The sequence below is a fragment of the Imperialibacter sp. genome, from assembly GCF_048007035.1.
Lineage (GTDB): Bacteria > Bacteroidota > Bacteroidia > Cytophagales > Cyclobacteriaceae > Imperialibacter.
In genome coordinates this window covers 1,816,030-1,931,372 of sequence record NZ_CP180355.1, presented here as the reverse complement: position 1 = coordinate 1,931,372, position 115,343 = coordinate 1,816,030, and the positions used below count along the sequence as shown (strand labels likewise).

Genomic DNA, 115,343 nt, shown 5'->3' with positions numbered 1-115,343 from the left:
CGTGTTCCTCGAAAGACGGGTGCGATATGTCCACTACGTGCAGGAGGATATCTGCCTCCCGTACTTCGTCAAGTGTAGACTTAAACGACTCGATGAGGGCATGAGGAAGTTTTCTGATAAACCCAACTGTATCTGAGAGCAAGAAAGGAATATCGTTGATAACTACCTTCCTGACAGTGGAATCCACGGTAGCAAACAGCTTATTTTCGGCCAGCACATCAGATTTGCTTAGCCTGTTCATAATCGTGGACTTGCCAACGTTGGTATAACCCACTAGAGACACCCTTACCAGTTGTCCTCTGGCTTTGCGCTGTGTAATCCCTTGTTTTTCTATTTTTTCTAACCGCTTTTTGAGCACAGTGATTTGGTCCCGAATAGCCCGGCGGTCAGTTTCTATTTCTTTTTCACCGGCACCACCCCTTGTGCCAGTTCCCCCCCTTTGCCTTTCAAGGTGAGTCCACATTCTGGTAAGCCTTGGTAGCAAATACTCGTATCGTGCCAGCTCCACCTGGGTTCTCGCCTGGGAGGTTTGTGCTCTCTCGAGGAAGATATCGAGGATAAGAAGGCTTCGGTCGTATATTTTTACTTTTAGCTCGTTTTCCAGGTTTCTCAACTGAGAGGGCGTAAGGTCATCGTCAAAAATGACTACGTCGATTTCTTCCGCTTTCACAAAGGAGTTTATTTCCTCTAATTTTCCCTTGCCCACGAAGGAGCGGGTGTCGGGCCGTGGTAGCCGTTGGGAAAATTTTCCCTTAATTTCCAGACCAAGCGTTTGCGCCAGGAACTCCAGCTCATCAAGGAATTCCTCCGCCTTGGATGGCGGCTGGTCTTTATTAATCAAAGCCACCAACACAGCTTTGAGTGGAACAGGGGCCGTAGAGATAAGTTTATCCATTTGTTGAAGTAACTTGCAAGTAAACCAATAAATAGCAATCGTTCATCGAAAAGTTCACACCATTCATCTGATTATTGATTTTCCTTCTTTAATAATTAATACTTTCGATAAGACAAGAAGGAGTTAGACCTCCATCTAATTTTAAACTTCATAAATAAAGTTTAACTTATTAGAGGAATAATAATAATTTGCACGACCATTGGAAATATATTCAGTCTGTCGCATTTGGTTTTTGTTTCTCGGTTTTCTTACAAATATGTTTTAACGAAGTAGAAACAATTACTTGCGTCGACTGTTTATAAACCACCTCGCCTTATTATGAGAATTGCTATCGTCATCAATTCGTCCTGGAACGTATTCAACTTTCGAAAGAACCTTATTCACGCTCTTTTGAAGAGGGGAGATGAAGTGATAGCTATTGCGCCCGAGGATGAGTACTCTAAAAAATTGGTGGCAATGGGCTGCGAATTTTATCCGGTTCCCATGAACACCACGGGAGTAAATCCGATACGTGACTTGCTGCTTCTCTTTCGACTTATCAGAATATACAAAAAAGTGAAGGCAGATGTTTTTCTTCACTATACTATTAAGCCAGGTATTTACGGTACTCTAGCCTCCAAATTTGCGGGCAGCGCCGCTGTTATTAATAACGTGAGCGGCTTAGGAACTGTCTTTATTCAGGATAATTGGGTGCTGTCAGTGGCGGTGCAACTTTACAAGCACTCGTTTAAGTTTGCTGACCACATTTTTTTTCAGAACCCTGACGACAAAAAACTCTTCATTTCCTTGGTGAATCCTGAAGGTCCTTCCACGAGCGTTATTCCTGGTTCGGGTATCGACCACCACAGGTTTTTTCCAAAATTCAATACAAATGGGCATTTCACTTTTCTCATGGTGGCGAGAATTCTGGTGGAGAAGGGAGTGAAAGAATATGTGGAAGCAGCCAGAATTTTGAAAGGAAAGGGCCTTAATGTAAAGTTCTTGCTGCTTGGGCAAATTGAGAAAAAGCATTTGAGAGCAATATCTGCCGCTACGGTTCAGCAGTGGCATGACGAAAAGGTCATTGAATATGTTGGAGTTACCGATAAGGTTGAGGACTGGATTGCCAGGGCCCATGTGGTCGTACTTCCATCTTACAGAGAAGGGCTTCCCAAAACCTTGCTGGAGGGTGCCGCTATGAGCAGGCCCCTGATAGCGTCAGACGTCCCCGGATGCAACGCAGTAGTACATGATGGTGTTACCGGACTGCTGTGCAAAGAGCGAGACGTTAACAGCCTTGTTGATGCCATGCAGCGAATGATGTTCTTTACCGACGAGGAAAGAAGCGCAATGGGCGAAAACGCCAGACAGCATGTTATCACACACTTTGACGACAGCTTCGTTGTTGACGAGTACTTAGAAAAAATTGACTACTATACTTCTGCTGAGACACCAAAAACTCATCAATTAAAAGAAGTATTTGGTTGAGAATCTTTACTTTTCCGCATTAATTGACCTCCAGGGTTAACTTTTCTACTTTATCGAAGCATGGTATGAAGAACTGTGGAAGAACAGTTGTTTTTTTTGCATTACTTATATTGAGTTCCTGCAAGCTCTACAAGCAGGATGTCATGTTCAAGATGGACGACAAGTTCACAGAATCAGACCTCACGCAGGCAGTTTCTTTGGCAGAGAAGAACTATCAGATAAAGAAAGACGACTATCTTAGGTTGGATGTGTTCACCAATGGAGGTGAAAGAATTGTCGATCCAAATTTTGAGCTTCGCCAGGGCATGACGAATCAGAACATGCAAAATACCCGTCAGTTTGTTTATTTGGTCAGGCAGGATGGCCTGGTGAAGCTACCCATGGTGGGAGATGTCGATATCCTGGGCATGACTATATACGAAGCAGAACAAAAACTTCAGGCACTTTACAGTGAGCACTATATTGACCCTTATGTTGTATTGGGTTATGAAAACAGAAGGGTGATTGTGCTTGGCGCCAACGGCGGACAAGTGATTCCGCTGGTCAATGAAAATACTTCACTAATTGAGGTAATTGCTTTGTCGGGAGGAATTAATCAAGGAGCCAAAAGTCAGACTGTGCGATTAATAAGGGGAAATCTGAACAATCCAGAGGTATACGTGATTGATTTGTCAACCGTCAGTGGAATGCGATCATCGATTGTGAGGCTGGAGCCAGGTGACATCGTCTATATTGACCCATGGCGGCGGGTGTGGATAGAGTCTCTAAGAGACGTATCTCCAATTTTAAGTCTGATCACTGGGGTAATAACCTTGGCTTTGGTAATAAAAAGCATCAATCTTAACTAAAGTGAGCAATTGACAGAAAGCAGCAACACAAGCGGATCAGGTTTAGGTTCTGGCGTGAATGAATCAGATGCGTTCAACGACCTTGACGTCGAAAAGCTACTTCAGGTAGTAAGGAGTAGTATTTTGTATGTGGTAGCCATTTTTGCTGTCGCTGGAACTGCTTCATACGCTTTTCTCAGGTACACCAAGCCTGTATACGAATCTGAGTCGCAACTAAAACTCAATATTCAGAATGAAGCAGTGATTTTGGGGGTGCAAAACCCCCTGGAGAACTCTGGCGTGAACTCTCTATCAGGCGAGATCGAACTCCTTAAATCAAACCTGTTTTTCAGTCGGGTTGTTGAGGCGATTAATTACAATGTGTCTTACCACTACTATGGAAATATCCTTACTGAGGAGCGATACCGGAACAGCCCATTTGTGGTTAGTTATAAGTTGCATAACGCTGGCTTTTTCGATAAGCCTATCGACATCGAAATTATTTCTGAAAACGAATTTGAATTGTCCTTTCCACCAGCTGAGAAGTCAGGTACCTCCCGGCATAAATTTGGCGAAACTATCAGCACCGCTGACTACAACCTTCTGATTGAGAAGACTGAGAATTTCGCTGATGACAACGGCATTGGCAAATACTACTTTACGATTAATAGCGAGTCGGCGCTGATAAATTTTTTTCAGTCGAACGTCACGGTTCAGCCACTCAACTTTAGTGCAAAAACGATAAAGATCTCTTTGAGAGACTTCAACAAGTATAAAGCGAGGGATTTTGTGACTGCTATTGACACCCTTTATCTCAAATACACAACGGAAGAAAAAAACCAGGCTATTGAGCAAAAGCTTTCATTCCTGAATGAACAACTGGGAATTACCGAAGGGAAAATAGAGGAATACGAGGACTATTTTGAAAACTTTACCATAGAGAACCGAACCACGAATATTCAGACAGACCTGGGCCGAACAATTGTGCTGTTACAGTCGCTCGATTCGCAGCGATACGACCTTCAAAACAAGCTGACAAATATTCAAATGGCACAGGAGCAAATGGACAAGAATGAGCCGTTGCTGCTAGCCAACTACAGCTCCCAGTCTCTGCCAGAGTTCATATCCAGTTCTTTGACAGAATATAACAAATTGTTCGGGGAGCGGGAAGTTTTGCTGGGTTCTTACAACGAGAATACCTATGCGGTGTCTCGTATGACTCAGCGGCTGGCAACTTTGAAGAAAAATGTAAGGAGCATCACAGAGGAGTACAGAGAAAACCTTGTGAAGGCGCTCAGGGAGCTGGACGTTAGAAAGGCCAACCTCGAACGTAACTTCGTCGAATTACCTTCGATGGGCACCGAGTTTAACAAAACAAGAAGGTTTTACAATCTTCAGGAGGAGTTCTATTTCTCCTTAATAAAAAGCAAGGCCGAGCTGGAAATCGCCAAAGCGGGAACGGTTCAGGATTTCGACATTCTGTCGCCCGCATCTTTGCCAGTGGATCCGGTGCATCCGAAGCAGCTGCTCATTTATGGTGTTGGTGCCGTTAGCGGCCTTTTGTTGAGCCTTCTCTTTATTGGCTTGAGATACCTGTTGGACAATAAGATATCTCATCAAAGAGAGCTTGAGCGCCTTGTTAGCGTGCCAGTTCTTGGTTCCATTCCGGTGTATAAAAGAGAAAAGTTGTTGACTACAAGGCTGTTGGTACATAAGATTCCTCAGTCGGTACTAAGCGAGTCGCTACGTAGTATCAGAACAAACATGGACTTTTTACTCAACGGCGGAGACCAGCGGGTAATTGCTGTGACTTCTACCATTAGCGGCGAAGGCAAAACGTTTGTAGCAGTAAACCTTGGTGGTATTTTGGCTAAAACAGGCCAGAAGGTGCTTGTGGTGGATCTTGATATGCGAAAGCCCAAGATACATTTGGCGTTTGGTAGAGAGAAAGATGACAAGGGGATGTCTACTGTCCTTATCGGGCGGGACAAATTTGAGGATTGTGTGCAGACGACAGAGATTGAGGGACTTCAGTACTTGGGCGCTGGCCCCGTTCCACCAAATCCCTCTGAGCTGATGCTTGGGGAGAGGTTTGATAATTTTATCAAGCAAGCATCCAAGAAGTATGACGTAGTAATTCTTGATACACCTCCTGTTGGCCTGGTGACCGATGGTGTGATCGTGATGAAGAAAGCGGATTTAACCCTGTATGTTGTAAGGGCTGACTACTCCAGGAAGATTTTCTTAAAAACGCTCCAGAAGCTGATCAAAATGAACAAGTTCAACAATATTTCTGCCATTCTGAACTCAGTAAAAATTCTGAATAAGAAAGGTTATGGCTACGGTTACGGCTATGGCTACGGTTACGGCTATTACGACGAGGATCATAAGGAAAAAGTTAAATGATTCCTCAATAGACTGACTATCAATAAATAAAAGGTCAGCACTTCAATTTGCCATTCAAGCAAAATCATTGCAAATTTTTTCGAAAACAGTTCTTTTTGTTGGAGTTCATCCAATTATTTTGATTTTTCTTTGACAGAAATTTAAATAATTGCCTATCTTACATAAACCCTCTGCGACATAATGAGCAAAGAAGTTTTTCACTTAGAAAGATTGTTTTCGGGGATTCAATACCCTAGTTTTTTTGTTCCTACCTTTGTCACACTATTAATCATCACATTTAATGGCGGAAGATTTTCGTAAGAAAGAGCTTAAAGAGCTGGTAGAGAAATTTGAGGACTTTGTGAAAGGAAGAGTCAGCCATTATTTTGAGGAAGACGACTTCGAGAATATCATCGACTATTACCTTGATAAACTGAAGTTCAGCAAAGCATTAAAAGCAGTCAATGTAGCGTTTGGTCAATTTCCATTTTCAGTCGAATTAATGTTGCGCAAGGCAACGATACTCACCTCACTTGAAGAGTATGACGAAGCGCTCAAATTGCTTGAAACTGCTGAAAATCTGCAGCCGGGAGATTCCGAGATCATTCTTCTTAAGGGAAACATCCTGTCGCTCAATGGAAACTATGATGAAGCCATTGATGCGTTGAACAATGCACTGGAGTGGATAGAAGATAAGGACGAAGTTTTTTATAATATTGGCCTGGCTTTTCAGGGTAAAGGAGACTACAAGCAGGCGGCTGACAATTACAAGCTAGCCATAGAGTTCAACATCAATCATGAAAATGCGCTGTACGAACTGGCTTACTGCCTGGATGTAGCAGGTGAGCTTGAAAGCAGCCTTGATTATTATAAGCAATTCATTGACAGAGATCCGTTTTCGGAGTATGCCTGGTATAACCTCGGCATAGTTTACAACAAGCTTGGAAGGCACGTGGAGGCTATCGATGCCTATGAGTACGCAGCTGCCATCGACGATAGTTTTAGCTCTGCCTACTTCAATATGGGCAATGCTTATCTTAACATAGAGGAGTACGACAAAGCGCTAAAGGCGTTTCAAACAACCGAGGAGCTAGAGGGGCCGAGCTCCGAAACCTATTGCTATATTGGAGCCGCCTATGAGAAATTGGGTGAATTGGATGAAGCGCTGTCTTTCTACAGACGAGCGGCCAAGCTTGATGACATGTATGACGAAGCCTACTTCGGCATTGCTTCATGTTTGAAGGCCCAGGAAAGATGGTTTGAATCCATTCATTTCTACAACAAAGCACTTAAACTCAATGCTGAAAATCCCGATTACTGGCTAGCAGTTGCCGAAGCTGAATACAAAGTTGGCAACATTGTTTCAAGTATGGACGCTTTTGAGGAGGCAACCATATTAGACCCCAAAAATCCGATGGCCTGGCTTGGCTGGTCGCACATTTATTTTGAGCAGGGCCAATATGAAAAAGCTGTCGATACTGTTTCTTCCGGCATGGATGAATGCCCTGAGGAGTCCGATTTATATTACAGGGCTACCGTGTACTTAATAACCGCTGGTCGATTCAAAGAGGCCTTTGCAATTTTGGAAAATGCCTTAACTTTGAACTTTGAAAATCACGTCGTCCTCTTTGAGTTTTTTCCAAAACTTGAGACTCAGAAGGCACTATACAAAATCATTGAACGCTATAAGTCTAATAATAAAGATAAATAGGAATTGCCTTTTATTTAAGGGTGTTTGAAAGCCATGCCTGGTGCGTACTGGCTTTTTTTGTTGGGAAATTTAGGAAATTGAGATGTTAGAAAACTATGCATTAAGTAAGGTTCCGGAGAGAACCAAGAAGCCACGGCAGACAGGTTTTACCATGGTGATGGATAAGGGGAGCAGCCTTAGAGAAGCTACGGATTTGATTGAAACATGTGGTGAGTATGTAGATATTATTAAGCTTGGCTGGGCAACTTCATATGTTTTCCCAAAGCTGAAGGAGAAAATTGACCTCTATCAGTCGGCGGGCATCCCAGTCTATCTTGGAGGTACCTTGTTTGAAGCCTTTGTAATCAGAGATCAGTTTGATGACTACAGGAAGGTTTTAGACAAATATGGATTGAAGTATGCGGAGGTGTCGGACGGCTCCATTACCCTCGATCATGACAGAAAATGTGAATACATTCGGCAGTTGTCTGGCCAGGTAACGGTATTGTCAGAAGTCGGATCAAAAGATGCTGCCAAGATTATACCACCCTACAAATGGATTGAGCAGATGCAAACGGAGCTGGACGCCGGCGCCTGGAAAGTGATTGGAGAGGCCAGAGAGGGAGGAAACGTAGGTTTGTTCAGAGATTCTGGAGAAGTTCGCCAGGGACTGGTAGAGGAAATTTTGACGAAAATTCCGTTTGAGCGGATTATCTGGGAAGCACCGCAAAAGACGCAGCAAGTTTGGTTCATCAAATTGCTGGGAGCCAACGTGAACCTGGGAAATATTGCCCCTCAAGAGGTAATTCCTTTAGAAACGATAAGACTAGGCTTAAGAGGTGATACATTTGACCACTTTCTGTCTCAGTTCTAACTAATTATATTTATCGGGAGGTCATTTCTGTTTGAAGAAATGGCCTCTTTTTTCAATACCCTGGACATCATTTTAATGCCGAGAAAGTTAACTGACTATTTTTTGCTCTTTTTGAAGGGCCTGGCTATGGGAAGTGCCGATGTGATTCCGGGAGTCTCCGGTGGAACAATTGCCTTCATCACTGGTATTTATGAAGAGCTACTGGACACTATCAAAGCATTTGACCTGACGGCGCTGAAGTTACTTACAGGCTTCAAAATCAAGGAGCTTTGGAAGCACATTAATGGCAATTTTCTTGTCACCTTGCTTGCTGGCATAGGACTGAGCATTATCATCTTTGCGCAGGTGATTACCCACTTGTTGGAACTGTATCCGATCTATGTTTGGTCTTTTTTCTTTGGCCTTATCATCATCTCGTCCATCACCATTGCCAGGCAAATCAAAAGGTGGTCCCCGGGTGTTATATTTGCCTTTATAGCAGGGTTGGTTTCTGCGTACATCATTGTTTCATCCACGCCGGCTACAACGCCAACATCCTGGTGGTTCATTATCCTGAGTGGAATGGTCGCCATAACAGCCATGATACTTCCGGGTATTTCGGGCAGTTTCATTTTGCTGATCATGGGCAAATATGAATATGTTTTAAGAGCGCTCAAGGAGTTAAATTATCTTGTTATAGCACTTTTTGCAGCAGGCTGTGTCATAGGGCTTCTATCTTTTTCACGAGCCATTTCATGGTTTCTGAAAAAATACCACAACATGGCCATCGGATTACTGTCTGGCTTTATGGTGGGTTCCCTCTACAAGATTTGGCCCTGGAAACGAGTGGCGCAATTTAGGCTGAATAGTGCCGGCGAACAGGTACCATTTATAGAAAACAACGTTTGGCCGCACTATTATCAAAAGCTTACCGGGCAAGATCCTCAAATTCTTTTTGCTCTGCTTTTTATTGCCCTTGGCTTTGGCGTTGTGGTGATTATAGAAAAAATTGCACACACGACCGTCAAGTACAAAAACAAGTAATGCCGAGGCTGTTTGGACTAATAGGGTTTCCGCTGACCCATTCTTTTTCAAAAAGATATTTCACTGAGAAGTTTCTGAAAGAGGGTGTCAGCGACGCTTCCTACGAGCTGTTCGAGATGGAAGCCGCCGCCGGCTTTCCAGCTTTGTTTGCCGAGAACCCCAATCTGGTAGGGATAAATGTCACCATCCCGCATAAAAAGGCAGTCATTTCTTTGCTGAACAAGCTTGATCAGAGTGCTTCAAGAGTTGGGGCGGTTAATGTGATTAGAAAAGAGCGGGACGGACAGCTGACTGGGTTTAACTCAGACTATATAGGTTTTTTGCGGTCGTTGCAGAGTTGGGCCGGTGATGCAATAGTTGGATCAAAAGCCCTGGTGCTGGGCACAGGTGGAGCGGCTTCTGCTGTAAAGGTGGCTCTGGAGGACTTGAAGATTGAATTCCTTCAGGTGTCAAGGTCTGCCGGGAATGGAGTTATTACCTATGGAGATTTGAAAAATGATCCCACGATTCTTGAATCGAGGAAATTGATTATCAACACAACACCACTGGGCACGTACCCGGATATCGGAAAATGTCCGGACGTTGATTTCGGGAGAATTGGTTCCGGCCACTTATTGTATGACCTCGTCTACAATCCAGCCGAGACACTTTTTATGAAGAAAGGGCAGGAGCATGGAGCCAAAGTAAAAAACGGATACGACATGCTCGTGTTGCAAGCTGAGAGAGCCTGGGAAATCTGGAATCAAAAGTGATGATTATTTCGTTTATTCGTTGACCAACAAATTTCTACTCTTTGGACTTCGAACTAACATCTGAATACCAACCCACCGGCGACCAGCCAAAGGCAATTGCAGAGCTTGTAAAAGGCCTAAATGCAAACGAACCCGCCCAAACGCTGCTGGGAGTGACAGGCTCCGGCAAAACCTTCACAGTGGCCAACGTCATCAAGGAAGTGAACAGACCGGCCCTGGTGCTTAGCCACAACAAAACATTGGCTGCACAACTATTCGGCGAACTTAAGCAGTTCTTTCCTAACAATGCTGTTGAGTACTTCATTTCCTACTACGACTACTACCAGCCCGAGGCGTTCATTCCAACCACAGGACTTTACATAGAGAAAGATCTTTCTATCAACGAAGAAATTGAAAAGCTGAGGCTAAGTGCCACTTCGGCGCTGCTAAGCGGAAGGCGGGATGTGATAGTGGTTGCCTCAGTCTCCTGCATATACGGAATAGGCAATCCGGATGAGTTTGGGAAAAATGTTATTCGGTTAGAGGAAGGGCAGCAGATCACCCGAAATCAACTGCTTTTCAGCTTTGTGGATATTTTGTACAGCAGAACGGAGGTAGAGTTTAAGCGGGGTAACTTTAGGGTGAAGGGGGACACGGTTGATATTTTTGTTGCGTATGCCGACTTTGCCTACCGCATTATTTTCTGGGGAGACGAAATTGAATCCATTCAGCGAATCGATCCACAGTCTGGTAAAAAACTCAGCGACGAGAAAATCATAACAATATTTCCTGCCAACCTTTTTGTCACCGGAAAAGATGTGATCCAGCAGGCCATCATCGAAATTCAGGACGACATGATGGCCCAGGTCAACTATTTTGAAAGCGAGCGGCGGTTTCTCGAAGCAAAACGGTTGAAAGAACGAACGGAGTTTGACCTCGAAATGATAAGAGAACTGGGCTACTGTTCGGGCGTGGAGAACTATAGCCGCTATTTCGACAGGCGGCAATCAGGCCAAAGACCTTTCTGTCTGCTCGACTATTTCCCTGAAGATTTTGTGATGGTAATTGACGAAAGCCACGTGACTGTGCCGCAGATCAGGGCCATGTGGGGAGGCGACAGGTCGAGAAAGGTGAACCTGGTGGACTACGGTTTCAGGCTTCCATCGGCGCTGGACAACAGGCCGTTGACATTCAATGAATTTGAGGGAATGCTAAGTCAGGTAATATTTGTAAGTGCGACGCCGGCAGAGTATGAGCTCAGAAAGTCAGAGGGTGTGGTCGTGGAACAGATCATCAGGCCAACCGGTCTTTTGGATCCGGAGATTGACGTCAGGCCGAGCATCAATCAGATAGACGATCTGTTGGAAGAGATTGATGAGCGGGTGAAAAAGGAAGAACGTGTACTGGTAACAACGCTTACTAAAAGAATGGCTGAGGAGCTACAGAAGTATCTTGAGAGAGCTGGCGTGAAGTCACGCTATATCCACTCAGAGGTGAATGCACTTGACAGGGTAGAAATTCTCAGAGAGCTTAGGCTAGGTGTTTTCGATGTCCTCGTAGGCGTCAACCTTTTGCGTGAAGGCCTCGACTTACCGGAAGTTTCGCTGGTCGCTATTTTGGATGCCGACAAAGAGGGTTTTCTTAGAAACCAGCGATCCTTGGTTCAGACAATTGGCCGGGCGGCTAGAAATGAAAGCGGAAAGGTGATTATGTACGCCGATAAAATCACGGACTCCATGCGGGAGGCTATTGATGAAACTTATCGGAGGAGGGACATACAAATTGCTTACAACAAAGAACACGGTATTACCCCCCGATCTGTTAAAAAGAATATCGGCTCAATTATGGGTCAAACTAAGGTGGCTGACTCCAAAAAGGACGGAAGGAAGTACTACGTTGAAAATGAGGAGCCAAGTATTGCCGCCGACCCGATTGTTCAATACATGCCAAAGCCTGAGCTCGAAAAGCTGATCAAGCAAACACAAAAAGCCATGGAAAAAGCTGCCAAGGAGCTGGATTTTATTGACGCAGCCAGATTGAGAGATGAATTGAGCGACTTGAAAAAACTTTATGAAAAATAGTGGACAGGGGCGGCGCAGAGGCAAGGGCTCCTGTTGATAAGAACTAAGCTGCCTAAAATATCGTTAACCAAAAGCATCCCTAAGCGTGAGTCGTTTCAAGAAGCTTGCCGCCGATAAAATTGCGAAAAATATTTCCGGTTTTAATCGTACCTTTGTCAACTCAAATTATCAAGGTGCAAAAGGTTTCTTTTGTACTGTAAAATAACAAGAACCCTAATGAGTGCACCTAAATTTTCATCTCAGGGAAATTCCTTTTATGGCGAACTGAGGTCAAGAATAAACGAATACTTTCAAGAGGCAGGAAAGCCGTCGACAGGTAACTATAAGCTATACTTCAAGGCCGTTGTTCTGGTATTGAGCTGGGTGGGTTTCTATATCCATTTAGTCTTTTTTACTCCAGGCACATGGTTGGCACTCACAGAATCAGTAATAATGGGAGGTTTAACGGCCGCCATCGGATTTAATGTGATGCATGATGGTTCGCATGGAAGTTTTAGCCGCAAGGAGTGGGTGAATAAACTAGCAGGTTTATCGCTCAATTTTCTTGGAGCCAATGTGTTTATGTGGAATACCAAGCACAACGTTATTCATCACACCTACACCAATATTGATGAAATTGACGATGATATTGATGCCAGGCCTTTCCTGAGACTTTGCTCTACGCAGCGTCACCGAAAAATTCATCGCTATCAGCATATCTATGGTTGGTTCGCTTACTCGTTGCTTTACCTGTATTGGGTATTCTTTACAGACTACAAGAAGTACTTTACCCAGAAAGTAGGCTCTATGCCGTTAATGAAGATGAAGCCTAAGGATCATATCAGCTTTTGGGGTTTCAAAGCCATTCATGCGGTTGTGTACATGGCGTTGCCAATTTATATGGTAGGTTTCCTGCCATGGCTAACAGGCTTCCTGGTAATGGGCTTGTTCGCTGGATTGGTGCTTACGCTTGTATTCCAATTAGCACACACGGTAGAACACACTCATTTCCCCGTTCCTAACGAATTGAATAAGCTTGAAGACGAGTGGGCGATTCATCAGATAAAGACAACAGCAAACTTTGCCACTAAAAATAAGCTGATCACATGGTGGGTTGGTGGCTTAAACTACCAGATTGAGCACCATCTGTTCCCCAAAATATCTCATATTCATTATCCTGCCATAAGCAAAATCATCAAGAAGGTGTGTGAGGAGAATGGCATCGTGTATATAGAATATCCACGCATGCGGATCGCCCTGGGCTCCCATGCAGCCTATTTAAAGGCAATGGGTCAGGCATAAAAAGAAAGCCCTTCTCCGTGGTTCTTGGAGAAGGGCTTTTTTGTTTAAACCTTCGGTAAAGTCCATCCATTATTGTATTTGGCCTTCATCAGGGCGTTGGCTTCGGCATCGTTCTTGAATTGCCCGTTCGCCGCATCCCAGAAAACTTTCCTGCCCGTTTTGTAAGCGATATTGCCCATTTGCGCATTAATGGCCGCAATGCTGCCTGTTTCGATCCCGCACTTGAGCTTCGACGAGTCGTTTGCCTTGATAGCGTCAACAAAATTCCGGGTGTGAAGATCAAGGGCATTGCCTTGCGGGCGTTGGTCAGGTACATCATCCATTTTCCAGGCAGTCATTCCGTCTTTCTGTTGGGTTTCGGGGATAATCTCCCAACCGCCTCTGTTGACCACCAGCGTTCCGTTGTTTCCTATAAATGCAATACCCTCAGTTTTGCCGTAGTTGCCACCGTCTATCCCGGTTGCGTGTTCCCAAAGCATATTGAAGCCTTCGTATTCGAACACCGTCTGCAATGTGTCGGGTGTTTCAGAGGCATCATCAGGGTAGGCAAACTTGCCACCTGAGGCCATCACAGACTTTGGTGCCTTTACACCCATGGCATAAAGTGCAATATCAATTTCGTGTACTCCCCAGTCGGTCATCAGACCACCGGCGTAGTCCCAAAACCAGCGGAAGTTGAAGTGAAAACGGTTTTCATTAAAAGGCCGTTTTGGTGCGGGTCCAAGCCACATGTCGTAGTTAACACCTGCTGGCACTGCCATGTCTGGCAAAACAGGCACTGGCTTCATCCACCCCTGATAAGCCCATACCTTCACCAGTCTGATTTGCCCCAGCTTCCCAGAGCGAACCACGTCGAGCGCCTGCTCGTAATGCGGACCACTTCGCTGCCATTGCCCAACCTGCACGATTTTGCCATATTTTTTCGCAGCAGCTACCATGAGATTACACTCTTCCATGGTATTGGCAATGGGCTTCTCCACATACACATGCTTTCCAGCCTGCACAGCATCCACCATCGTTTTGCAATGCCAGTGGTCTGGCGTGCCGATGATAACAACATCGATGTCTTTGTTTTCCAGCATTTTGCGGTAGTCGCCATACTGGGTGGGTTTTTTACCCCTCATTTTCTCCACGTCAGCGGAACGCCTGTCAAGCACGCTTTGGTCAACGTCACATAGAGCGACGCAGTCGACCTCGTCCATGTTGAGGTGTGAGCGCATGTCGCTCCAGCCCATGCCGTTGCAGCCGATCACACCATAGCGCAGCTTGTCGCCCGCTGCGACCGGCTTCCGTAGGCCGGCGAATGATGAAAAAGGTATTTGGCTGAGGGCTAGTCCGCCGGCAGCAGCCATGCCAGTCTTTTGTATAAATGTTCTTCTGGATGTTGAACTCATAATAGTAGGTATGTTTTGAATCGTTTATTTCTCAATATCCTAATTCAATACCTAAAAAGGAAGGGCTAATTGCGTGGTCAGGCATATGGGTTGATCGATGGGCAATAAAAAAGCCCCTCCATTGCTGGAAGGGCTCTGATATTTGATAGCAACGGGCTAATTATTTTGCCGCTGCAAAGCGTTTGGCTACTGCATCCCAGTCTACCACATTGTAGAAAGCTGCCACGTAGTCAGGTCTTCGGTTCTGGTAGTTCAGGTAGTACGCATGCTCCCAAACATCAAGACCAAGAATAGGTGTGCCGCTGCATCCTGCGTCAGGCATCAACGGATTGTCCTGGTTGGCAGTCGAGCATATTTCAAGCTTGCCGCCTTTCACGCAAAGCCATGCCCAGCCTGAGCCGAATCTGGTAGCTGCAGCTGCAGAGAATTTTTCTTTGAAGCCGTCGAATGAACCGAAGGCAGCGTTGATAGCATCAGCCAAAGCACCTGAAGGCTGGCCGCCTTTGCCAGGGCCCATAACTGTCCAGAATAAAGAGTGGTTCCAGTGACCACCGCCGTTGTTGCGCACGGCTGGCACGTTAGAGTGGCTTTTCAGCAATTCTTCGAGCGACTTGCCTGCCATTTCAGTGCCTTCGATGGCTTTATTTAAGTTCGTCACGTAGGCATTGTGGTGCTTGCCGTGGTGTATTTCCATGGTGCGGGCGTCGATATGCGGCTCCAGCGCATTGGTTGCATATGGTAATGCTGGTAATTCGAATGCCATAATTATTGATTTGTTTTATGGTTGAACATTTATGTTACTGAACAGTAAATCTACTAAGAACTGCTCAATTAAATAACCCCATTGAGTGGGTATAGTTCATTGATGGGATAGATATTGTTGATGAGGTTATAGGTGGGGTCACTCCTTCCCCCTTAGCTTTTTGAAAAAGGTATTGATTAGCAGTCGGCATTCCAGTTCCATCACCCCCGATGACACCTTTGTTTTAGGGTGTAGCACATTTTCAGTCAGCAGCGAATAGCCTCTTTGTAAATCAGAGGCTCCGTAAACGATTCTACCTATCTGCGTCCAATGGAGGGCACCCGCACACATCACACAAGGTTCCAGCGTAACGTACAGTGTGCAATCGTTCAGGTATTTGGAGCTGAGGTAGTTTTCTGCAGCCGTAATCGCCAGCATTTCTGCATGGGCGGTTACGTCAGTAAGCTTTTCTGTGTGGTTGTAGCCTTTGGCAATGACTTTGTTCTGGCAAACAATGATAGCTCCCACAGGAATTTCATCTTCTTCCAGCGCTCTTTCAGCTTCACGCAAAGCGACTTTCATGAAATGATCGTCACTGAAAACTGTGAGCCCGCTCACTTAAAGTTCTTTTTAATGGACACGCTTTGCATGATCTGAGGAGCAAGGTCTTTCCACTTTCTCATGTGTTGGTAAGGCGATGAAAGCGTGAACACAAGCGTTTGGTTGTTGACAATGGTGTACTGTATATAGCTGTATGTACGGAGGGCTGATTCGTTGGTAATGGCGTCTTCCTCAGGTTTAACTATTGCAACAAACTCAAATACAGCAAACTCCCGGCCGTTGATAGTTTCGATGGCGTCTTTGGTGAAACTCACTTCATCGTAAAGAGAAGAAATGTTGGCTTTATAAAAATCCTTCAGAATGTTTAAGTCCCCCTGCGCCCACTGGTTGTTTCCTCTGTTGATCCCAAAATCGACAGTGACACCGTAGTCAGTGTAAAGCGCCATGGGGCGCCTAGTGTAAATATACTTACTATTAATCTCCTGCTCGTTCATCGGACGAAAGTCGGAAGGAAGGCTCACGGTGATGTAGTCAGTTACTTTGGTGGGGCTTAGCTGGGCTTTAACGGTAAAGGTGACCAAAAAAAGGAATAGGCAATATGATGATCTCATGGGCTTAAATAGCGTTCTGGTTCATACAAAACTAGGGAAAATATCAGGCTCTTGTCATTCTATTCGAAAAGACGATTTTATTTCTGTCTTTTCAGCCATATACGAGGACTTTTCTTTGTGTGTAACACAGCGTGGACGATAATTTTTTCCTTTTCAATTGTGAAGTGAACGCAGAATGGAAATCGTTTTAATTTTGCCATTCGAACCAACTTATATCGGGGTTGGTAAATGAGAGGACTAGTCTCCAATCTCAAAAACATAGTTTCCAGGGCATCCAAAAAATCTCTCCCCAGTCCAGTTACTTTCTTTTCATACCAGATAGCACTTTCAGTAATATCCCTTTCGGCGTCCGGCTTGATAACCACCTCAAAGGTCATATCCTCTTTTCTATTCTTTTTCTGACTTCTTGCCAGGAAGAGCCGGACGTTGGGTTTTTCTCATGTTCATCGAGCCTTTTGTCAAGGAGTTCTTTGTGCTCGCTAGATAGCGCATAGTCAGCTTCTGTTTCTTCAGATTTTAGCACACTTAGTGCAATTCTTAGAGACTGCTCATCGGCATTCTCTATCAACTGATGAAGCTCATCCTTTATGTTTTCGGCACTCATAATAAATGTTTGATTAAAGATAACAGCTTTGAAGGATATATGGATTTGAAATAGGTACAGAATTGAAATTCATTTGACCAAAGTATTGCTAACTTTGCCTCCCAAAATTCAAAACGACTAGCAATGCTTCGAACTCACACTTGTGGCGAATTAAGACTTGAACATGTAGGAACTACCGTAACACTTTGTGGCTGGGTGCAACGCCTCCGGGACAAAGGCGGCATGGCCTGGATCGACCTGAGGGATCGCTATGGCCTGACACAGCTCATGTTTGATGAAGGATCAACTGCTGCCGAAATTCAGAAAATGGCACAGGGTGTGGGTCGTGAGTTTGTACTGAAAGCTACTGGCGAAGTGATCGAAAGGGTGTCGAAAAACCCCAAAATGCCGACTGGCGACATAGAAATCAGAGTGACGGCGATGGAGGTGTTGAATCCCGCCAAAGTACCTCCGTTTATTATAGAGGACGAAACTGATGGAGGCGATGAACTTCGCATGAAGTACCGTTACCTGGACCTGCGCAGAAACTCAGTAAGAAGCAACCTTGAACTCCGCCACCGGATGATGCAGTACACCCGCCGATACCTTGATGGCAACAAGTTTATCGAAGTGGAAACGCCAGTACTCATCAAGTCGACCCCGGAAGGTGCCCGTGACTTTGTGGTGCCCTCCCGTATGAACCCGGGGGAGTTTTACGCCTTGCCACAGAGCCCTCAGACTTTCAAGCAGCTGCTGATGGTTTCTGGTTTCGACCGCTACTTCCAGATTGTGAAGTGTTTCCGTGACGAAGACTTAAGAGCCGACCGCCAGCCCGAGTTTACCCAGATCGACTGCGAGATGTCGTTTGTTGGCCAGGAAGACATCCTCAACATATTCGAGGGGTTGGTAAAGTCGCTTTTCAAAGACGAAAAAGGACTGGAATTTGGCGCTTTCCCTCGAATGACTTACGATGAGGCGATGGCTAAGTATGGCAGCGATAAGCCAGATATTCGCTTCGGCATGGAGTTCGTGGAGCTGAATGCGCTTACCCAGGGCAAAGGCTTCCAGGTGTTCGATGCCGCTGAGTTGGTGGTGGGGATTTGTGCCAAAGGTTGTGCCGAGTACACCCGCAAGGAGCTCGACGGATTGACAGATTTTGTCAGACGACCACAAATTGGGGCTAAAGGCATGGTTTACCTCAAATGCAATACCGATGGCACTTTCAAGTCTTCGGTAGATAAGTTTTACTCCGAGGATCAGCTGAAGGAATGGGCCGCAGCGTGCGGTGCCGAAGCTGGTGACCTGATATTAGTATTGGCCGGTGACAAGAACCAGACCCGCAAAGCCATGAATGAGCTAAGGCTGGAGATGGGCAACAAGCTCGGCCTGAGAAAAAGAGACGATTTCAAACCTCTTTGGGTGCTTGACTTTCCATTGCTTGAGTGGGATGAGGAAACAAAGCGCTTCCATGCGATGCACCACCCTTTCACCGCACCGAAGAAAGAAGACATGAAGCTGCTGGCGACAGACCCCGGTGCCATCAGGGCCAATGCCTACGACATGGTGATCAATGGTGTGGAAGTCGGCGGTGGCTCTATCCGTATCCACGACAGGCCCACGCAGCAGCTAATGTTTAAGACACTTGGCTTTACAGACGAAGAAGCTAAGAAGCAGTTCGGGTTCCTGATGGAAGCTTTTGAATATGGTGCGCCTCCGCATGGTGGTATTGCCTTCGGCTTCGACAGGCTTTGCTCCTTGTTTGGTGGGGTGGATTCCATCCGGGATTTTATTGCATTCCCAAAAAACAACTCTGGCAGGGACGTAATGATTGATTCGCCTTCTACCATCTCTGCTGAGCAGCTGAAGGAGCTGAATATTTCTGTTGGTAAGGCGTAAGATGAAGGGTTCTTACCTTCTTTTTCTACTGGTTCTGTTGGCACCATGGGCTGGGCTAAGTCAGACCGTGGAAAAGGTAGATTCGATTGCCGGAAAAAAAGGGAAGGTCATTGCGGCCCCCATTTTGGGCTACTCGCCCGAGTCAAGGTTCTTCGGCGGATTTATGGGCATGTGGATTTTGCCCAAAAAGGGGGTAGACACAAGCAGCTTCAATAGACCCAGCACACTGGCTCCGATATTCATTTACACGGCCAACAAGCAAGTGATCAGCTCGCTGCGGTCGGAGCAATACTTTAAGAATGCTACCTACCTGAGTAATACCCTGAGGGTGCGTAACTACCCGGACTTTTTTTTCGGCATCGGAAATGATACGCACCCGGATGACCTGGAAATGTTTCTGGATCAATTTGGCCAGCTGAACGGTCGGTGGATGAAGATCAGGGACGAAAAATACTTTTTTGGATTGTCGTACGACTTCAGGTATGACAAACTTAGTGACTTCAAAGATGGGGCAGTGCTGGACGCCGGAGAGGTGTCGGGCACCAAGGGTGGTTGGACTAACGGGCTAGGGCCAATATTTATATACGACACAAGAGACAACGTCCTCTACCCTTCAAAAGGTTGGTACGTGACCAGCAACCTACATTACTTTAGTAAAGTAGTGGGTAGCAACTATTCCTTTGCACAGTTGAACCTTGATTCAAGGTACTTTCGGGAAGTGATCTCGCCAAAACACGTTTTGGGGCTTCAGCTTGTGATTAACTCCGTGGCCGGTAATAATATCCCGTTTTACAGGCTTCCGCAGCTAGGCGGAAACGACAGGCTGAGGGGAATCAAGAATGAAAACCTGTACCGTGACAAAGTCTCGTGGTATTTTCAGGTGGAGGGGCGAAGAACGCTTTTTTGGAGGCTGGGAGGTGTGCTTTTTGCAGGTGTTGGAAATGTTTCCTCGGACATAGCTTCGGCTTTTCAAACCCCGGTGAAGGCTGTGGTTGGCGCTGGCGGGCGATTCAGACCGATAAAGGATCAAAAGCTCAACCTCCGACTCGATTTCGGCGTGGCAACTGATGGTTTCTATGCTGTTTATCTCAACGTTGCCGAGGCATTTTGACCGTCTAATTGCTTAAATTATCCTCAAAATCTCTGTTATGCTAAAGTATATCCTAGGTGGGCTCGGCCTGATCGCTGTCGGGTTAGCTTGGTTCTTCTGGCCAGTGATGGCAAACAACATGGAATCTTACACAATTAACGACATCAAGGAGAAAGGCTTCATTATCGTGGGGCATCGTGGCGCAGCTGGCCATGCTCCTGAAAACACGATGGCATCGTTTCGCAAAGCCATTGAGCTGGGTGCTGATGTGATTGAGCTGGACGTTCACAGGAGCAAAGACGGGCATCTCATAGTCATGCACGACGCCACAGTGGACAGAACCACCAATGGCTCAGGCGCTATTTCAGCCATGACTTTTGATGAGATTAGGTCGTTGGACGCAGGAAGCTGGTTTGGCGAAGCATTCAAGGGTGAGTTGGTACCCTCACTGGCGGAAGTCATTGTAGGAATCAACGGTGAAGTGAAGGTTTTGATCGAAATCAAATGGCCAAAAGAGGGGCTTTACGATGGGCTTGGAAAGCAGGTGGCCGAGGAGGTGCACAAGTATGGAGCCGAAGAGTGGTGCATCATTCAGTCGTTTGACTCAAAATATTTGGAGGAGGCACATGCCAGTGGCTACAACATACCCTTGCAAAAGCTGCTGGTCAGCCAGACCTCACTCTTCTTTGTTCCGTTTTATCAGGATAACAGGTTCCGGCTAGGACGGGCGTCTACGACCCACGTGGAGTCAATAAACTACTACCACAAAATGATTAATGTGTCCCTTGTTCAACGACATCACGACGATGGCTTGACCGTTATTCCTTACACAGTTAATACGACCGATGAAATGATGAAGGTACTTGGCATGGGCGTAGACGGGGTGATTACGAACTACCCTGATGTTGCGTTGGCCTTGAGAAACAAATTAAAGTAGCGCCTGCAGGTTGGTTAGCTCCACCTCTGAGGCGATATATCCGAAGGCCGACCAGCTTTCTCCGGCAACCACCTTTTCCAGAATGTCCCTGCCTTTTTCAATGTCACCGTTCAACAGGTACCAGTTGGCTACCCCATAGCCCTGTGTGGCAAGTTGAACGCCATCCTCCTGAGTTTGACACGATTTTGAGTTAAGTAACTGATATATAAGCGATTAAAAAATTGCTTTCGATATACAGGATTTTATAAGTATTTGATTATCTGCTCCTTAGAAAAAAGGTCTGGGAGGTTCTTTTCAGCCACTGCTTGTAGTAATTGCTGTGAGATTTCAGAGGTCTTGGAGCGCAGGTAGAAGTATTGATCGGCTTGTTTGACAAGGCTGACTTGCATTTTGGACAAGTGGGTTCGGATGGTTTGCTCTGTAAGTGGGGTGCCTTGTTTGGTTAGCCGAAGTTGTAAATGGTTTAGCATGCTATAGGCGATATAGCACAGACAAATGTGACCCTGGATACGCTTATTGGTCCAGTGGAACATCGGGCGGGTTTCCAGATAGCCTTTGAAGGTACGGAAGCTATGCTCTATCTGGTATAGATGGTGGTAGTGATCCAGCACCTGTTCATGGGAGAGTCCTTTGGCGTGGTAGGCGATGGCAAGGAAGCCGTCATACTTTTCGCTTCGTTTGATTTTTTCAGTATCAACCACATACTTTTCCCCTTCGGTATTTTTGAGGTAGTAGTGATGGGCCTTCTTTTTGAGTTGCGTTGGGTTTTTGAGCAACAATTCAGCCTTACGAAGCTTTTCTTCTCTTTCTTGTCGATCTTTTTCAGCTCGCTTTTCGCTGTAGGTAGCTATGATCTTTCGCTCATTGTATTCCAGGACAGTGTAGCGCACTTTGATCGGCTCACGCTCCGAACCTACTGAAGAACTCATCCATTGATGGTGATAGTTATCCAGATCGATCAACCGGGCCTGGATGGGTTTGGGGAGTACCTTGAGCCGCTCTCCCATGATGAACTCATAGCCTTTGTCAACAGTGACTTGCAGGTTGTCAGTATTGAGCATGCCTCGGTCGGCTACCAAGACGATGTTTTCGATCTGGTATTCTTTCTTGAGGCTTTCCACCATTTCTGTGTAGGTGTATCCTTCCCACAGGTCTCCGCTATAGAGTTTGTAACCGATGGGTTGCTTGTATCTGTCAATGAGCATGGCAAAAACCACTTGTGTGCTTCCTATTTTGCCATCTTTGCTAAAGCCTTTCTGACGCAATGCTCCTTCCTGTTCTATTTCTGATTCAAAATAGAAGGTGGTCACGTCATAGAACACCACATCTAATTTCTGGTTGAACAGGTCTCTACCAGTTTGGAAAATGGTTTGCTGGATCAGTTGGCTATGGTCAGCCAGGTAGTCCAGACTCCTGTAGAGGTGTTGCAAGGACACCTGAGCCAGCCCCAGGTATTCTTCCTGGTGGAAAAAGCTACCCAGCTTGCTACAAGGATCATTGAGGCGCTCAATGAGCAGTAGTAAAACCACTTCAGTAAGAGAGAAGGTCAGCTTTTTCTTTTTGGTGATCCGCTGAAATATGCGATCAAGGCCGTAATAGTGGAGTATTTTACGGTAAACCAACAGAAAGCCGTAGTTATATCTACCTTCTTCGCTGACCTGCTCACCGAGTAAATCCTTCAGATTTCCACCACCTAATTCATAGAGCCGCTGGCCCATTCGTTTCAGAGACTCGGGCGAAAAACTGTCTACCCGCCCCAGGCTGTAAAGCGTTTTGGTGCGTGGCTTGCCATCCTGGTCACGATAAGACTCAACGATGCGGATATAATCACCAGATGGCTTCTTGTCGATAATGATACTAGGCACTCAAAATCTGTTTGAGGCAAATCAAGCCACTATCTGAAAGAAAATCAAGCGAGTTTTCGATATACAAATTCCTGAAAAGTAGTCTAAAAAGTGCCCATACACAGCGCAATGGCACTTTTTCAATTTCAGCGTGTCAAACTCAGGAATAAACTACTACCACAAAATGATTAATGTGTCCCTTGTTCAACGACATCACGACGATGGCTTGACCGTTATTCCTTACACAGTTAATACGACCGATGAAATGATGAAGGTACTTGGCATGGGCGTAGACGGGGTGATTACGAACTACCCTGATGTTGCGTTGGCCTTGAGAAACAAATTAAAGTAGCGCCTGCAGGTTGGTTAGCTCCACCTCTGAGGCGATATATCCGAAGGCCGACCAGCTTTCTCCGGCAACCACCTTTTCCAGAATGTCCCTGCCTTTTTCAATGTCACCGTTCAACAGGTACCAGTTGGCTACCCCATAGCCCTGTGTGGCAAGTTGAACGCCATCCTCCTCGTCAGCGCTAAGAACATCTTCTGGCTGTAGGAGGCCTTTGTACATGAGAAGGCGCTTGTGGTAGGAGTCGTTCTCTACGATCTTCATTTTTGGTTTGATCGCCTCAAGCACTTTGTCAGCGGCTTGCAGATTCCCCAGCTTCCTGTAGGTAATGTACATCCAGTCGGAGGTTGCGACCAGCAGGTCATCGTTGGTGGAGAACTCCATACATTTTTTGTAAGCGGAAATAGCCTTATCGTAGTTGCCTTTCAAATAGTAGGCAAGTCCAAGATGATACCAAACATTGAACTGAGTACTTGACAGCGGTATGTTAAGCTTATTCGGTATCCCATCTTTTTCGATCATGGTTTCTTCCCCACGCATATAAAAAGCTGCCTTCTCCAAATCCCTGATGGCGTCGTCAAACTGCCTGATGGAAATATACCGGTGGCCCCTGTGGCGGTAGATCCTGTACGAATCAGGAAATTCTCTCAGTCCGTCAGTGTACACCTGTATGGCCTCTTTGTACATCGACATGTAGGCAAGCCTTCTTCCATACCAAATGATGAAGTCCAGACTGTCAGGATACGCATCGAAATTTGCCTTAGCCTTAGCCAGGTTTTCTTCGAGTGCTGCTCGTTGTTTGTCAGAAAGCTCAGGTCTTTTTAGTTTTTTGCCCAGAAGAGAAAGCGCCTCATAGGGTTCTGCATCAGGTTCTACTGAAGCTTGAGCTGTCTCTGCCGTCCCTTCTTTTTTCCCGTCACTGCTCGGTTCAGTGGGGATACAACCGAATAAAAGAATCTGCAGGACTGCTAAAGCGACTATCGCTGAAAGAGGAAATTTTTCAAAAACAGGTTTTAGTAAAAAGGGTTGATCAGGGATACTCATTTAATAATACTATAATATAGGCGATGCTTCAAATAATCTTCATAATACTAAAAAATCTTGAAAAAAGATAATTTCAAAGGGCTTACTTCGTTTCTATGCGGTTATTAAACTCCCTTGCGCTAAAATTTTAGTTAACACCGGGCTGTTTGATAGTCTTTCCAGTTGCCTCTTTGGAGTCCGTCACCATCGTTTTCACGTCCTCCAGTAGTTTTCTGGCATCGTAAACAATCCCGTCTTTGATCGTATACTTCACGCCGCCAACTCTTACAACTTCATTGTCTTCCGTCAATTTGATGGCACCTGTTCCGTAAAGTACCTGAAGGTTTTGCAGCGGATTCTCTTCCACTATCACAAGGTCGGCCAGCTTCCCCACTTCGATGCTGCCAATCTCCTTTTCCATGCCAAGGGCCTGCGCTCCATACAAAGTGGCCGAGCGGATTACCTCCAGAGGATGGAAGCCCGCTTCTCTCAGCAGTTCCATTTCTCTGATATAGGCAAAGCCGTACAATTGGAATATGAATCCTGAGTCCGAGCCGGTAGTTACTCTGCCACCTCTGTTCTTGTATTCATTTACAAAAGTCATCCATAGACGGTAATTCTCTTTCCACTGGATTTCTTCTTCGGTTCCCCAGTAGTGCCAATATGAGCCATGTGATTGTTTGCTGGGCTGGTAGAAATCCCACAGGGAGGGAAGTGTGTAGTCCTGATGCCATTCTGCAGTGCGGGCCCTCATCAAATCACGGTTGGCTTCGTAGATATTGAAAGTTGGGTCTAAAGTGAAGTCGAGCGCCAGCAGCGAGTCCATCACAGTATTCCATTTTTCAGAATACGGGGCTGCTGCCTGCTTCCATAGTTTGCCTGCCTCGCCGAAGCGGTGCTGTTCATTCTGGTAGTTGTAGTCGTGCCGGAAGTCCTGGATTGTACGGTTGTCGAACATAGCCTCGGGCAGGCCATACCAGTGCTCCATGCTGGTGAGTCCCCAGCTGGCGGTGTTGAGCACATTGGCCCGGGCCACGTCCATTTGTGCATGGTGGCAGGCAGCTCTCAGACCCAGCCGCTTATTCTCTCGCAGCGCAGCTTCCATAATGTCGGGGCTGGCACCAAAGAATTTGATGCCGTCTGCTCCTTTTTTAGCATTTTCCTGCACCCAAAGGCGAGCTTCTTCGGGGCTGTTAATGCCCCCTTCTTTGCCCATGCCAAAGGCGGTGTAAGCCAGGATGCGGGGAGCGGTAATTTCGTTTTTCAGGCTCTTTTTCTTGTGTTCAAGTGTCCAGTCGAGGCCATTGCCAGCGGAAGGTTCACGAATCGTAGTGATGCCATGCGCCATCCAGAGTTTGAAGACATACTCAGCAGGAGTTCCCTGCGTCACGCCGCCGATGTGTCCATGCATATCGATAAAGCCGGGAAGCACATACATGCCCGCTGCATCGATTTCCTTCCCGCCCTCTTTGAGTTTTGGGCGTCTTTCGGCATTGATCTCGACACCAGGATAGCCGACGGTTTGAATACTTTTGATTTTGTTTTGTTCTATAACGATATCAACTGGCCCGATTGGCGGCGCCCCGGTGCCGTTGATCATGATGGCACCTCGAATGATAAGCTGCGTGTAGGGGCCGTCACCTTCAGCCCTGGCGGGTGATGGGGTAATACTTCTCCTTTGGGCAGAAACACCAATGGAAAATATTTGAAAAAGCGCTAAAGCCGCAAATAATATAGTCTGTTTGTTAAGTCGCCTCATGGTTGGGGTATGCTAGGTTTTCGAAGATGTTCATCAAGATAGAGATAAGTGTTGACCCGCCCAACGGGCGTTTTTACAGAAGGTAATTTTATAGTATTTCTTAGTTTTCAGAACTTTTTACTTGTTTAGGCCTTTAAGTAAATAAAGGTAAAAAGATGGCCAGTACTTATTCTACCATGCTCCCCTTGGGCACCAATGCTCCGGGATTTAAACTTTTAGATACCGTTTCTGATGAGCACCTTTCCATAAGTGATGTCAAAGCTGAGAAAGGCACCGTGGTGATGTTTATTTGTAATCATTGTCCCTATGTCATTCACGTATTGGACGAGGTGTTGGCGATTGCCAGCGAATACCAGCTAAAGGGTGTCGGTTTTGTGGCTATCAGCTCAAACGATGTGGTGAACTATCCCGAGGATGGCCCGGAGCAAATGAAGATCATGGCCAGAGAGAAGGCTTTCCCTTTTCCTTATTTGTACGATGAAACTCAGGAGGTTGCCAAAGCCTATCAGGCAGCATGCACGCCTGATTTTTATGTGTTCGATGACGACTTGAAGTGTGTTTACAGGGGACGGCTTGACGCAAGTACACCAAGAAACGGGCAGCCGCTGACTGGGAAAGATTTGCGAAATGCACTGGATGCAGTTTTGCTTGGCACCACCGTGAAGGAGGAGGAGCAGATGCCGTCGCTGGGTTGCAATATCAAGTGGAAGAGTTAGACCGACAGCAGTTTGACGGCTGCTGCCAAAACCAGTGACACCATTCCCACTATTTTCTTGTCAATGGCCAGCTTCACGGCCGAGGCCCGACTGTGCACATGAAGTTTCTTGTAGATGTTCTTCCTGAGTTTGACACGATTTTGAGTTAAGTATCTGATATATAAGTAATTAAAAAATTGCTTTCGATATACAAGATTTTATAAGTATTTGATTATCTGATCCTTATGAAAAAGGTCTGGGAGGTTCTTTTCAGCCACTGCTTGTAGTAATTGCTGTGAGATTTCAGAGGTCTTGGAGCGCAGGTAGAAGTATTGATCGGCTTGTTTGACAAGACTGACTTGCATTTTGGACAAGTGGGTTCGGATGGTTTGCTCTGTAAGTGGGGTGCCTTGTTTGGTTAGCCGAAGTTGTAAATGGTTTAGCATGCTATAGGCGATATAGCACAGACAAATGTGACCCTGGATACGCTTATTGGTCCAGTGGAACATCGGGCGGGTTTCCAGATAGCCTTTGAAGGTACGGAAGCTATGCTCTATCTGGTATAGATGGTGGTAGTGATCCAGCACCTGTTCATGGGAGAGTCCTTTGGCGTGGTAGGCGATGGCAAGGAAGCCGTCATACTTTTCGCTTCGTTTGATTTTTTCAGTATCAACCACATACTTTTCCCCTTCGGTATTTTTGAGGTAGTAGTGATGGGCCTTCTTTTTGAGTTGCGTTGGGTTTTTGAGTAACAATTCAGCCTTACGAAGCTTTTCTTCTCTTTCTTGTCGATCTTTTTCAGCTCGCTTTTCGCTGTAGGTAGCTATGATCTTTCGCTCATTGTATTCCAGGACAGTGTAGCGCACTTTGATCGGCTCACGCTCCGAACCTACTGAAGAACTCATCCATTGATGGTGATAGTTATCCAGATCGATCAACCGGGCCTGGATGGGTTTGGGGAGTACCTTGAGCCGCTCTCCCATGATGAACTCATAGCCTTTGTCAACAGTGACTTGCAGGTTGTCAGTATTGAGCATGCCTCGGTCGGCGACCAAGACGATGTTTTCGATCTGGTATTCTTTCTTGAGGCTTTCCACCATTTCTGTGTAGGTGTATCCTTCCCACAGGTCTCCGCTATAGAGTTTGTAACCGATGGGTTGCTTGTATCTGTCAATGAGCATGGCAAAAACCACTTGTGTGCTTCCTATTTTGCCATCTTTGCTAAAGCCTTTCTGACGCAATGCTCCTTCCTGTTCTATTTCTGATTCAAAATAGAAGGTGGTCACGTCATAGAACACCACATCTAATTTCTGGTTGAACAGGTCTCTACCAGTTTGGAAAATGGTTTGCTGGATCAGTTGGCTATGGTCAGCCAGGTAGTCCAGACTCCTGTAGAGGTGTTGCAAGGACACCTGAGCCAGTCCCAGGTATTCTTCCTGGTGGAAAAAGCTACCCCGCTTGCTACAAGGATCATTGAGGCGCTCAATGAGCAGTAGTAAAACCACTTCAGTAAGAGAGAAGGTCAGCTTTTTCTTTTTGGTGATCCGCTGAAATATGCGATCAAGGCCGTAATAGTGGAGTATTTTACGGTAAACCAACAGAAAGCCGTAGTTATATCTACCTTCTTCGCTGACTTGCTCACCGAGTAAATCCTTCAGATTTCCACCACCTAATTCATAGAGCCGCTGGCCCATTCGTTTCAGAGACTCGGGCGAAAAACTGTCTACCCGCCCCAGGCTGTAAAGCGTTTTGGTGCGTGGCTTGCCATCCTGGTCACGATAAGACTCAACGATGCGGATATAATCACCTGATGGCTTCTTGTCGATAATGATACTAGGCACTCAAAATCTGTTTGAGGCAAATCAAGCCACTATCTGAAAGAAAATCAAGCGAGTTTTCGATATACAAATTTCTGAAAAGTAGTCTAAAAAGTGCCCATACACAGCGCAATGGCACTTTTTCAATTTCAGCGTGTCAAACTCAGGAGACCGACAGCAGTTTGACGGCTGCTGCCAAAACCAGTGACACCATTCCCACTATTTTCTTGTCAATGGCCAGCTTCACGGCCGAGGCCCGACTGTGCACATGAAGTTTCTTGTAGATGTTCTTGATGTGCGTTTTTACCGTGTGTGGGCTGATGAATAGCCCTTCAGCTATTTCGAGGTAGTTGTTCCCATCGACAAGCCGTTGGATTATTTTTACTTCCTGCTCGGAGAGCCCATATTCCTGAATAGCCTGGTCTTTCAATTTCGAGTCCTCGCCCAGATTTGGATCTGAACTAATCAAACCAATCATTTTGCGGGCGATGGTTCTCGACATTGGTGCACCACCTTCCACCAGTTCTTCAACGGCTTTTACAATATTGGACGGGCTTTCGTCTTTCAGCATGTAACCCACAGCCCCGGCTTTTAGCGAGCTGAATATTTTGTCGGGCTGCTCAAACACGGTGAGCATCATCACCTCAATGTCAGGCAGCGACTGTTTAAGGCGGCTGGTCGTTTCTATTCCGTCGATGCCAGGCAATTCAATGTCCATGAGAACTACCTGAGGTAGCTCTTGTGCAGTGGCCTGTTCCATTTTGTTGAGAAAATCCTCCCCGGTTGGACTGACTAGTACCAGGTCAATACTTTGGAAGTATTTAAAGTTGTCGATGAATCGCTTTCTCAGCGACGGATTATCCTCAACCAATGCAATACGAATAGCCATAGCTTTTTTGTTCAGTGTCAAAGGTGGGGTAAAGAACTAATTGGCCCAATACCCAATTTGGGGTAAATCAAATAGTGAGGCTAATGGTAGACCCCTGATCTTTTACGGATGAGATACTAAAGCCACCTCCAATTTCCTCCATACGTCGTTTCATATTTTCAATGCCATAATGCTCACCTTCAGCCATGGCTTCGGTATCGAATCCCACACCATCGTCGGAAATCTTTATCACCAGGGAATCCTTCAACGACAAGTCTACGATGATGCGACGAGCCCCAGCATGTTTGGCAATGTTTTGAATACTCTCCTGCATTACCCGGGTAATGTTGAGCGCCTCCCGTGGGGCGAGCTTGTAGGGGTAGGCGATGTGGTTGATAATTTGAAAGGAAAGATTCGGCCTGTACTTAAGGGTGCTGGAAAGATACCTCTCTATGTGGTCGACGAAATCTGCCAGGGTTATTTCGCTCTGATGCAGGCTCCAGATGCTGTCACGAAGGCTTGTGAGCGTGTCCTGCGCATCTGCTTTCAGACTGCTCACGATTTTTTGCACTTCTTCATCTTTCCTGAATCCCTCAATTTGATCCGTAATCTGCAGGCCAGAGAGAATACTTGTCAGCTGAGCGCCTACATGGTCGTGGAGGTCGCTTGAAATGCGTTCTCGTTCCGACTGAATTTTTTGAACCAGTTCTAGTTGCTGTACTCTTCGCTGGAGCTTCAGCCTATTGTAGCCCAGGTATAGCAGGATAAGCAAAACGACCACTCCACCAATGAATGCGTAAAGCTGGAGATTCTTTTGTTGGATAAGCAAAGCCTGCTCGGCCAATTGCAGGTCCCTGATTTGTATCTGCTGCTCCTTCTTTTCAGTTTCATATTTTGTTTGCATTTCGGCTAGCGCCTCCGACTGCGCTTTCGCATAGGAAGAGTCTTTTTCAACGCCCCACTTCCTGTATAATTCTGTAGCTCGCTGAAAGTTTCCGGCCGCCACATAGTTCAAGGCGAGTGCCTCATATATGTTTTCAATCTTGTAGTCTACCTGATCGTCCTCAGCCAGTTTTAACGCTCTATTGCCATACTCAATACCTTTCGACGGGTTTTTGAGCTTGGCGTAAATGTTGGAAATGTTGGTCAGGTCGGCTATTTGCATGGCAGTGCCGGGCACTTTCTCACGTATTTTTTCTGCTGTCAAGAACGTCTCCAGCGCCCTGTAATAGTCATCCGCTGACTCATAAACCGTTCCCAGAATGTGCAGGCCGTTTGCTTCCGCATGCAAGTTGTTGGTTGCTCTGGCCCGTTCTATACCCCACGTGACAAAGTATTCGGCTGAGTCGTAACGAGACAGGCTACCATAACAAGAGCCGATGTTGTTTAGCACCACTGGATGCGGCTCAGGAATTTTTGGCAAAGCCTTCTTGAAGTTGGAGATTGCCTTTGCATACTGACGCAGCTCCATAAATACAAGACCAATATTATTGAGAGCAGCCATTTCTCCATAAGGGTTTCCAGCTTCTTCGTGGCTTCGCAGCACGTCATAAAATATGTTGACTGCCTCCTCAAACCTTCTTTTCGACACCAGATAAAGCCCCCTGCTGTTCATGGTGAGGGTGTGGTATTTTTTGTCGCCGAGCGAATCAGAGAGGTGCAGCGATTTAGCGAAATAGTATTGAAGTGAGTCTTCGCTTCGGTAGGTCTCGTAATAAATAGCCAGATTATACATGGATCTGGTGAGACCTGGAGCGAACGCTATGGTCAGTGCTTTTGCCCTGGCGGAATGACTGTACTGGTAGATCTTTTCCGGGTTGGAGTAGCGGTATTTTTCGGCCAACTCGTTGAGGATGTTGATCCGGCTGGTGTCCGGAATATTGGTTTTCAGTACATTTTCAAGACTGTCAATGTAGGCGGGTTGGCTGCTTGAGCTTAGGGAGAAAAAAAGCATCAATGCGGCAAGACACAATTTCGGTCGCATGAAGATTTACGGTATAAGTTGTTGGCTCCGGTAAGATAAGCTTTTATTGGTTTTTTTCCTTTTAGAATAGTACTAATCAAATATTTTGTGATGTAGCGAGCCGTTTGAACGGGCTTCTTTTTCGGAAAAGGGTTAGATGAATATACCCCGAAGGCGGTATTTCTATGGGTAATGGCCAAGTCTAATTTTAGGATGTTAAAATCCAATTAGACCGAAAGACCTGTTGAAATGAAAGCTGTTATCAAGATTTTTATCGTTACTGCCCTGTTTTTTTCGTCAATGATGGCCAGGGCCCAAAGCACAGAAAACTTTTCCTCACTTGATTTAACCACCTACAATACCACGGTTGCTCTCCCTACCGGCGACTGGGTAATACAGGGAGGCTACGGTGAAGACAATACAACCAATTCCTCACCGACCTCTCTCGGGCTCGACTACAATTCCAGCGGAAGTTTTACATCGCCATCCATAGAGGGAGACAGCGATATCAGCTTCTACTATGCAGCTACAGGAGGAGAGTCTCATTTTACAGTCTTGAAATCTGTTGATGGGGGCTCATATACTTCGATAGGCACAGGAACCGCTACCGGAACCACATTCCAGGAGTTTACCTACACGCTGACCCATGCAGGGTCAACTGTAAAGGTTTTGGTGGTAGTGGATGATTACAGCAGTGACCACGACCTTTTTGTCGACGATTTCACCGCAACTTTTGCTTCGGTTTCTACTGTCGAAATACAAACCACTGAGACCAGCTTTACTTTCAACAATGTAGATGCAGGCTCCAAGACAGCGGCCACAAGTACATATAATGTAACAGGTGTAGACCTTGAGGACGATATTGACCTCGAAGTTGTGTCCATTGCCGGAGGTGGAGTGCACCCAGGCTTTGACATCTCCCTGAACGGCTCTGTTTATGTTACGTCTGCCACTATTTTGCAGTCGGAAGCCACCAGCAAGCAAGTAACTGTAAGAGCCATTGTGCCTGCTAACAATGGCAGAACGTACAATGGCAAGATCATTCATACCACAACCAACGCTGAAACGGTAGAGATACCGGTTACCGTCACAGAGTTGCTTCAAACCGCTACCGTGGACATCACCGCTCCCTCCGATGCAACGACATTCACTTTGGGTGATGACATCACGGTTAATTGGTCGGTAGGTAATATGGTGAATGAGCCGCTGACGCTTGAGTACAGTCTTAATCAGAGTGACTGGTTTGAAGGAAGTACTACTAATAGTGGCGTTGGAAGCCAGAGTCTTTCTACCGCTTCGCTTGACGCTGGCACTTACTACCTTAGAATTTCTGCGAACGAGTTGCCAAATCCTGTTTCCTCTAGCCTGGTCAGTGTCATCATCGAAGCACCTGCAGGTGGCGGTATAGTTACAGGCTCAGCTACCAGTTCTTTTAACAGCGGATTTGATTTCTCGAGGGAAGAAAATGCAGGCAAAGAGGATGATGCTGATTACCTCGTTGACTTTGTTTTTGTGAGCAATGAAGGAGTGAATCTGGGCAATGAAGGAAGCACCTCTCTTAGCTCCACTGGCAGGCGGTTTTTGCTTATAGGCACCGGAGATATCGAATCCGTCACAGAAGTGGCGGAAAGAACCGATGCTTCACCCTGGGTGACTGTGTCATGGGATTGGTCTGACGGAACACAGGGCGCTCCCATTTCAGTAGGGCAGCTGTGGGGAGTATACACACGTGAAGGCCATTATGCCGTAATGGAGATCACGGGTCTTCCTGATGGCGGATTTGGCACTTCTTTTACATTCGACTACAAATATCAGCCCGATGGGAGCAGGTTTTTTGATGGCGGTGGTTCTTCCGATCCGGAGGTTGTCGTCACCTCACCCACATCAGCCTCCAATTGGGAAATAGGCACCAGCCAATTCATTACCTGGGAAAGTACCAACGTCGACGCCGCTTCGGGTAGCACGGGCGGGGTTAATCTTTACTACAATACCGGTTCGGGTGATGTGGTGATTGCCGAAAACGTGGATTCTCCTGACGGAGAAAACAGTTATGAGTGGACGGTGACCGGCTCCGCAGTGTCAACTGCCCAGGTTAGAGTGGAGGCAGACCAGGATGCGGGCGTGTTCGACCTATCCGACGAATTTACTATTTCACCGCAGGGGGATATCACCATTTTAAGCCCGCTTGGCACAGAAGAAAAGAAGTTTGGCGAAACACTAACGGTCTCATGGAAGAATAACGCTACCTATCTCAATTCCAACTACTTCTATCTTCACTATCGTGTGGATGGCGGCAGCTGGTATGTTATTACGCAAGGAAGTGGCACCTCATTCAATCCTTCGGGTAATCAGATGAGCTACAATTGGACGCTGCCTGATTTGGGAACCAATTTGGACAGCGACATAGAAGTGAGGGTGTGGAACAACAATCAGGGATACTATGGTTACGGCCCGGCTTTTCGGCTTTACTTCGAATCTTCGTTGGCGATCGATGCTCCAACCGGTGCTGAAGAAAAGAAATTTGGGCAAACCCAACTAGTGGAGTGGACGAATGGTGATCATAAAACAAGTAATTACTTCTACTTACAGTACAGAGTAAACGGAGGCAGCTGGTATGCCATTACACAAGGCAGCGGCACGTCCTTCAGCCCTGTGGGTAACCAAATGAGCTACAATTGGACATTGCCCGATTTGGGAACCAATCTGGACAGCGACATAGAAGTGAGGGTGTGGAACAACTCCCGCAATGTTGAGGACATCAGTAACCCGTTCAGGCTCTATTTCGAATCTTCGTTAGCTATTGATACGCCAACCGGCGCTGAAGAAAAGAAATTTGGGCAAACCCAGCTGGTAGAGTGGACGAACGGCGACCATAAAACAAGTGATTACTTCTACTTACAGTACCGGGTAGACGGAGGCAGCTGGTATGCCATCACACAAGGCAGTGGCACGTCCTTCAGCCCTGTGGGTAACCAAATGAGCTACAATTGGACATTGCCCGATTTGGGGAGCAATCTGGACAGCGACATAGAGGTGAGGGTATGGAACAACTCCCGCAATGTCGAGGATATCAGCAATTCATTCAGGCTCTACTTCGAATCTTCGTTGGCTATCGATACACCAACCGGCACTGAAGAAAAGAAATTTGGGCAATCCCAACTGGTGGAGTGGACGAACGGCGACCATAAAACCAGTGACTACTTCTACCTGCAGTACCGGGTAAATGGAGGCAGCTGGTATGCCATCACACAAGGCAGTGGCACGTCCTTCAGCCCTGTGGGCAATCAAATGAGCTACAATTGGACTTTGCCCGATTTGGGGAGCAATCTGGACAGCGACATAGAAGTGAGGGTGTGGAACAACTCCCGCAATGTTGAGGATATCAGCAGCCCCTTCAGGTTGTATTACGAATCTTCTGTAAGTATTACTTCCCCTCAAGGCGGGGAGTACAAAGCTGTCGGGAGCCCCTTCAGTATTGTCTGGGAAAATGGGGATCACAAAACTTCTGACTATTTCTATATCTACTACAGAATCAATGGAGGGAGTTGGTTATCTGTTGCTCAAGGATCAGGGACTTCATTCAACCCCGTTGGCAACGTCATGACACGGGCATGGACCATTCCAAATCCTGGCACTGGAGTAGACGCTAATGTTCAAGTGAGAGTTTGGAACAACTCCCGCAATAAAGAAGACATCAGCAGCTCGTTCGTTGTTTGTACTAACTGCGAGCCGGTGGCACTTTCGTATCCGAACGGAGGGGAAAGCTTTTTCGTCGGCGATGAGATAAGCATTACCTGGGCGCTTTCTGACGCCTGGACTGGCTCCGACAATATTGTGCTGAGCTACAATGCAGGCGATGGCGATCAAACCATTTTTTTTTCGGGGTTGTACTCGGCGGTTCCCGGTGATTCATATGTGTGGACAGTACCCGACGATGTGAGTTCAGAAGTAAAGGTGAAGATTACCAACACTACTACAACAGATTCCGACGAAAGTGACAGCTTTTTCAGTATCGTGCCCATACCGGTTCGTTCAGTCGAGTTTTCCAGTCCGTCAGGTGATGTGGTATACCTTGGTGGGTCGGTGGCCGTCGAGTTTCTGCCTTCGGAAATAGCTGGAAGTGATGTGCTTACTTTTGAGCTCTCGACCAATGGCGGTGCAAGTTTCCCTTATACAATCCAAACGGCCGCACTAAATACCCTGGACAATATTGCCGGGTCATATTTCTTCGATTTTGTGCCGTCCAACCCATCATTTGTTTCTGAGTCCTGCATGATCAGGGCAAAATATGAGTCCACTGTGTTGGGAACTTCAGATGTATTTTTCATAGCCAGTCCTGCTATCTACAACCTGGTGGTCAGCTACCCCCAGGAAGGGGAGAATGTGCTTGTGTACGACCTGCCGGTTGATATCACTTTTACCAATGATGGCCTCAGCACTTTCGATCTCTACTATGTGGTGCCCGGCCAGTCGCAGGTACTCATCGAAGACGCTATCGACATTTCTGCTGACTTTGACGTCACCTATAGCTACACCCCCGATTTTGTAGGTGAGAATGCCAAATTCAGGATCGTTGGCGGAGGCCAAACCATCGAAACAGAAACATTTGATGTGGTTTACCCCGTAGTGGCAACAGATGAGGGATACGACCCTGTCAGCCTTGTTGACTTCGGGATCAGGCAGGCTGGTAGCACAACGGTACTGTCTTATCTGTTAAATGTGACCAACGTTGGTGTAACCGTAACCTCGACCAATCCTGATGATTTTGAGATTTCGCTGAGTGACGAATCCGGCTTTACGAGCAGTTTGGTGATAGCACCACAAGCCGGTATCCGGAGCATTCCTGTGTATGTGAAGTTTGCGCCTGCTGCCAATAATGGAGCGCTTTCGCAGGGTGTCTTAACAAACCGATTTATTGATTCCAATCTATCGAACATCGATGTTGAAGTAAACGTGCAGGGCAGAGCAGCAACCTCTGGCCCTTCCTTGGTACTTTTTGCTCCGGCAAATGCTGCAGAGCTGATCTCAAACAGCGTCACTACCATTAGGTGGGGCAGTACGCTGGTTGATCTGCTCAGTGTTGAGTATTCGCTTGACGCTGGAGCCAACTGGTTCCTGATAGAAGACGACCTGTCTGCATCCTTCACAGAGTTTGATTGGTTGGTTCCCGAAGTTGCCTCCCAAACCGATGCTATCATCCGCCTTGTGGATCAGTCAGGCGTTGCGACCATCGCTAGTGCTGAGGTATCAATACTTCCTGCTCCTTCCATCAGTTCGCTCACGCTGATCAACAGTGGTGCCGATCTTCAAATAGACGGAAGCGGCTTTTCATCTATTGCCAATCACAATCAGATTATCTTCCCCGGTTTCCCGGATATAACAACCTACCCAACATCGGCTTCGGCCACCCAATTGGTGGTGGAAGTGCCACAGGGAGCGGTTTCTGGCTTCATCAAAGTAAACGTTTCTGGTAAGGGAACGGCCATTTCTCCCAATCAGCTGATGCTTTCGGGAATTACGCTAACTCCTGTCCAGGGCCAGGTGGGCAACACTATCTTTATCAACGGCAGTGGCATTGATTTCGATGCGGCTACATCTGTTTCTGTAACTTTTACTAATGGCATTTTAGGATCTGTGGCAGCAACCTCGGTGGTAGTGGAAAGTGCCGATTTGCTTTCAGTAGTGGTTCCAACAGGCGTGGAAGCAACCGGTGCAGTGGAGGTGGATGTTGACGGAACTGTTTATACTTCCGCACAGGCATTTAAAATTCAGTCGGTTGATTTCACACCAAAAACGGCGGGAATCTTTGAAACTGTCACCATTTCAGGTGTGAATACGTCATTTCTTAACAACAATACGCAGGTGTTTATCAACGGCCTGGCTGCTACCGCTTCCGTAGTGTCAAACTCTCAAATCAATGTAACAGTACCTCAGGGAGCCAGCACTGGCAAGGTTACTGTGAGTACTAACAATGGATTCTTCGAGGCGTTAGATGACCTGACGGTTGAGCAACACAAGATCACGTCCTTGTCTGCCACTAAAATTACCAAAGGCCAGTCGCTGGTCATCACCGGCGATAATTTCACAGGGGCCAGTTCGGTAAAAGTTAACGGACAAACTATCACCTGTCAATATTATTACTTCGGAAATCCATATTTCACTATTGACTCTGATCAGCAGATCACTGTGCACATTTCGCCATCTTCCATTGCGGGTACAGGAAAAGTGAGCGTAACCAAAGGTGGTGTGGAGGTAGAAAGTGCTGAAGACCTGACAGTCATTCCAGCCATTACCTCGCTCAGCACACTTCAGGCTGCGCCGGGTGCACAGGTCACAATCTATGGTTCTTACTTCAGCAGCGTTGATAACACGGTGTACTTTAACCAGAACAAGCCCGCCGCTATTGTTTCTCAGAACGCATCGGCTATTACCATCATCGTGCCGCAGGGTGCCATCGACGGTTCGGTAACTGTGGTCAACAATGACGTTTCCCAGCAAGGTGTGTCTTCTGCTAGCTTCGATGTAGTGGCAGCGCCGGTGTTTACGGGTTTCTCGCCTTTGAAAGCCACTTCCGGACAGGTGGTCACCATCACAGGGCAGAACTTCCAGAGCCCGGCGCCGAGCAATTTGGTGGTTAATGGGAACAGCGTCACGTTCAGTGTAGTTGACAACAACACCATGCAGTTTACAGTCCCAACCTGGATGTATGGAGCCGGGAAAATTGAAATAACAAAAGGCGGAGTAACGGTGGAAGGGCCGCAGCAGTTTACTGTTTTGCCAAAGATCACCTCATTTACCCTGGCCACCGGAGCGGTGGAAGGAGCAAGTGTATCCATTTCCGGCACAGGCTTTAATCCGACCGCTTCCAACAACCTTGTTACTTTCTACAACAACAATCCAGCTACCATTTCAAGTGGCAATAGCACTTTCCTGAATGTGACTGTTCCTTCGGGTACGGTAACTGGAAAACTTAGGGTGACTAACCAGTCCATCCTGGAGACGGCGGAGAGTGCCAGCGACTTTATTGTTGTACCTCATGCCATTATTTCATCATTTGCTCCGGCAAGTGGCCAGGTAACGAAAACCGAAGTAACCATTACCGGCGAGCACTTCAGTAGTCCGGCTGTTTCCGCTGTCAGATTCAGCGGTACCAACGCTAGTTTCAATGTGGTCTCAGACACGGAGATCAAGGCCACGGTACCTTCCATCTTCAACAATGGGGTCATTAGCATTACGAGGGCAGGTGAAACAGTTCAGTCGGCTAATAATTTTGAAATTGCCCCGGACATCACCAGCCTTTCCGCTTCGACGCTTGCATCGGGCTCCACGCTCAACATCGGGGGTACTTTCCTCAATGCTGTTTCGCAGGTAAAGGTCGGCAGCAATGTTGCCACCATCACAAGCAACAGCAATTACTACGGTGTTTCTATCACAGTGCCAACGATGGCACCCGGAACCTACAAGGTAACAGTGACGAAAAATGGTCTGAGCGATGAGAGCGATGCAGAGCTAACAGTCGTTGCGCCGCACACGATCACCAACTTCACCCAAGTGGCTGGTTTAGGACAGGATGTGACGATCACTGGCACTAACTTTACCTCGCCCGCAGTTACATCTGTCACGCTCAACGGCGTGTCTGCTGCTATCCAGTCGGCGACAGCCACGCAGCTTGTCGTGAAAGTGCCCAACAGCATGAACTTCGCAGGTCAAGGCAAGGTAGCCATCACCCGTGCCGGACTGACCATCCAGAGCACTTCCGATTTCTACGTCCGGCATGGTATTTCTACTACATTCAATACCCAGAATTATGTGGTGGATCAGCAGATTACCGTTTCAGGGAACAACTTCTACTACCCTTCAGTCAGTCAGGTCAAGGTGAATGGCGTGAATGCGACCTTCTCAATTGCAGGCGATGGTTCACTGAGCGTGACCATTCCCAACGCCGTGGGCACGGGAAAGGTAGAAGTGATCAAGCCGAGTCCTGTGGGCACGGTGGAAAGCACAACCGATATTACAATAGTGCCGAGAGCGGTACTGAGTTCCTTCAGCCCGACAATTCAGGCAATCGGCGGAACAGTGACACTGTCCGGCCAGAACTTCACTAGCCCGGCGGTCTCTTCCGTCATCATCAACAACACGTCAGTCAGCTCTTTCACAGTCAATAGCGCCACAGAAATAACGGCCACCGTGCCCAATATTTCCAATTTCAATACGCAGGGTAATGTACAGATTACCAGAGCAGGCCTCCCTCAGTCGCTGGGCACATTTACTGTGAAGCATACTTTTGGCAGCTTGTCGGCGTCAACAGTCACTGCAGGGGCTTCAGTGACAGTTAACGGCACGTTTTTTACCACACCATCCGCTACCGTGACTCTTGGGGGCACAAGTGTGTCTGTGTCGTCCATCAACGCCAATAGTCTTACTTTTACCGTGCCGACAAATACCACGCCAGGCAGCCACGAAATAGTCCTTACCAGGTTGGGTGAACAAGTGTCTGCTGGCAATATCACTGTGCTGGCGCCACACACCATCGCCTCACTTGACAGTGACAGAAAGGGAAAAACTGAGACCCTGACTATCACAGGTAGCAATTTCGATAACACGCCTCAGGTTTATCTCAACGATGTGTTGGTAAGCTCAACGGTTAACAGCAGCAGTGAAATTAGTCTTACCGTTCCGTCCAACATCACCGGGGGTACTGTTGCACTTAAAATTCTGAGAGGAGGGCTGACCGTATCATCGTTTGATGGATCGGATGTAGATTTCTCGGGCACAGCTCAGTTCTATATGAAGCCGTCGGTAACTACAGATGTTGCAGCTTCCACCTACGTTATCGGTCAAACTTTGACGCTCAGCGGTAGCAACTTCTCTTCTCCTGGTGTCAATTCGGTAGTGCTCATCGATGGGGGAAATGAAACCACCGTCCAAAGCACCGTGCTGAGTGAAAACGCCCTGCAGCTGGTGTTGACGGCCCAAAGCGGCCCGGCCCTGACAGCTACCAGCTACGATGTGAAGCTGGTGAAGACGGTAACAAGCGCCGAAGGTAATATTGAGGTGACACTCGCCAGTCAGCTGACACTCGATGACCAGGGGACTATTACTGAGATTGCCGAGGCAAGTGCTCTGGCTGGCACTTTTGTCACTATCACAGGGTCTGGCTTTACCACTCCCAATGTTACTTCTGTTAAAATAAACGGAGCCCTAGTAGGCGTTGGGAACTTCACTGTCGACGATGACAATACCATCACGGCCAAAGTGCCTATGGCGGCGGCGGCTTACGCTGATGGCACGGCTAACAATATCGAACTCGTCAGAGGCGGTCTCACCATTTTCGCCACAGATGAATTCATTGTAGAGCAGCAGATCACGGGATTCCTGAAATCGGACTTTAGCAACATTAATCCAGCCACCGAACGAGTGGTGGAAGGGCAGACTATCTACATAGAGGGCAATCATTTTGAAAGCCTGGCCAGTATCAGCAGCGTGACGGTGAACGACGTGGCGGTTACACCGGTGTTTGTGAATGGCAACAGGCTTCAGATCACCGTGCCGTCCGGTTCGCAGGGCGTCGGAAAAGTGGCCGTTACCCGCAGAGGCATTTTGGCCGAAAGTGCGCAGGCCTTGATCGTTTCTCCCGCTGCGAGTATCAATGCAGTCGATCCGGCTGCCAGAATCGCCGGTGGCACGATCACTATCAGCGGAGACCACTTTAGCCTGCCAGACGTAACCACGGTGACAGTCAACGGAGCTGTTGCCACTTTTGACATTCTCAACGATGACAATATCAAAGCAACAGTGCCTTCTAATGCTGCTGCGACTGGAAATGTGACGGTGACAAGGGGCGGCGTGACGTCCAATGCAGTTGCTTTCAACGTAGTGCCGAAGATCTTCAGCTTCACCAATACTGGCCTTGAAGGGAGCACAGTGACAATCAATGGCTCCCATTTCGGCTCAACCATCGGCGCCAACGAAGTTTACTTCACAGGAGCGTCTGACTTTGTTCAGGCAACTGTTTCCGGTGCCAACAGCAATAGTCTTACAGCGATGGTGCCCGTTGGCACAATCACCGGCCCGATAAAAGTTATCAACACAACCTCTTCTCAACAGGTGGTGAGCAGCGCTAACTTCAACTTGTTGCCTTCTCCCGGCAGCTTCAGCATCAATCCGGCCAGTGGGCCGGTTGCCTCTCAGTTTACTATCAGCGGCGTCAATATGAATGGTGCCAATGAGGTGAAAGTAAATGGTGTATTTGCCAATTCTTTCACTGTCGATCCTGACGGCACAAGCATTGTGGTAACGGTACCTTCATCAGCAACATCCGGAGATGTGGTCATCAAAAAGGCTGGGCAGTCGTTTACGGCAGGCACATTTAACGTGACACCAAAAGTGATCAGCTTCCCTGCATTGGCTGTGGTAGGCAGCCAGATCACCATCAATGGAAAAACATTTACCGGAGCGACAAGTGTAACAATCAATAGCACAGCTGCAACGATTGATCAGGTTTCTTCTGACTTTGTCAAAATAACGACGGTTGCGGGAAATGTAGGCATTGGCAACATAGTTGTAACGACACCTTCGGGCTCAGGAACGAGCAGCAGCACCATTGAAATAAAAGGCCAGCCTTCGATTGCGAGCTTTAGCCCTGCTTCGGGTGGCTCAGGCGATGTGGTGACCATTTCGGGTGCTAATCTGTCAACAGTGACTTTCGTGAAATTCAACAATACTAATGCCTCCTTCACAGTCTCCAGCGATAACGAGCTCAGTGCCATAGTGCCTTCGGGAGCTTCGACCGGAAAAATATCGCTGGGATTGGGAGGCATTACCATACAGTCGGCGACTAATTTTGGGATTGTGCCCAAGATTACCACCTTCACAGCTGCGGCAATCACAGGTGCCACCATTCAGATCAACGGCACTAATTTCAGCGGAGCTACTCAGGTTGCTTTCGCCGGAGCTACGGCCGTGCCATTCTCAGTTTCTGCTAATTCTCTATCGGTAACTGTGCCTGCTGGTGCCGCTACTGGTTCACTTACGGTTACTACCCCTTCGGGCACTTCGGCAGCGACGGCCAATAGTTTTGTAGTGCTCCCCTCCATTTCCTCGGGAGGGTTCTCGCCAGCCAAAGGAGCGATAGGTTCTACCTTGACGATTGCCGGCACGGGCTTTATAGCCGCAAATGCTTCCCAAAATGTGGTGAATTTCAATGGGGGCGTAACTGCTACGGCGAGTGCTTCCACAGCCTCCAGTCTGACTGTGCAGGTGCCTGAGGGTGCCATTACAGGGGCCCTTAACATAACAGTCAATGGTACCACCACCGGGCCATTTTCAGCGGCGAGCTTTGTTATAGTACCGCAAATTGATGCAGCCGGCCTTTTGATTACGTCCGGTTATGGTGGAGAAAGTTTGACGATCACCGGCAAGGGCTTTAGCTCAATCGCAGCCAACAACACAGTCAACTTTGGAGGAGGAGTTTCTTCGGTGCCCTTCTCCGCCACAACCACATCTTTGGGAGTGACAGTGCCAGCTGGCTTTACCACTGGCGCTTTAACAGTAACTACATCAGGAGAAGCAAGTGCCGCAAGTGCGCAGACATTTACCCGCAAATCGGTGGTGGTAACGGCGCCAAATGGAGGAGAAACCTTTAATCTGGGAGATCCTTATGCTATTACGTGGACTGAGGAGGGACTGGATACTGACTCGCCTTTGACCATCAGTTACTCGGCTGACGGCGGGGTCAGCTACACAGAAATTGTTGCAGGTGTTGTGGGTGACTTCTATGGGACATTCGATTGGACCCCCGAAGGTGACCCAACTACTGCCGCCAGAATAAAAGTCTCAGTTGATGGCGATAAGGCGTTGGATGAAAGTGATGATGACTTCACGGTAAGAATCAAGCCATTGCTTACTGTGGTTTACCCTAACGGAGGAGAAACGGTTCGCTTTGGGAAGCCAGCTCAAATCGAATTTACGACAGAAGGGCTTGATCCTGCTACGTCTTTGCTGTTTGAATATTCTCTTGATAATGGAGCGACCTACCAGCAGCTGGGTTCCGGTACGATCGAAGAGCTGGCGGGCGTTTACGATCTGGTGATGGAAGAGGCATACAGCGATGAGGCACTTGTCAGGATCAGCACGGAGACTGGGGAGTCTGTAAGCGATGTATCTGACGAAGTTTTCACAAGTTTGCCGAGACCTGTACTGGCTATCACAAGTCCGACTGAAGGCGAGACCTTGTTTATTGGCGCATCACATGATGTGACCTGGACCGCACAGTACTTGCTCGATTCGGATGAGCTGGAGCTACTTTACTCGGCTGATAACGGCACAACGTTTAGCTCAAAAGGAAGCGGGCTTGCTTCGGAGCTCGCCGGTAAAATGACCGTAACAATAGAAGCTCCCGTCTCTCAGGAAGCGCAATTCAAGCTGGTGAATGCTGGTAATGACGTTTCGGTAATTTCAGCGACGTTCAGCATCGTGCCAGCTCCATCCATCGTCGTCACTGCTCCCGAAAGCGGTGAGATACTTGCGGGTGGAGTGGAGAAGCAAATTACTTGGACGACTACCTCTGTTGACCCGGATGCCGAGCTTGTGGTGGAGTACTCAGCTGATGGCGGAGCCACATATGAATCCCTGACCTCGGGAGCAGCCTCCGCCCTGAATGGCTCGTTCGATTGGAGTGTGCCTAACGCAGCCACAGCCAATGGATTTGTGAGAGTGAGAACAGCAGACGGTACAGTGAGCGATACCAACAACGAAGCCTTCATTATTCAGGCCCAGGTGACCAGCCTGAGTATTTCAGGGCTGCTGGTGACACCAGGTGGATCCGCAGTGAATGTGGTTGAGGTGCTTCTTTACAAAGCCAATGCGGCTGGCGGCTGGGATATTGTGAGCACTGATGCGTTGCTACTGGCAGAAAACAGGAACACATTCAGTTTTGTCAATCTTGAGGCGGCCGATTACCTGATATTTGCTAAGCCTGACCGGGCAAGATTCCCTAACCTGAGAAATACCTGGTTTGGTAATACACTCCTTGTGAGGGAGGCCGTCACCCTTTCGCTTTCGGCCAGCCGGAGTGATGTTGACATAGAAGTAGTGGAGGTGGCGCCTGCACCCACAGGACGTGGCGTTGTGAAAGGCAGGCTGGTCAACACCAGCGGCAACAGTCGGGTAAGTGGCCTGGAGATTGGCAGGATTCTGGATGACGGAGACCCACTTGCGGGCGTGACGGTCAATCTGCTCAATGCCGCAACGGGCGCCTACGTGGCAGATGCAGAAACCGACGAAAATGGCCTCTTCACGATGACAGGCTTGGTGGTTGGTCAGTACAGGCTAAGCGTGGAATTGGCAGGCGTGCCGATGGATTTTGGCTCGGCAGTCATTGACCTTGTTAATGAAACTGACCAGGTGGCGTTGACTGCCATTGTCACAGAAGACGGGACGGTGCTGGTGCGGATTGATGAAGTAGTTGCCGGGATAAACGATCCGCTGGTTGTCGAAAAGCTGGTAGCCTACCCAATGCCTGTGCAAAATGAGCTGACCCTTGAAGTTTCAAACAAAAAGGCAGGAGATTTGAAATTCGTCATCTTTAACCTGGCGGGCTTGCAAGTTTTTGAGTCTCAACTTTTGAAAGCTGACAAAGGAGACCACCAGTGGATTTTCGATGTCTCCCATCTGAAAAATGGCATGTACATGGGTAAGCTCGTAAGAGCCGAAACGAATGAGATCTTACCTTACCAGATAAAAGTTATGATTGCCAAATAGTTCACAACAACAGTTTTCGGCAACAGCCCCTTCCTTCTGAGCACTATCAGGTTGGTTGGGGTTTTTGTTTTTTTAAACTATTTCTGTGCTATCTTTTGTTAAGAGGAAATCAAATTTCTTATCGATAAGGCTTTTCTTTAATTTTCACCCAAAATCAGCAAGATGCCATCAGCCCGTTCCACGAATCTCAAGAAGATAACTACCCACCAGCTTCAGGAAATGAAGAACAGAGGGGAGAAAATAGCCATGCTTACCGCCTATGACTATTCCATGGCCAAAATATTAGATGGCTCAGGCATAGACGTCATTCTTGTTGGAGATTCTGCTTCCAATGTTATGGCGGGCAACGACACCACCTTGCCGATTACACTGGATCAAATGATTTACCACGCCACAAGTGTGGTTCGGGCGGTGGTTCGGGCTCTGGTCATTGTCGACATTCCGTTTGGTTCCTATCAGGGTAACTCTACTGAAGCGCTGCGATCGGCGATCAGGATCATGAAGGAGTCGGGGGGCCACGGCGTGAAGATGGAAGGCGGCAGTGAGATCAAGGAAAGTATTGTGAGGGTGCTGAGTGCAGGGGTGCCTGTGATGGGCCACCTGGGGTTAACGCCTCAGTCTATTTTCAAATTTGGCACCTACACCGTCCGGGCGAGGGAAGAAGCCGAAGCACAAAAGCTCATTGAAGACGCCAAGCTGCTGGAAGAAACAGGCTGCTTTGCCATCGTTCTGGAAAAAATACCGGCCAAACTGGCCAAAAAAGTAGCTGAGGCCGTCAGCATCCCGATTATTGGCATTGGTGCCGGGCCCGATGTGGACGGTCAGGTGCTTGTCGTGCACGATATGCTGGGCATCACCAAGGAATTTCAGCCGAGGTTCTTGCGCCGCTATGCCGACCTCGACAGCGTGATGACTTCTGCTGTAGAAAACTACATCGACGATGTGAAAAAGAACGACTTCCCAACGCAGGAGGAGAGTTATTAATCGATTAGGCCAAGCATTTGAAACTAGGTGACTTGAAAGTTCTTGCCTTGTTGAAAGTAGCAAATATCATTAATCTGAGGCCTTCACCCATGACATTGATCATAGATGATACTCCTGCCTTTTTTCTCTTTCCCCTTTGATGTATATTGAATCAAAAACCAATCCTGATCTATGATTTTTTACATCATCATGGGGGCGGCTGTCGTCCTCTTTCTCTACACTATCAGTGTTTACAACCGGCTTGTTAAGAACAAAAACATGGCTGAGGAGGCCTGGAGTGGCATCGACGTGCAGCTCAAAAAGCGGTACGACCTGATTCCTGCACTCGTAAATACCGTGAAGGGCTATGCCAGCCATGAAAAGGAGACGCTCGAAAACGTTATTAAATGGCGCAACATGGGAGTGTCGGCTAATACGGTAAAGGATCAGGAAAATGCAGAAATAGGCTTGAGTGCCGTGCTGGGGCGTTTGATTGCATTGTCCGAAAACTACCCTGACCTGAAAGCCAACGCCAATTTTCAAGACCTTCAAAAGCAGCTTTCCGAGATCGAAAACGCTATTCAGCTTTCCCGCCGCTACTACAACGGCGTAGTGCGTGACTTCAATATCACCATCGAATCTTTTCCAAGCAACCTGGTGGCATCCTCTTTTGCTTTTAGCAAGCGGGATTACTTTGAACTGGACAAAGCCCAGCGGGAAGCCCCTGAAGTAAAATTCTGAACCATGAAAAACCTAGTTGTATTTTTTTGTGCGAGCGTGATTTCGCTTGCTCTTGCCGCACAGGAAAGCCCTATTTTTGCTAATCAAGAGCGTGTCATATCCTATGAAAGCGATATTACTATTAACGTGGATGCTTCCATCGATGTGGTGGAAACGATCAGGGTTTATGCCAAAGGCAATGATATAAGGAGAGGGATTTATCGGGCATACCCGACAGAATACACGGACAAGGATGGATTTTCTGTTTCTATTGACTTTGAAGTAATGGAAGTGCTGAAGGACGGGGTGAGAGAGCCTTACCATACTGAAAGGGACAGAAATGGGGAAGTTGTTTATATAGGTCAGGAAAACGTATTTCTTGAACCTGGAGAATACACCTACACGATTAAATACGGGTCCGCAAAGCAGCTGGGCTTTTTCGACGACTACGACGAACTTTATTATAATATAAACGGTACGGGCTGGATTTTTCCAATAGAAAAAGTTACAGCTACTATCCACTTGCCTGAAGGTGCTGATATAGTCCAGTATAATGGTTACACCGGCACGGAGGGTGCTGACGGGAAGGACTTCGAGGTGACAGAGGAGGGCAATCAAATCACCTTTACCACGACCCGCCCGTTTCAGGCCTACGAGAACTTAACCATAGCCGTCGCCTGGCCGAAAGGAATAGTGACGGAGCCCGCCCGCCCACTCAAAGCATTTTACCTGTGGATGGAGGAGTGGTCAACTACTATTAGTGGCTGTGTGCTACTTTTGCTGCTACTCTACTGGTTCAGGGCCTGGCGCAAGGTAGGTATCGATCCACCAAAAGGCGCTATCATTCCGCTTTTTGACCCACCAAAGCACTTCTCTCCAGCCGATTGCTATTTTGTTTATCATGAGCAGTACGGGCAGAAGGCGCTCGCAGCGGACATAGTCGACATGGGAGTGAAAGGGCTCCTTACCATCGACTATAGCGGCAAAAAATTCACGCTGAAGAAAACAATGAATCCCGACTTGAAGTCGGTTTCGGAGGCACAAAGAAAGCTCTTTGATAAGCTTTTTTCCAGCTATCGGACTGAAGTTGTGCTCGAGCAGGCAAACCATAGTGCCATAGGGAGTGCAGTGAGTGCCCACGAAAAGGCTCTACGCAAAGAGCTCGATGGAATCTACTTCAAAATGAACAGGAGCTACATGTTTATGGCATTCCTGATTACCATTGTTGGCATGCTGGCACTTGTTCCGTGGGGGAAGTACGAAACCGGATTTCTCATTTTTATATTGCCGATTCTCAACCTCCCAATTATTGGCCTCGTTGCAGGCACCATCAGTTCGTTAATGACTTATTTTGAAAGGAAATACGGCCTTGGTGTCTTTATTGCGCTGCTCATTTTCACACTGCCCCTGCTTGGAGGTTACATGTACCTGGTGTACGCTTCTCTCATGGACTTATCCGTCGTAGCCATTGTGTTTGGATTTATCCTTGCCAACGGCATGTTTATTTACCTCATTAAAGCTCCCACTGTGGAAGGCCGAAAGGTGATGGATCAGCTGGAGGGGTTACGATTGTTTATGAAAACAGCGGAAGAGGACAGGTTCAATCGGCTCCAAAGCAAAGGGTCAGCGTTGGAGTTTTTCGAAAAACTACTTCCTTTTTCCATTGCTCTTGGTGTGGAAAACGAGTGGGGCGAGCATTTTGAGTCTTACCTGAAAGCCACGTCGAACGATGGCATGGATTATCATCCGATTTGGTATCACAATGCCTCAATGAGACACTTCAGCAGCAGCACATTTAGTAGCAGCATTAGCTCGAGTTTGACCTCCAACATTAGTAGCTCATCCACTGCACCCGGTAGTAGTTCAGGCAGTGGGGGAGGCGGCTCGTCGGGCGGCGGCGGCGGTGGCGGTGGCGGCGGTGGCTGGTAAAGTCGGTGTCAATCAGCACAGCGTGGTTAAATCAAATACCTTTCGTAATTGAGCTGGGTACACTATCGCCCTTTGGCTGTGAGAAATAGCAAAATTACTGTAATTTGGCGGCGCCGGAGGGAGGGTGATTTCTTCTTGCTTTCAATGGAATAATTTTCAAATGGTGAGTGAACAGAAAGTTATGGGAAAAACGGGATACTTCGGGTTCCGGCGATGTTCACTTGGCCGATTTTTCAATAAACAAGAAAACTAGCAATCATTTACATAAATCGCAGACCTAACTGGTCTTTTGAAACTCAGGAAACAAATGGCAAAACAAGGCAAGATCATTTACACCATTACAGACGAGGCGCCTGCATTGGCTACACATTCATTGTTACCAATCATTGAGGGATTCACGTCGCCAGCGGGTGTTGCAGTGGAGACGAGAGATATATCTCTTTCAGGAAGAATTATTGCAAGCTTTCCGGAAAGGTTGAAAGAAGGACAGCGCATCAATGACGACCTGGCGGAGCTGGGTGAACTTGCCAAAACACCAGAAGCCAACATCATTAAATTACCAAATGTCAGCGCCTCTATGCCACAGCTGGTGGCGGCGATAAAGGAGCTTCAGTCGAAAGGGTACAATTTGCCGGACTACCCTACAGAGCCAAAAAGTGATGAAGAAAAGGACATAAAAGTTCGGTACGGTAAAGTAATGGGGAGTGCGGTAAATCCTGTGCTTCGTGAAGGAAACTCCGACCGAAGGGCGCCACGGGCAGTGAAAGAATACGCCAGAAACAATCCTCATTCAATGGGCAAGTGGGAGTCAACTTCGAAGTCCCATGTAGCTTCCATGACAGACGGCGATTTCTATGGAAATGAGAAATCAGTCACCATGAACAAAGCCGGCGTCGTGAAAATAGAACATGTGGCAGCTAATGGCGCCCTAACTGTATTGAAGGAGAAATTGGCTCTGCAGGAAGGCGAAGTGATCGACGCTTCGGTGATGAGTGCAAGCAAATTAAGTGCGTTCCTGGAAAAAGAGATTGCCAAAGCTAAAAGTGACGATGTGTTGTTCTCAGTTCACCTGAAAGCAACCATGATGAAAGTGTCTGACCCGATTATTTTCGGTCATGCAGTGTTTGCCTACTTCAAGCCGGTGTTTGAAAAGCATGCCGCTATTTTTAAAGAACTAGGGGTAGATCCTAACAATGGAATGGGCGACTTGCTGGCGAAACTGGCGACACTTTCAGCCGATAAAAAGGCTGAAATTGATGCGGATATTAAAGCTTGCTACGACAAGCAGCCTCCCTTGGCAATGGTGAATTCTGACAAAGGGATTACCAACCTGCACGTACCAAGCGACGTGATTATTGATGCTTCGATGCCAGCCGCCATCCGTACTTCTGGCCGTATGTGGGGGCCTGATGGAAAGTCAAAAGACACAAAATTTGTGATTCCCGACAGGGCTTATGCCGGTGTTTATGAAGCAGTAATAGAAGATTGCAAGGCCAATGGAGCTTACAACCCAACTACTATGGGTAGTGTGCCAAACGTAGGCTTGATGGCTCAAAAGGCCGAAGAGTATGGCTCCCACGACAAAACTTTTCTGATTCCTGCTGCTGGAAAAGTGAGGGTAGCTGCTGCTGATGGCAGCACCCTGATTGAGCACGCAGTGGAGGTTGGCGATATCTGGAGAATGTGCCAGGCAAAAGATGCTCCGATTCAGGATTGGGTGAAACTGGCCGTAACCCGGTCTAGGCTGTCCAATACTCCGGCAGTATTCTGGCTGGATAAAAACCGTGCGCACGACGCTGAGTTGATCAAGAAAGTAAACACCTACCTCAAAGATCACGACACCAAAGGCTTGGAGATTAAAATTATGTCACCTGTAGAGGCTACGAAGTTCTCGGTGGAACGCATCAGAAAAGGTCTGGACACTATCTCTGTGACCGGCAACGTACTGCGTGATTACCTCACCGACTTGTTCCCGATTTTAGAGGTTGGTACCAGTGCGAAGATGCTTTCTATCGTGCCATTGATGGCTGGAGGAGGGCTGTTCGAAACAGGAGCTGGCGGTTCAGCGCCCAAGCACGTGCAGCAGTTCAACGAAGAAGGTCACCTGCGCTGGGACTCTCTGGGTGAATTCCTTGCTTTGGCGGCTTCATTGGAGCACTTGAGTATTGCCACAAGTAACCCTCGTGCACAGGTTTTGGCAGATACTTTAGACGCCGCTACCTCCAAGTTTTTGCAGGAAAACAAATCACCCTCTCGTGATGTGAATGAGATTGACAACCGTGGCAGCCATTTCTACCTGGCCATGTACTGGGCAGAAGCTGTGGCCGCTCAGGACAAGGACGCAGAACTGAAATCCATTTTTACCGGGGTTTATAAGAGCCTCAGCGAAAATGAAGCTAAGATCAACAAAGAGTTGTTGGCAGCACAAGGTTCGCCTGTTGACATTGGCGGCTATTACAAGCCTGATGAGGCTTTGACATTTGCAGCCATGCGCCCAAGTGCTACGCTGAATGCCGTTGTGGATGGTTTGAAGAAGTGATTGAATATTGGGTTGCTGGTTAGCTGGTAACAAAATTCATAAAGATGTCAGGATTGTCTAAGGTTGATGATCCTGACTTTTTTGTTTTAACTGGCAACGAAGATCTGTGTTGAGATAACAGAATGCTTTTCTAACGGTTATATAAAAACCGGTGAATGTTACTGAGTTTTTTATTTTGTGAACCCTTTTGTATGTTGACGCATTCTACCAACTGAGATGATCGAAAAGGAACTTCCATTATTTCCACTCAACCTGGTTGCCTATCCCGGCGAGGAGCTGAACCTGCATATTTTTGAACCGAGGTACAGGCAGCTGATCACGGAGTGTGTCAATACCAACACTACTTTTGGTGTTCCCTCTTATGTGCTCAGCAAAATCGAATATGGTACTGAGGTAAAAATTGTGAAGCTTGAGAAAACGTACGATGATGGGAGGATGGATGTGCGAACCGTTGGCATGGGTATTTTCAAAGTACTCGACTTTGTAAGCCCGTGGCCAGGTAAATTGTATGCCGGGGGCACAGTGGAAATGATAAAAGCTGACCACGACGGCGACGTCGTTTTACAGGAAGAACTGTTTAAGCTGGCCAACGACCTGTTCGAATGGCTGGGCATGGAAGGGCTTGTGAAATTTGACCAAAAAATGCTGACCTACGCCATTGCTCACAAGATAGGCCTGAGCAAAGAACAGGAATACGAGCTGCTAAAGACGACGTCTGAAAGGAAGAGGCAGGAGTTCCTCATTAACTACCTGAAGTTAACAATCCCCATTGTTAAGCAAATGGAGCAGGCCAAAGACCGCATTCGCCAGAACGGTCATTTCAAACACCTGGATGCGCTTGATTTTTAAGTGGTTCTTCATTCAAAGAATATCAGTATAAGAAACGTCATGCCTGCGAAAGCAGCCATCTCTGTTAATTGCCTACAACACATCAGCGTGAATGATTCATCTTTCCAACGACGATGTTCCAACCAGTTCAATCCATTATTTTAGTGCATCATTGGTCTGCATCAGTTACTTTAGCATAAAAAGACCTCTATGCCCGAGCTTTCAGGATTTGGCACCATACTTTTATTTATTATCGGAGGCTTTGTCTTCGTGCTGCTTTCCGTAGGCTTTGCTATGCTGGTCAGGCCCAACAGGCCCAATGTGGAAAAGCTGACCACCTACGAATGTGGTGAGGATCCATCCACCAGTGCCTGGGGCAAATTCAACGTCCGATTCTATATCGTTGCACTTATTTTTCTTTTGTTTGAAGTGGAGCTTGTCTTTCTTTTCCCATGGGCAACCGTCTTTGGGCAAAAAGAACTAGTAGACGCTACCGGTGGACTATGGGGCTGGTTCGCACTTGGAGAAATGACGGTCTTTGTATTGATACTGGCGCTTGGGCTTGTTTTCGCCTGGGCTAAGGGATATCTGGAGTGGGAGAGGCCAGTTGTTGCAGCCACCCGGATGGATTCAAAAGTGCCGGACGAACTATATGATGCAGTGAGCAAAAAAGTCAAAGAAGCCCGGTCGGTGATTCGGGTGATAAAGGAGGAGACAGTGTAATGGGACTACTAGACCAACAGTTAGGGCAAGGCGGAGTGATTATCACCAGAGTGGATGACCTGATCAACTGGGCCAGGCTTTCATCCATTTGGCCTATGGGGTTTGGCCTGGCATGCTGTGCCATCGAAATGATGGGCTCCATGGCCTCCAACTATGACCTCGACAGACTCGGAGTTTTTCCAAGACCTTCCCCACGGCAATCCGATGTGATGATAGTGGCGGGCACTGTTACCTTTAAAATGGCCGACAGAGTGCGACGCTTGTACGAGCAAATGGCTGAGCCACGCTATGTAATCTCCATGGGCTCATGCTCCAACTGCGGCGGGCCCTACTGGGAGCATGGCTACCATGTAGTAAAAGGGGTCGATCGCATCATTCCAGTGGACGTTTACGTGCCCGGGTGCCCCCCAAGACCAGAAGCATTGATTGGTGGCATATTGAAACTTCAGGAGAAGATAAGAGGCGAAAGCCTGATGGCTCCTGCGGCACTTGAAAGACTGATGGCGAAAAAAGCTGAGAAAGCAACGCAGGCTTAAACGAGGCAATGAGTCCTATATCAAGAACAGAAATGACCCACACCGACATCCAATCCCTTCTGCAATCTGAATTTGGTGCCTCATGCGTGCCGGAAACCATCGAAAATGCCACCCCAAAAGGCCTTGTTGTATCCGTCGAAAAACTTCAGGATGTATGTCTATTTCTACGGGACAACGAGCGAACCTTTTTTGATTCACTCTCCTGCCTCACTGCCATTGATAATGGCGTGGAGGCCAATACAATCGAGGTGAATTATAACCTGTATTCTATCCCTTACAACTCTCAATTACTCCTGAGGGTAATTGTTGCCAGAAACGAGGAAGGAGCAGAGCTGCCAATGATCCCTACTGTCAGCGATGTTTGGAAAACAGCAGAGTGGCATGAGCGGGAAGCTTTTGATTTAGTGGGAATCAAGTTCGACGGCCATCCCGATTTACGTCGCATTCTTTTGCCAACCGACTGGCAGGGCCATCCGCTGCGAAAGGATTATTCGACCCAGGAATATTACCACGGAATGAAAGTTGACTACTAACGATAATCAGAACACGACTAACCAATAGCAAGTAACCACTTGAGCACCGTTCAATACACATACGACCCCAGGCACCTCGAAGCCTCAGAGCCCACGAAGTATAAGCCTGAGGACCTAACGGAGGAGCAAATGTTGATCAATATCGGCCCGCAGCATCCATCTACGCATGGGGTTTTGCGGTTTGAAGTGATTACTGATGGCGAGGTAGTGGTCGATGTGGTGCCCCACCTGGGTTATTTGCACCGCTGCTTCGAAAAGCACGCTGAGAGCATGCCTTTCAATCAGGTCATTCCCTATGTCGACAGGCTTGACTATGTAGGCGCCATGAACAATGAGCACGCCTATGTAATGGGCGTGGAGCGCATGCTGGGTATTGAAAATGACATTCCGAAAAGAACTGAGTATATAAGAGTGCTTGTTGCCGAGCTCAACCGCTTGGCCTCTCACTTTGTGGCCATTGGCACCTACGGGCTTGATATTGGCGCCGTAACTCCCTTCCTCTGGATGATGCGTGACCGGGAACATATCCTGCGCATGCTGGAATGGGTCAGTGGCGCCCGCATGCTCTATAACTACATGTGGGTTGGCGGCCTCTTCTACGACCTGCCAGTAGGCTTCGAAGAGCGTTGCAAGGAATTTGTCACCTACCTCAAACCGAAGTTGGTGGAAACGAGAGACCTGTTGCTGAACAATAAAATCTACGTAGAGCGTACCGCCAATGTAGGGGTGCTGTCCCGTGACCTGGCTATCAACTACGGAGTGACTGGTCCCATGCTCCGTGCGTCGGGTTTGCGCTTCGACCTGCGCCGGATTGACGGCTACAGTGTATATCCGGAGCTTGATTTTGAAATTCCCGTTGGGGAAGGCACCGTCGGAACGGTAGGCGACTGCTGGGACAGGACGTGGGTGCGCTACAGGGAGTGTGAGGAATCTGTTAAGATCATTGAGCAGTGCCTGGAAATGCTGACCAAAGAGCACAAGCGAACCCGTGATTATGATCCACGAGCCATGGTTCCGAAAAAGATCAGACCTCAGGCGCAGGATTTTTATGTGCGTGCAGAAAACCCAAAGGGAGAGCTTGGCTTTTATTTCCGCACCGATGGCCGGAATGATGTGCCGGTTCGCTGCAAGGCCCGCTCGTGCTGCTTCTCCAACTTGTCGGTCGTTCCTGAAATATCGAGGGGCGTGCTTATCGCTGACTTCATCGCTATTGTGGGCTCAGTAGATTTTGTGCTGGGCGAGGTGGACAGGTGACTTTCTGTGCCATTTACTATCCGGAATTGCCGCAAACTCGGTTTTGCTAAATATTTTACTAATTTACGCTAAATATATTGACATTATAATTCTCTGATGCTATATTTGATAGCATAAAAGGAGGTAATTATGGTGACATACAAAATTCAGATATATCCTTCCCAGTCCATAACGGACTATGTGAGGGATCGTAAAGCACAAATACTTGACGAGTTTGGGCAGTACAAGTTCTACAATTCCCATCCTCACGTTAGTTTGTTTTCTTTTCAGGCAGACATCTCTCACGAACATCTTATCACGAAGGCATTAAAGGAAGCGTCTGTTTTTGTCGACTCGTTCGACATCTCGCTTAATGGATTTGCCTACCTGAAGAGCAACAGAGCTATTTACCTCAAGATCGGAAATGGGTCTCAGGTGGCCCGGATCAACCAGCTATTTTATCAGAAATTTAGAGAGTCTGCCAAAAGCTTTGGCATAAGGATGGTAGATCCTGTGTTTGCTAAATATCCGCACATGATTATTGGAAGTGAGTTTGAGCAGAAGGCCTTCTTGAAAGTACACCAGACATTCATCGACCAAAAATATAGAGAGACCTTTGCAGTTGATCAGGTGCGTTTGCTGAGAGACATAGGCAATGGCAAGAATGACTTCGTAGAAACCATCTCTTTGACGGAGAAAGTTGCTGTCAGTTTAAAATGGCCTGAGGAAAAAGTTTGGATGGTAAATGAGCCCCAGATGTCTTTGTTTTCTCATGTAGCCTAACAAGCACACCTATTTTTTAATCGGCTCTTTTCAAGAGGCTTTTAATCATTAACTGTATGGCAACTATGTGGTCACCTGCAACTGATCATCGCTCTATTATCCATATGGATTTGGACAGCTTCTTCGTATCCGTGGAGCGGCTGCAAAACGACTATTTCGTTGGGAAGCCACTTCTCATTGGTGGCGGTAGCGACCGGGGGGTGGTGGCTTCTTGTAGCTACGAAGCCAGAGCATTTGGCGTACACTCGGCCATGCCCATGCGCATGGCGAAACAGTTGTGCCCGGAAGCAATCGTGGTTCGTGGCGACATGGAAAGGTATTCCCAGTACTCCCGGATGGTCACCGAGATAGTGCATGAAGCAGTTCCTTCCTATGAGAAGTCATCTATCGACGAGTTTTATGTCGATTTAACTGGCATGGAAAAATTCTTTGGCTGCATGAAGCTCGCCACGGAACTAAAGGCACGGATCAGAAAAGAGACTGGCCTACCTATTTCCTTTGGACTTTCGGAGAACAAAACCGTCTCCAAAGTGGCCACCAATGAGTCAAAACCCGACGGACAGCGTCAGGTGGCTTATGGGACAGAGAAGGGCTTTCTTTCACCTCTGACGATTGACAAAATTCCGATGGTAGGGGAGAAGACGGCCTACACATTGCGAAAAATGGGTGTACAAAAAATCCACACACTGCAGCAGGTGCCCGTAGAGATGCTGGCAGCTGTTTTTGGGAAGATGGGCATTGTGATTTCGGAAAAGGCAAATGGCATAGATCGTACCCCGATTGTTCCCTACTCGGAGAGAAAATCTATTTCTACGGAAAGCACCTTTGAGCACGACACCATCGATGTGAAGAAGCTGGAGTCTATACTTGTGGCAATGACCGAGCAGTTGGCGTTCAAGCTTCGCAAGGAGCAGCAGCTGACCTCTTGCGTTACCGTAAAAATTCGCTACTCCGATTTCGATACCCATACCCTACAGCGGAAAATGCCGTACACCTCGGCAGATCACGTACTGATACCGATGGTGAAAGAGCTTTTCAAAAAAGCTTATAGCCGAAGGATGCTCATTCGCTTAATTGGCGTTCGGTTCAGCAGCCTGGTGCATGGCAACTACCAGATCAACCTTTTTGAAGACACCGAAGAGGGTATCAAGCTCTACCAGGCCATGGACAAGCTTCGTCAAAAACATGGGGATAAGGCCGTTGTTCGTGCCGTAGGCATGGGTGTATCGAGGCGGAGTTTCAATCCATTCAATGGGGTCGCTGCCTGATCAGCACCACCATACTGTCACTTTCATCGTGATATATGCCTTTCCTGTAATTGCGTTAACTGGCTAGTAGTCAATGCCGTATAGGTACCAGGACTAATCTCAATTACTTATGCTAACAAGAAAGAACTTTATTAAAAGGGCTGTTGCAAGTTCAGCACTACTAATTCCGGGAATATCGGCCATTGGCGGCACGACGCAGAACAGGCCAACACCCATCGATAGTGCGCTGGTAAAAGATTTCGTTTCCAAAGGCCATACCGACCTGGAAGGAACCAAACAGATGTTGGCAGAAATGCCGACGATACTTAACGCAACCTGGGATTGGGGAAATGGTGACTATGAGACCGCCCTGGGCGGGGCTTCGCACATGGGAAGGCCCGATATTGCTCAGTATTTGATAGACAAAGGAGCAAGGCTGGACATCTTCACGGCGGCCATGATGGGAAAGCTCGATTTGGTGAAAGTGATTGTGGCAACCTATCCAGCCTCACTCACCAGCGCCGGGCCTCATGGCATCACTCTGATGAAACATGCTGAGATGGGAGGAGAGGCGGCATTAAAAGTGGTCGAATACCTTAAGTCTCAGGGAATAGCGAAATAGACGGGTGAGGTAAAGGCGTTCGTGGTTGCAAGGGCGAATGACTTTTACTCAGGCCTTTTCCCACTAATTCTTCTAAACATTCTTTTTTCGAACTCCCAAAAGAAATTGAACTGCCCAAAAATGAAGCCGTAAAAAAGTAGAATGAGGTTGTAGATGGGCAGTATCAGGATGTAGTAAAGAATTGTCAGCAGGGTGTAGTATTCCTCTGAGGCGTGGATAAGGCGGAAGAGAGGCTTTTTCAAAAAAAGCACTGTAAAGCCAGTGCAGGCAAATACGATCAGCACGATTGCTACCTGCCAGCCGCTTTTCAGGTTCCATCTGTCCTTTAGTCGGGTTAACCAGCTTTCTTTTTCTTTACTCATGAAACTGCCTGCCAATAACTTTTGATAGGTAACGGAGCGTCCACTGTCATTGTTTCTTTTGTGACCGGGTGAGCAAATATCAACGTTTTTGCGTGTAAGTTGATACAGGAATCCTCGTTCGGAAACTGCTGACCATATTTTCGATCACCTTTAATGGGGCAACCCATCTTGCCCAGCTGAGCCCTTATCTGGTGCGGCCTGCCGGTCACCGGCCTTACTTCAAGAAGACAATAGTCGTGGAATACCTTCAGAACTTTGAACGACAACTCGGAGCGCTGCGCACTGCCTTTTTCCTTGTTGTAAGCTGTTACGGTATTTTTTTTTGAGTCTTTCTCGAGCCAGTGAACCAGCGTGGCTTCCTCTTTGGGAGGTCTTCTGGTAACCACGGCCCAGTATATTTTCTCGATGGTTCTTTCTCTGAAAGCCTTGGTCATCCGCTCCAAAGCCTTTGAGGTTTTGGCCAGCATCACCACGCCGCTTACCGGCCGGTCTATCCTATGCACCAGCCCCATAAAAACAAGGCCCGGTTTGTTATACTTTTCCTTAACATAGGCTTTTGCATAATCCACAAGTGAATCGTCGCCGGTATCATCTCCCTGCACCAACATGCCCCCGGGTTTGTTCACGATGAGCAAGTGGTTATCTTCGAACAGAATTAGTTTTCTAAAATCCACAAGTTTTTTATAATGCTCAAAGGTAGAAATTTATTACTCAGTGCCGGGCTGGTTTTTTCAGTTCTTTGTGGATGCTACTATTTGTGGATTCAGTCCGATAGGTCGTACGCCGACTTTGAAATGACATCTGAGCGCTCTGTTTTTGTCAAAGCGGGCACCTACACCAAAGGCAATATCGTTGGCATTCAGCCCTATATGGTGCCGGCAGACTACCGATCGGCCGATGCACTCTATGCCAAGTTAAACCGCTATCTTTCGATTGCAAAGAAAAATGGCTGCTTCACGTCGGCCACGGTGGTAGTCTTTCCGGAATACATAGGCACCTGGCTGGTGGCCATCGATGAAAAGGCCTCAGTGTATACAGCAGAGAAGACTAAAGACGCACTAAGTACAGCGGTGTGCTCTCATCCGATTTCTTTCCTTACCAACTATTTTGCGTCGGATGCCAGCGATCGGGCTACCGCTGCACTTTTTTCTTTGAAGGCGGTTGAAATGGCAGAGGCGTATCAGCAGGTGTTCGGCAGGCTGGCGGCTGAATACCAGGCAACGGTGGTGGCAGGATCCGTTGTTTTACCTTCGCCGTCGATAGAAGCTGGCGTGTTGCGGGTGGGTAAAGGACCCTTGCTTAACGTGTCGGCCACCTTTGATGCAACGGGTAAGTTGATGGCTCCACTGACAGTGAAGAATTTTTTGACATCCGAGGAAACGGCTTTTATCGTGGCCGGAAATAGTAGCCAACTGCCTGTAGTTGGTACGTCGGCCGGGAAGGTAGCGACGTTGATCTGTGCGGATTCATGGTATGCTGATGCATATAGGGTCATCGCCGACAAGGAAGTCGATTTTGTGGTGGTGCCCTCTTTTTTGGCTGGGGAAAATGTGTGGAACCAACCATGGAAGGGATACAATGGAGGCCAGCCTCCTGCCAATGTCAGTCCCGATGACATCGGCACACTGACAGAAGGTCAAGCCTGGCAGAAATATGGCATGCTCGGTCGGGCACCGGAATTTGGTATCCAAACGGGGCTCAACATTTTTCTGAGAGGCCAGCTATGGAACCTTGGCACCAACGGAAACCCCCTTGTGCTGTCTGAAGGCCAGCCCGAAATGATCGAAATTCCTGCAGATGGGGCTGCCATTGTTAATCTGCAGTTTTAGGTAATTCTGACATCTTGTCACAACTATTCCCTTAAAAACCACTTGGCACAACCCTTGTTTAGCTAAGTGAGTACGGATTGAAAATTTAAAGGAATAAAATACATAATCATGGGAAAAATTATTGGAATTGACTTAGGAACGACTAACTCCTGCGTCGCTGTAATGGAAGGGAATGAGCCGGTGGTGATTCCTAACAGCGAAGGAAGAAGGACAACCCCTTCAATTGTAGCCTTCCTGGACAACGGCAAGGGCGAGCGCAAAGTTGGCGATCCTGCTAAACGTCAGGCCATCACCAACCCACAAAATACAGTTAGCTCTGTTAAGCGCTTCATGGGTAAGAAATACTCTGAAGTAACTGCCGAGCGTAAAAATGTATCATACGGTCTTGAATCAGGCAGCAATGACACTGTAAGGGTGAAAATTGGTGATCGTAACTATACTCCGCAAGAGCTTTCAGCAATGATTCTTCAGAAAATGAAGTCTACAGCTGAGGATTACCTGGGTACTGAAGTGAAAGAAGCGGTAATTACCGTGCCGGCCTACTTCAACGATGCGGAGCGTCAGGCTACCAAAGAAGCCGGACAGATCGCAGGCCTTGATGTGAAAAGAATTATCAACGAGCCTACTGCCGCTGCGCTGGCTTATGGTCTTGATAAGAAAAACAAGGACATGACCATTGCGGTGTATGACCTTGGTGGTGGTACATTCGATATTTCTGTGCTTGAACTTGGCGATGGTGTGTTCGAAGTGAAATCTACCAATGGTGATGTTCACCTGGGTGGCGACGACTTTGACTCATTGATCATCGACTGGCTGGCTGAAGAGTTTAAGAAGGACGAGAACATCGACCTCCGCAAGGATCCAATGGCGCTACAGCGTTTGAAAGAAGCAGCTGAAAAAGCTAAAATTGAGCTTTCAAGCTCTGCCAGCACCGAAATCAACTTGCCCTATATCATGCCAGTTGACGGTATACCCAAGCACCTTGTGAGAACTCTTTCTCGCTCTAAGTTTGAACAATTGACCGACAGCCTGGTACAGCGTACGCTGGAGCCTTGCCGCAAAGCATTGAAAGATGCCGGCCTGAATCCTACAGATATTGATGAGGTAATTCTGGTAGGTGGTTCTACCCGTATTCCAAGAATTCAGGAAGAGGTAGAGAAGTTCTTTGGCAAAAAGCCTTCTAAGGGTGTTAACCCTGACGAAGTAGTGGCCGTAGGAGCAGCTATTCAGGGTGGTGTGTTGACTGGAGAAGTAAAAGACGTACTTCTGCTTGATGTAACCCCACTTTCATTGGGTATTGAAACAATGGGTGGCGTGATGACCAAGCTGATTGAGTCGAACACAACTATCCCTTCAAGGAAGTCTGAGGTGTTCTCAACGGCGTCTGATAACCAGCCATCTGTGGAGATACACATTTTGCAGGGTGAGCGCTCAATGGCGAGAGACAACCGCACCATCGGTCGTTTCCACCTTGATAGTATACCACCAGCACCACGTGGTGTGCCACAGATCGAAGTAACATTCGACATAGATGCCAACGGTATTCTTAACGTGTCTGCAAAAGACAAAGGAACCGGTAAGGAGCAGAAGATCAGGATTGAAGCTTCTTCTGGATTGACCGATGCTGAAATCGAAAAGATGAAAGCCGAAGCAAAAGCCAACGCAGATTCTGATCAGGCTGAAAGAGAGAAAATAGATAAGCTGAATGGCGCTGACTCTATGATCTTCCAGACCGAGAAGCAGCTGAAGGAGTATGGTGAGAAGCTTTCTGAAGGTAACAAGACTGCTATTGAAGCGGCCCTTGAAAATCTGAAGACTGCTCACAAGGCTCAGGATATCGCAGGTATAGACACTGCCACTGAGGCTTTGAACCAGGCATGGGCAGCAGCCTCTCAGGAAATGTATGCTTCTACTGAAGGTGGGCAGCCAGGTGCAGATCCGGGACAGCAAGCTAACGGTGCCGCCGGAGGCGAAGCGAAAGCAGACAGTGATGTGTCTGACGTAGAATACGAAGAGGTAGACGATACGAAAAAGTAGTCGTTTGCCCTACATCATAGATCACGAAGCCTCTCAGGAAACTGAGGGGCTTTTTTGTGTTTTATTTTTACACGATTCTCGAAAAGAAGGCATTTTTCACTTACTTTAGTCATTGATTCATATTTTTTCAGATGAGAGCAAGTAAGATTTTTTCGCTGGTGACTTCTTTTTTTGTTTGCATGGGTTTTTTCGCAAACGGGCAGGAAGCATACCAAAGAATAGAGGTGGCAGCTCCTTTGCACCCATTCATCAGAACGTTCGAAAATTACTACCTGCAGTCGGAGCTGTACGTAACGCCAAAAAGAAGCTGGATAGCAACCGCTGGTTACAAAGGCGGGGAGTTATGGCAGCTCTTTTTTAGAAATGGAAATTATAAAGGCTACCGGCTTGACCTTGGCCACAGATTCTACATGCCTACGGAGGTTCGTTGGATGCAGGCTTTTGCAACAGCCAACTTAAACCTTGAAGCTGGAAAGCTAGCTATTCGGCAAGGTGCGTTCGTGCCCACCGACTCTCTGCAAATGAAAGGCGTGATGATAGGGCCCGAAGTAAACTTCGGAGCCAAAATCACAGTCTTTAAACGGGTAACATTGACCACCCTTGTGGGCTATCGGCACTATTTCAACACATTCAATACAAATAAAATCACCAGCAACCCTGCCTACTGGCGATACAATGATTGGGATAATAACCATCAGAACTGGGAAGAGAACAGAGAGTATGTTGAAAATTTCAGAAAGGGCAGGTATCCCGTTGTTCAAATCAACGTGGGCTATGTGTTCGGACTTCGGAAAAAGGAAAAGCTGCCTGAGAGCTAACCATTTCTCTCCTCAAACTTCCTCCTGATCACCAGCTGAACCGGCACGCCGTCGATCTTACTCTCCAGCCACGAAATAATGTCGAGATAAAGGAAGGCTCGGAGTTCAAAGGGCTGTTTCAGTGTTTCCTCCAGCCTTTCCTTCAGTGCCTGGAACTCCTTTTTTATGTTTTCAGGCAGCATGCCCGGTACTTTTCGCAGCCATTTGATGATCTCCTTTTGCACCCCCTGGAGGTTATCCATTTTCACTAAAAACCGATACACCGACTTGATTTGGTACTCCAGCAAGTCGCTATTGCCCATTTCGTAATGGGCAATCAGGTTCAGTATACGTGCGAAGCAATGAATGTCTTCTCTAAGACTAACATCTTTGAGATTGATGATTTTGTTGAGGTATTTGACTGCGTTTTTATTGTCGTCGCTGCCAAAATAGAGGCAGGCGATTTTGTAGTAAAAAAGCAGTACCCGGTGAGAGTCGATTTTGTTGTCAAACTTATCAATGATTTCCAACACATCAGGAACAATGACTAGGCCTTCGGTAAACCGCCCCTCCATAAAAAACAGGTTGATCTTGTCGTTGTAGTAGTAGAAGGAAAGCAAACTTTGAATGTTCTCATTCTGAGAGAAAAGAGTCGAATTCTTTAGTTCTTCCAGCACCAGAAGGTTTTCTGCAAACTTGGGATAATGCTGAATATTGAAGAGTGCCGCCAGGAGATTGTGTAGTCCTTTGATGTACAGGTCGGGCTTCCTTTTGATCATCGCCGGATGGCTTTTGAAAAGCTCCACCCAGCGGTCGGCATAGCGGTAGCACTTCACAAAATCCTGCACGATGTAGTAGTACCAAACCATCGATTGGCAGAGGTACACCTTCTCGTTGAAGCTGAGGCTGTCATACTCGTAGTCGGGAAGGTTCCTTTTAAAATAATGCTGCACAACCCTGTAGTCTTCTTCATTTCGCACATAGCCCAGCTTGATGTAAAGGCTGTAAAGGGAAATGGACAGGTTCGACAGCTCTTGTGTTTTGGCAATTATTTTGGTTACATGCCTCGACTCATTCACCAGCTCCTCTGCTCTGTTGCCAATGCTTCGGGTGATGTACTGCCCTTCAATCAGCTTTTCGAAGTCGATAATCTCCAGCTGCAGAATCTCTTCATTGTTTTCAGCGGCCTTCTGTTTCAGCTTGTCGAGAATCCGGAGGCTTTGCTTATAGAGCCCTTTGTTATAAAGCACCCTTGCATAGTCAATTTGCTCCCGTACTTCAATAGGGTAGTCGTAGTTGATATGGATAAGCCGGAGGCTTTTCAGCACTTGCCCGTACAAATGACTTTTCAGGTTGGAAAGTTGCTGAGGAATCAATGACGGAGCCTTTTTAAGGATCACCTTTTCGTCATAAACATCAACATCGTCCATCACGTCGAAAAGAGTGATGAACTTACTGTCCTCCTTGCCGTTGATGCGCCTGGCATACAGCTTGAAATTGCGCTTCTCAGCCTTGGTGAGCGACTTAATCAGCTGGAATAAGGGGTCTGTTTCTTGTTTGGCCATTGTATTGTCTGCATGGCAATATAGCCGTTAATTTGCAATTTGAGGCTTTTTATTGTCAAATAGATGCTTTTGGCTGTCGTAGTGATTTTGAATTTTAGGCTTTGGCAGACCTTCAGTTAAAGTAGATTTGTTGCATAGAATCAATTATCGAATACCAGAAATGGGATTCTTGTTAAGAAAACACACACCTTAGTATGAGCAAAGATCGAGTCTACATTTTCGACACTACCCTTAGAGACGGCGAACAGGTTCCGGGCTGTCAATTGAATACTGAAGAAAAAGTAATTGTTGCCAAGCAACTCGAAGCCCTCGGCGTTGACGTAATTGAGGCTGGTTTTCCGGTGTCAAGCCCTGGCGATTTTAACTCTGTAGTAGAAATCTCCAGGAATGTGACTGAGCCGGTGGTTTGTGCCCTTACCAGGGCCAAAGTGGTTGACATTGATTGTGCGGCTCAGGCCCTCCATTTAGCCAAAAGAAAGAGAATCCATACTGGCATCGGATCTTCCGATATCCACATTCAACATAAGCTTAAGTCGACCCGTGAGAAGGTACTTGAGCAGGGCATTTCTGCTGTAAAATACGCCCGCCGCTTTGTCGACGACGTGGAATTTTTCTGCGAAGATGCAGGCCGTGCCGACCTTGAGTTTCTTGCATTGATGGTAGAAGGCGTGATTGCAGCCGGTGCCACCGTGGTCAATATTCCCGACACAACCGGATACACATTGCCATGGCAGTTTGGCGAGCGCATCAAGTATTTGTACGACAATGTGCCTAATATCGATAAGGCCATTATCTCGGTGCACTGCCACAACGACCTTGGTATGGCGACTGCCAACTCAATTTCTGGTTTGGCCAATGGTGCCCGTCAGGTGGAAGTCACTATCAACGGTATTGGAGAAAGAGCTGGAAACACTTCTTTGGAAGAGGTGGTGATGACATTGAAGTCGCACCCATACCTGAACCTGGAAACCAATATCAACACCAAGGGCATTTATGCGATGAGCAAAATGGTGTCGCACATGATGAACATGCCTGTGCAGCCTAACAAGGCGATTGTGGGCAAAAATGCTTTTTCTCACTCTTCGGGTATTCATCAGGACGGCTTCCTCAAGCACAGAGAGAACTACGAAATCATCGATCCGGAGGATGTAGGCGTTCCTTCGTCATTGATCCTTCTTACTGCCCGCAGCGGCAGGGCTGCGCTTACGCACCGCCTTCAGGTGCTTGGCTACAAGTTCGACAAAGACGAAATGGAAGTAATTTACATGCACTTCCTTGAAATGGCCGACCGCAAAAAGCAAATCGAAGACGAAGATTTGTTTGAATTGGTGAAGATTGACGAGGTGGAAGCTTTGTTGAGCACCAAAACTGGAAAAAGCAAGGACGTGCTATAAACCAGGCGGGAGCCTTTGAAGCATCGGAGGCTGATTTTCCGAAACCTTCAGAATTCTTAAGTCAATACGGACAAATTTTTAATACAGGAGATTTCTGTAAACGTTACCCCTATGACCGATGAGATCAAACAAGCGGTACCGGCTGCGTATCGTGGAATTGCTGTGGCCACTGAGAAAGCTGGCTTCACAATGGCTTCCGACCCTTTGACAGGTTCCCTGCTACGAACACTTGCTGCCTCAAAACCGCAGGGCAGCTTTTTGGAGCTGGGTACTGGCACAGGGCTTTCCACCTCGTGGATATTGAGCGGCATGGATCAAAAGTCGTCCCTGATTTCGGTCGACAATAACGAGACATTTCTGGGTATCGCCGCCGATTTTTTGGATCACGATCCCCGGCTACAGCTTGTGTGCGCCGATGGCGAGGAGTGGTTGTTAGCCAACAGTAGCCTGCGATTCGACTATATCTTTGCTGATACGTGGCATGGGAAATATTTAATGCTCGAAGATGTGTTGGCGATGCTCAAACCAGGAGGGCTCTACATCATCGACGACATGCTGCCTCAGCCTAACTGGCCTGAAGGTCACTATGAGAAAGCGCTTCGACTGGTGGAAGAGCTGGAAAAAAATGAAAGTTTGCTGCTGACAAAACAGACCTGGTCAACAGGGATAGTAGTAGCAACAAGGAAGGCAGGATAGGGGAAACAAAAAAGAGAGGCCTTCAAATTTGAAGGCCTCTTAATAATTACTTAAGTCTTTTGCTTATTTCTTCAATTTTTGGCTTGGCGTCTTCACGGCCAAGGTCGAACGCTTTCTGGTACAAGTCGAGCGCCTCTTTGTAAGACTCCTTCTTTTTCTTAGGAGCAAGCTGCGTACGACGGGCAGCCTCTTCCGCTGCCTGAGCTCTCATAAAGTAAGAGTCGGCCTGCGAAACTTTAGACTGAGTGAGCAGTTCAGTGATTCTGGTTTCCAGCATGGTCAACTCCTGACGCTTAGCTTCAATTTGCAGCGCTTTGTCTTCCAACTCAGTGTTTTGAAGCTCAACCAAAGTGCCCAACTGCTCATTCTTCTCTTTGTATTCCGCTACTGTTGCTTCCAACTGAGCTATTTGAGCCGTTTTGTCTTCCAACTGCTTCTTCAACCTTGCGATAGAGTTTGCGTATGTTTTGTTTGAAGAATTTGACTTCGCAAGACTCTTCTCCATTTCGTCGATTTTCTTTTCAGAGTCCTTTACGTACTGATTCAATTCACTCAAACGAGTGTTGAAGTCATCGTAAGTAGTGCCCATTTCCATGTTCACCTTAAGCGCATTCCTGTTTTGATCGATCGAATCGAGTAACACGCCGACGTTTTCAAGAACCGCCGACATTTGACGCTGGAAAGCAAGCTCCGTGTTAAGGGAGTCAATCTTTGCCACAAGTGTTTCATTTTCCTGTTTAAGGCCACAAGAAGCCATGAGTGAGGTAACAATAACCAACACTGCCAATTGATTTTTCATAATAGTTTGGTGCATTTTTAAAATTGCGAGGCAAAAGTATGTAAAAGATAAATTCGCTAATGAAGTTGGCCCTTAAATATTTTTAAATCAGGGAGTTATTTAACTGTGCCAACGAAGTTCCAGGGGCGGATAGCAGTCTGATATGGTCAAATGTAGCAAAAAATAAGGTAACACTGATATTCCTCTACTTTCCCTCATAGAAATGTTCCATTGGAAATCTATTTGGCCAAAGATTTTACCCGATCAAATTCTTCATCATAGTCTTTGCGAAGGGTGCCGAAAAGCCTGTCCCACCACAGGAAGTACAGGCCATAGTTACCTTTAAAGTATTTGTGGTGTTGATTGTGGTTCACTGACGTGTTGAACCACTTGCCCAAACACGTTCGTTGGAAGTTTTTTGGGTAGAGTTCATAGCCAAGATGCCCATAAACGTTATAGAGCATCATCAGTGCCAGCCAAATCAGGACTGCTGACCTGTGTGTAGGTATGGAGAAAACGATGACATATATAACACATGCTTCTATAACTGCTTCTGCTGGCTGGAAGGCTAGCGCAGCCCATGGCGAGGGATTGGTTGAAAGGTGATGAACCTTGTGCAATGCATTGAATAGCTTAGGGTGGTGCATTACCCGATGAATCAGGTAAAAATAGGCATCATGAATGAGGAGCATCAGCACGATGCTGAAGGCAAAATACCCCCAGCCATAATCTGCAACCTCGGTGTATTGTTTAGTGTAAGGTTTTATGAAGGGCGTAAATGTGCTCAAGGCTACGATCCAGAAAATAAAGACTGTTAGCAGACTATAGCCTATCTCACGCAGGTAGTCATTTCTTTTCGGAAAGACCTGCTGAATTTTTCTTTTTGCCCATTTAGTCTTCAGAAGCCTGTAAAAAACAAAAAAGGCAAAACCGGCGATCAGAGCATATCGCAGAAAAATGATGAAAAGAAGGATATATAACCTTTGATCCATTGGCACCAATATTTCCTCTAAAATACGATTTAGTGGCCAAAGAACCTTGCTGGCCCTTTGTATAGTGCTTCACCAAAAAAGCGGTTTGGACTATCCGCTTATTTCGTACCTTTCCGCCTTGTAATTTTTTCCTCATGTCCGAAAAACGCCCGGCCGCCCTCGGCTTCATTTTCATCACACTTCTTATAGACGTTACCGGGCTGGGCATCATTATACCAGTGCTGCCGAGCCTTATCAAAGAGCTTATCAATGGCGACCTCAGTCAGGCAGCTCAGTATGGTGGCTGGTTGTTGTTTGCTTATGCCGGCATGCAGTTTTTGTTTGCGCCTGTGCTGGGCGGGCTGAGCGACCGGTTTGGCCGCCGCCCGGTGTTGCTGGCTTCCCTGTTTGGGTTTGGACTCGATTACTTGTTGCTGGCTTTTGCACCGAATATTTGGTGGCTATTTGTTGGCCGTCTGCTGGCGGGAGTAACCGGCGCCAGCTTCACTACTGCATCGGCTTATATCGCCGACATAAGCACGCCTGAAAAAAGAGCGCAAAACTTCGGAATCATTGGGGCCGCCTTTGGCCTTGGTTTTATTATTGGACCCGTGATTGGCGGCTTACTAGGTCAGTATGGCTCAAGGGTGCCCTTCTTTGCCGCTGCCGCATTGGCGTTGCTCAACTGGTTGTATGGCTACTTTGTGCTTCCTGAGTCATTGCCAGCCGATAAAAGGCGGGCTTTCAGTATCCGTCGGGCCAATCCGCTGGGGTCGCTCAAAGCCTTGCAAAAATACCCTAAGGTACTTGGCCTGGTGGGCGCTTTCTTTTTCATTTACCTGGGGGGCCATGTGAACCAAAGCACCTGGGCCTACTTCACTATGCTGAAGTTTGGCTGGAATGAGGCCTGGGTAGGTTACTCGCTCGGCTTTGTGGGGTTAACTGTCGCTATAGTCCAGGGAGGACTTATCCGCATTGTGGTGCCGAAAATCGGGCAGTGGAATGCCGTATTCGTCGGCATGTTGTTTTATATTTTCGGCTTTGTTCTTTTTGCATTTGCATCGCAAGGCTGGATGATGTTCGCCATTATGGTGCCCTTTGCCTTAGGTGGTTTCGCCGGACCGTCGTTGCAAAGCCTTATATCTGCGCAGGTGCCATCCAACGAACAAGGGGAGCTTCAGGGAGCGCTGACCAGCATGACCAGCGTGACGTCTATCATTGGGCCGCCCCTGATGACAAATCTCTTTGCCTACTTCACCGGCGAGAATCCGATCGTTTATTTTCCGGGTGCAGCCTTTCTGGCTGCGGCGGTTATCACGGTCGTGGCTGTTTTTCTCGCAATCCCGTCGTTCAACAAAAGAAATTCCTGATCTCAACTGTCAGCATCGTCATCCAGGATTTCAATATCATGGATGAGAACCTTTTTGGCTATTGATCGTCCGGTAGGTGTGGTAGCAAGCCCACCTTCTGCTGTTTCCTTGTAGCGGCTTTCCATCGCCTGGCCTATTTCACCCATGGCCTCTACGCATTCATCGACAGGGATGACACTGCTTACGTCGGAAATAGCGATTTGCGCCGAGGAGTTGGCGATGGCTGCTGCACTGGCGTTGCGCACTACGCAGGGCACTTCTACCAGCCCGGCCACGGGGTCGCACACGAGGCCGAGCATACACTGAACAGTGATGGCCACAGCGTTAAAGACCTGGTCAATGCTACCTCCAAGGCAATAAACGATGGCTCCGGCAGCCATGGCTCCGGCGCTGCCCGTTTCTGCCTGGCAGCCACCTACGGCGCCAGAAATGGAGGCTTTTTGCTCCATGATCAGTGCAATGCCGGCGCCAACGAGTAAGCCTTCTAAGATTTTCCGATCGTCCAGCTGATGAAGCTCCTGTAGAGTGACAAGCGTTCCGGGCAGGATGCCCGAAGCACCGGCTGTAGGTGCCGCCACCACCCGGCCCATGCAAGAATTGACCTCTTTGGCGGCCAGGGCTCGTGAAATCAGCACTTGAAATTCCTTCGACAGGACGGTGATGGGGTTGTTGTAAACTTTTTTTGCTCCGTTGTTGATCATTCCCGAGCGGGAGGTCATATTCTCAGTGAGCCCCGTTTGAACGGCCTCCTTCATCACCTCATAGGCTTTTTGCAGGCCAACCCATATTTCCTCTTCCGTTTTATTCTTTTGCTGGATTTCGTATTCGATGACAGGCTCATAGAGCTTTATGCTTCTGTCCTGGCAATCCTTCTTCCAGCTGACGAAGCTTTCAAATAAGATACTCATAATGGGTCATTTGTTGTTCAACAAAGATAACGAAAAAGGAACCCGGAAACGTTTTGCCCCCAGGTGTCTATTTGTCTTGGTGAAATCTGAATGGAAATATGCAAAGGCTGACTAACTTTGCCCCATGCAATTGAAGAACGACCTGATCCTCCGGGCTGCCAGAGGAGAGAAAACGGAGAGAACCCCGGTATGGATGATGCGACAGGCAGGAAGAATTTTGCCTGAATACAGGGCCGTGCGAAACAGCCTGAGCGGATTCATCGAATTAGTAAAAACACCGCAGTTTGCTGCAGAAGTGACTGTGCAACCGGTAGACATTCTGGGAGTGGACGCTGCCATTATCTTTTCCGACATTTTGGTGATACCCGAGGCCATGGGTTGCCCTTACGAAATGGTGGAGAAGAGGGGGCCAACATTTCCCAAAACAATAAAGACTGAGAAGGATATAGACGAGTTGCGCATTGCCGACGGAGAATTCGATTTGGGCTATGTGATAGAGGCCATCAAGCTTACCAATAAAGAGCTGGCAGGCAGAGTGCCCCTGATAGGGTTCGCCGGAGCCCCATGGACACTTTTTTCTTATATGGTGGAAGGGTCTGGCAGCAAAACGTTCTCAAAAGCCAGGGGCTTTTTGTACACCGAACCTGTCCTGGCGCACAAGGCGTTGGAAAAAATCACGCAAAGCACCATCAGCTACCTGAAGGCGCAGGTAAAAGCAGGTGCCCACATGTTGCAGATTTTCGACTCGTGGGCGGGTGTATTGCCGCCTCACCACTATCGGGAATTCTCTCTTGCTTACATCAGAAAAATTTGCGAGGCAATTCCGGAGGTGCCTGTCACAGTTTTTGCCAAGGGAGCCTTTTTTGCGCTTGAAGAGATTGGCCAGCTGCCTTGCGCTACCGTCGGCCTCGACTGGAACATGGACGTGGCCGAGTCGAGGGCAAAAGTGGGAGCCAGCAAAACACTGCAAGGCAACCTCGACCCCTGTGCCCTCTATGGAAGCTTTGCAGAGATAGAGAAGGCGACAAAAGACATGTTAAAGGCCTTTGGGCCTCAGCGTCATATCGCCAACCTGGGTCACGGCGTTTATCCCGATACCGACCCTGAGAAGGTGAAGTGCTTTATCGAAACAGTGAAGGACTACAGCCACGGCTAACTTGCCAGCGAAAGGTATTTGATCAGTTTTTCGTGGAGGTCCTCGGGCACAAAGGGCTTGGTAACAATGTCGTTCATGCCAACAGTGAAAATCTGATCCCGGATGTCTGAGGGGATGGCGGCCGTAATGGCGATGATGGGCGTTTTCGCATCTGTTTCCCTGATTTTTTCGGTGGCCTTGTAACCATCCATAACTGGCATCTGAAGATCCATCAGGATAATATCAAAAGGCGTGGCTGCGTGTTTTTCAACGGCTATCTGGCCATTGCCAGCAATTTCTATATTGGCTCCCCACTTTTGCAGAAATTTTTTGATGACCAGCACATTCACCTTGTTGTCTTCCACCACTAATATTTTTTTGCTCTCCACAATGTTTCTGTCGATCACCTTTGGAGCCACGGGGGCGGGGGATTTCTCTGCCGTTTTCACCAGGCCAAACCATTGGCTGAAGTAGAAGCGGGAGCCTTCGCCAGGTGTGCTGACAAACTGAATATCGGAGCCTTGCAGCCTCAGCAGCCGCCTGATGATGCTGAGGCCAAGCCCTGTTCCTCCGTACTCCCGGGTGGTGGAAGCGTTGCCCTGCGAAAAGCTTTCAAAAATCATTTCACTCTGACTCTCTTTTATGCCAATGCCACTATCAATCACCTCAAATAGCAACTTGACGCTGTCGCTTTCTTTTTCCTCCAGCGAAACCTTAAGATGGACAAAGCCCGACGGGGTAAACTTAAACGCATTGTCTAAAAGGTTGACCAACACCTGCGACAGCCGGGCTTTGTCGCATAGAATGTGGTCGGGGATATCCTCCGCTATTTGAAGTTGAAAGTCGAGCCGCTTCTGTTTAGCAGTTTTTTCAAAGGAGGTGTAAACCGATTGAAGGAATTCTTTAAGAGATATTTTTTCCGTAGAAAAGTCGATTTGGCCAGAATCGATTTTGCTAAAATCAAGCAGCTCGGTGATCAGGTTCATGAGTCGCTCCGCTGAAAACTTAAGTGTATTCAGGCTTTCCTTTTGTGTCTGCTTCGGCTTGTCCCCGATCAAAAAGTTGGTCATGCCCAACACAGCGTTCAATGGCGTTCTCATTTCGTGAGACATGGTCGAAAGGAACTCTGTGCGGGCTCTGGAGGCCTTTTCCGCTTGCTCTTTGGCTTCCTTAAGATTTTGGGCAAACCGAAATGACAGTATAAGGCCCTGACAAAAGAAGAAGAGGATGTGGGCTATGAAATTAAACAGGACAATTCTCGGTGTCAGGTCAAAATACACCAGTACATTATAGCCCACAATTGCAAAAACGATCAGTTTTGCCACAAGTGCATACACAGCCGCCGGCCTCTTGTGTATGACAGCCATCACCACTATGTATACTCCGTAGCAAATAGCCAGCAGAAGAACATAGAGATAGTAGGGAAGGATAGAAGTAAACAGTAATATCGGCCCCACGGCAGTCAGGAAGCTGATCCCCAAAGTGACCCAAAAAAAGACTGAAAAAATGGGCTTGTATATTTCTTCGGGATACAGGCTGACGATGTAACGGGTAAAGAAATAAAGACCCATAAATACACTGAGGTGTTCGAGCCTTAGCAATAGCGAAAACGGCATCTCCCATACTGAGTTGATAGCATAAATATCCGAGCCGATATTTCTGTAGGCGTATACCAGGCAAAACAGGGCAAAGTAAAGCATGGGCTTGTCGTGCCGCCCAAACAGGTATAGACCAAAGAAGAAAAAGCCCCCCATAAACATGGCACCTGCCAGAATCCAGTCGTAAGCCAGCTCGACTTCTTTGGCTCGGGCCAATTGCATTTCCTCCCCAAGGGTAATGCTTTGAGAGCTTCCGCCTTTTCGATGAACAAAATTGGAGACTTGAAGCACCAGGTGAAGTGTATCTGCCTTTTCTCTCAGCGGCTTTGTTTTTGGGTAAGCCTGAGGTTGCGATTCTTCTTTGGTTTTTCCAACAATGCCGTTTTTTGAAAACACCTCGCCGTTGATGAATAGCTGGTAGCTGGTGAAAAAGTCTTCTACCCACATGAGCAAGGGTGGATGGTCTTTGGGCAAAAGAACAGTAAGAGAGTAGGTGGCGTAACCTGCTCTGCTTAATTCGATACCGTCTACCTCCGCATTGTTCCAAATCCTGGGAAACTGAAAGTAGTGAGGAGGTTTTTTGGCTAATTCAGCACCTTCTGGTACGAGCAATTCTTCCCAGTAAAAGCCCCATTCTCCATCCAGCTTTATTGGGCCATCCCGCAAAAAATCCCAGCCCCTCAAGTCCAATGTCCCCTTCGTTGCTGTTGGTTTTTCAGCATCTGCGTGCAGGGAAAATGAAATAAAAGTGGTGAGGACTCCAACAAAAAATAAAAATCTCGACATCTTAGCCCCTTAAAGGGATTCAATATAGGCTTAATAGTTCAACAAATGGCCGTGCGAGCTGGTTGAATAAGTTTCGAATATAATTGTTTTCGACGAATACTTAACGGCAGACTAACCCATGGTTACTTCAGATATCGACATACTAAGAAAGGTAATAGTTCATCTCCCTGATCAGGGAATAGAATGGGTAACTCCCTTCAACAAGGCCGAGCTCTTGTACGATGACATTGTTTTTTTACCCAAAATGCAGGAGGAGCACAGCCTGCTTACCGGAGTGCTTTCTTTTTTTACCGGGGAGGAAAATGTGCTGGAGTTTACCGATCTTCTTACAGATATTTTGACCGATGCAAAGCTAAGGTCACAGCTGCTCGATGAAGTATTTAAGCTGGAAAGCCTGCCGCCCGACACACAGCTGGCAATGCAGCAGCTCTCACCAGAAAACCTCGCCAAAGCCCTGATTAGTGGCTATAAGGCAGGCGGAAATGTTCTGCTCAACCCCGTGCCCAACCTTATTTTCACCCGGGACATTGGCGCTGTGGTGAACAATTATGTAATCACCTGCCAGGCTGAAAAAATGCCCCGCAAAAGAGAGAACATTCTTACCTGGTTCATCACCCATCATCATCCGGTGTTTGTAAAAGTGGGTTACAAATACCTCGACTTGTGCACTTCGTCGGACCACCTGGCTACAACACTTTCCAACAGGGCGGAGACGATTGAAGGGGGTGATATTATTCATTTAAGCCCATCACACTTGCTTATAGGGTGCAGCGAAAGAACAAACATGGTGGCGCTCTGGAGAATCAGGGAGCAGCTGCGTGAGCACAAGGTGGTGGAGAAGTTCACCATTGTAGATATTCCCAAGGAAGAATATTGCATGCATATCGACACTATTTTCTCCAAGGTGAATACTCATGACTATGTGTTGTATGAGCATGTGCTACAGGATCCCACCCAGATCAGCATAGAAAGCTTCGATTTGCAGGGGAACACTTCGCAACGGTTTGACACTATAAAGGATTTGATACTGGCCGAAGATGCCGAGGCCAGGTTTGTGTCGTGCGGCAATGGGGAGCATCCCTTCGATCAGCGGGAGCAATGGAGCAGCGCCTGCAATTTTGTGGCTGTAAGGCCTGGTGTGGCAGTTACTTACCGCCGGAATACCAAAACCATCGAGGGCTTTCAGCACCTTGGATATACTGTTATCCCTGCGGAGCAATTTCTACAGCAGGCCACCGAAGGCAAAATTAACAAAGAGAAGATTCAAAACACCATCATCACTATTCCTGCCGGAGAGCTAAGCCGTGGCAGCGGGGGCCCGCATTGCCTCACTTTTCCGATAGAACGGGGTTAGCGGGATGGCTGTTCTGGCAGGTGTCTTCACCTGCCAGCCCGTTCAGCAGGGAGTCCTCACCCGCTACCGTTCTGGCGTGTGTCTCACACGCCAGCCCGAACCGTTCCGGCAGGGTATCCTCACCCGTCGGCTTTTACCAACACCGCCCAATCCTTTTCTGGCTCTGAAGGCGGGTTTCCAAGCGAACGCACCTCGCCTCCTTCTACTGTCTTGATATCGGTTTGCTGTAGCTCGCCCCCAGTTCTTGGGTTGTACCAGCTTACGGAATAGCTTCCTTCAGCGCCGGTCAGGTCGATAGAGGCTTCTCCCCCCAATGGAAGGAACACCGCATATACTTCTCCCGGCTTGGCCAGACAATACGTGTTCTCTCCCGATAGTTCATCGTGGCTTTCCATTTCGACAAAAGGCAGGTGTGTCTGGAAAAAGTCGAGGCCGACTTTGGTATAGTCCCACATGCGGTCTCTGGAGCGCCAGTCTTCGCAACCCAGGTCGTTGTCGTGGTTGAGATAGCCGAAGTACCACTCCACGCCGCCGCCGCCAGCCATCAGGTTGCCCCAAAGCACCGACACCCTCACAGTGTCCTGGTTATTGTCTTCCCGGTCGTCGGGATCCAGCCCACGATTAGCGGGCCCAATTTCGTCGATATTCACTATCCAGGGGTGATCAGCCTCAGCTGACTTTTCTACCCATCGTTTTGTGTCCTCATGAGCATCGCCGATGTATCCGATCTGGATCGATGGACCGTCGAGGCTTGGGTGACCCAGCAGCCTGTCGAACATTTCGTGACGCAGCTCCTTGTGAGAGTGGGTGTGAATTACCACGTAGTTTTGATAGGGGTCGTGGGTTTTGAAATAGTCGGTCATGGCCTTCTGCTGCTCGGTGGTTTGCCCGTTGGGGCTGAAGCTGGCTGGGCCGTTTTCTTCGCCCATGTTCCAGGTCACGGCCAGGTGGTGGCCAAAGCGGGCGATCAGCTCCCGGTAGTAAAGCTTCCGCTGCGGGCCGGTGTCGCCATCGTCGAGCAGCTTTTCGTTTTCTGTTTCCTGGGTCACTATGTGAAGCATGATGCCCTTGCGCTCCATGTGGTCGAACACCACCTCCCACTGGTCGAGCTTGCTACAATCGAAGCGGCTGCGCTCGTCGTAGCCGGTGTAAGGCCACACATCTTTGCCATCGCCGCCAATGTTCATGGTAAGGAAGTAGATGGAATTCATGCCCTTGCTGGCCAGGTAGTTGATGCCGCCGATCAGGTTTTTACCTTTGCCGCCCTGCCAGGTTGGGTCGCCTTGCTGCCAGTCGGCAGCATGAGGGGTATAATTGTGCAAAGTGGCTTTGTTCTCTGCTTCGCCCGATCTGTTTTCGCCTTCGGTTTCTTTGTGCGTGCCGTCAAAGTCGCTGTAGCCAAGCAAATCTTCCGGACTGTCGGCTCCGCCTTTCAGAAAGTACTCTCCGGTTTCCTGAAACTGGAGGTAGCGCTCCCGCACGTAGGCAAGTCGGCCTTTTGCCCGAAGGTCAGGCAGTTGGTAGTTGCCCGCTGCCACTATGAGTTTGCCTTCCTCACCATCAAAGGCGACGGGTTCTCCTGTCTGTGGATCATCATCTACGGCTATATTGGCACCCTTACGAAACGAAACCTGGTAGGTCCATTCGCCTTCTTCATCGGGACGGAAATGCACCTTCCACACATTGCCAGCAGTGGCACTGCTTTCACCAGCATTGCCATCGGCCGCATAGTAGCCCGGCACCAGCATTTTCTTCAGCCCTTTGGAAAAGACCACGTTCAGCCGGTAGTCGGTGAAAGGATTGTCAGCAGCGTCTTCGGCCGTTTCGGGCCCTGCGAAACTGAGGGTGACTTTGTCCCATTTAGTGGCTTGCAGGGGTTCTTTTTGAGTGCAATTGGTAAGCAGCGCTAAAAACAGGGCTGCTGATAGCATAGAAGCGGAAAGTTTGTGCATAGTAGGCATTAGGTATGTTTAATGGGTTGAACTTACGATAAATTGGGTAGAAGGCATAGCTGCTTGTTTTGGGAGCGGCCAAATTGTATATGATGACATCGAAAAAGGAATTATCTTGATTGAAAATACTAGGGAGGTATGAGCCAGGGCCATACCGATGTGTTATATGCAATGATAGAGACGAACAAATAGATACTGCAAGATGCCATTCTCCTGCCACTTTCAACTGAATAACGGCGCCATATCAGATGAAGATGAGATCATCTTCCAAACTTTTATAGACTCGTCATTTGGCACTTTCCATGCAGAATGTGTACGAATTGCGACAGTTTCCAGAAACGGACAACGTGCATTTATTTCCACAACTTGTCCCTGTTTCCCATCGTCGAAAAACAAAGAACTAACAGAAGGCACTAGAATAGTTTCGTCGACGGTGATTGGTGCCTTTTCAGCAAACGGAGAGGACATTCCATACAACAAACCTTACGCTAAAATTGTATTTTAATGAGCTGGGACTTATTTGTACAGGATTGGGGGACTGCTAAGACATTAGAAGAGATCCCAGACGATTTTCAACCACAGCCGATTGGATTGCGTTCGTCTATCATCAGGCAAATTCAAACCTTTGAGCCAGCGGCAAATTTTGATGACCCCTCTTGGGGAACTATTGAAAACGATCAGTTCTCGATTGAGTTTAACATGGGGAAAGAGGAAGAGCTAGGCTCTTTCGTACTTCATGTTAGGGGCGACGAACTTGCCATTCCCTGCATTGGAAATATCTTGAAACACCTAGGGCTAAGAGCGGCAGATGGCTCCAACGGCGAATTTTTCGACAATGAGACAGCGACTGAGAAAATGCAGGCCTGGATGGAATTTCGAGACCGGGTCACTGGGAAGAAAAGCATATAACACAGCGGTAAATATGAATGTGGGCTTCACCGGGCTATCAATGGTCAGTTGGCTTGAATTCTCCACCACAAAGTATAATTTTAACATCCAGGTGGCTAGCCGCTGTGGCCAGGGAAGTGCGTAGCATTCCACCACTCATTCCAACGAGGCATTGTGGCTCATATATCTTCTAATTGCATAATTTCGTAACTTTACCTTATGGACGCAGCTGAGAAGAAAATATTGAACAACTACTTTGGCCTTCTGGAGCGGATGAACCCCTCTATGAAGGTTAACCTTATTGAGCGACTCACAGCCTCTATAAATTCCCGGACTTCTTCTAAATCTAAGATTCGTTCTTCATTTGGAGCTTGGGACTCTGAACAATCTGCAGACGAACTTATCGATGAACTCAGAATCAGCAGGCACACTAACCGCCAGATTGAAGAGCTTTGAAATACTTGCTGGACACTAATATTTGCATCTACTACATGAAGGGTAGATTTGGGCTAGACGCAAAATTCGACTCACTGGACGTAGACTCGCTGTTTATATCTGAAATTACATTGGCCGAACTCAAATTTGGAGTGGCCAAAAGCGCAAAGCCGTCTCGCAATTCAAAAGCACTTGACAACTTCCTTTCTGGCATTCAAATCCTCCCAATTTTTGATGCCTTGGACACTTTTGCATCTGAAAAAGCACGCCTTAGGAAAGAGGGGCGTATAGTTGACGACTTCGATTTACTAATAGGAGCATCTGCAATAGCAAATGACTTAACGTTGGTGACGAACAACGAAAAGCACTTCGAGCGTTTGAAAGGGATAAAGCTGGAAAACTGGGCCAGTTAATAGCTCCACAACACATGGCTACTATCACGCTTGAGAGGCTCGGCTGTAAGCTGGCAGCAGCTCGCTTGGATTCTCCGCAACAAAGCATAATTTTAACATGGCATGGCTAAGCGCAAGGGGTATTTGAATTGTATTGAAAATCCCACGAGCTTGTTGTAGCGACCCATTAGTGATAATTGAAAACAGATGCGAATAAACCATTTCTCGACGGTCATGGCCAACAAATCTGATGCAGAGCTTGTTAAGGTAATTAACACTCCAGCGACTTATGCAGAAGAAGCTCAATTGGCGGCTGCTTTTGAGCTCAAAAGCCGAGGAACTACGTCAGACGCAGTTGATCGACTCATAGCCAAACTGACCGACAAACTTGAAGCGGAGCAACAAGTCAAAGAATTTGAGAAAAAACTAACTTCGAAGAACACCATTTACTTTTTGGCTTTCCTGGTGACTCCCCTGGTTATCGGACCTTTCATGGCGTTCAATATATGGGAGCTTGGTAACAGAAAAGGAATTTGGACAGTGCTAGGCCTTACTGTACTCTACTTGCCCTTGTTAGTGATAGCTCTAGAGCTGCTACCAAGCGACTTGAGTTGGATGGTTGGGGTGATACACTTGATTTATGGAGTTTTTTTTGTTGAATGGACCTGGAAGAAATACCTGCCGACTTTTGACGAGTACCAGAAGGAAAAAGGAATCTCAACTCAAACCTAAGACATGTTCCTCCTCCCGAAGATTTAGATTTAGCGATCAACGAATCGGGCCGGGTAAACTTGTGGATATTTCTATTCAAGCTTCCGGCTTGCTCAAATCAACATCCTCTATTCCTTCAACTTCCCCAAATAAGAATAAAGTAACACCAGCACATCCTGCGGGTCCTGGCCTGCCTGCCCAAACTGCACAAAATAATAGTCTCTGATGGCACGAAACAGCACCCATTCGGCTTCCGAGTTGCTGTCCACGTTTTTGGCTTTGGTCCAAAGTTCGTAGGTCTTCCGTTCGGTAAACTCCCGGGCCTTGTACGAGCACTCCTGGTATCGCTTTACTGACTTATTGATGAGTAGCTGGCGCTGAAAGGCAAGGGCGACTTTGTTTTCCATGATTTCGTCAGAGAACAATTGTTCGAACTCAACATAATCACGCATGAGCTCGCCAAACTTTTCATAGTGTTTGATGTGGGTTTTCAGCAGCTCTGCCTCAAAACTGACAAGGTCACCAAAGTAATAGTAGAAACTCGACCGGGCCAGCGACACCAGGCCTGACAGCCGCTCGACATTGAGCGCTTCCGGGCCTATCGATGCAAACAGCGAATACCCACATTCTATCCATTTCAGCCTGTTTTCAGTTGTTTTCTCCATGTCAGACAGCCAGCATAAAAAAATCTCTGTACACTATTGTACAAACAAAGTAGGCAAATTACCTCGTTGAAAGCATCAGGTTGAATTTTATTCAAAGCAAAAACCACAAAACTATGAATCAAAAACCATCAAATGCATTTGTCGCTGCGTCATGGATTGCGCTGTTGACAGGTATGATTGGGTACCTCGTAGGTCTCTTCAGAGCAGAGATGATGCTCAACGAGAAGGGTTATTATTTTACTGTTTTGATGTTTGGCTTGTTTGCCGTGATTTCTCTGCAAAAGGCCGTACGTGACAAGCTGGAAAACATACCGGTAACTCATTTGTATTATTCCATTTGCTGGTTCTGCACCGTTTTGTGCTTAGTACTTCTTACCATCGGCTTGTGGAATGCTGATTTGCTTCCCAGCGAAAAAGGCTTTTATGCGTTCTCTTTTATCCTTTCACTTTTTGGGGTGATTGCGGTACAAAAAAACACCCGAGATTCAATCGCAACAGAGTGATGTTGCCAGGTGCTGTGTAAACATCACAGCTTCACAAGGCTTTAAATCAGAAAGTCTGCACTGTCTTTTTTACTCAGTGCAGACTTTTTAATGTGGGCTTCCAGTGCCCCACTAGTGGAAGCATCCGTTTCTTTGTCAGTTAATTAAAAGTCGGCAAGCTTTTGTAAATTGTAGAGTGGCAAACGGAACGAATAAAGGGCTTGACTTTGTAATTGACAGGCTGAGTAATTCCATAGAGAATGTAATGACTGGAGATAGTTTCACAAACAATATCATTCATTTCGAAGACGCAACTAATAAGGCATTACACTGAATCATTGGGAGCGTTTCATGCAGGCGGTCGTGTAATGATTATTGAAACAGGTGCCGCACTACGACTTATAGACAGGTACTTTAAAGACATTGAGTCATGACAAAAAAAAGGAAAGAATTGGATGTGGATTTTATCGGAGGGTTGGAGCCTTTGACAAAAGAAGAGGAAAAACTAATAAGCGACGTCATAGAAAATCGTAAGAAAGCGAGATCAGCAAAAGCAAAACGGACTGATGGGAAAAAAGTAAATGCCTAGTAGGTCGGCAGAGTTCTACAAGGCAAGTGTTTTCGACATCGAAAAGCTGCCACTAACTTAAGCGCCCGCTTGTGCTAATCTCTCCGTTGAAAAAGCCTATCCCTCTGCCACCAAAAGCCACAAAAACTCCTATCTTTAATTAACGCCCTGCTTTGTCAACACCCGCAAGCAACCCGGGCGCTTCTTTTTTCATCTTGATTACCTAAACCTATCCACCTTTATGAAGCAGCTCAGAATTGTTTTCGCCCTTCTTCTTGTTGGCGTTGTTAGCTACCAGTGCACCGACAAATCAAACAAGGACACCACAGTTGGTATGCCGCCCGAAGTAGTAGCCACTATTGAAAAACGTATTCAGAACGGACAAATGCCCAGCATGGCCCTGGCAGTTATCGACTCGTCGGGAGTGAAGTATTACAATTTTGGCAAAACGACGCTGGACGGTAAACCGGTTGATGAAAACACCATTTACGAAATAGGGTCTATTTCCAAGGTGTTTACGGCTATTCTGCTGGCGCAGCAGGTGCTGGATGGCGAGTTGAAGCTGGAGGACGAAATTAACGACTACCTCCCGGACACCGTGCAAGTCCCCGTAATGGGCGATGTGCCCATCACCTTTGGCAACCTCACCGACCATACGTCGGGCATCCCAAGAATGCCGACCAATTTTGCCCCGGCCAATCCCAATAATCCCTATGCCGATTACACTGTTCAGCAGATGTACGAATTCATTTCTAACTATGAGCCCAGTAGAACGGTTGGCTCCGAATATGAATACTCCAACCTGGCCCAGGGCCTATTGGGGCATCTGCTGGCCCGGAACAAGAACACAACTTATGAGGCGCTGATGGTGGCAACCATTGCAGACCCGCTGGGAATGAGCAATACAAGGATTGCCTTTACCGAAACGATGAAACAAAGCCTGGCGCTGGGGCATACCGGCCCCTATGTGGTGGAGAATTGGGACATTCCCACGCTGGCGGGGGCAGGAGCCATCAGGAGTTCCACTTCGGACATGGCGAAATTCATTTCCGCCAACCTGGGCTATATGGATACCCCCTTGCGGGCAGTCATGGACATGTCGCACAAAATGCGGCACAGCAAGGCCGGTAGCATGCAGGTGGGCATGGGCTGGCATATTAAGAACGGCAGGGAAGGAGATGTGATCTGGCACAATGGCGGCACCGGAGGTTACAGAACCTTTGCCGGGTTTGTGAAGGAAACTGGGAAGGGGGTGGTGCTGCTGACCAACTCCAGCACTGGTGCCGACGATATCGGCTTCAACCTGCTCGATTCCGGGTCGGAGCTGGCAGAGCAGTACTTTAAGAGTGATGCAGTGGAGGTGCCTGAGTCGGTGCTGCAGCAGTACGTGGGGGTGTACGAGCTACAGCCTGGCTTCATGATCACCATCACGAGAGAAGGCGGGCAGCTCTATGGACAGCCTACAGCCGAGGAGCGCTTTGAGATTTACGCCGAAAATGACACTGTTTTTTTCCAGCCTGAAGTGAGGGCTAAGATATCGTTTCAGGTTGTCGATAATGGAATGGTAGAGAGCTTAATGCTGTTTCAAGGGGGCGGCGGTGGAGTAGCCAGGAAGATTGAGTGAGGTGGGAATGAATACTTCGTCGTAGCCAGGTTCTGAAGCGTCCCATAGTTTTTCGCAACACTTTTACGCTCATTTTTAATACCAATCTTAATCCGAAGGGATCAAATAAAAGCGGCAACTATGGAAACATTTTGTAGATATCTTTTCGGTGCGCCACTCTGGCAAACTGAACAATATTACCTTCCATGAATACGCCAATTCGATAGTTTCCTGAGCGGAGCCTGAAAGCATTATCAAAGCCAGCAAGTTTTTTAACACCAGGTAGTTCCTCTATTTTCTCGGCTTGCTTGACCTGTTCAATAACCTCAGCAATTGCTTTTCGATCTTTGGGTTGGGTAATTTTATTAAGGTCTTTGCTGAACCTCTTAAGATAAACAACCTGCATCAACCTTTCAGTTTTGCCATTACCTCATCTTCAGATGCAAAGTCAGAACGGTCGACATCTTTCATCAGGATAGATAGTCCCAAATCTTCTGCATCTTCATCGGATAAGACCATCGAATCAACACCCAGCTTCTTCAGTAGCTCTGAAATAAACTGAAATTCTTCCTCACTTTGCGGATTGACGACGATTGAACTCATAAAGCAAATATAACTAATCGAAAAGATTGAAGCTACACGAATCTTCCATGAATACTAGGTGGATTAAGGAAGCCAGACAGCCCCTCCTTTAGGTAAAAGACATTCCGCAGTGGTGGGCTATATTTGCCAAGGAGACCGCAGATGTCCTTCACATTCGCTCGGCTTGAGCAAAGCTGCCGCAGTACTGCAACACGTTTGCTCGGCTTGAGCAAGGCTCCCGTAAGCTTGCATCACGCTTGCTCAGGTTGAGCAAGTCTCTCGCAGATCTGCGTCACACTTGCTCAGGTTGAGCAAGGCCGCCGCAAGCCTGCAACATGTTTGCTCAAGTTGAGCAAAGCTGCCGCAAGGCTGTTTTATGTTTGCTCAATCTGAGCAAGGCTACTGCAGATGTGCACGAGGTTGATAAACAGGAGAAACCTGAAAGCTCAAATCTCCGGCCCGATCATAGCAAGTAGCACCCGTCCGCCTGCGCCAGAAAGCTTTCATCTCAATTGAGCTAGGCCAAGTCACGCTTTGTCCCCATCTTTTACTAATTTCCGATACCCGACAACTGGTAATATACCTGCTGTCGGTTGACCATTATAGCTACCACTTAAAACTACCTGCTCATGACCACCCGAAGAGACTTTGTCAAAAAAAGCCTGTTGACGGCCAGCGGCCTCGCCATGGGGCTCCCATTTTTGAATGCCCATACCCAGTCCGACCTCAAAATCACAAAAATCAGGCACTACCGTGACCCCGATTATACCAAACCGGCCTTTGCTCAGATGCGGGACATTGTGGTGGTGGAAACCAATGGTGGCATCACCGGTATAGGAGAGGGCGGCTCTAAAGAGATGATCCAGAATGTGGCCGAAATGCTGATTGGTGAAGACCCGTTCCGTATTGAGCACCTGTGGCAGAAAGTAAACCGGGGCTATTTCTATCCCTCGGGTCGTGAGCGGCTCCACGCCATGGGTGCGCTGGACATGGCCCTGTGGGACATCAAAGGTAAAGCGCTGAATGTGCCGGTGTATGAATTGCTTGGTGGCCTCACCCGTGATTATATTCCTTGCTACTCCACCGGCTTTCCCGGCCAGGGGTCGGTGAAGGAAACGGCTAAAGCCTGCATGGAAGCTGGGTTTTATGCCTTCCGCACCGATGGAGGTGTTGGCTCAAGAGATGTGTTTGATGTGCACAAATGGCTGAACAGCTACCGAAGGCATTGTGAGCAAATCCGGGAGGGAGTGGGGGAAGACGGCCAGTGGTGCATCGACCTGCACACTAGGTTCGACACAGCCGAAGCCGTGACAGTGTGCAACATGATTGAGCCACTTCGGCCACTTTTCGTGGAGGATCTGGTGCGGTCAGAAAACCCAGGCATTTACGAGACGTTGCGAACCAAAGTAAATGTGCCTATCGCCGTAGGCGAGCAGTTTGGCGACCGGTGGGACATCAATGAGTTGGTAGAAGACCACCTAATCGATTTTTCGAGGGTAACCCTGCCCAATACCGGGGGCATTACCGAATTCATGAAGATCGCTGCCATCTGTGAAACACACTATGTGGGGCTCATTCCTCACTTTACCGGGCCGATTTCCACGGCAGCTCTTGTGCATACGCTGGGTGCCTCGTCGGGCTTTGTGCTCACCGAGATACTGGGTAATGCCGCAACGAAGACTGACTACCTCAACGACGACTATCTGAACTTCAAAAATGGGAAGCTCTACCCAACGGAGAGGCCTGGCCTTGGCATGGAGTTCAATCCTGCGAATGTTGAGCTGATCAACGAGATCACCAAAGGCAGCGACTACAACCACCCCGGCTTCAGGAGAGCTGACGGATCATTCACCAACTGGTAAGAGAACGTATGAAGAAGATCGCCGCTTTTTTATTGTCGATAGGGCCAGGGCTCTTTTGCATAGGATACACAGTAGGCACAGGCAGTGTCACCTCCATGGCCAAAGCCGGCAGCCAGTATGGCTCGCAGCTGCTTTGGGTGTTGTCGCTTAGCTGCATTTTTTCGTGGGCGCTCATGGAGGCGTATGGCAGGTACGCTGTGGTGACTGGCCGAACGGCGGTCAACAGCTTCAAAACAGAGCTGAAGTTTGGCAAAGTGCTGGCCGTAGTGCTTATCGTTGGGATCGTTATCGGCCAGTGGAATTCGCTGTCGGGCATCGTGGGGCTTTCGGCCAACGCACTTTATGAGATCGCCCGTTTGTTTCTGCCCGGCCTGCCAGCGGAAAGCTACTGGGCCGTATTGTCTATCGCCGTGGTCATTCTTGCCATCCTGTACTTTCTGCTGATAGTGGGCAAGTATTCGTTTTTTGAAAAGATCCTTATTCTTTTCGTCACCATCATGGGCGTGTCATTTCTCATTTCCATGTTCATTGTGCTGCCTCCCCCTGGCGAAATAGTGATGGGCTTTATCCCTTCCATTCCTGAGGGAGAGGGAGGAAGTCTCCTTGTGGCCGCCTTTGTGGGCACTACCATGGCGGCACCTACCTTTGTGGTGCGGCCGCTGCTGATGCAGGGCAAAGGCTGGGCCAGGGAGGACACCTCTCTGCAGTCGAGAGACGCCCTGTCGTCGGCGTTGCTCATGTTTGTCATCAGTGCGGCCATCATGATTACGGCCATGGGTGCTCTTTACTACAAGGGGCTGACGATCAACAAGGTGATTGATATGGTGTACACCCTGGAGCCCGTGGCTGGAAAATTTGCTGTGGCGCTGTTTATGACGGGAGCGCTCAGCGCAGGACTTTCGTCGGTGTTTCCTATTCTGATGGTGGCACCGCTATTGATTTCTGATTATAAAAACGGCGAGCTTGATTTGAAGTCGAAGCTTTTCAAGCGACTCACAGCCGTGGCTTGCGTCGTCGGGCTCTCCGTCCCTATTTTGGGAGCCAATCCCATCGCTGCCCAGATAGCCACTCAGGTGGCCAATGTGTTTGTGCTGCCGCTGGTCATTGGTGGAATCATTTATATGATCAATCGGAAAGCGGTAATGGGCGAGCATCGGGCAGGCTGGTTTTTAAACACCGGGCTGGTGCTGGCGTTTGTTTTCTCGTGCGTTATTTCAGTGATTGGCTTCAGCGCACTGAAGGATTTCTTTTGAAGCAGGATGCCGTGAACCGGGCTGACTGCAGTGCGGAGATTAGAACTAAAAATAACTCAGTACTAGTCTTTCAAATGCTTCAAAATTATCTCATTTTTCAGTGCCTCCTGAAGCAGGCTCTCCATTTCGATGGGCATTACCCCCAGGTGCTGGCACACAAGTCCGCCTCCGAGGTTGCTGAGCTCGGCCTGCACTTCCAGCGACAAATGCAGTGCCTCGCAGAGTGCTGCTATACTCACCACAGTGTCGCCTGCACCGGATACGTCGGCAATGCGGCGGATGTGGGCAGGGTAGTGGATGGACTGCACATGGTCGGTAAGGTAAACACCTCTGTCTGATAGCGTGATGAGTGCCTTTTCAACCGGCATGTGCGCATTGAGCTGGTTCACTGCTGATGACAGCTGATCCAGGTCGTGATGATCGAACTCCAGCTTCAGGCCTTCTTTCAGCTCCCGAAGGTTGGGTTTGAATAGGGAGGCACCGCTGTAGGCCAGAAAATTTCTTTTCTTTGGATCCACTACTGTGGGGATGCCCAGCTCGTTGGCCAGATTGATGGTTTGTGAAATGATGGCCGGGTTAAGTACACCTTTGTCGTAGTCCTCAAAAATGATGACGTCGCAACCTGTTGCCAGATTACGAATATGATCCATAAGTGCTCGCTGCTCAAGAGCGGTCAATGCTTTGTCGGTTTCGCTGTCGACCCGGAGCATGTGCTGCGAGCCGGCCAGCACTCTGGTTTTTACCGTCGTAATCCTCTCCCGGCTTTTGATGATGCCCTGGGAAGAAATGTTTCTTGCTTTAAGCAGCTCAAAAAATGTTTCGCCGTCCAGCTCATCGCCAATGATACTGCAAAGAATGGGGGTGGCTCCCAGCGACTGAATATTGAGCGCCACATTAGCGGCACCCCCCAAGCGGTTCTCTTTTTTGCTGACGTTTACGACCGGCACGGGCGCCTCAGGAGAGATGCGGGCAGCGTTACCATAAATGTAGGAGTCGATCATCACATCACCGATGACGAGTACTTTGAGATTTTCAAAAGCGTTGAAAACTTCCTGAATGGAGGAGAAGGGCATGGACAAATGATTGGGTTAACGGCCCAAATATATGAGTTAAAAAAAGAAAGTTTAAAAAAGTGTGTCAGTCTGAGCCTGTCGAAGGCGATTTGGTTTCAATAATCTCTTTCGACAGGCTCAAGATGACATTTCTATTCAAAAGGGAGCTTTATTTCAAAAGTGCCAGAGCCCCTTTGATTCTTTTGAGGGCCTCCTGCAATTCCGCCTCTGAGGCTGCGTATGAAAGTCGTACCGCATTGGGTGCGCCAAAAGCGCCACCTGTTACCAGCGCTACATGAGCTTTGGCCAGGATATAGATGCAGAAGTCATCGGCATCTTTTACCTTCATTTCCCCATCGCTTTTGCCAAAGTAGTGGCTCACATCCGGGAAGAAATAGAAAGCACCTTCGGGCATATTTACTTTCAACCCGGGGATTCCTTTGAGCAGATCGTACACCATGTCTCTGCGCTTGCGGTAGATCGCTGACATTTCTTTAGTGGCGTCAAGGCTGGAGGTAAGCGCCGAAACGGTAGCTCTTTGCGCTATCGTGTTGGTGCCGCTTGTTACCTGGCCTTGAATTTTTTCGCAAGCCTGCGCCACCTCTTTGGGTGCGTTGATGAAGCCAATTCTCCAGCCAGTCATAGCAAATCCTTTGGCCATACCATTGATGGTCACCGTGCGGTCTTTTACTTCCGGGAACGTGCCGATGCTGATGTGCTTGCCCACGTAGTTGATGTGCTCGTAGATTTCATCCGCCAGGATCAGAATTTGCGGATGCTTCGCCAGCACTTTTACAAAACCTTCAAAGTCCTCCTTGCTGAAAACAGAACCCGTAGGGTTACATGGGGAGGAGTAAAGCAATGCTTTTGTTTTTGGGGTAATGGCTGCCTCCAGCTGTGCGGCCGTTGGCTTGTATCCATTTTCTATAGTGCCCGACACCAATACCGACTTGCCTTCGCAAAGCTGAATGATGTCAGAGTAGCTCACCCAGTAAGGGGCAAAAATGATTACTTCATCTCCTGGGTCGAGGATGCTCGACATCAGGTTGTAGATCGACTGCTTGGCGCCGGTCGATACCACGATATTTTCCGGCTTCGAATCAAGCCCGTTTTCGTTTCTAAATTTGGCAGCAATGGCTTCCCGCAAATCCTGGTAACCGGCTACAGGAGAATAGGCAAAGTATTTTTCTTCGTCAATGGCCTTTTTAGCAGCCTCCTGTATGTGTTTGGGGGTTTTAAAATCAGGCTCGCCGAGGCTTAAGCTGATGATGTCAACGCCGGTTGACTTTAACTCTCTGGCCTTTTTGGCCATGGCCAGTGTGGCCGATTCGGCCAGGGCATTCACTCTTTTTGATAAGAAACTCATGTTGATCGGGTGTAATTGCGGCGCAAATTAAAGATTATGAATCGCTTATGCCAAGAAGCCCTATTTTTTTAGAACTTTGCCAATATCAACGCCGGACTTTTGAAATTTCCAAAAATGAAGACCCCATTAATCCTGTTTATTGCACTTATGTTGGCAAAGCAACTGCATGCGCAAGATAGCGATAGGCAATTTACGTTTTCTGGCTTCGCCGATGTGTACTATGCTTACGACTTCAACAAGCCATTGAATAACTCAAGGCAATATGTGACTCAGGCAGCCCGACATAATGAATTCAATCTCAACTGGGGCTATTTGCTGGCAGAGTACTCAGCGAAGAGAGTGCGAAGTAGTTTTGGACTCCAGACTGGAACGTATGTGCAATACAATTACGCTGCGGAACCCAACGATCTCACCAGAATGATCTACCAGGCCAATGCTGGGATAAAGATCAAAGAAGGTATTTGGGTAGATGCCGGCATTATTACCCCGCATACAGGTTACGAGGGAGTTGCCTCAATGGACAATGAAATATATACCAGAGCCCTGGGCACAGAATATACGCCATATTATTTGACTGGTGTGAAGCTGTCTGCGGCATTGAACGACAAACTGGATTTCACAGCTGTCGTTGTTAACGGATGGCAGATAATTGCTGAAACCAACAATGCTAAATCTGTGGGGGTCAATTTGCAATACCGACCAACCGACGAGCTGACCCTTAGCTATGGCAACCTGATTGGCAACGAACAGCCGGGGTTTGTGGGGAGAAGGAAAGTTAGAAATTACCACAACGCCTGGATAAAGTATGCATTCAACGCAAAATTTCATGCAGTGGCGTCCTTCGACTATGGAGCGCAGGAGCTCGTGGGGTCTGATGATAGCGGCAATTTTGTGATAGCGATGCTGATTGCAGAGTATAAGATTAGTGACAAGCTTGCAATAGCCGGACGGGTGGAAAACATGCGTGACGACGACGAGATATTGGTCAATACGTCCGGAGGCGGTTTCAACTTAAGTACGTATTCAATGACCGGTACGCTGAACGTGGCCGATAATGCCAAACTCAGAGTGGAGGCAAAGTATGGAAGCGATGCTAACGCTATTTTTCTCTCTCAGGATGCAACGACTCACGACGACTTCTTTTTGCTGGTCGGCAGTCTGGCAATGAGATTTACGAAGTAGGTAAATCATAATTGACCCTGGTCAATATGCTTCTGCCAAGGGTGATTTCGTCGGTGTATTCCAGCTCGCCGCCAAAGGGAATGCCACGGGCAATCGTGGATACTTTCACTCCTTTATCCCCCACCTTTCTGGTAATGTAAAACGACGTTGTGTCTCCCTCCATGGTGGCGCTCAGGGCCAGAATTACCTCCTGCACTTCACCGTCTTTTCCGGCAATTCTGTCTACCAGAGTTTGGATGTTTAATTCATCAGGCCCCACACCGTTCATGGGTGAGATGATGCCACCGAGGACGTGGTAAAGCCCGTTATATTGGGATGTGTTTTCTATGGCGAGCACATCGTGGATGTCTTCTACCACACAAATAAGCGAGCGGTCACGGCGGTGGCTGGTGCAAATGCTGCAAACCTCGGTGTCTGAAATATTGTGACATTCGACACAGTAGCGAATCTTTTGGCGGAGATTGTCAAGTGCCTCTGTGAAGCGGGTTGTCTGATCTTTTTCCTGCTTCAAAAGGTAGAGCACCAATCGTAATGCTGTCTTTTTGCCAATACCAGGAAATTGAGAAAATTGTTCTACGGCCTCTTCAATGAGTTTAGAAGGAAATTCCATGCAGGCTGTTAAAGAATTTCAGCGTTGATGCCAGCCTCTAAAATAGCTTCTTTCATAGGCTTCAGCTCAGGCAGAGAGCCCTTTTTCACTCCACATTTGCCTTTGTAGTGGATGATCCACGTGCACTGCTCCGCTTGAAGTTTATCGTGCTTGCAAACCTTGATCAGTGTGTTGGTCACATGATCGAACGTGTTATAGTCGTCGTTGTAGACAATTAAGTCCTGTAAATCGGTTGACTCAAGGTCTTCCAATACCTCAACCAGATCTTCTTTTTGCGGTTGATAACTCATAGTCTTTTTGTGATTTAAATGAATTGTGGTTCTTCCAGTCTCAGTTGCCATCTTTGGATGCTTCTGGAAGGCAGTCCATTTTAGTATTCCGTTTATTTTATTCCAGATGAATTACTTTGCCAGAGTGATGTTCTGTTCGTTAATTTGGTTTGAATATCCCGCAAAATTAAGAAAATAAACTGACATCCCGATAGATATGACACCTACTCTTGTTCTCGCCGTCATTGGAAGTTACTTTTTACTGCTCTTCGTCATCTCCTATTTTACCTCCAGAGGTGCTACTTCGTCGACATTTTTTACGGGAAACCGGGAATCTCCCTGGTATTTGGTGGCTTTTGGGATGATCGGTGCCTCATTGAGTGGCGTTACGTTCATCAGCGTTCCTGGCGAAGTCGGCAATAGCGGTTTTACCTATTTTCAGGTCGTGTTGGGGTATTTGCCTGGTTACCTGATCATTGCCACAGTGTTGATGCCTCTTTACTACAAACTCAATCTTGTTACGATATATACCTATCTCGAACAGCGGTTCGGTGTGGCTTCTTACAAAACAGGATCTTTTTTCTTTCTCCTCAGCAGGGTGGTTGGGTCGTCTTTCAGGCTGTTTCTGGTGGCTGGTGTATTGCAGTTGGCAATTTTTGATTCTTTTGGTATCCCCTTTTGGGCTTGCGTGCTCATTACCATCGGGCTGATATGGTTGTATACTTTTAAAGGGGGTATAAAAACCGTAGTGTGGACCGATACCCTGCAGACCGGCTTTATGATCCTGGCGGTTGTTATTAGTATATATCTCATCAGTACCGAGTTGAACATTGGAATTGCAGACATAGGATCTACCGTTGTGAAAAGTGAGTACTTCCGGGTGTTTGAATGGGATTGGCAGAGTGGCAGAAACTTTTTCAAACAATTTTTTGCCGGGGCTTTCATTGCGATAGTGATGACAGGCCTCGATCAGGACATGATGCAAAAGAACCTCACCTGCCGGAATATTGGCGATGCGCAGAAGAACATGTTTTGGTTTTGCGTGGTGTTGGTCATCGTTAATTTTTTGTTTTTGAGCCTGGGAGCGCTGTTGTTTATGTATGCCGAAACCACGGGCATTCCTATTCCTGACCGTACCGACAATCTTTACCCTATGTTGGCGCTCGGTCATTTTAATACTTTCGCAGGGGTGCTCTTTCTCCTGGGCATTGTAGCTGCTGCTTATAGTAGCGCCGACTCAGCTCTAACAGCAATGACCACGTCCTTCTGCGTCGACTTCTTGGGTTTTGAGAAAAAAGAGGTAAAAAACAACGATAAGGTAAGGATGCTCGTTCATCTGGGCTTTTCATTCCTGCTCTTTTTCGTCATCCTTATTTTCAACGCCATCAACGATTCGAGCGTAATTAATTCGGTGTTTACAGCGGCCGGCTACACTTATGGACCCTTGCTCGGGCTCTTCTCCTTTGGGCTTTTCACTAAACGCCCGTTAACAGACAAGTATGTGCCGGTAGTTTGCGTGCTATCGCCATTGTTGTCGTACCTCATCAACATCAGCTCCGAAAGTCTTTTATGGGGATATAAGTTCGGATTTGAGATTTTGCTTCTGAATGGGCTGCTCACCTTTCTTGGACTTTGGGCGATTAGCAGCAAGAGAAAAATAGACGTTTCAGTGTGACAAGATGTTTTCGGGTGCGTCTTCACGCCAATCCTGCCGTTCCCTGGTGTGTCTTCACACCCGTTCCGGTTGGCACTTCTACCTGTTCAGCGATTTATTGGATCATATCGTTCATATTCTTTCGCCAATGTGGGTCAGTATACCAAACTCGTCAATTCCGGTTTCATAGAACCTTGCAGAAGAGTACTTATAGTCTTCTGGCCTTTCTGCCAACCGCCAATGTTCCTGCAAAGGGTTATTATGGATATAGGTGAGCTTTTGGAGGATAAATTTATCGGAGTATAAATGGATCGGAAGCGAATGCCTCATCCAGATATTGTGAGAGCGGCTGACCGAGAGAACTTTGAAATCAGAAAGTAGCCCAGGGTTGCTGGCCTTTATATCTTTGAAAATCACATGGCTTGTGAATTTCATAAAACTAGTGTGGGGGAGTTCTTTACCATTCAATGTCAGCATCTCCCAGATGATATGGAAGTGGTTAGGCATGATAACGAAGCCGTACACTATCAACTTCCCACTTTGTGTCAAAAACCTCAGGCTTTCAATGAGCACTTCTTTGTACGAGTCTTTGGAAAGGAGGGGTTTCCAATCCTTGATGGTGGCAGTGTAGAAGTAGATGTTATCAAGTTCCATTCTTTGAATGGGTGTGAAGACACACCCTAAAACGAAAGACATCAAAATAGGAATTATTTGTGGCGAATGTAGCCGGGAGGACAGTGCCTGTAGTTTAATTCGTTGGGGGGTGTGTCTTCATACCCGCAATGAATGTTGAAAAAATAGACGTTCCAGTGTGAGTTTCCCCACACTGGTACTAACACAGCTAATTGAATTCCAATGTCATTTGACCTTTTTCATTTGAGGCGGTTGGTGCCTCAATAAAAGGAGGCCGATGCCTGGAAACTTTTTGAAAGGGCGCTTTAGAAAGCACTTTATTTTTTCCTCTACCGACATACTTTACAAGTAATGCGCTTTCGGCTCTGAAGTCCTGGTGATAACGATGCTGAACAAACGCATTGTATAAAGAGCCGTAGATTTTGCTTTCAAAATCGGCGCCGATTGTCATATGAGGATGATCGGTAAACGTCATATTGCTGATGTCGATGCCCATGTCTTTTGTGATAGAAAGAAAGGCATCATGAAAAAGTCTATTTCGCTCCTTCAGCGTCCTTGCATTCTCCACTTTTATGAAGAGGGTGCGGCTTTGTGGAAAGTGCGAAAAGCCATTAAGCGACACATCGAAAGTATCCAGATAAGCGGCCGCCTTTCTCAGTGCCTTGATCAATTGCTGCTCGTCGGCCACTTCAGCCTCAAAGGAAAAAAGTGAAATGAACGCCTCTGAGGTCATGAACTTGAACTTCCCGGCTCTCTGCTGTATATACAGTTTGCACTGGTGCACATAGGAAGCCACTGGCTGTGATGCAGGAAGCTGGACTTTATAGAACATTTTCATAGCGGTAGTATTTACTATCAAATTTAGCAATACTAAAACACTATGCAAAAAATGTTGGAATAAATTACTACAAAAATTAGTATTCGGCTAAGGCTGCTCAAAGCCGCATCAGGTGGCAAGAAAGGAAGGAGTGATGGTTTTGAATTTCAGGGGTTGGTACCTGGAGCTTATTTGTTATTTATCTTTTGCCAACTTGTGCTTAGAAAAAGTGGACGCATAGATACGAAGGGAGGCGTTGGTGTTTTGAAATTCAGCAATTAGTAGTTGGAGCTTACTTGCTATTTGTCTTTTGCCATTTGGAGCTTCCCCCTTCACTCTAGTTCTTTCATTGGATCCCAGAATAGCCTGTCAAACCCCACGATCTTGTCATTTTTCACCTCAACGCCTTCTGCTTTCAGTAACTCCTCCATTCTCGAGCCGCCAAAGTGCTGTTTGCCAGAAAGCACTCCCACCCGGTTCACCACCCGGTGCGCCGGCACGTCGTCGGGCATGCCAGCGCTGTTCACCGCCCAGCCAACCATGCGGGAACTGCCCTTGGTGCCAAGATAGTTAGCAATAGCACCGTAGCTTGTCACACGGCCTTTGGGGATCAGCCGTGCCACTTCGTACACATCCTGGAAAAACGACGTCTTGTCTGCTGGCATAGGAGGCTCAAATATTACATCTTGCAATATCTTATTTTGACCAGGCAAAACAGAAAATGTTATGCAGAAAGTTGTGCTGATTACAGGAGCCGGAGGAAATCTTGGCGAAGCTGTTGTAGACGAGTTTTCAAGCTTAGGCTATAAGGTTGTAGGTACGGCGGTGCCGGGTCACTTGCCAAAGGGAGCGACCAGGGCTGAATTTATAGAGGCTGATTTGACCAATGAGAAAGCCGCCTCAGATGCCATTGACAAGATGGTTGCCAAACATGGTCGCCTTGATGCAGTGATTATGTTGGTTGGTGGCTTTGCCATGGGAAATATTGAGGATACGGGTGGTGCCGAACTCGACAAAATGCTCCATTTAAATTTTTACACGGCCTATTTCACTGCCAGACCAGCGTTTCAGGCAATGGCAAAAGCAGGCGGAGGCAGGTTGGTGTTTGTCGGTGCCAGGCCAGCCCTTCAGGCTTCTGCTGGAAAGGACACCCTGCCTTATGCGCTTTCAAAGTCATTACTGTTTAACCTGTCCGACATATTGAACGAATCGGGCAAAGGGAAGCACATTACTTCAAGCATTGTGGTGCCCAGTATTATCGATACGCCTCCCAACAGGAAGAACATGCCCGATGCCGACTTCAACAAGTGGGTGAAAACAGAAAAAATTGCCAAAACCATTGGCTTCATTTGTTCGGAGGAAGGAAATGCTTTGAGGCAGGGAGTTTATAAGATTTACGGTGATAGCTAATTTGAATGCTGTAGATGAAACCAGTCGGCGGATTTTGGGGTTGGCATAAGGTTAAGCTTTAAATTTTACCGATGTTAGACGTATTTGTGATAGGTGCCGGCCCCATTGGTCTGGCTTGTGGAATAGAGGCTCAGAAGAGAGACTTGAGTTACGTGATCGTGGACAAGGGTTGCCTGGTCAATTCTATTTATAACTATCCGGCCAATATGACTTTTTTTTCCACTTCTGATAAATTGGAAATAGGTGAGGTGCCTTTTATTTCTCACAATCCCAAACCTACCCGACCGGAGGCGCTGGAGTATTACCGTCGGGTGACAAGCTCCTGGAAATTGAATGTGCGACTGTACGAGCCTGTCAATAGTGTGGAGAAGAAGGGTGATTTTTTTGTCATTTCCACCTCCAAAGCCACTTTTGAAGCCCGCAATGTGATCCTGGCCACGGGGTTTTACGACTTGCCCTACCTGTTGAACGTGCCTGGTGAAGAGCTACCCAAAGTGCGTCATTATTACAAAGAAGCGCATCCCTATTTTGGCATGAAAGTGTTGGTGATTGGGGCGGCCAATTCGGGGGTTGATGTGGCTCTGGAAACCTACCGAAAAGGAGCGAAAGAAGTAACAATGGTGATCCGGGATGAAGTAATTGGTGACCGTGTAAAATACTGGGTGAAGCCGGACATTGAAAACCGGATCAAGGAAGGCTCCATCAAGGCCTATTTCAAGTCGCAGGTAGTGGCCATCAGAGAAAAGGAAGTTGACATCATTACGCCGGAGGGCATGAAGACCCTCGAAAATGACTTTGTGCTGGCCATGACGGGCTACCAGCCCAGCTTTACCTTCCTCAAGAGCATGAACATCGAAGTTGGCACCGATGATTTTCTAACACCTGTTCACAATCCCGAGACCATGGAAACCAACGTGCCGGGCATTTACCTGGCAGGGGTCATCTGTGGAGGCCTGAAAACCAACAAATGGTTTATCGAAAACTCAAGGGTGCATGCTGAGGTGATTATGGAGGGGATTGCGAAGAAGCAGGTGGTTTGAATTTTGAGGTCTCCAATGGGTTTGAATCCTTGGAGGGTTAATAAAATATTTTGCTAAGCTTGTTGCTTTCTTTTTAAATTCATCTTTCAATTTTTTCAACACAAATCCATGGAAAACCTCGAAGCGCTCAAATACCCTATAGGTGATTTTATTCCACCAAAAGATACGTCTCTGGCGATGCGTAGCCATTGGATAGAAGACATTGCTCATTTGCCATCGCAATTGAGGACGGCAGTCGTGGGCCTTTCTGAGGAACAGTTGGAAACCCCCTACCGCCCCGGCGGTTGGACAGTGCGGCAGGTGGTGCACCACATCCCTGATAGCCACATGAACTCATATATGCGTTTCAGGTTGGCACTCACAGAGGACAACCCGACCATCAGGCCCTACGAAGAGCAGCTATGGGCAGAGCTACCCGATGCAGCCCATGGAGAAATTGATCTTTCTCTCGATTTATTGGAAATGCTCCACAAGCGATGGGTGGTGCTATTAAAAGCGATGTCTGAAGAAGACTACAAAAGAACTTTTGTGCACCCTGCGTCCGGAAAAACCTCCAAACTGGCTACCGTGTTGGCTATGTACTCGTGGCATGGCAGGCACCACCTGGCACATATCACGGAGTTGAAGAAGAGGATGGGGTGGTAGCATAGCAGCTTTCCGGATCACAGTCCGAGCGTATCAAATCTCGAGTTGATCAACTCTTGAAAATTCACCTTCATGTCTTCGGGCAAAAAACTGATGTCAATGAAATCCTTCCACCTGGCCTGGGAGTTGGAAAATCTCCTGTAAATATTGTCTATGGCTTTTTGTTCGATTCCGACAGATAACATGGCAGTGTCGAAATCAGCTTTTTTCAGTTTTTTCTTTTTGCCGTTTAAAGTCAACGCAAGCTCTTCATCATCCTCGGGCAATACCAGAGCCGACGCCACAAGATCATAGGCGGGGCAAAGAGTATAATTGAGTCCGTCGTTTTTCAACAATGAAAAATTCTTGAGATGCATATCATTGTTGCCTGTTAGAAAGCAGAAGATGACCTGCTCATAAAAATTGATCGCATCAAGGCCGGGATTCTCCGAGTACCGGATAATAGTTTTTGCAATCTGTTCGTAAGAGCCCTTGTATTTGTGCTCGGTCAGCCTTTCAGTCAGTTGGCACATATCCTCCATATGCAGTTTCCTGGCTGCACTGGCTTTTCTTGATACGGTTTTTCTATCTATGCGTTTGGTGATGTAGGCTAACTGCCCTGATTTGAGACTTATTAGCGAGTGCTCCACGGTGTTTATTCCACATAGGGTTGCCAAATGCATCGTTAGGTCTTCGTTCTCCGGCAGGTGTTTAAACGCTTCTGTCTGTGGTTTCAAAATATACTCTCCCCATAAACCGACTATGGTAAACCTTTCTGGAACCTGACTATTTTTTATTTTTTCAATGCTCAGAGATAGCTTCGGCTGAACGCCGGTCACTGTTTTGTGGCTTTTGATAACCTGCTCAGCAAGTTGTAACATATCGTTCTCTGTGAAGGGTAGTTCAGGAGGGGCAGCCGTCCCAAAAAACTTCTTACTACACGATGGATGGAAACCAGCATCCCCTGCTTGAGACGCCAGGTCTTCTCCATTGAGAGGCTGATAGCAATAGAGGCATGATTTTCTATTCATTCTCTTCAGCGTCTACTGGTTCAACAGAAACAGCCCCGATACAGTCTCTGCAGGTGGCCAATAGCAAGCTCATTCTGTCTCGGACATTGATCTTCCAGCTCTTCTCAGCTATTTCCAGTAGCCACCCTTCAGGGATCAAGCCATCAAAAAAGGGGAACAGCATGGCACTGTGATAAACCTTGTCTGTAAGTGGCATGGTCAGGCTAATTGGCTCTCCTCCTTCGCTCACATACTCCTTTTGGTAGGCAAAATGGTAACCTTCACTGTCCTCAGTAAGCACCCCAGCCCACTCGTCATGCATATATATTTTAGCTTTTTTCATCGAACAGCTTGCTTCTGTTGATAGCTTTTGGGCCAAGTTCATACCCGAAGAGTTTCAACACCTGGTTGACTTTGTCCATTTGTAAAGATTGCTTCCCTTGTTCCATTTCACGCACAAACCTCAGCCCCACGCCAGCCTTTAGTGATAGCTCCTCTTGAGTCAGTCCCAATGATTTTCTTTTCTCTTTAACGAATTGGCTTAAGTCCATACCTTAAAAACATACCTTTTCGGGTATAAAAGAAAGCAATAATTTATTGATTATACCTTAAAGGGTATAAAATATACTGTATTGAATCAAATTATACCCAATCGGGTATAATAGCAAGTTGTAGATCTTAAATTGTACCTGTGCGGGTATAAAAGAGCTGCGATTCCTGCAAGATGCTTGCTCCGCTTTGGATTGGCCTATCTGCAAACGAAAGGTTAGAAGACATCATTCATCAATGCACTTTTAACCCTTATATCAATTCTGTTGAGTATCTTTCTTGCCCATTATCTCTTCAAGCGTCCTATGAAAAAACTTTCACTTCTAGTCATTCTGCTCCTCCCCACGTTGCTCCTGGCACAGCAGCCCAAGCAGTTTCTTCTCTTCGATACCCAATTCACTTACACCAAAGAGAACGCCGACAATTCCACCCCCAGCAAATCACACTACTACGTAAAAGGCGATATGCTGAATACCCAGCGGCCTACCGATTGGACTTCGCCTGTTGACTACCGCAATGGATCGGTTCACATACGCCTGGAGGTGATGGAAAAGCCCGCCGGAGGATATCCTACACAGTGGACGTTGTGTTACATCCCCAACAAAGGCCAGGGAAACGGCTATGGCTGCACCAATACCGGCCTTTACACAAAGGAGGGGCTATATGAAGTCGACGTTCCTATGACTTCCTTTTGGGAAAATGAATCCATTATCTGGAGTGAAGGCATCAAACAAATGGATTTGGTGATCAAAGACGATAGTGGGGGGCAAGGCCACGCCCACAGGCGAGCCGATCCTGAGCACTTTTTCCCAACCAAAGTGCGGATCACCATGGTGCAGGTGGCTGCAGGGGAAAAGTATGACGCTGCTATTGTGCCCGATAAGCCAGTTGGTCTCCAAAACAGATAGCATTTGGAATTGACCATTGCACGAACGTAGTCAAGTGGTCAGAGGGAGTATTTTTTGCACATTGGTAATCTCTTTTCAAATAAGTTATCTTCATTATTTCTCATAATTATAAATACTAGTTACATTGGTAGAAATAGCGTCGTTGAGTTGATGTTCATATAGTTGCTGCCTGACGAAGTCGATAGTTCCAAAAACACGAAGATGAGAGAAAGAATATTCACTCTTACACTTGCTCTGGTATTCACAGCCTCACTTGCTAGGTCTCAACGTGTTGACTCAGAAAGGGTATCAATTGCTGTAAGAAGCGGAGCCAATCTTCAGAAATTTGATGAGAGAGATTTCGATGGGCGCATTCAAAAAAATCACTTACTCCCAGGTGCTCATTTTGGTATAGATATCAACATACCTGTGAGCTCCGACTTCCATTTTCAAACGGGGTTTCTCGTTATCAACAAGGGATCCAAAGGTGTTGGAGAAACAAAAACCACTACCCGGCTGTCGTATCTCGAAATGCCCTTGAATCTGGTGTACAAAAAACCGTGGGGCAGCGGATACTTAATGCTTGGCTTTGGTCCATATGTTTCTCGTGGTTTCGGAGGCCATGTTACCACTGGCAGTGGTGCAGTCGAATTCTCACGTGATGTTAAGTTTACAGATCCGGCGAAAGACGATGGCCTGTCCTGGACTCCATACTTTGAACGGATGGATGTTGGGGGCAATATTTTCGTCGGATATATGATGCCCAGCGGATTATTCTTTCAAGTGAGCACACATCAGGGGATTACCAAAATTAACCCAACACACAATCAGTATCCCGGTGACAGATCCAGCATAAAAAATACCGGAACTGGTTTTTCTGTAGGCTATAGGTTTTAGGCCAAGCTTTTCAAAGTAAGTTTCCAAAGGGGCTACTCATTCATTGGGCTTTGTTGTTTGTCCTTTCTATGGTTTTCAAACATTTCAATAGCGGCCTTCAGCATGCCAATTAAGCCGATGCCCAACACAATGACTCCAAAAGCGAGCTCTCTTATAATATCGTTCTCAGAAGCGAAGTAGCCAAACATTCCAAAGGCAAGTACCCAAAACGTGGTCAACGACATGACCAACAACGCAATTTTGCCCCACCTGGGGTTCTCCCAAACCCTCTTCGAAAGTTTGTTCTGGGTTTTTTGGGTGTCCTGCAAGGTGGAAAAGCTGATGCCCAGGCCCATAAAAACCAAAAGCTTGTTGTAGTCGGCCCAGATGGTGTCAAAGCCAAAAATGATGGGCTTAAACGAAAAGAATAGGGCAAGCAGCATTAGCGGATACTGAAAGTAGCTTACATAGTGAAAGAATTGCCTGGCGCCTGGCATCAGATTTTAGGTTGGTTTGGGCGAATAAATTACGAACTTTTTCCTTCACTGAAAGTAATGAGCCAAGGCAAGCTATGAGCCCGACATCATAGCTTGCTGTTTGACTCCCCCTTGGTCACTCAATGCGTGATTTATGCAACTCATATAGACATATGTGTAACTCGCAGCGGCTTCATGGACCCTACCTTTGATAAAAAATTCCTTCTCTCCAAAGGTGGGGCCTCACCCAATCTGAAGACTTCGAGGTGATCCCCTACCGCATCAATCATTAAGTATCTAAGTATGAAAAATTTAAGTAAGAGTGTAATCTTCTTTTTGTGTGTGGCTTTTCTGTTCTCGGGTTGTTCTGCGAGTAAAACCAAAAAAGGGGCAGCTGTTGGCGTAGTTGGTGGAGGTGCCATGGGTGCCGTTATTGGCAGGGCATCAGGAAACACTGCGTTGGGTGCCATTATCGGGGCAGCAGTCGGGGGTACTGCAGGCGCTTTGATTGGCAACAAAATGGACAAACAAGCGGCTGAACTGGAAAAAACTGTGCCCGATGCTAAGGTGGAAAGAGTAGGAGAGGGCATCGTGGTTGAATTTAGCAGCGACGTGCTCTTCGGGTTTGATAAATCTGATCTTTCGTCAGAATCAAAGACTTCGCTGGATAAGCTGGTTAAAGTGCTCAACGCCTATCCCGACACTGACATTGAAGTGCAGGGGCATACTGACAGTAAAGGGTCTGAGTCTTATAATCAGGGCTTGTCGGAAAGAAGGGCAAGCACGTCTTCAAATTATATAAGGAGCCAGGGAATCAGCTACAACCGGGTACGAATCAAAGGGTTTGGCGAATCGGTACCGAAATACAACAATGGTACGTCTAGCGGACAAGCTCAAAATCGCAGGGTTGAATTCCTGATCACTGCAAACGAAAAAATGAAGACGGAAGCTGCCAAAGAAGCCTCTAATTAATTCACACAATCAAAGAAAACTAAAATGAAAGCAAGACAATTATATATCTTCCTTGCCCTGGTCTTCGCCACGTCAGCGACCATGGCTCAAAGCACTGCATCAAAAAAAGTCGGCTTGGCCATTCTTGGTGGGGTTAATTTACAGAACTTCAATGGGAAAGATTTCAACGGAGACAAACTTGAGAATGACCTGATAGCAGGCTTTCATGCCGGACTCAACGCTCAAATACCCATTGCTCCGGAGTTTTATTTTCAACCCGGGCTGATGTTCAGCACCAAGGGAGCCAAAAATACAACAGGACAAGTGACGAGTACTTATAGGCTCTCGTATTTGGAACTGCCTTTGAATCTGGTGTACAAGAGCCAGGTGGGCAATGGCTATATTATGTTAGGCTTTGGGCCTTACGTGGGGTATGCTGTTAGTGGCAAGGCTACCTATGTGTCTGGTTCTGTAGAAGTCAACAATGACATTGAGTTCACCAATGAAGTGAATGACGGCGATGCATTGCTAACACCCTATTTTAAGCCACTCGATTTTGGGGGAAATATTCTGTTTGGGTATGAGATGGCTGGTGGTTTGTTTTTTCAGCTCAACTCGCAACTTGGTATGGTGAAAATCAACCCCGACGACAATAGAACCGCCAACGACAAAACCAATGTGAAAAATACTGGCTTTGGCCTTTCAGCCGGCTATAGATTTTAGTAGAAGTCTTCCCAGGAGGAATGCAAGAAACCCCTTTGGTCTATGATAAGACCAGAGGGGTATTTTTCAAAGATACGAGTAAGGGAGAAGCTGGAGGAGATCTTTTGCCGTGTGGCTTCTGTTCGTCGGGAGCATCAATAACAACTGCGGCCTCTCTCACAGCTATCCCGCAGGGATCTTCTACACCATGAAAAGCCTTTCTTCTGGTGTGGTCCCACGTGCTGGGGCTGAGGAAACCACCGATCCGGGCTACTCACTCTTCAAAAATTCATCTATCACTGACAACGTCAACTCGGTCGTGTTGCTTCCCTGATAAGGCCCTTCCACCTGCCCCATGTACGAGCCGTGGTTGCCGGGTAGTATCATTAGCCTGGCATTGGGTATGGTGGCAGCCATCAGTGCGGCATGTGTGTTCTGCACCACATCCTGGTCGCCATTGATAATGAGCGATGGCGCCTGAATAGACTGCAGCAAAGCCTCATCCCAATCCTGAAAGCCGAGCATCCGATTTTTGTCATGATTGAACATGGCAAGGAGCTTAGTAGAGTCAGGATTGATTGCCCAAAACGCTTCTTTCAGGTCGGCCGGCATATTATCGAGGCTGGCATGCTCCATGCCATCAAAAAACCCTGGAAACATGCCTTCTCTTTTGAAAAAAGCCGAAGCGATGATCAGCTTGTTGACCCTCTCCGGGTGCCGAATACCTATTTGCATTGTGGTATTTCCTCCATTGCTGAAGCCGAAAAAAGAGGCTTTGGCAATGCCCAGGTTTTGCAGAAGTGTAACCACGTCGTCTGCGTCCTGCTCAAATGTTTCTGGTGAATCCCTGTCGCTGGTGTGGCCATGAGCCTGTAGCTCAACGGCAATGAGCTTTTGGTTTTTCGCCAGGTCGGGGATAATATTGCCAAACGTGGTTTGTATAGTTGAACCGCCTCCATGAATGAGTACAAGTGGGTCTCCTTCACCGTGAATCTCGTAGTACATTTTCAGGCCGTTGACATCGGAGTAGCCGCTCTCGAAGGAGGTCACTTTTTCTGGGAGTTCCGTTTTTGATTCCATAGACTCGTTATTATTTGTGCTGCAGGAGGCGAGTAGCGCAACAGCTACGCCAAGGGTCAGCATTATTGATTGAGATAAATTTTTCATCATTGTCATTTTTTGGCGACAAACTTTGTCAGGTATTGGGCAAGTTTTTCGATGTTCTGTTTCAGGCCTTCGTCGGCGCCGTACTTTTTCACTACTTCAATGAATTGCTCCCTGCTTTCGAACAGCATGTGCCAGTGCATCAGCGTTTTTTTGCCCTGACTTTCAAACTCCACGGTTGTTAGAAAAGATGGAGAAGAGACGTGCTGATACACGATCTTTTTGTGCTTGACTACTTCTTTGAAAACACTTTCGTTGGGGTAGTCGGTGCCGTCTGGCCCATGCATCACCAGCGACCATTGCCCACCGGGGTGCACGTCCATTTGGCTGATGTCGGTTGTGAAGCCGTTGGGCCCCCACCAGTTTTTCAGGTGATTGGGGTCAGTCCACACTTCCCACACCAGCTCGATAGGGGCGTTGAAGAGCCGGGAGATTTGCAGCTCCCTGTCCGAAGTGTCTAAATGATCTTTTGCCATGGTGTTATTTTTTAAGAAAGTCAGTCAATTTGGAAAAAGTCGCACCAAAGCCTCGCTGCATATCTTCGGCGATGGAATTAAAACCGTCAATTTCCTCTTGTGTGGCATCGAACGGTTCTCCTGTTAGTTCGATAGTTGTTTTGCCGCCTGTTTCGGTAAACCGAAGGCTGTAAAAAATTTCTACTGGCAGCTTTACATCGAAAGGAGCCGGAATAGGATTGCCCTCTTCATCGGCAAAGGCATTGGTAAACTCTAACAAGTCGTGGGCATTAACCGTCTTGAAGAGAAATCTTCCATAGTTCACGTGTTCGCCAAACTTCATACTGAAATGGAACACGCCACCTGGCCTAAAATCGAGACTAATGGCGCTGTTCTTCGTTTCCACAGGCCCCCACCATTCGTTCAGTGCTTCGGCTGTGCTAAAGGCATTGAACACCAGCTCCTTTGGAGCATTGAACTCGTAAGAAAGCCTCAGCTTGTCTTTGTCTGAAATTGTTGGTGCATTCATTTGTCGGTCTTTTTTTCTGATTGAATTTTGGTCAGGTATTTATCCAAAGAATCGAACTTGCTCATCCAAAACTGCTTGTATTGCTCTATCCAAGCCGACGCTTCGGCAAGGCCTTCCAGCCTGGCTTCGCAGTAGCGCTCCCGCCCTTGCTGACGGATGGAAATAAGACCGCACTCCTGCAAGATCTTCACATGCAGCGACACCGCCTGCCTACTCACATCAAATTTTTCAGCCAGGGCATTCACATTGAGCGACTGGTGAGCCACCATGCCAATGATTTCCCGCCGGGTGGGGTCTGCTATCGCCTGAAATACGTCTCGTCTGGCCTCCATAATATGCAAGTGTTTGCTTGCAAATATATGCGCAAGTATCTACTTGCGCAATAGTGTGACAAAAAAATCAGTGCCTGTTTCAGGTACAGATCCTCGATAGTCACCATTGACCGGGAGCATCCCCCGACGTGCAATTTAAATGAAGGTACTTAGTAGTTGAACTGTTGAAGAATGGTAGCGAGGTCGGTGGCGTTGCCATTCATCTGTCGAAAGCTGTTGTAGTAAGCGTCATCAATCGGATAAAATTTCTCTGCCTGCTGTGCTTCCGACCACCCCGACTTTAATGCGTCCAGCGCCAGCGAATCTTCTTCGTGCAGTGCGAACAACAGATTGGATATTGTCTGCCGCTCTGCTTTTGTCATCCGCTTGTTTATCAATACTGGCCCAAGAGGAATCTCTTCCGACATCCACAACAATCTGTTCGCAGTGGTTGAATCCTTTTCCAGCTGCTTGAAGTACTCGTTGCTGCCAATCGCACAAAGGTCGGCCTCACCAGCCTCCAGTTTTTGAAAAGTAGACGTATGGTTACCACCGAACGTCACCTGCCCGAAGTCACTCTCCGGAGATTTTAGGCCTAAGCTGCTAAGCATGAGCCTCGGCACCAGGTTCCCAGAAGTTGAGCCCTCGGCCACAAACATCATAGTCAGCGACTTTGCATTAGCTTGCAGGAGGTCAAGGCTTTTGATCTTGTCGTTGTTGGTCAGTACAGCCGTTTTATAATTGTCTTCTGCTCCCTTTTTCACCTTCAGGGTTGCTACGGGAGTCATGTGCTTGTTGTCTAGCGCCAACACGAGGTAGCCAAGCGTGTTGATCAGCGCAATATCTACCTCATCTGCTTTGATAGCTGCCACAAAGGAAGCTACGTCCGGATAGCTGGTTGTTTCCACTGGCCTGCCAAGAGCTGCCCTCAGGTTCACTGCCAGGGGTTCAATTTTATCCAGGCGGTTGTCGGTGGCATAAGTGTATGTAGCCAGCTTGATTGACCGCTGTGGCTCGCTGCACCCGAACGAGCCAAAAACCAGAAGAACGGTAATTGATATAGTTGACGAGAAAACTTTTTTCATTATAAGTAAATTGAGCTAACGGCTAAAAATAGGAATAATGCCCTCGCAGCAATACAAGGGCATTAGACCAAACATTTCAGATGCACAGAATGCTTATCTCATGTGCTATCAGTGCCAGATTTCTTTATCTTGAGGCATTCGGATTGCTGGAAACATCTTTAAAAAGAAGCATGTCCCCAATTCTTGCCGAAGCACCATCGTAAAAACCATTTTCTCCCTGGAAATCTTTCGGATTTTTGAAGGTTCCGAAAATGTAGTCAAAAATGGGGAAATCGGAGTAGTTGTACTTATGCACTCCACGTGCATGGTGTACTGCATGCTGCTCTGGCCTTTGAATGAAATAACCCAGCCACACGGGTGTTTTGATATTGGCATGCTGGAATTGGCTTAAAAAATTCAGCGAAAAGATAATAATGCTGATAGCCGGGGCCGAAAAGCCCATAAAAAATGCAAAACAAAAACTTCCCAGCAATGTAAAGCCAACCATGTCCATGATGCTAAAGTAGTAGGTGCTCGGAATATCAATTCGCTCGGCGCTGTGATGCATCTGATGCCCTACCCGCCATAGAAAATCAGATTTGTGCAGTGCTTGATGATAGAAGTAGAGCAGGAACTGGTAAAATAACAAACCGACGGCTACCTGAACAGTCGTAGGCATCCAGGTCAGGTTGAGCAACTGATAGCTTGCCAGAAATTCATCGGTAAAATACGGCAAGTAAGAGCCCAGGAAAAAAAACACAACGAAAGCGAGCAAACCTCTCAGCGTTGCATATTTGATTTTAGGCATGTTTTTGTTCCTGGGAAAAAGTTGCTCCCACACATGGAGCAAAGTAAACATCGCAATAACGACGAGCGAAACAGGGTCAAGGAGAATTTCTAACGGAGTCGGCATAAAAAAATAGTTTAAATGAAAAAATAGACTTAACTAAACAGACTAGTTGGTGCAAATATAGATAAACTTATTTTTATACCAACTAGTCTGTTTATTTTTTTATATTTGAATCTATGGCTAGAAACGGAAAGCCCACGAGGGATAAAATATTGGCAGAGTCTAAAACGCTCGTACTTGAAAATGGTTTTGCAGGCACATCGGTGGATCAAATCCTTGAGCGGTCAAAAATCACAAAGGGAGCGTTTTTTTATCATTTTAAGTCAAAGGCAGACCTGGCCAGAACGCTGATTGAAGACTTCTCAAGTGAGGACTTGGCCGACCTGGATAATGCGCTTAAAGAAACAGAAGCGTTGAATGGCGATCCATTGCAGCGGCTTCTAAAGTTTACCCAGCGCTATATTGACATGATGGCCACATTGGAAAGTCCTTATCCCGGCTGTCTGTATGCCTCCTATATTTATGAGCCCAGCCAGTTTAGCGATGATATAAAGGAGAAAATATCCTCTTCTATACTCACGTGGCGAAAGGAGCTGGCAGTCATGCTGGATGAAACACAGAAAACTCACCGAATGAAAATTCCGACAGATAAGGAATCCCTTGCTGATCAGTTTACGGTAATACTTGAGGGAGCTTTCGTCGTTTCTAAGGCATTGAACGAGCCTCAACTTACGGCCCATCAGTTGAAGCACTACAAAAACTATTTGGAGTTGCTATTTGAAAAAAGAGCATGAATAGACGCACCTTGATTTTTCCAAAAAAGTTGCGACACAGCCACCGTCTACACTCCAGCCATCCTGCAGGGATCTTCTACGTCAAGAAGGTCAATGCCTCAAGTCCTGCAATGTGTTGCCACCAGCTAAGGCTGTGGGCACCACGGGTACCCCGTCCTTATCGGTCAGACTATCTAGAAAGTGTTACCACCAGCCACCCTCCCCTCGCCAGCCATCCCGCAGGGATCTTCTACACCTTGAAAGTCCACTCCTCCAAGCCTGCAATGTGTTGCCACCAGCTAAGGCTGTGGGCACCACTTACTTCTCCGGGGCATCATGCATCAGCTGCAAACCAATGGAAGTCCTCGGCTTGAAGCCAGTCCACACCTCTGCGCTGGATTCGACTGGCACATCCAGGTATTTCTTGTAGTCGGACATCCCCTTCAAATGCATGCCAAGAAAGGCTGTGACAAAGTGCTGGTTAATATTATTGATTCGGCGCATGTCCCAAACGGAGTCGGCGTAGCGCAGGTACTCGTCGATATTCAACCCGGGCTGCATGGCCTCCACCGGCGGAGGATTGGGTGCCACATTGTGGCGTGCATCAATATAGGTGAGCAGGTAGCGATCTGAATTGACGGCTCCCTCATAAATAGCTTTGATGCCTTTTTCGTAGCCAGACACGTCATCCATGCTCCCGGCCACAAACAGCGACGGAATCTTGATGCCAGCCAGTCCTTCAGCATCCCAGAGCCCTCTTTCCATGCCCCAGGGAGCAAAGGCCACAATCACTTTGATCCTCGGATCGATGGAAGCTTCAAAGGCTGCATTGCCTCTCATTCGAACGCTCAAAGCCTTGCTGCCACCCGTCATGCCGCCAAATAGCCCCACGGCTTGTGGACTGTAGCCACCCCCGGCCACATTCACAGCGCCATACCCACCCATGGAGTAGCCGACGAGCGCTGTGTTATCGGTATTCACCAGGCCTGCCAGAAAGGAGCTTTTGTCTTTGCTAAGCCTGGCCATTTCGTTCAGCACAAAAAGATCATCCAGCGAGCGATTGAGCAGGGTGCTAGGGAAGCCAGCGGCATCTCTGAACGTAGACTCCATGTGATCGATGGAGACCACCACATAGCCCTTGGATGCCAGGTTTTCCGTGAGGTAGGTCATCAGGTAGCGGGAACCCGTGTAGCCATGCGACACAATGATTAGCGGATAGGGGCCATCTTTGAGCAACGGCGCCGCTTTTCGGGTAGCTCTGCCCGAAAAGGTAAAAGGGATGATGGGGCGGTTAGGATTGCCATTTTGCCCCATCACTTCATCGTAGCTAATCACGGCAGCCGGAGCACTGGTGGGGTACCACACCTCCAGCGTGAGCTTTCGGTCGTAGCGGGCCAGGCTGTCTTTGGCATAGTTCAGCACATCCACCTGGTTTTTGTTGACTACCTCAATGGTTTGCACACCTATGGCATAACTGCCTCTCGCCGATAGCTCCGGGGCATCGGGCAGAGCGTCACCATAAACAAAGGTTTTCTGAGTGCTTTGGCTAAAAGCCGGTGGGCAAATGCTGGAAACTGCAAGAAGCAGAAAGATAAAGAGGGTAGGGCGACGTATCATATGTAGTTGAAGTAAGTAGTGTTTCAATATAGGGAAAACAAGGGATATGGAGGAAGGTTTTGGAGAGTCTAACGTCACTCTTGCAACTCTTTCACATACCGGCTGCTTAACCAACCGTAAATGGCTTGCTCATAGCCTTCTGGGCTACCAGAGTCGATATAGTAGTGATCCGTCACTGACTTTTTAATATTGTTCAATGCTTTTACAAAATACCAAACCCTGCCAGTCGAGTCTGCTTTTTCTGCAAGAGTAATTGCTTTGTCCCCGGTTGTAAGGTCGCAAATGACATTGTCGGCTATTTCAGGCTGCATTCTTAGTTTGTAGGTAGGCTGGATAACTTCAACAAGTTGATGTTTGGTGAATTCGGAAGGAAATGTAGTGCCTCCAAAATGTAGGACTGTCTCAGCCTCGAAGGAGGAATCGCCTTTTGAGGGTTCGATGCTTACAAAATGCTGCCTGTTGAGGAATGGTGGCTCGGAATACCCTACTTCATCTAATTTGAATTTTATGTTTTGCGTCAGAGAGTCGTACTCCATAAAAGTAATTCTGCCATTCTGCTTATAAACTAGATTGAGGGAATTTGCTTGATTGGTATACACCTCAAAAATGGGTTCATTGCTTGTTTCAGGCCAGTAGAATATCAGATCAGGCAGTGAGTCGTTGTTGAGACTAACAAAGTGGAAATACTCCGGGAAGTTTTCGTAGTGTCGGCTTAATGCTTCATTGTTATTTAAGAGAATCGAGATCACTGAATAGTTTTGGGGAACTTCTATGACTTTCCAATCAATTGGATACTCTTTGTTGGGAGTGAAAAGGTGGATTTGCCCAGTCACCACAGAGGAGATGCAAAGCAGGATGAATGATAAATAATGTTTCCTTTGGATTCTCAATTTGTGGACAATAATTGCTGCTGCCGATCAGATTGACAGCTTCAGAGGAGGCACTATGCCTAATGCTAACTTTTGCCGAATAGAGGCAAAGTCTTCCCAGGAAGCAATATACCCTCCTCTTCAAATATCTTGTCTCTTAAGGAGTTCACCATCTGAGCGTTTTTAAACAAGGTAGGTGGAAATTTGAACTTGAACATTTGATGAAATTTCTCGATTACTTTTCCTCTGTACTTGGTTGTGAGCATTTTTATTATTTCTTCGACTGACTCATCAACTTTTTCGTTTGGGTTATTAATCAATTTTTTGTCGATCTCCTGGAGGATAAAATGGGCGATCACATAATTTCCATGAATCTGAATTAGTGTATCAAATTCACTAAAGCCCCACATTCCCTCTTTTAGTTCCTTCTCTATAATTCTGAAAAGTTTGACAACCTTAATGAGTTTTTGAGCGGTTAGCCCATCATAAAAAAGGTATTTATATGGAGGATTTTTAGTTTCAGTCCACAGAGTGCTTATTTCTCTCTTTGCCAAAGTTGCAAGGTCAATATCATGGTAGAAACAAGCGAGCGAGATTGTAGCTTCTTCAAGATAGAAGTTTTTATCGTTTGGATTTGGTGTATTGTCATCCCTTTTATAATGATAGTTGATTCCATCGAGGAGACACTCTGTTTTCAATCTCTGTTGATTTGGATCTAGAGAAACGAAATCCTTTTTCTCGATTTTATTCTGAGTATTGGTTGCAACAGTTACCTTTTTATCAAAATCCTCTGGGCAGTTTTCTAGGGAAATTATCCTGACAAATACACTAGCCTTCCCTACCTGATCTTTATTTCTCCTGTAAGCCTCGTATATGCTTCCAACAGTTTGAGCACCGTTTACTATAGTTATGTCTTCGCAAGAGAAATGCCCGGCCACCCTATCGGCTCCACCAAAAGGAGTTTTCACAATTCTTTTTGCCAGGATCGTAATTCCATTGTTGAGGTAAAAGAAGTTTTCTGGATCCTTAGTGATAGAGTTTACTATTTGGATGTTTATTTCACTTTCTCCCATGAAACCTCTGATATTTTGAGAAAATAGGCGAGTTTTATTTTGATCAAATACTTCAGCTAAAAACGTACAATTTACCTGTCCATATATTGATTTGACCGGCTCATCTTGCTTACCCCATTGATAGAGGTCAAAATCTAGATTTATGGGACTTCCCTCGATTCCAAGGGTCAGAGCTCTGTGACAATCTCTGATATTAAATGGCTCAAAAAATATCACATCGTTTGCGTCGTTCAGCTCTTCAAAGTACTCGTTTATCATTTTTTGACATTCGTCAGATATCTTAGTGCCAGTGAAGGATAACAAGACCTTGATCTTGACAGAGCTGTTCAAAAAGGCTTTCACAATAGTGTCTTTTTTTGCCTTTATTTTCCCATTGAAGGCGTCAAAGTTGAAGGACAAAATATCCTTTATTCCTTGCAAAAGCTTTAGTATATCACCTTTGTCCGGCCCACCAGTCGCAGATTTTATCCATTTTGATTGAACTATGTAGAAGGTGTTGTTTTCGGAATCGGAGTAGATACCATCAATGCCGTTGTCACCGAATGCATCGGTTACTGAATCATTTAATTTTTCATAAGTAAGGCCCGTCAACGATTTTAGGGTGAATAATGTCAATGAACGAGACAATCGAATATTATCCTTTATGTCTTCTTTAAATTTTGTCAAGTCCGAAGAATCTATGTGCTGAAATACATTTTTCTCCAGCTCACCTCTGATATGATTTAAATGTAGTATGCTCATTTCACAAAATTGTTGCCTTTAGAATATCGCATATTTGCATTGTTTATTTTTTTCTTGAAAGGGGTAAATGATCTTTAGAAGAGTTAGTACAGCATGTAATATAATCAAATTGAGGAGCCAAGTTGCTTTTCATGAAGTTCGAATATCTAACAAGTGCATATTAAATGCTGAAAATTTGTTTGAGGACTTAAGAATTGACACCGCATCTCTTCAATAGTTCACATCGTTATCAGAATGATAAGTCACGGTAATCCACCTACTTTGTTCGTATATTTCACTATCATTCCTACTCTGTTCAATGAGAGAGATAATTGTTTTATATGTATTGGGACTGCTTTTGTGTCAACCCACCTTGGCCCAAAACTACGACGAGTCAAAAGCAGGTACCTACACCCTCCCTCCGCTGCTCGTCGACAGCAACGGCAAACCAGTAAAGAACAGAAGCCAATGGGAAGCGTCGAGAAGGGCAGAGGTACTCCAATTATTTGAGGACAATGTGTACGGCACGATGCCGAAAGTATTCGACAGTGTTTCTTTCAAGGTTGTGAACGATCAGCCCGGTGTGATGCAAGGGACGGCGCACCTGAAGCAAACCGATGTGACCATTTACAACAACGGACAGCAGGCCACCATCCATGTGGTGCTGTTTACGCCCCAGCAGGCGAAAAAGGCAGTAGCTACTTTTCTGCTCATCAATAACCGAAGTCCGAAAAACACTTTAGCCTCACGAGATACCATCATGGGTTTCTGGCCTGCTGAGCAGGTGATTGCGGCGGGTTATGGCATTGCCGCTTTCCATGTTAGCGATGCAGCACCGGATGACAAAGACACTTACCAGGATGGCTTGCTGCGGCTTTTTCCTGACGAGCTCACCAGAGACAACGGCATGAAAACCATAGGCGCCTGGGCGTTTGGTGCCAGTCGGGTGCTGGATTATTTCGAAAAAGAAGAGTTGGTAGACCACAAAAAGGTGATTGTGGTGGGCCATTCCCGTGGAGGAAAAGCCTCGCTTTGGGCAGCCGCACAGGACCAGCGCTTTGCCATGTGCGTTACCAACTGCTCAGGCAACACAGGGGCGGCCTTGTCAAAACGGAATTTTGGGGAAACTGTGGAGGTCATCAATACCGCATTTCCGCATTGGTTCAACACCAACTATAAAAAGTACAATGGCAATGAAGCGGCGCTTTCTGTCGATCAGCACATGCTGATTGCACTGGCTGCGCCACGGCCCGTGTATGCCACCAATGCCACGGAAGACCTCTGGGCCGATCCCACGGGCACCTACCTCGCAATGCGAAGCGCAGAGCCGGTGTTCAATCTGTACAGTCCCCAGTCGAACCTGCCTGGTACACCACCAAAGCCGGACAGCCCCATCATTGCCTGGCCGTTGTCGTACCACAACCGCACAGGCATTCATGACCTTACTTTTTACGATTGGGCACAGTTTGTCCTGTTTACGGATAAGTATTTGAAGTGAGGCAGGGTGATATCGCCGTTCTGGTGGGGTGTCTTCACCCACCAGCGCATCGTCGGTTATACTATTGGTAATCTTCTCTGGCCCATTTCACCGCAGGCTCAAACCACTCCTTCATCAGCGGGAAGAGAAAGCCGTGCTCTTTGCCGGTGTTGAGTTCGATGTTTTTGAAGTGCACAATCTGGCAGGTGGATTTCTCTATTCTGCCAGCAAGAGACACTGACCCACGGTCGGATTTTTCGTTGATCGCCAGGATATTGCCACACAAGTCAATGTCAGGAATTTGCTCCACCAGCCCCTCAAAAGAGCTGCCGATGAAAACAAAATTCAGCTGCTCGTTTCGTGCGTAGGTCGAAACATACTGCGCAATAATTCCGCCTTTGGATGTTCCAACGACAGTGATTTTGCCTGGCTCGACACCCATTTGAAGCAAACTGTCGATCTGTGACTTCACTTTGCGGGCATAAGTCTTCTCGTCGGTATTGGCTTTCCTTTTTTCGCTGATCACCGTAAACCCTTCCTTTTTGAAAGCGTTCACAATCTCCCGGTACTCGGCCCTGCCGTATTTGGGATGACCTTCATTAAGCTCATGATCTTCTATCCACTTGTTGTGCAGAAAAAACAGGTAGCGTTCGTCGTTGGCAGCGCACGAAAGCAACGAGGAGCAAAAAATAACCCCGATAAGTGTAAATTTCATACCGACTCATTTAGAAGAGACCGAATATAGCACTTCGGGCTATAATGACAATTACTCCAAAATCACCTTCTGCCGCTTTGGTTCTTATGACCGGACAAACCTTAAGAGTTCATCGAGCCGACCTTTGTCAGCCTCTTTTAATGCAAGCAAATATTCTTTCCTGGTGTCGCTTAGCTTGGCAAGATCACCAGCTCCCCAGGTAAATACGGGTTGCTTATATATTTTGTCAATAATTACGTCTGCCATTAATCGACTGTGTCGACCATTACCATTTGGAAAACAATGGATGCTGACAAGTCGATGTTTAAACCGTATGGCCGTCTCATCCGGCGAATAGGTTTCGTTTTTAATCCAATAGGCTGCATCATCACAAAGTGCCTTTAGAGCAGTGGGAATTTGCCATTTGTCTATTCCAATATTTTTATCTGTCCTTCTAAATTCACCTGCCCAGCTCCATACATTTTTATACATCCGCCGGTGCAGGCCTCGTATAAACGACTCAGTTAAAATTGTTTCAGGCTTGAAAGAACGCCCCAGCGTCCACTGAATGGCGTCTTCAATGTTTTGCTGCTCGAATTCATCCAATTCATCCCGTGTTGTTATCGTTTCTATCAAAAGCCCCTCCCTCTCCTCCTCATCCAGTGGAGTCTGACCATTGATATACTCAAAGTCTAATCCCATAACATTTTTGGCATTTCACTTTTCAGCGCAGATGTCCTTTCCGATATGGCCGTCCTTAACCTTGACTCTGAATTTTCCTGAGCTTCCAGTTTCATGGTATTGGAAGTTCGGCGCACAATTTTCGTAGCGAGTTCTCTGGCCTTTCTTTCAACCAGCGCATCCAG

103 protein-coding genes (2 of these 103 only partly in view) are annotated in these 115,343 nt (G+C 47.2%); 55 read left to right on the top strand and 48 right to left on the bottom strand.

From position 1 onward, the window contains the following. A protein-coding gene (hflX, locus tag ACMVP2_RS08545; protein ID WP_416867402.1) for a GTPase HflX crosses the window boundary here: on the bottom strand, positions 1 to 895 show its 5' portion. It extends 317 nt beyond the left edge of the window; only the first 895 of its 1,212 coding nucleotides appear in the window; its start codon is at positions 893 to 895; its stop codon lies beyond the left edge, outside the window. Positions 896 to 1,213: 318 nt separating this feature from the next. Between hflX and ACMVP2_RS08540 the strand changes: the two genes are divergently transcribed. The 9 genes from ACMVP2_RS08540 to ACMVP2_RS08500 all read left to right on the top strand — a co-directional run bounded on the left by ACMVP2_RS08540 (position 1,214) and on the right by ACMVP2_RS08500 (position 13,254). Beyond that, entirely contained in the window at positions 1,214 to 2,362 is a 1,149-nt protein-coding gene (locus tag ACMVP2_RS08540; protein ID WP_416867401.1) for a glycosyltransferase family 4 protein, read from the top strand. A gap of 143 nt (positions 2,363 to 2,505) precedes the next feature. After that, positions 2,506 to 3,210, top strand: coding sequence for a polysaccharide biosynthesis/export family protein (locus ACMVP2_RS08535; RefSeq protein ID WP_339790833.1), 705 nt, complete (start codon positions 2,506 to 2,508; stop codon positions 3,208 to 3,210). A gap of 9 nt (positions 3,211 to 3,219) precedes the next feature. Next, positions 3,220 to 5,595, top strand: a complete 2,376-nt coding sequence (locus ACMVP2_RS08530) for a polysaccharide biosynthesis tyrosine autokinase (RefSeq protein ID WP_339790832.1) — start codon at positions 3,220 to 3,222, stop codon at positions 5,593 to 5,595. 280 nt (positions 5,596 to 5,875) lie between these two features. After that, complete coding sequence (locus ACMVP2_RS08525; RefSeq protein ID WP_339790830.1) at positions 5,876 to 7,285, top strand: tetratricopeptide repeat protein; 1,410 nt, start codon at positions 5,876 to 5,878, stop codon at positions 7,283 to 7,285. An 82-nt stretch (positions 7,286 to 7,367) separates the two neighbouring features. Further along, the gene (locus ACMVP2_RS08520; RefSeq protein WP_339790829.1) at positions 7,368 to 8,138 is read left to right on the top strand and encodes a phosphosulfolactate synthase; all 771 of its coding nucleotides are present in this window, start codon (positions 7,368 to 7,370) and stop codon (positions 8,136 to 8,138) included. A gap of 75 nt (positions 8,139 to 8,213) precedes the next feature. Further along, positions 8,214 to 9,161: a DUF368 domain-containing protein gene (locus tag ACMVP2_RS08515; RefSeq protein ID WP_339790828.1), complete on the top strand. Its 948-nt coding sequence runs from the start codon at positions 8,214 to 8,216 to the stop codon at positions 9,159 to 9,161. Then, entirely contained in the window at positions 9,161 to 9,913 is a 753-nt protein-coding gene (gene aroE / locus ACMVP2_RS08510) for a shikimate dehydrogenase (RefSeq protein ID WP_339790826.1), read from the top strand. The genes ACMVP2_RS08515 and aroE overlap by 1 nt, the downstream gene beginning before the upstream one ends. A 41-nt stretch (positions 9,914 to 9,954) precedes the next feature. Beyond that, on the top strand, positions 9,955 to 11,973 hold the full coding sequence (uvrB, locus tag ACMVP2_RS08505; protein WP_339790825.1) for an excinuclease ABC subunit UvrB: 2,019 nt from the start codon (positions 9,955 to 9,957) through the stop codon (positions 11,971 to 11,973). Between the two features lie 216 nt (positions 11,974 to 12,189). After that, positions 12,190 to 13,254, top strand: coding sequence for an acyl-CoA desaturase (locus tag ACMVP2_RS08500; protein ID WP_339790824.1), 1,065 nt, complete (start codon positions 12,190 to 12,192; stop codon positions 13,252 to 13,254). A gap of 44 nt (positions 13,255 to 13,298) precedes the next feature. Here ACMVP2_RS08500 and ACMVP2_RS08495 read toward each other — a convergent pair whose 3' ends face one another. From ACMVP2_RS08495 to ACMVP2_RS08470, 6 genes are all read right to left on the bottom strand, one after another. Next, complete coding sequence (locus ACMVP2_RS08495; RefSeq protein ID WP_416867400.1) at positions 13,299 to 14,648, bottom strand: Gfo/Idh/MocA family protein; 1,350 nt, start codon at positions 14,646 to 14,648, stop codon at positions 13,299 to 13,301. A gap of 160 nt (positions 14,649 to 14,808) precedes the next feature. Beyond that, the gene (locus tag ACMVP2_RS08490; RefSeq protein WP_151998119.1) at positions 14,809 to 15,411 is read right to left on the bottom strand and encodes a superoxide dismutase; all 603 of its coding nucleotides are present in this window, start codon (positions 15,409 to 15,411) and stop codon (positions 14,809 to 14,811) included. A 138-nt stretch (positions 15,412 to 15,549) separates the two neighbouring features. Further along, the gene (locus ACMVP2_RS08485) at positions 15,550 to 16,008 is read right to left on the bottom strand and encodes a nucleoside deaminase (protein ID WP_416867399.1); all 459 of its coding nucleotides are present in this window, start codon (positions 16,006 to 16,008) and stop codon (positions 15,550 to 15,552) included. Beyond that, positions 16,005 to 16,562, bottom strand: a complete 558-nt coding sequence (locus tag ACMVP2_RS08480; RefSeq protein ID WP_339790812.1) for a hypothetical protein — start codon at positions 16,560 to 16,562, stop codon at positions 16,005 to 16,007. The genes ACMVP2_RS08485 and ACMVP2_RS08480 overlap by 4 nt, the downstream gene beginning before the upstream one ends. Before the next feature lie 77 nt (positions 16,563 to 16,639). Then, positions 16,640 to 16,939, bottom strand: a complete 300-nt coding sequence (locus ACMVP2_RS08475; RefSeq protein WP_416867398.1) for a type II toxin-antitoxin system RelE/ParE family toxin — start codon at positions 16,937 to 16,939, stop codon at positions 16,640 to 16,642. Further along, entirely contained in the window at positions 16,936 to 17,166 is a 231-nt protein-coding gene (locus ACMVP2_RS08470; protein WP_416867397.1) for an addiction module protein, read from the bottom strand. The genes ACMVP2_RS08475 and ACMVP2_RS08470 overlap by 4 nt, the downstream gene beginning before the upstream one ends. A gap of 123 nt (positions 17,167 to 17,289) precedes the next feature. On the opposite strand from ACMVP2_RS08470, the gene aspS reads away from it, so the two are divergent. The 3 genes from aspS (at position 17,290) to ACMVP2_RS08455 (ending at position 21,068) form a co-directional block, all read left to right on the top strand. Further along, positions 17,290 to 19,041 carry an aspartate--tRNA ligase gene (gene aspS / locus ACMVP2_RS08465; RefSeq protein WP_416867396.1) on the top strand — a complete coding sequence of 584 codons (1,752 nt, stop codon included), beginning with the start codon at positions 17,290 to 17,292 and terminating at the stop codon, positions 19,039 to 19,041. 67 nt (positions 19,042 to 19,108) lie between these two features. After that, complete coding sequence (locus ACMVP2_RS08460; RefSeq protein ID WP_416867395.1) at positions 19,109 to 20,152, top strand: BamA/TamA family outer membrane protein; 1,044 nt, start codon at positions 19,109 to 19,111, stop codon at positions 20,150 to 20,152. Between the two features lie 37 nt (positions 20,153 to 20,189). After that, positions 20,190 to 21,068: a glycerophosphodiester phosphodiesterase gene (locus tag ACMVP2_RS08455; protein WP_416867394.1), complete on the top strand. Its 879-nt coding sequence runs from the start codon at positions 20,190 to 20,192 to the stop codon at positions 21,066 to 21,068. Here ACMVP2_RS08455 and ACMVP2_RS08450 read toward each other — a convergent pair. Together ACMVP2_RS08450 and ACMVP2_RS08445 are read right to left on the bottom strand one after the other, a co-directional pair. After that, positions 21,060 to 21,182 (bottom strand): hypothetical protein, encoded by a 123-nt coding sequence (locus ACMVP2_RS08450; protein ID WP_416867393.1) that lies wholly within the window; start codon positions 21,180 to 21,182, stop codon positions 21,060 to 21,062. The two genes, ACMVP2_RS08455 and ACMVP2_RS08450, sit on opposite strands and share 9 nt — an antisense overlap. Before the next feature lie 128 nt (positions 21,183 to 21,310). After that, complete coding sequence (locus tag ACMVP2_RS08445) at positions 21,311 to 22,933, bottom strand: IS1634 family transposase (RefSeq protein ID WP_416867392.1); 1,623 nt, start codon at positions 22,931 to 22,933, stop codon at positions 21,311 to 21,313. A 130-nt stretch (positions 22,934 to 23,063) separates the two neighbouring features. Between ACMVP2_RS08445 and ACMVP2_RS08440 the strand changes: the two genes are divergently transcribed. After that, positions 23,064 to 23,264, top strand: a complete 201-nt coding sequence (locus ACMVP2_RS08440; RefSeq protein ID WP_416867391.1) for a glycerophosphodiester phosphodiesterase — start codon at positions 23,064 to 23,066, stop codon at positions 23,262 to 23,264. Here ACMVP2_RS08440 and ACMVP2_RS08435 read toward each other — a convergent pair. After that, positions 23,256 to 24,302, bottom strand: coding sequence for a tetratricopeptide repeat protein (locus tag ACMVP2_RS08435; RefSeq protein ID WP_416867390.1), 1,047 nt, complete (start codon positions 24,300 to 24,302; stop codon positions 23,256 to 23,258). The genes ACMVP2_RS08440 and ACMVP2_RS08435 overlap by 9 nt on opposite strands. 127 nt (positions 24,303 to 24,429) lie before the next feature. Continuing rightward, positions 24,430 to 26,040 (bottom strand): amidohydrolase family protein, encoded by a 1,611-nt coding sequence (locus tag ACMVP2_RS08430; RefSeq protein WP_339790798.1) that lies wholly within the window; start codon positions 26,038 to 26,040, stop codon positions 24,430 to 24,432. 155 nt (positions 26,041 to 26,195) lie between these two features. On the opposite strand from ACMVP2_RS08430, the gene ACMVP2_RS08425 reads away from it, so the two are divergent. Next, complete coding sequence (locus tag ACMVP2_RS08425) at positions 26,196 to 26,756, top strand: thioredoxin family protein (protein WP_416867389.1); 561 nt, start codon at positions 26,196 to 26,198, stop codon at positions 26,754 to 26,756. Positions 26,757 to 26,953: 197 nt separating this feature from the next. Here the strand turns inward: ACMVP2_RS08425 and ACMVP2_RS08420 are convergent, their stop codons facing one another. From ACMVP2_RS08420 to ACMVP2_RS08410, 3 genes are all read right to left on the bottom strand, one after another. Beyond that, positions 26,954 to 28,576, bottom strand: coding sequence for an IS1634 family transposase (locus tag ACMVP2_RS08420; RefSeq protein ID WP_416866955.1), 1,623 nt, complete (start codon positions 28,574 to 28,576; stop codon positions 26,954 to 26,956). 139 nt (positions 28,577 to 28,715) lie between these two features. Further along, entirely contained in the window at positions 28,716 to 29,441 is a 726-nt protein-coding gene (locus ACMVP2_RS08415) for a response regulator (protein WP_416867388.1), read from the bottom strand. Positions 29,442 to 29,508: 67 nt separating this feature from the next. Continuing rightward, entirely contained in the window at positions 29,509 to 31,404 is a 1,896-nt protein-coding gene (locus tag ACMVP2_RS08410; protein WP_416867387.1) for an ATP-binding protein, read from the bottom strand. 228 nt (positions 31,405 to 31,632) lie between these two features. Between ACMVP2_RS08410 and ACMVP2_RS08405 the strand changes: the two genes are divergently transcribed. From ACMVP2_RS08405 to ACMVP2_RS08345, 13 genes are all read left to right on the top strand, one after another. Beyond that, positions 31,633 to 45,144 (top strand): IPT/TIG domain-containing protein, encoded by a 13,512-nt coding sequence (locus tag ACMVP2_RS08405; protein WP_416867386.1) that lies wholly within the window; start codon positions 31,633 to 31,635, stop codon positions 45,142 to 45,144. 162 nt (positions 45,145 to 45,306) lie between these two features. Beyond that, positions 45,307 to 46,128, top strand: a complete 822-nt coding sequence (gene panB / locus ACMVP2_RS08400; protein ID WP_317488492.1) for a 3-methyl-2-oxobutanoate hydroxymethyltransferase — start codon at positions 45,307 to 45,309, stop codon at positions 46,126 to 46,128. 171 nt (positions 46,129 to 46,299) lie between these two features. Beyond that, on the top strand, positions 46,300 to 46,848 hold the full coding sequence (locus ACMVP2_RS08395; RefSeq protein ID WP_416867385.1) for a LemA family protein: 549 nt from the start codon (positions 46,300 to 46,302) through the stop codon (positions 46,846 to 46,848). Positions 46,849 to 46,851: 3 nt separating this feature from the next. Further along, positions 46,852 to 48,756 (top strand): DUF2207 domain-containing protein, encoded by a 1,905-nt coding sequence (locus ACMVP2_RS08390; protein ID WP_416867384.1) that lies wholly within the window; start codon positions 46,852 to 46,854, stop codon positions 48,754 to 48,756. A 307-nt stretch (positions 48,757 to 49,063) separates the two neighbouring features. Then, positions 49,064 to 51,295 carry an NADP-dependent isocitrate dehydrogenase gene (locus tag ACMVP2_RS08385; protein WP_416867383.1) on the top strand — a complete coding sequence of 744 codons (2,232 nt, stop codon included), beginning with the start codon at positions 49,064 to 49,066 and terminating at the stop codon, positions 51,293 to 51,295. 216 nt (positions 51,296 to 51,511) lie between these two features. Further along, positions 51,512 to 52,144, top strand: coding sequence for an LON peptidase substrate-binding domain-containing protein (locus ACMVP2_RS08380; protein ID WP_416867382.1), 633 nt, complete (start codon positions 51,512 to 51,514; stop codon positions 52,142 to 52,144). Between the two features lie 189 nt (positions 52,145 to 52,333). Further along, entirely contained in the window at positions 52,334 to 52,846 is a 513-nt protein-coding gene (locus ACMVP2_RS08375; RefSeq protein WP_416867381.1) for an NADH-quinone oxidoreductase subunit A, read from the top strand. Beyond that, positions 52,846 to 53,382, top strand: coding sequence for an NADH-quinone oxidoreductase subunit NuoB (gene nuoB, locus ACMVP2_RS08370; protein WP_151998140.1), 537 nt, complete (start codon positions 52,846 to 52,848; stop codon positions 53,380 to 53,382). The genes ACMVP2_RS08375 and nuoB overlap by 1 nt, the downstream gene beginning before the upstream one ends. An 8-nt stretch (positions 53,383 to 53,390) precedes the next feature. After that, a complete protein-coding gene (locus ACMVP2_RS08365) occupies positions 53,391 to 53,915 on the top strand; it encodes an NADH-quinone oxidoreductase subunit C (protein WP_416867380.1) in 525 nt (174 codons plus the stop codon). 39 nt (positions 53,916 to 53,954) lie between these two features. After that, entirely contained in the window at positions 53,955 to 55,169 is a 1,215-nt protein-coding gene (locus ACMVP2_RS08360) for an NADH-quinone oxidoreductase subunit D (RefSeq protein ID WP_416867379.1), read from the top strand. A 129-nt stretch (positions 55,170 to 55,298) separates the two neighbouring features. Next, the gene (locus ACMVP2_RS08355) at positions 55,299 to 55,931 is read left to right on the top strand and encodes a 2'-5' RNA ligase family protein (RefSeq protein WP_339790766.1); all 633 of its coding nucleotides are present in this window, start codon (positions 55,299 to 55,301) and stop codon (positions 55,929 to 55,931) included. A gap of 65 nt (positions 55,932 to 55,996) precedes the next feature. Next, entirely contained in the window at positions 55,997 to 57,199 is a 1,203-nt protein-coding gene (gene dinB, locus ACMVP2_RS08350; protein WP_416867378.1) for a DNA polymerase IV, read from the top strand. A 109-nt stretch (positions 57,200 to 57,308) separates the two neighbouring features. Next, complete coding sequence (locus tag ACMVP2_RS08345; protein WP_416867377.1) at positions 57,309 to 57,800, top strand: hypothetical protein; 492 nt, start codon at positions 57,309 to 57,311, stop codon at positions 57,798 to 57,800. Positions 57,801 to 57,844: 44 nt separating this feature from the next. On the opposite strand, the gene ACMVP2_RS08340 is transcribed toward ACMVP2_RS08345, so the two are convergent. Next, positions 57,845 to 58,162 carry a DUF6787 family protein gene (locus ACMVP2_RS08340; protein WP_416867376.1) on the bottom strand — a complete coding sequence of 106 codons (318 nt, stop codon included), beginning with the start codon at positions 58,160 to 58,162 and terminating at the stop codon, positions 57,845 to 57,847. Next, entirely contained in the window at positions 58,159 to 58,836 is a 678-nt protein-coding gene (locus ACMVP2_RS08335; protein ID WP_317488477.1) for an RluA family pseudouridine synthase, read from the bottom strand. Before ACMVP2_RS08335 ends, ACMVP2_RS08340 begins: the two co-directional genes overlap by 4 nt. Positions 58,837 to 58,848: 12 nt before the next feature. Between ACMVP2_RS08335 and ACMVP2_RS08330 the strand changes: the two genes are divergently transcribed. The 3 genes from ACMVP2_RS08330 to ACMVP2_RS08320 all read left to right on the top strand — a co-directional run bounded on the left by ACMVP2_RS08330 (position 58,849) and on the right by ACMVP2_RS08320 (position 62,846). Beyond that, the gene (locus tag ACMVP2_RS08330) at positions 58,849 to 59,991 is read left to right on the top strand and encodes a nitrilase-related carbon-nitrogen hydrolase (RefSeq protein WP_416867375.1); all 1,143 of its coding nucleotides are present in this window, start codon (positions 58,849 to 58,851) and stop codon (positions 59,989 to 59,991) included. Between the two features lie 108 nt (positions 59,992 to 60,099). After that, entirely contained in the window at positions 60,100 to 62,028 is a 1,929-nt protein-coding gene (dnaK, locus tag ACMVP2_RS08325) for a molecular chaperone DnaK (protein ID WP_317488475.1), read from the top strand. Positions 62,029 to 62,159: 131 nt separating this feature from the next. Then, positions 62,160 to 62,846 carry a hypothetical protein gene (locus tag ACMVP2_RS08320; RefSeq protein ID WP_416867374.1) on the top strand — a complete coding sequence of 229 codons (687 nt, stop codon included), beginning with the start codon at positions 62,160 to 62,162 and terminating at the stop codon, positions 62,844 to 62,846. Here ACMVP2_RS08320 and ACMVP2_RS08315 read toward each other — a convergent pair. Next, a complete protein-coding gene (locus ACMVP2_RS08315) occupies positions 62,843 to 64,390 on the bottom strand; it encodes a hypothetical protein (RefSeq protein WP_416867373.1) in 1,548 nt (515 codons plus the stop codon). The genes ACMVP2_RS08320 and ACMVP2_RS08315 overlap by 4 nt on opposite strands. A gap of 194 nt (positions 64,391 to 64,584) precedes the next feature. On the opposite strand from ACMVP2_RS08315, the gene ACMVP2_RS08310 reads away from it, so the two are divergent. Next, positions 64,585 to 65,784, top strand: a complete 1,200-nt coding sequence (locus tag ACMVP2_RS08310; protein ID WP_339787928.1) for a 2-isopropylmalate synthase — start codon at positions 64,585 to 64,587, stop codon at positions 65,782 to 65,784. 111 nt (positions 65,785 to 65,895) lie between these two features. After that, positions 65,896 to 66,480, top strand: a complete 585-nt coding sequence (locus ACMVP2_RS08305) for an O-methyltransferase (RefSeq protein ID WP_416867372.1) — start codon at positions 65,896 to 65,898, stop codon at positions 66,478 to 66,480. Between the two features lie 46 nt (positions 66,481 to 66,526). On the opposite strand, the gene ACMVP2_RS08300 is transcribed toward ACMVP2_RS08305, so the two are convergent. Together ACMVP2_RS08300 and ACMVP2_RS08295 are read right to left on the bottom strand one after the other, a co-directional pair. Further along, entirely contained in the window at positions 66,527 to 67,279 is a 753-nt protein-coding gene (locus tag ACMVP2_RS08300; protein ID WP_151998155.1) for a hypothetical protein, read from the bottom strand. A 218-nt stretch (positions 67,280 to 67,497) separates the two neighbouring features. After that, complete coding sequence (locus ACMVP2_RS08295) at positions 67,498 to 68,250, bottom strand: sterol desaturase family protein (RefSeq protein ID WP_416867371.1); 753 nt, start codon at positions 68,248 to 68,250, stop codon at positions 67,498 to 67,500. 134 nt (positions 68,251 to 68,384) lie between these two features. Between ACMVP2_RS08295 and ACMVP2_RS08290 the strand changes: the two genes are divergently transcribed. Continuing rightward, on the top strand, positions 68,385 to 69,599 hold the full coding sequence (locus ACMVP2_RS08290; RefSeq protein WP_416867370.1) for a TCR/Tet family MFS transporter: 1,215 nt from the start codon (positions 68,385 to 68,387) through the stop codon (positions 69,597 to 69,599). A gap of 2 nt (positions 69,600 to 69,601) precedes the next feature. On the opposite strand, the gene sdaAA is transcribed toward ACMVP2_RS08290, so the two are convergent. Then, on the bottom strand, positions 69,602 to 70,507 hold the full coding sequence (gene sdaAA, locus ACMVP2_RS08285; RefSeq protein ID WP_416867369.1) for an L-serine ammonia-lyase, iron-sulfur-dependent, subunit alpha: 906 nt from the start codon (positions 70,505 to 70,507) through the stop codon (positions 69,602 to 69,604). A 124-nt stretch (positions 70,508 to 70,631) separates the two neighbouring features. Here sdaAA and hemE point away from each other — a divergent pair, with 124 nt between their 5' ends. Continuing rightward, positions 70,632 to 71,663 (top strand): uroporphyrinogen decarboxylase, encoded by a 1,032-nt coding sequence (gene hemE / locus ACMVP2_RS08280; protein ID WP_416867368.1) that lies wholly within the window; start codon positions 70,632 to 70,634, stop codon positions 71,661 to 71,663. Here the strand turns inward: hemE and ACMVP2_RS08275 are convergent. Then, positions 71,660 to 74,026, bottom strand: a complete 2,367-nt coding sequence (locus ACMVP2_RS08275) for a response regulator (RefSeq protein WP_416867367.1) — start codon at positions 74,024 to 74,026, stop codon at positions 71,660 to 71,662. The genes hemE and ACMVP2_RS08275 overlap by 4 nt on opposite strands. A 118-nt stretch (positions 74,027 to 74,144) precedes the next feature. Between ACMVP2_RS08275 and ACMVP2_RS08270 the strand changes: the two genes are divergently transcribed. Beyond that, complete coding sequence (locus tag ACMVP2_RS08270; protein WP_416867366.1) at positions 74,145 to 75,380, top strand: arginine deiminase family protein; 1,236 nt, start codon at positions 74,145 to 74,147, stop codon at positions 75,378 to 75,380. 119 nt (positions 75,381 to 75,499) lie between these two features. Here ACMVP2_RS08270 and ACMVP2_RS08265 read toward each other — a convergent pair whose 3' ends face one another. After that, on the bottom strand, positions 75,500 to 77,311 hold the full coding sequence (locus tag ACMVP2_RS08265) for a DUF5060 domain-containing protein (RefSeq protein ID WP_416867365.1): 1,812 nt from the start codon (positions 77,309 to 77,311) through the stop codon (positions 75,500 to 75,502). Between the two features lie 525 nt (positions 77,312 to 77,836). On the opposite strand from ACMVP2_RS08265, the gene ACMVP2_RS08260 reads away from it, so the two are divergent. From ACMVP2_RS08260 to ACMVP2_RS08245, 4 genes are all read left to right on the top strand, one after another. After that, positions 77,837 to 78,241: a hypothetical protein gene (locus ACMVP2_RS08260; protein ID WP_339787902.1), complete on the top strand. Its 405-nt coding sequence runs from the start codon at positions 77,837 to 77,839 to the stop codon at positions 78,239 to 78,241. 198 nt (positions 78,242 to 78,439) lie between these two features. Next, on the top strand, positions 78,440 to 78,676 hold the full coding sequence (locus tag ACMVP2_RS08255; RefSeq protein WP_339787899.1) for a hypothetical protein: 237 nt from the start codon (positions 78,440 to 78,442) through the stop codon (positions 78,674 to 78,676). Next, positions 78,673 to 79,068 carry a type II toxin-antitoxin system tRNA(fMet)-specific endonuclease VapC gene (vapC, locus tag ACMVP2_RS08250; RefSeq protein ID WP_151998167.1) on the top strand — a complete coding sequence of 132 codons (396 nt, stop codon included), beginning with the start codon at positions 78,673 to 78,675 and terminating at the stop codon, positions 79,066 to 79,068. Before ACMVP2_RS08255 ends, vapC begins: the two co-directional genes overlap by 4 nt. A 213-nt stretch (positions 79,069 to 79,281) precedes the next feature. After that, complete coding sequence (locus tag ACMVP2_RS08245) at positions 79,282 to 79,779, top strand: hypothetical protein (protein ID WP_416867364.1); 498 nt, start codon at positions 79,282 to 79,284, stop codon at positions 79,777 to 79,779. 107 nt (positions 79,780 to 79,886) lie between these two features. Here the strand turns inward: ACMVP2_RS08245 and ACMVP2_RS08240 are convergent, their stop codons facing one another. Further along, positions 79,887 to 80,423, bottom strand: a complete 537-nt coding sequence (locus ACMVP2_RS08240) for a hypothetical protein (protein WP_339787892.1) — start codon at positions 80,421 to 80,423, stop codon at positions 79,887 to 79,889. Positions 80,424 to 80,536: 113 nt separating this feature from the next. On the opposite strand from ACMVP2_RS08240, the gene yiaA reads away from it, so the two are divergent. The 3 genes from yiaA to ACMVP2_RS08225 all read left to right on the top strand — a co-directional run bounded on the left by yiaA (position 80,537) and on the right by ACMVP2_RS08225 (position 83,097). Further along, entirely contained in the window at positions 80,537 to 80,926 is a 390-nt protein-coding gene (gene yiaA, locus ACMVP2_RS08235; protein ID WP_416867363.1) for an inner membrane protein YiaA, read from the top strand. Positions 80,927 to 81,335: 409 nt separating this feature from the next. After that, on the top strand, positions 81,336 to 81,494 hold the full coding sequence (locus ACMVP2_RS08230; RefSeq protein ID WP_339787885.1) for a hypothetical protein: 159 nt from the start codon (positions 81,336 to 81,338) through the stop codon (positions 81,492 to 81,494). 220 nt (positions 81,495 to 81,714) lie between these two features. Then, the gene (locus ACMVP2_RS08225; protein ID WP_416867362.1) at positions 81,715 to 83,097 is read left to right on the top strand and encodes a serine hydrolase; all 1,383 of its coding nucleotides are present in this window, start codon (positions 81,715 to 81,717) and stop codon (positions 83,095 to 83,097) included. A gap of 118 nt (positions 83,098 to 83,215) precedes the next feature. Here ACMVP2_RS08225 and ACMVP2_RS08220 read toward each other — a convergent pair whose 3' ends face one another. Together ACMVP2_RS08220 and ACMVP2_RS08215 are read right to left on the bottom strand one after the other, a co-directional pair. Beyond that, positions 83,216 to 83,482, bottom strand: coding sequence for a type II toxin-antitoxin system RelE family toxin (locus ACMVP2_RS08220; protein ID WP_339787878.1), 267 nt, complete (start codon positions 83,480 to 83,482; stop codon positions 83,216 to 83,218). Next, positions 83,482 to 83,679, bottom strand: a complete 198-nt coding sequence (locus ACMVP2_RS08215) for a hypothetical protein (protein WP_339787875.1) — start codon at positions 83,677 to 83,679, stop codon at positions 83,482 to 83,484. Before ACMVP2_RS08215 ends, ACMVP2_RS08220 begins: the two co-directional genes overlap by 1 nt. Positions 83,680 to 84,287: 608 nt before the next feature. Between ACMVP2_RS08215 and ACMVP2_RS08210 the strand changes: the two genes are divergently transcribed. Both ACMVP2_RS08210 and ACMVP2_RS08205 read left to right on the top strand, forming a co-directional pair. Continuing rightward, positions 84,288 to 85,520, top strand: coding sequence for a mandelate racemase/muconate lactonizing enzyme family protein (locus tag ACMVP2_RS08210; RefSeq protein WP_416867361.1), 1,233 nt, complete (start codon positions 84,288 to 84,290; stop codon positions 85,518 to 85,520). An 8-nt stretch (positions 85,521 to 85,528) separates the two neighbouring features. Continuing rightward, positions 85,529 to 86,773: an Nramp family divalent metal transporter gene (locus tag ACMVP2_RS08205; protein WP_416867360.1), complete on the top strand. Its 1,245-nt coding sequence runs from the start codon at positions 85,529 to 85,531 to the stop codon at positions 86,771 to 86,773. A 62-nt stretch (positions 86,774 to 86,835) separates the two neighbouring features. On the opposite strand, the gene ACMVP2_RS08200 is transcribed toward ACMVP2_RS08205, so the two are convergent. Together ACMVP2_RS08200 and ACMVP2_RS08195 are read right to left on the bottom strand one after the other, a co-directional pair. After that, a complete protein-coding gene (locus ACMVP2_RS08200; protein WP_416867359.1) occupies positions 86,836 to 87,846 on the bottom strand; it encodes a bifunctional heptose 7-phosphate kinase/heptose 1-phosphate adenyltransferase in 1,011 nt (336 codons plus the stop codon). A 148-nt stretch (positions 87,847 to 87,994) separates the two neighbouring features. After that, positions 87,995 to 89,191 (bottom strand): pyridoxal phosphate-dependent aminotransferase, encoded by a 1,197-nt coding sequence (locus ACMVP2_RS08195; RefSeq protein WP_416867358.1) that lies wholly within the window; start codon positions 89,189 to 89,191, stop codon positions 87,995 to 87,997. A 114-nt stretch (positions 89,192 to 89,305) separates the two neighbouring features. Here ACMVP2_RS08195 and ACMVP2_RS08190 point away from each other — a divergent pair, with 114 nt between their 5' ends. Beyond that, positions 89,306 to 90,373, top strand: coding sequence for a porin (locus ACMVP2_RS08190; protein ID WP_416867357.1), 1,068 nt, complete (start codon positions 89,306 to 89,308; stop codon positions 90,371 to 90,373). Here ACMVP2_RS08190 and recR read toward each other — a convergent pair. Both recR and ACMVP2_RS08180 read right to left on the bottom strand, forming a co-directional pair. Then, positions 90,363 to 90,983 carry a recombination mediator RecR gene (gene recR, locus ACMVP2_RS08185; RefSeq protein ID WP_416867356.1) on the bottom strand — a complete coding sequence of 207 codons (621 nt, stop codon included), beginning with the start codon at positions 90,981 to 90,983 and terminating at the stop codon, positions 90,363 to 90,365. The genes ACMVP2_RS08190 and recR overlap by 11 nt on opposite strands. An 8-nt stretch (positions 90,984 to 90,991) precedes the next feature. Continuing rightward, entirely contained in the window at positions 90,992 to 91,273 is a 282-nt protein-coding gene (locus ACMVP2_RS08180; RefSeq protein ID WP_317488450.1) for an ATP-dependent Clp protease adaptor ClpS, read from the bottom strand. 196 nt (positions 91,274 to 91,469) lie between these two features. Between ACMVP2_RS08180 and ACMVP2_RS08175 the strand changes: the two genes are divergently transcribed. Continuing rightward, positions 91,470 to 92,927 (top strand): sodium:solute symporter, encoded by a 1,458-nt coding sequence (locus tag ACMVP2_RS08175; protein ID WP_416867355.1) that lies wholly within the window; start codon positions 91,470 to 91,472, stop codon positions 92,925 to 92,927. 111 nt (positions 92,928 to 93,038) lie between these two features. Here ACMVP2_RS08175 and ACMVP2_RS08170 read toward each other — a convergent pair whose 3' ends face one another. The 3 genes from ACMVP2_RS08170 to ACMVP2_RS08160 all read right to left on the bottom strand — a co-directional run bounded on the left by ACMVP2_RS08170 (position 93,039) and on the right by ACMVP2_RS08160 (position 95,021). Beyond that, positions 93,039 to 93,560, bottom strand: a complete 522-nt coding sequence (locus ACMVP2_RS08170) for a transposase (RefSeq protein WP_416867354.1) — start codon at positions 93,558 to 93,560, stop codon at positions 93,039 to 93,041. Between the two features lie 187 nt (positions 93,561 to 93,747). Beyond that, complete coding sequence (locus ACMVP2_RS08165; RefSeq protein ID WP_416867353.1) at positions 93,748 to 94,371, bottom strand: 2'-5' RNA ligase family protein; 624 nt, start codon at positions 94,369 to 94,371, stop codon at positions 93,748 to 93,750. A 317-nt stretch (positions 94,372 to 94,688) separates the two neighbouring features. Then, the gene (locus ACMVP2_RS08160) at positions 94,689 to 95,021 is read right to left on the bottom strand and encodes an MGMT family protein (protein ID WP_416868196.1); all 333 of its coding nucleotides are present in this window, start codon (positions 95,019 to 95,021) and stop codon (positions 94,689 to 94,691) included. Between the two features lie 61 nt (positions 95,022 to 95,082). Between ACMVP2_RS08160 and ACMVP2_RS08155 the strand changes: the two genes are divergently transcribed. From ACMVP2_RS08155 to ACMVP2_RS08145, 3 genes are all read left to right on the top strand, one after another. Continuing rightward, positions 95,083 to 95,766, top strand: a complete 684-nt coding sequence (locus tag ACMVP2_RS08155; RefSeq protein ID WP_416867352.1) for an SDR family NAD(P)-dependent oxidoreductase — start codon at positions 95,083 to 95,085, stop codon at positions 95,764 to 95,766. 71 nt (positions 95,767 to 95,837) lie between these two features. Then, a complete protein-coding gene (locus ACMVP2_RS08150; RefSeq protein WP_416867351.1) occupies positions 95,838 to 96,806 on the top strand; it encodes a YpdA family putative bacillithiol disulfide reductase in 969 nt (322 codons plus the stop codon). 108 nt (positions 96,807 to 96,914) lie between these two features. Then, the gene (locus ACMVP2_RS08145) at positions 96,915 to 97,451 is read left to right on the top strand and encodes a YfiT family bacillithiol transferase (RefSeq protein ID WP_416867350.1); all 537 of its coding nucleotides are present in this window, start codon (positions 96,915 to 96,917) and stop codon (positions 97,449 to 97,451) included. Between the two features lie 17 nt (positions 97,452 to 97,468). Here the strand turns inward: ACMVP2_RS08145 and ACMVP2_RS08140 are convergent, their stop codons facing one another. From ACMVP2_RS08140 to ACMVP2_RS08130, 3 genes are read right to left on the bottom strand one after another with little or no spacing between them, the layout of a single operon-like run. After that, the gene (locus ACMVP2_RS08140; RefSeq protein ID WP_416867349.1) at positions 97,469 to 98,461 is read right to left on the bottom strand and encodes a HipA domain-containing protein; all 993 of its coding nucleotides are present in this window, start codon (positions 98,459 to 98,461) and stop codon (positions 97,469 to 97,471) included. Further along, positions 98,454 to 98,783 (bottom strand): HipA N-terminal domain-containing protein, encoded by a 330-nt coding sequence (locus ACMVP2_RS08135; protein ID WP_416867348.1) that lies wholly within the window; start codon positions 98,781 to 98,783, stop codon positions 98,454 to 98,456. The genes ACMVP2_RS08140 and ACMVP2_RS08135 overlap by 8 nt, the downstream gene beginning before the upstream one ends. Continuing rightward, the gene (locus tag ACMVP2_RS08130) at positions 98,770 to 98,991 is read right to left on the bottom strand and encodes a helix-turn-helix transcriptional regulator (RefSeq protein ID WP_416867347.1); all 222 of its coding nucleotides are present in this window, start codon (positions 98,989 to 98,991) and stop codon (positions 98,770 to 98,772) included. Before ACMVP2_RS08130 ends, ACMVP2_RS08135 begins: the two co-directional genes overlap by 14 nt. Positions 98,992 to 99,294: 303 nt before the next feature. On the opposite strand from ACMVP2_RS08130, the gene ACMVP2_RS08125 reads away from it, so the two are divergent. Beyond that, positions 99,295 to 99,897 carry a hypothetical protein gene (locus ACMVP2_RS08125; protein WP_416867346.1) on the top strand — a complete coding sequence of 201 codons (603 nt, stop codon included), beginning with the start codon at positions 99,295 to 99,297 and terminating at the stop codon, positions 99,895 to 99,897. 201 nt (positions 99,898 to 100,098) lie between these two features. Then, positions 100,099 to 100,773, top strand: coding sequence for an outer membrane beta-barrel protein (locus ACMVP2_RS08120; protein ID WP_416867345.1), 675 nt, complete (start codon positions 100,099 to 100,101; stop codon positions 100,771 to 100,773). Positions 100,774 to 100,805: 32 nt separating this feature from the next. Here the strand turns inward: ACMVP2_RS08120 and ACMVP2_RS08115 are convergent, their stop codons facing one another. Next, positions 100,806 to 101,249, bottom strand: coding sequence for a hypothetical protein (locus ACMVP2_RS08115; protein WP_416867344.1), 444 nt, complete (start codon positions 101,247 to 101,249; stop codon positions 100,806 to 100,808). Positions 101,250 to 101,531: 282 nt separating this feature from the next. Here ACMVP2_RS08115 and ACMVP2_RS08110 point away from each other — a divergent pair, with 282 nt between their 5' ends. Together ACMVP2_RS08110 and ACMVP2_RS08105 are read left to right on the top strand one after the other, a co-directional pair. Further along, positions 101,532 to 102,200 (top strand): OmpA family protein, encoded by a 669-nt coding sequence (locus ACMVP2_RS08110; RefSeq protein ID WP_416867343.1) that lies wholly within the window; start codon positions 101,532 to 101,534, stop codon positions 102,198 to 102,200. Between the two features lie 24 nt (positions 102,201 to 102,224). Then, positions 102,225 to 102,902, top strand: coding sequence for a porin family protein (locus ACMVP2_RS08105; RefSeq protein ID WP_416867342.1), 678 nt, complete (start codon positions 102,225 to 102,227; stop codon positions 102,900 to 102,902). Positions 102,903 to 103,151: 249 nt separating this feature from the next. On the opposite strand, the gene ACMVP2_RS08100 is transcribed toward ACMVP2_RS08105, so the two are convergent. The 6 genes from ACMVP2_RS08100 to ACMVP2_RS08075 all read right to left on the bottom strand — a co-directional run bounded on the left by ACMVP2_RS08100 (position 103,152) and on the right by ACMVP2_RS08075 (position 107,317). After that, positions 103,152 to 104,051 (bottom strand): alpha/beta fold hydrolase, encoded by a 900-nt coding sequence (locus ACMVP2_RS08100; protein ID WP_416867341.1) that lies wholly within the window; start codon positions 104,049 to 104,051, stop codon positions 103,152 to 103,154. 2 nt (positions 104,052 to 104,053) lie between these two features. Then, positions 104,054 to 104,521, bottom strand: a complete 468-nt coding sequence (locus tag ACMVP2_RS08095; protein WP_339787817.1) for an SRPBCC family protein — start codon at positions 104,519 to 104,521, stop codon at positions 104,054 to 104,056. A 4-nt stretch (positions 104,522 to 104,525) separates the two neighbouring features. Continuing rightward, positions 104,526 to 105,029, bottom strand: coding sequence for an SRPBCC family protein (locus ACMVP2_RS08090; RefSeq protein WP_416867340.1), 504 nt, complete (start codon positions 105,027 to 105,029; stop codon positions 104,526 to 104,528). Continuing rightward, positions 105,026 to 105,361 carry a metalloregulator ArsR/SmtB family transcription factor gene (locus ACMVP2_RS08085; protein ID WP_339787812.1) on the bottom strand — a complete coding sequence of 112 codons (336 nt, stop codon included), beginning with the start codon at positions 105,359 to 105,361 and terminating at the stop codon, positions 105,026 to 105,028. Before ACMVP2_RS08085 ends, ACMVP2_RS08090 begins: the two co-directional genes overlap by 4 nt. A 149-nt stretch (positions 105,362 to 105,510) precedes the next feature. Further along, on the bottom strand, positions 105,511 to 106,425 hold the full coding sequence (locus ACMVP2_RS08080; RefSeq protein WP_416867339.1) for a phosphate/phosphite/phosphonate ABC transporter substrate-binding protein: 915 nt from the start codon (positions 106,423 to 106,425) through the stop codon (positions 105,511 to 105,513). A gap of 124 nt (positions 106,426 to 106,549) precedes the next feature. Next, a complete protein-coding gene (locus ACMVP2_RS08075; protein ID WP_416867338.1) occupies positions 106,550 to 107,317 on the bottom strand; it encodes a sterol desaturase family protein in 768 nt (255 codons plus the stop codon). Positions 107,318 to 107,430: 113 nt separating this feature from the next. Between ACMVP2_RS08075 and ACMVP2_RS08070 the strand changes: the two genes are divergently transcribed. Beyond that, complete coding sequence (locus ACMVP2_RS08070; protein ID WP_416867337.1) at positions 107,431 to 108,048, top strand: TetR/AcrR family transcriptional regulator; 618 nt, start codon at positions 107,431 to 107,433, stop codon at positions 108,046 to 108,048. 297 nt (positions 108,049 to 108,345) lie between these two features. Here ACMVP2_RS08070 and ACMVP2_RS08065 read toward each other — a convergent pair whose 3' ends face one another. The 3 genes from ACMVP2_RS08065 to ACMVP2_RS08055 all read right to left on the bottom strand — a co-directional run bounded on the left by ACMVP2_RS08065 (position 108,346) and on the right by ACMVP2_RS08055 (position 112,327). Continuing rightward, positions 108,346 to 109,644 (bottom strand): alpha/beta hydrolase family protein, encoded by a 1,299-nt coding sequence (locus ACMVP2_RS08065; protein ID WP_416867336.1) that lies wholly within the window; start codon positions 109,642 to 109,644, stop codon positions 108,346 to 108,348. Positions 109,645 to 109,718: 74 nt separating this feature from the next. Beyond that, entirely contained in the window at positions 109,719 to 110,393 is a 675-nt protein-coding gene (locus tag ACMVP2_RS08060; protein WP_416867335.1) for a hypothetical protein, read from the bottom strand. A 206-nt stretch (positions 110,394 to 110,599) separates the two neighbouring features. Beyond that, entirely contained in the window at positions 110,600 to 112,327 is a 1,728-nt protein-coding gene (locus ACMVP2_RS08055) for an AIPR family protein (RefSeq protein WP_416867334.1), read from the bottom strand. A 298-nt stretch (positions 112,328 to 112,625) separates the two neighbouring features. On the opposite strand from ACMVP2_RS08055, the gene ACMVP2_RS08050 reads away from it, so the two are divergent. Beyond that, a complete protein-coding gene (locus tag ACMVP2_RS08050; protein ID WP_416867333.1) occupies positions 112,626 to 113,804 on the top strand; it encodes an alpha/beta fold hydrolase in 1,179 nt (392 codons plus the stop codon). Between the two features lie 61 nt (positions 113,805 to 113,865). Here the strand turns inward: ACMVP2_RS08050 and ACMVP2_RS08045 are convergent, their stop codons facing one another. From ACMVP2_RS08045 to ACMVP2_RS08035, 3 genes are all read right to left on the bottom strand, one after another. After that, the gene (locus ACMVP2_RS08045) at positions 113,866 to 114,498 is read right to left on the bottom strand and encodes an alpha/beta hydrolase (protein ID WP_416867332.1); all 633 of its coding nucleotides are present in this window, start codon (positions 114,496 to 114,498) and stop codon (positions 113,866 to 113,868) included. Between the two features lie 84 nt (positions 114,499 to 114,582). Further along, the gene (locus ACMVP2_RS08040; protein ID WP_416867331.1) at positions 114,583 to 115,179 is read right to left on the bottom strand and encodes a mobile mystery protein B; all 597 of its coding nucleotides are present in this window, start codon (positions 115,177 to 115,179) and stop codon (positions 114,583 to 114,585) included. Then, a protein-coding gene (locus tag ACMVP2_RS08035; protein ID WP_416867330.1) for a mobile mystery protein A crosses the window boundary here: on the bottom strand, positions 115,170 to 115,343 show its 3' portion. 285 nt of this gene lie beyond the right edge of the window; 174 of the gene's 459 nt are visible here — the last part of the coding sequence; its start codon lies beyond the right edge, outside the window; the stop codon is at positions 115,170 to 115,172. The genes ACMVP2_RS08040 and ACMVP2_RS08035 overlap by 10 nt, the downstream gene beginning before the upstream one ends.

Excerpts from the sequence above, each read along its gene's own strand:
- ACMVP2_RS08540 (WP_416867401.1), top strand. The coding sequence starts at position 1,214 with ATGAGAATTGCTATCGTCATCAATTCGTCCTGGAACGTATTCAACTTT.
- ACMVP2_RS08535 (WP_339790833.1), top strand. The coding sequence starts at position 2,506 with ATGTTCAAGATGGACGACAAGTTCACAGAATCAGACCTCACGCAGGCA.
- ACMVP2_RS08525 (WP_339790830.1), top strand. The coding sequence starts at position 5,876 with ATGGCGGAAGATTTTCGTAAGAAAGAGCTTAAAGAGCTGGTAGAGAAA.
- ACMVP2_RS08520 (WP_339790829.1), top strand. The coding sequence starts at position 7,368 with ATGTTAGAAAACTATGCATTAAGTAAGGTTCCGGAGAGAACCAAGAAG.
- ACMVP2_RS08515 (WP_339790828.1), top strand. The coding sequence starts at position 8,214 with ATGCCGAGAAAGTTAACTGACTATTTTTTGCTCTTTTTGAAGGGCCTG.
- aroE (WP_339790826.1), top strand. The coding sequence starts at position 9,161 with ATGCCGAGGCTGTTTGGACTAATAGGGTTTCCGCTGACCCATTCTTTT.
- ACMVP2_RS08500 (WP_339790824.1), top strand. The coding sequence starts at position 12,190 with ATGAGTGCACCTAAATTTTCATCTCAGGGAAATTCCTTTTATGGCGAA.
- ACMVP2_RS08495 (WP_416867400.1), bottom strand. The coding sequence starts at position 14,648 with ATGAGTTCAACATCCAGAAGAACATTTATACAAAAGACTGGCATGGCT.
- ACMVP2_RS08490 (WP_151998119.1), bottom strand. The coding sequence starts at position 15,411 with ATGGCATTCGAATTACCAGCATTACCATATGCAACCAATGCGCTGGAG.
- ACMVP2_RS08480 (WP_339790812.1), bottom strand. The coding sequence starts at position 16,562 with ATGAGATCATCATATTGCCTATTCCTTTTTTTGGTCACCTTTACCGTT.
- ACMVP2_RS08475 (WP_416867398.1), bottom strand. The coding sequence starts at position 16,939 with ATGACCTTTGAGGTGGTTATCAAGCCGGACGCCGAAAGGGATATTACT.
- ACMVP2_RS08470 (WP_416867397.1), bottom strand. The coding sequence starts at position 17,166 with ATGAGTGCCGAAAACATAAAGGATGAGCTTCATCAGTTGATAGAGAAT.
- aspS (WP_416867396.1), top strand. The coding sequence starts at position 17,290 with ATGCTTCGAACTCACACTTGTGGCGAATTAAGACTTGAACATGTAGGA.
- ACMVP2_RS08455 (WP_416867394.1), top strand. The coding sequence starts at position 20,190 with ATGCTAAAGTATATCCTAGGTGGGCTCGGCCTGATCGCTGTCGGGTTA.
- ACMVP2_RS08435 (WP_416867390.1), bottom strand. The coding sequence starts at position 24,302 with ATGAGTATCCCTGATCAACCCTTTTTACTAAAACCTGTTTTTGAAAAA.
- ACMVP2_RS08430 (WP_339790798.1), bottom strand. The coding sequence starts at position 26,040 with ATGAGGCGACTTAACAAACAGACTATATTATTTGCGGCTTTAGCGCTT.
- ACMVP2_RS08425 (WP_416867389.1), top strand. The coding sequence starts at position 26,196 with ATGGCCAGTACTTATTCTACCATGCTCCCCTTGGGCACCAATGCTCCG.
- ACMVP2_RS08415 (WP_416867388.1), bottom strand. The coding sequence starts at position 29,441 with ATGGCTATTCGTATTGCATTGGTTGAGGATAATCCGTCGCTGAGAAAG.
- ACMVP2_RS08410 (WP_416867387.1), bottom strand. The coding sequence starts at position 31,404 with ATGCGACCGAAATTGTGTCTTGCCGCATTGATGCTTTTTTTCTCCCTA.
- ACMVP2_RS08405 (WP_416867386.1), top strand. The coding sequence starts at position 31,633 with ATGAAAGCTGTTATCAAGATTTTTATCGTTACTGCCCTGTTTTTTTCG.
- panB (WP_317488492.1), top strand. The coding sequence starts at position 45,307 with ATGCCATCAGCCCGTTCCACGAATCTCAAGAAGATAACTACCCACCAG.
- ACMVP2_RS08395 (WP_416867385.1), top strand. The coding sequence starts at position 46,300 with ATGATTTTTTACATCATCATGGGGGCGGCTGTCGTCCTCTTTCTCTAC.
- ACMVP2_RS08390 (WP_416867384.1), top strand. The coding sequence starts at position 46,852 with ATGAAAAACCTAGTTGTATTTTTTTGTGCGAGCGTGATTTCGCTTGCT.
- ACMVP2_RS08385 (WP_416867383.1), top strand. The coding sequence starts at position 49,064 with ATGGCAAAACAAGGCAAGATCATTTACACCATTACAGACGAGGCGCCT.
- ACMVP2_RS08380 (WP_416867382.1), top strand. The coding sequence starts at position 51,512 with ATGATCGAAAAGGAACTTCCATTATTTCCACTCAACCTGGTTGCCTAT.
- ACMVP2_RS08375 (WP_416867381.1), top strand. The coding sequence starts at position 52,334 with ATGCCCGAGCTTTCAGGATTTGGCACCATACTTTTATTTATTATCGGA.
- nuoB (WP_151998140.1), top strand. The coding sequence starts at position 52,846 with ATGGGACTACTAGACCAACAGTTAGGGCAAGGCGGAGTGATTATCACC.
- ACMVP2_RS08365 (WP_416867380.1), top strand. The coding sequence starts at position 53,391 with ATGAGTCCTATATCAAGAACAGAAATGACCCACACCGACATCCAATCC.
- ACMVP2_RS08355 (WP_339790766.1), top strand. The coding sequence starts at position 55,299 with ATGGTGACATACAAAATTCAGATATATCCTTCCCAGTCCATAACGGAC.
- dinB (WP_416867378.1), top strand. The coding sequence starts at position 55,997 with ATGTGGTCACCTGCAACTGATCATCGCTCTATTATCCATATGGATTTG.
- ACMVP2_RS08345 (WP_416867377.1), top strand. The coding sequence starts at position 57,309 with ATGCTAACAAGAAAGAACTTTATTAAAAGGGCTGTTGCAAGTTCAGCA.
- ACMVP2_RS08340 (WP_416867376.1), bottom strand. The coding sequence starts at position 58,162 with ATGAGTAAAGAAAAAGAAAGCTGGTTAACCCGACTAAAGGACAGATGG.
- ACMVP2_RS08330 (WP_416867375.1), top strand. The coding sequence starts at position 58,849 with ATGCTCAAAGGTAGAAATTTATTACTCAGTGCCGGGCTGGTTTTTTCA.
- dnaK (WP_317488475.1), top strand. The coding sequence starts at position 60,100 with ATGGGAAAAATTATTGGAATTGACTTAGGAACGACTAACTCCTGCGTC.
- ACMVP2_RS08320 (WP_416867374.1), top strand. The coding sequence starts at position 62,160 with ATGAGAGCAAGTAAGATTTTTTCGCTGGTGACTTCTTTTTTTGTTTGC.
- ACMVP2_RS08315 (WP_416867373.1), bottom strand. The coding sequence starts at position 64,390 with ATGGCCAAACAAGAAACAGACCCCTTATTCCAGCTGATTAAGTCGCTC.
- ACMVP2_RS08310 (WP_339787928.1), top strand. The coding sequence starts at position 64,585 with ATGAGCAAAGATCGAGTCTACATTTTCGACACTACCCTTAGAGACGGC.
- ACMVP2_RS08305 (WP_416867372.1), top strand. The coding sequence starts at position 65,896 with ATGACCGATGAGATCAAACAAGCGGTACCGGCTGCGTATCGTGGAATT.
- ACMVP2_RS08300 (WP_151998155.1), bottom strand. The coding sequence starts at position 67,279 with ATGAAAAATCAATTGGCAGTGTTGGTTATTGTTACCTCACTCATGGCT.
- ACMVP2_RS08295 (WP_416867371.1), bottom strand. The coding sequence starts at position 68,250 with ATGGATCAAAGGTTATATATCCTTCTTTTCATCATTTTTCTGCGATAT.
- ACMVP2_RS08290 (WP_416867370.1), top strand. The coding sequence starts at position 68,385 with ATGTCCGAAAAACGCCCGGCCGCCCTCGGCTTCATTTTCATCACACTT.
- sdaAA (WP_416867369.1), bottom strand. The coding sequence starts at position 70,507 with ATGAGTATCTTATTTGAAAGCTTCGTCAGCTGGAAGAAGGATTGCCAG.
- hemE (WP_416867368.1), top strand. The coding sequence starts at position 70,632 with ATGCAATTGAAGAACGACCTGATCCTCCGGGCTGCCAGAGGAGAGAAA.
- ACMVP2_RS08275 (WP_416867367.1), bottom strand. The coding sequence starts at position 74,026 with ATGTCGAGATTTTTATTTTTTGTTGGAGTCCTCACCACTTTTATTTCA.
- ACMVP2_RS08270 (WP_416867366.1), top strand. The coding sequence starts at position 74,145 with ATGGTTACTTCAGATATCGACATACTAAGAAAGGTAATAGTTCATCTC.
- ACMVP2_RS08265 (WP_416867365.1), bottom strand. The coding sequence starts at position 77,311 with ATGCTATCAGCAGCCCTGTTTTTAGCGCTGCTTACCAATTGCACTCAA.
- ACMVP2_RS08260 (WP_339787902.1), top strand. The coding sequence starts at position 77,837 with ATGAGCTGGGACTTATTTGTACAGGATTGGGGGACTGCTAAGACATTA.
- ACMVP2_RS08255 (WP_339787899.1), top strand. The coding sequence starts at position 78,440 with ATGGACGCAGCTGAGAAGAAAATATTGAACAACTACTTTGGCCTTCTG.
- ACMVP2_RS08245 (WP_416867364.1), top strand. The coding sequence starts at position 79,282 with ATGGCCAACAAATCTGATGCAGAGCTTGTTAAGGTAATTAACACTCCA.
- ACMVP2_RS08240 (WP_339787892.1), bottom strand. The coding sequence starts at position 80,423 with ATGGAGAAAACAACTGAAAACAGGCTGAAATGGATAGAATGTGGGTAT.
- yiaA (WP_416867363.1), top strand. The coding sequence starts at position 80,537 with ATGAATCAAAAACCATCAAATGCATTTGTCGCTGCGTCATGGATTGCG.
- ACMVP2_RS08230 (WP_339787885.1), top strand. The coding sequence starts at position 81,336 with ATGACAAAAAAAAGGAAAGAATTGGATGTGGATTTTATCGGAGGGTTG.
- ACMVP2_RS08225 (WP_416867362.1), top strand. The coding sequence starts at position 81,715 with ATGAAGCAGCTCAGAATTGTTTTCGCCCTTCTTCTTGTTGGCGTTGTT.
- ACMVP2_RS08220 (WP_339787878.1), bottom strand. The coding sequence starts at position 83,482 with ATGCAGGTTGTTTATCTTAAGAGGTTCAGCAAAGACCTTAATAAAATT.
- ACMVP2_RS08215 (WP_339787875.1), bottom strand. The coding sequence starts at position 83,679 with ATGAGTTCAATCGTCGTCAATCCGCAAAGTGAGGAAGAATTTCAGTTT.
- ACMVP2_RS08210 (WP_416867361.1), top strand. The coding sequence starts at position 84,288 with ATGACCACCCGAAGAGACTTTGTCAAAAAAAGCCTGTTGACGGCCAGC.
- ACMVP2_RS08205 (WP_416867360.1), top strand. The coding sequence starts at position 85,529 with ATGAAGAAGATCGCCGCTTTTTTATTGTCGATAGGGCCAGGGCTCTTT.
- ACMVP2_RS08200 (WP_416867359.1), bottom strand. The coding sequence starts at position 87,846 with ATGCCCTTCTCCTCCATTCAGGAAGTTTTCAACGCTTTTGAAAATCTC.
- ACMVP2_RS08195 (WP_416867358.1), bottom strand. The coding sequence starts at position 89,191 with ATGAGTTTCTTATCAAAAAGAGTGAATGCCCTGGCCGAATCGGCCACA.
- ACMVP2_RS08190 (WP_416867357.1), top strand. The coding sequence starts at position 89,306 with ATGAAGACCCCATTAATCCTGTTTATTGCACTTATGTTGGCAAAGCAA.
- recR (WP_416867356.1), bottom strand. The coding sequence starts at position 90,983 with ATGGAATTTCCTTCTAAACTCATTGAAGAGGCCGTAGAACAATTTTCT.
- ACMVP2_RS08180 (WP_317488450.1), bottom strand. The coding sequence starts at position 91,273 with ATGAGTTATCAACCGCAAAAAGAAGATCTGGTTGAGGTATTGGAAGAC.
- ACMVP2_RS08175 (WP_416867355.1), top strand. The coding sequence starts at position 91,470 with ATGACACCTACTCTTGTTCTCGCCGTCATTGGAAGTTACTTTTTACTG.
- ACMVP2_RS08170 (WP_416867354.1), bottom strand. The coding sequence starts at position 93,560 with ATGGAACTTGATAACATCTACTTCTACACTGCCACCATCAAGGATTGG.
- ACMVP2_RS08165 (WP_416867353.1), bottom strand. The coding sequence starts at position 94,371 with ATGTTCTATAAAGTCCAGCTTCCTGCATCACAGCCAGTGGCTTCCTAT.
- ACMVP2_RS08160 (WP_416868196.1), bottom strand. The coding sequence starts at position 95,021 with ATGCCAGCAGACAAGACGTCGTTTTTCCAGGATGTGTACGAAGTGGCA.
- ACMVP2_RS08155 (WP_416867352.1), top strand. The coding sequence starts at position 95,083 with ATGCAGAAAGTTGTGCTGATTACAGGAGCCGGAGGAAATCTTGGCGAA.
- ACMVP2_RS08150 (WP_416867351.1), top strand. The coding sequence starts at position 95,838 with ATGTTAGACGTATTTGTGATAGGTGCCGGCCCCATTGGTCTGGCTTGT.
- ACMVP2_RS08145 (WP_416867350.1), top strand. The coding sequence starts at position 96,915 with ATGGAAAACCTCGAAGCGCTCAAATACCCTATAGGTGATTTTATTCCA.
- ACMVP2_RS08140 (WP_416867349.1), bottom strand. The coding sequence starts at position 98,461 with ATGAATAGAAAATCATGCCTCTATTGCTATCAGCCTCTCAATGGAGAA.
- ACMVP2_RS08135 (WP_416867348.1), bottom strand. The coding sequence starts at position 98,783 with ATGAAAAAAGCTAAAATATATATGCATGACGAGTGGGCTGGGGTGCTT.
- ACMVP2_RS08130 (WP_416867347.1), bottom strand. The coding sequence starts at position 98,991 with ATGGACTTAAGCCAATTCGTTAAAGAGAAAAGAAAATCATTGGGACTG.
- ACMVP2_RS08125 (WP_416867346.1), top strand. The coding sequence starts at position 99,295 with ATGAAAAAACTTTCACTTCTAGTCATTCTGCTCCTCCCCACGTTGCTC.
- ACMVP2_RS08120 (WP_416867345.1), top strand. The coding sequence starts at position 100,099 with ATGAGAGAAAGAATATTCACTCTTACACTTGCTCTGGTATTCACAGCC.
- ACMVP2_RS08115 (WP_416867344.1), bottom strand. The coding sequence starts at position 101,249 with ATGCCAGGCGCCAGGCAATTCTTTCACTATGTAAGCTACTTTCAGTAT.
- ACMVP2_RS08110 (WP_416867343.1), top strand. The coding sequence starts at position 101,532 with ATGAAAAATTTAAGTAAGAGTGTAATCTTCTTTTTGTGTGTGGCTTTT.
- ACMVP2_RS08105 (WP_416867342.1), top strand. The coding sequence starts at position 102,225 with ATGAAAGCAAGACAATTATATATCTTCCTTGCCCTGGTCTTCGCCACG.
- ACMVP2_RS08100 (WP_416867341.1), bottom strand. The coding sequence starts at position 104,051 with ATGATGAAAAATTTATCTCAATCAATAATGCTGACCCTTGGCGTAGCT.
- ACMVP2_RS08095 (WP_339787817.1), bottom strand. The coding sequence starts at position 104,521 with ATGGCAAAAGATCATTTAGACACTTCGGACAGGGAGCTGCAAATCTCC.
- ACMVP2_RS08090 (WP_416867340.1), bottom strand. The coding sequence starts at position 105,029 with ATGAATGCACCAACAATTTCAGACAAAGACAAGCTGAGGCTTTCTTAC.
- ACMVP2_RS08085 (WP_339787812.1), bottom strand. The coding sequence starts at position 105,361 with ATGGAGGCCAGACGAGACGTATTTCAGGCGATAGCAGACCCCACCCGG.
- ACMVP2_RS08080 (WP_416867339.1), bottom strand. The coding sequence starts at position 106,425 with ATGAAAAAAGTTTTCTCGTCAACTATATCAATTACCGTTCTTCTGGTT.
- ACMVP2_RS08075 (WP_416867338.1), bottom strand. The coding sequence starts at position 107,317 with ATGCCGACTCCGTTAGAAATTCTCCTTGACCCTGTTTCGCTCGTCGTT.
- ACMVP2_RS08070 (WP_416867337.1), top strand. The coding sequence starts at position 107,431 with ATGGCTAGAAACGGAAAGCCCACGAGGGATAAAATATTGGCAGAGTCT.
- ACMVP2_RS08065 (WP_416867336.1), bottom strand. The coding sequence starts at position 109,644 with ATGATACGTCGCCCTACCCTCTTTATCTTTCTGCTTCTTGCAGTTTCC.
- ACMVP2_RS08055 (WP_416867334.1), bottom strand. The coding sequence starts at position 112,327 with ATGAGCATACTACATTTAAATCATATCAGAGGTGAGCTGGAGAAAAAT.
- ACMVP2_RS08050 (WP_416867333.1), top strand. The coding sequence starts at position 112,626 with ATGAGAGAGATAATTGTTTTATATGTATTGGGACTGCTTTTGTGTCAA.
- ACMVP2_RS08045 (WP_416867332.1), bottom strand. The coding sequence starts at position 114,498 with ATGAAATTTACACTTATCGGGGTTATTTTTTGCTCCTCGTTGCTTTCG.
- ACMVP2_RS08040 (WP_416867331.1), bottom strand. The coding sequence starts at position 115,179 with ATGGGATTAGACTTTGAGTATATCAATGGTCAGACTCCACTGGATGAG.